Origin of the sequence: Aliarcobacter faecis (assembly GCF_013201705.1) — a bacterium.
Taxonomy (GTDB): Bacteria; Campylobacterota; Campylobacteria; order Campylobacterales; family Arcobacteraceae; genus Aliarcobacter; species Aliarcobacter faecis.
In genome coordinates this window covers 1,211,104-1,326,446 of the sequence record NZ_CP053837.1, presented here as the reverse complement: position 1 = coordinate 1,326,446, position 115,343 = coordinate 1,211,104, and the positions used below count along the sequence as shown (strand labels likewise).

Annotated in this window: 113 protein-coding genes, 1 tRNA gene and 1 pseudogene (2 of these 115 only partly in view); 69 read left to right on the top strand and 46 right to left on the bottom strand. The window is 27.1% G+C overall.

Annotated elements, in window-relative coordinates; all coding sequences use genetic code 11:
- The 3 genes from AFAEC_RS06710 to AFAEC_RS06700 form a co-directional block, all read left to right on the top strand.
- Positions 1-266: the 3' end of an NAD(P)H-dependent oxidoreductase gene (locus tag AFAEC_RS06710; protein ID WP_026805512.1), read on the top strand. It extends 364 nt beyond the left edge of the window; 266 of the gene's 630 nt are visible here — the last part of the coding sequence; its start codon lies beyond the left edge, outside the window; the stop codon is at positions 264-266.
- A gap of 122 nt (positions 267-388) precedes the next feature.
- Entirely contained in the window at positions 389-1,885 is a 1,497-nt protein-coding gene (locus AFAEC_RS06705) for a hypothetical protein (RefSeq protein WP_026805513.1), read from the top strand.
- A gap of 99 nt (positions 1,886-1,984) precedes the next feature.
- Positions 1,985-3,577 carry an ABC-F family ATP-binding cassette domain-containing protein gene (locus tag AFAEC_RS06700; protein ID WP_026805514.1) on the top strand — a complete coding sequence of 531 codons (1,593 nt, stop codon included), beginning with the start codon at positions 1,985-1,987 and terminating at the stop codon, positions 3,575-3,577.
- Between the two features lie 30 nt (positions 3,578-3,607).
- Here the strand turns inward: AFAEC_RS06700 and argC are convergent, their stop codons facing one another.
- The 15 genes from argC to uvrC form a co-directional block, all read right to left on the bottom strand.
- Positions 3,608-4,561, bottom strand: coding sequence for an N-acetyl-gamma-glutamyl-phosphate reductase (gene argC / locus AFAEC_RS06695; RefSeq protein WP_026805515.1), 954 nt, complete (start codon positions 4,559-4,561; stop codon positions 3,608-3,610).
- Positions 4,562-4,624: 63 nt separating this feature from the next.
- Positions 4,625-5,119, bottom strand: coding sequence for a redoxin domain-containing protein (locus tag AFAEC_RS06690; protein ID WP_026805516.1), 495 nt, complete (start codon positions 5,117-5,119; stop codon positions 4,625-4,627).
- A 93-nt stretch (positions 5,120-5,212) separates the two neighbouring features.
- A complete protein-coding gene (locus AFAEC_RS12305) occupies positions 5,213-6,868 on the bottom strand; it encodes an efflux RND transporter permease subunit (protein WP_026805517.1) in 1,656 nt (551 codons plus the stop codon).
- Entirely contained in the window at positions 6,865-8,424 is a 1,560-nt protein-coding gene (locus AFAEC_RS12300; RefSeq protein ID WP_026805518.1) for an efflux RND transporter permease subunit, read from the bottom strand. The genes AFAEC_RS12305 and AFAEC_RS12300 overlap by 4 nt, the downstream gene beginning before the upstream one ends.
- Positions 8,417-9,139: an efflux RND transporter periplasmic adaptor subunit gene (locus tag AFAEC_RS06675; protein WP_026805519.1), complete on the bottom strand. Its 723-nt coding sequence runs from the start codon at positions 9,137-9,139 to the stop codon at positions 8,417-8,419. The genes AFAEC_RS12300 and AFAEC_RS06675 overlap by 8 nt, the downstream gene beginning before the upstream one ends.
- A complete protein-coding gene (locus AFAEC_RS06670) occupies positions 9,136-10,500 on the bottom strand; it encodes a TolC family protein (protein ID WP_026805520.1) in 1,365 nt (454 codons plus the stop codon). Before AFAEC_RS06670 ends, AFAEC_RS06675 begins: the two co-directional genes overlap by 4 nt.
- 120 nt (positions 10,501-10,620) lie before the next feature.
- Positions 10,621-12,567: an HD domain-containing phosphohydrolase gene (locus tag AFAEC_RS06665; RefSeq protein WP_026805521.1), complete on the bottom strand. Its 1,947-nt coding sequence runs from the start codon at positions 12,565-12,567 to the stop codon at positions 10,621-10,623.
- An 8-nt stretch (positions 12,568-12,575) separates the two neighbouring features.
- Positions 12,576-13,241, bottom strand: a complete 666-nt coding sequence (fliP, locus tag AFAEC_RS06660) for a flagellar type III secretion system pore protein FliP (protein WP_081754502.1) — start codon at positions 13,239-13,241, stop codon at positions 12,576-12,578.
- Between the two features lie 105 nt (positions 13,242-13,346).
- The gene (mrdA, locus tag AFAEC_RS06655; protein WP_026805523.1) at positions 13,347-15,125 is read right to left on the bottom strand and encodes a penicillin-binding protein 2; all 1,779 of its coding nucleotides are present in this window, start codon (positions 15,123-15,125) and stop codon (positions 13,347-13,349) included.
- Complete coding sequence (locus AFAEC_RS06650) at positions 15,122-15,562, bottom strand: hypothetical protein (protein ID WP_026805524.1); 441 nt, start codon at positions 15,560-15,562, stop codon at positions 15,122-15,124. The genes mrdA and AFAEC_RS06650 overlap by 4 nt, the downstream gene beginning before the upstream one ends.
- 66 nt (positions 15,563-15,628) lie before the next feature.
- Entirely contained in the window at positions 15,629-15,907 is a 279-nt protein-coding gene (locus tag AFAEC_RS06645; RefSeq protein ID WP_034216317.1) for an EscU/YscU/HrcU family type III secretion system export apparatus switch protein, read from the bottom strand.
- A 1-nt stretch (position 15,908) separates the two neighbouring features.
- Positions 15,909-18,416 (bottom strand): flagellar hook-length control protein FliK, encoded by a 2,508-nt coding sequence (locus AFAEC_RS06640; RefSeq protein ID WP_051487511.1) that lies wholly within the window; start codon positions 18,414-18,416, stop codon positions 15,909-15,911.
- 1 nt (position 18,417) lies between these two features.
- A complete protein-coding gene (locus AFAEC_RS06635; protein WP_026805527.1) occupies positions 18,418-19,929 on the bottom strand; it encodes a PAS domain S-box protein in 1,512 nt (503 codons plus the stop codon).
- Positions 19,930-19,964: 35 nt separating this feature from the next.
- The gene (locus tag AFAEC_RS06630) at positions 19,965-20,999 is read right to left on the bottom strand and encodes an alanine racemase (RefSeq protein ID WP_026805528.1); all 1,035 of its coding nucleotides are present in this window, start codon (positions 20,997-20,999) and stop codon (positions 19,965-19,967) included.
- Complete coding sequence (uvrC, locus tag AFAEC_RS06625; protein ID WP_026805529.1) at positions 20,977-22,836, bottom strand: excinuclease ABC subunit UvrC; 1,860 nt, start codon at positions 22,834-22,836, stop codon at positions 20,977-20,979. Before uvrC ends, AFAEC_RS06630 begins: the two co-directional genes overlap by 23 nt.
- Positions 22,837-23,037: 201 nt before the next feature.
- Between uvrC and AFAEC_RS06620 the strand changes: the two genes are divergently transcribed.
- A complete protein-coding gene (locus AFAEC_RS06620) occupies positions 23,038-25,470 on the top strand; it encodes a methyl-accepting chemotaxis protein (RefSeq protein WP_026805530.1) in 2,433 nt (810 codons plus the stop codon).
- A 15-nt stretch (positions 25,471-25,485) separates the two neighbouring features.
- On the opposite strand, the gene AFAEC_RS06615 is transcribed toward AFAEC_RS06620, so the two are convergent.
- From AFAEC_RS06615 to AFAEC_RS06595, 5 genes are all read right to left on the bottom strand, one after another.
- A complete protein-coding gene (locus AFAEC_RS06615; RefSeq protein WP_026805531.1) occupies positions 25,486-26,256 on the bottom strand; it encodes a choline/ethanolamine kinase family protein in 771 nt (256 codons plus the stop codon).
- A complete protein-coding gene (gene pnuC / locus AFAEC_RS06610) occupies positions 26,253-26,816 on the bottom strand; it encodes a nicotinamide riboside transporter PnuC (RefSeq protein ID WP_081754503.1) in 564 nt (187 codons plus the stop codon). Before pnuC ends, AFAEC_RS06615 begins: the two co-directional genes overlap by 4 nt.
- A gap of 77 nt (positions 26,817-26,893) precedes the next feature.
- A complete protein-coding gene (locus AFAEC_RS06605; protein WP_026805533.1) occupies positions 26,894-30,043 on the bottom strand; it encodes an efflux RND transporter permease subunit in 3,150 nt (1,049 codons plus the stop codon).
- Between the two features lie 2 nt (positions 30,044-30,045).
- Positions 30,046-31,083 carry an efflux RND transporter periplasmic adaptor subunit gene (locus AFAEC_RS06600; protein WP_026805534.1) on the bottom strand — a complete coding sequence of 346 codons (1,038 nt, stop codon included), beginning with the start codon at positions 31,081-31,083 and terminating at the stop codon, positions 30,046-30,048.
- The gene (locus AFAEC_RS06595; protein ID WP_026805535.1) at positions 31,080-32,312 is read right to left on the bottom strand and encodes a TolC family protein; all 1,233 of its coding nucleotides are present in this window, start codon (positions 32,310-32,312) and stop codon (positions 31,080-31,082) included. Before AFAEC_RS06595 ends, AFAEC_RS06600 begins: the two co-directional genes overlap by 4 nt.
- A 100-nt stretch (positions 32,313-32,412) precedes the next feature.
- Between AFAEC_RS06595 and AFAEC_RS06590 the strand changes: the two genes are divergently transcribed.
- The 31 genes from AFAEC_RS06590 (at position 32,413) to ypfJ (ending at position 60,984) form a co-directional block, all read left to right on the top strand.
- Complete coding sequence (locus tag AFAEC_RS06590) at positions 32,413-32,895, top strand: MarR family winged helix-turn-helix transcriptional regulator (RefSeq protein ID WP_026805536.1); 483 nt, start codon at positions 32,413-32,415, stop codon at positions 32,893-32,895.
- A 70-nt stretch (positions 32,896-32,965) separates the two neighbouring features.
- Positions 32,966-33,157, top strand: a complete 192-nt coding sequence (locus AFAEC_RS06585) for a hypothetical protein (protein ID WP_081754499.1) — start codon at positions 32,966-32,968, stop codon at positions 33,155-33,157.
- Between the two features lie 84 nt (positions 33,158-33,241).
- Positions 33,242-34,417 carry a nucleotide sugar dehydrogenase gene (locus AFAEC_RS06580; RefSeq protein WP_034216319.1) on the top strand — a complete coding sequence of 392 codons (1,176 nt, stop codon included), beginning with the start codon at positions 33,242-33,244 and terminating at the stop codon, positions 34,415-34,417.
- Positions 34,418-34,431: 14 nt separating this feature from the next.
- On the top strand, positions 34,432-35,523 hold the full coding sequence (locus tag AFAEC_RS06575) for an NAD-dependent epimerase (protein WP_026805539.1): 1,092 nt from the start codon (positions 34,432-34,434) through the stop codon (positions 35,521-35,523).
- The gene (locus AFAEC_RS06570; RefSeq protein ID WP_026805540.1) at positions 35,520-36,764 is read left to right on the top strand and encodes a nucleotide sugar dehydrogenase; all 1,245 of its coding nucleotides are present in this window, start codon (positions 35,520-35,522) and stop codon (positions 36,762-36,764) included. The genes AFAEC_RS06575 and AFAEC_RS06570 overlap by 4 nt, the downstream gene beginning before the upstream one ends.
- 4 nt (positions 36,765-36,768) lie before the next feature.
- Positions 36,769-37,623: a glucose-1-phosphate thymidylyltransferase RfbA gene (gene rfbA / locus AFAEC_RS06565; RefSeq protein ID WP_026805541.1), complete on the top strand. Its 855-nt coding sequence runs from the start codon at positions 36,769-36,771 to the stop codon at positions 37,621-37,623.
- On the top strand, positions 37,613-38,650 hold the full coding sequence (gene rfbB / locus AFAEC_RS06560) for a dTDP-glucose 4,6-dehydratase (RefSeq protein ID WP_026805542.1): 1,038 nt from the start codon (positions 37,613-37,615) through the stop codon (positions 38,648-38,650). Before rfbA ends, rfbB begins: the two co-directional genes overlap by 11 nt.
- Positions 38,647-39,720 carry a DegT/DnrJ/EryC1/StrS family aminotransferase gene (locus tag AFAEC_RS06555; RefSeq protein ID WP_026805543.1) on the top strand — a complete coding sequence of 358 codons (1,074 nt, stop codon included), beginning with the start codon at positions 38,647-38,649 and terminating at the stop codon, positions 39,718-39,720. The genes rfbB and AFAEC_RS06555 overlap by 4 nt, the downstream gene beginning before the upstream one ends.
- On the top strand, positions 39,721-40,368 hold the full coding sequence (locus AFAEC_RS06550) for a PglD-related sugar-binding protein (protein WP_026805544.1): 648 nt from the start codon (positions 39,721-39,723) through the stop codon (positions 40,366-40,368).
- A gap of 10 nt (positions 40,369-40,378) precedes the next feature.
- Positions 40,379-41,887 (top strand): amino acid adenylation domain-containing protein, encoded by a 1,509-nt coding sequence (locus AFAEC_RS06545; protein ID WP_026805545.1) that lies wholly within the window; start codon positions 40,379-40,381, stop codon positions 41,885-41,887.
- Positions 41,884-42,687, top strand: coding sequence for a GNAT family N-acetyltransferase (locus tag AFAEC_RS06540; protein ID WP_026805546.1), 804 nt, complete (start codon positions 41,884-41,886; stop codon positions 42,685-42,687). Before AFAEC_RS06545 ends, AFAEC_RS06540 begins: the two co-directional genes overlap by 4 nt.
- Entirely contained in the window at positions 42,677-42,901 is a 225-nt protein-coding gene (locus AFAEC_RS06535; RefSeq protein ID WP_026805547.1) for a phosphopantetheine-binding protein, read from the top strand. The genes AFAEC_RS06540 and AFAEC_RS06535 overlap by 11 nt, the downstream gene beginning before the upstream one ends.
- A gap of 8 nt (positions 42,902-42,909) precedes the next feature.
- Positions 42,910-43,983 (top strand): 3-oxoacyl-[acyl-carrier-protein] synthase III C-terminal domain-containing protein, encoded by a 1,074-nt coding sequence (locus tag AFAEC_RS06530; RefSeq protein ID WP_026805548.1) that lies wholly within the window; start codon positions 42,910-42,912, stop codon positions 43,981-43,983.
- Positions 43,984-43,986: 3 nt separating this feature from the next.
- Entirely contained in the window at positions 43,987-44,205 is a 219-nt protein-coding gene (locus tag AFAEC_RS06525; RefSeq protein WP_034216322.1) for a phosphopantetheine-binding protein, read from the top strand.
- Entirely contained in the window at positions 44,202-44,924 is a 723-nt protein-coding gene (locus tag AFAEC_RS06520; RefSeq protein WP_026805549.1) for an SDR family NAD(P)-dependent oxidoreductase, read from the top strand. Before AFAEC_RS06525 ends, AFAEC_RS06520 begins: the two co-directional genes overlap by 4 nt.
- A complete protein-coding gene (locus AFAEC_RS06515; RefSeq protein ID WP_026805550.1) occupies positions 44,921-46,432 on the top strand; it encodes a lipopolysaccharide biosynthesis protein in 1,512 nt (503 codons plus the stop codon). Before AFAEC_RS06520 ends, AFAEC_RS06515 begins: the two co-directional genes overlap by 4 nt.
- A complete protein-coding gene (locus AFAEC_RS06510; RefSeq protein WP_051487512.1) occupies positions 46,422-47,351 on the top strand; it encodes a glycosyltransferase family 2 protein in 930 nt (309 codons plus the stop codon). The genes AFAEC_RS06515 and AFAEC_RS06510 overlap by 11 nt, the downstream gene beginning before the upstream one ends.
- On the top strand, positions 47,348-48,544 hold the full coding sequence (locus AFAEC_RS06505; RefSeq protein WP_148294536.1) for an oligosaccharide repeat unit polymerase: 1,197 nt from the start codon (positions 47,348-47,350) through the stop codon (positions 48,542-48,544). The genes AFAEC_RS06510 and AFAEC_RS06505 overlap by 4 nt, the downstream gene beginning before the upstream one ends.
- Before the next feature lies 1 nt (position 48,545).
- The gene (gene asnB / locus AFAEC_RS06500) at positions 48,546-50,363 is read left to right on the top strand and encodes an asparagine synthase (glutamine-hydrolyzing) (protein WP_026805552.1); all 1,818 of its coding nucleotides are present in this window, start codon (positions 48,546-48,548) and stop codon (positions 50,361-50,363) included.
- The gene (locus AFAEC_RS06495) at positions 50,353-51,489 is read left to right on the top strand and encodes a glycosyltransferase (protein ID WP_034216325.1); all 1,137 of its coding nucleotides are present in this window, start codon (positions 50,353-50,355) and stop codon (positions 51,487-51,489) included. Before asnB ends, AFAEC_RS06495 begins: the two co-directional genes overlap by 11 nt.
- Positions 51,482-52,582 (top strand): glycosyltransferase family 4 protein, encoded by a 1,101-nt coding sequence (locus tag AFAEC_RS06490; protein WP_026805554.1) that lies wholly within the window; start codon positions 51,482-51,484, stop codon positions 52,580-52,582. The genes AFAEC_RS06495 and AFAEC_RS06490 overlap by 8 nt, the downstream gene beginning before the upstream one ends.
- Positions 52,575-53,168: an undecaprenyl phosphate N,N'-diacetylbacillosamine 1-phosphate transferase gene (pglC, locus tag AFAEC_RS06485; protein WP_026805555.1), complete on the top strand. Its 594-nt coding sequence runs from the start codon at positions 52,575-52,577 to the stop codon at positions 53,166-53,168. Before AFAEC_RS06490 ends, pglC begins: the two co-directional genes overlap by 8 nt.
- Positions 53,168-53,770, top strand: coding sequence for an acetyltransferase (locus AFAEC_RS06480; RefSeq protein ID WP_026805556.1), 603 nt, complete (start codon positions 53,168-53,170; stop codon positions 53,768-53,770). The genes pglC and AFAEC_RS06480 overlap by 1 nt, the downstream gene beginning before the upstream one ends.
- Complete coding sequence (gene pglE / locus AFAEC_RS06475) at positions 53,763-54,869, top strand: UDP-N-acetylbacillosamine transaminase (RefSeq protein WP_026805557.1); 1,107 nt, start codon at positions 53,763-53,765, stop codon at positions 54,867-54,869. The genes AFAEC_RS06480 and pglE overlap by 8 nt, the downstream gene beginning before the upstream one ends.
- 6 nt (positions 54,870-54,875) lie before the next feature.
- Positions 54,876-56,609 carry a UDP-N-acetylglucosamine 4,6-dehydratase (configuration-retaining) gene (pglF, locus tag AFAEC_RS06470; RefSeq protein WP_026805558.1) on the top strand — a complete coding sequence of 578 codons (1,734 nt, stop codon included), beginning with the start codon at positions 54,876-54,878 and terminating at the stop codon, positions 56,607-56,609.
- Positions 56,610-56,641: 32 nt separating this feature from the next.
- On the top strand, positions 56,642-56,812 hold the full coding sequence (locus AFAEC_RS06465; RefSeq protein ID WP_164467003.1) for a hypothetical protein: 171 nt from the start codon (positions 56,642-56,644) through the stop codon (positions 56,810-56,812).
- A gap of 17 nt (positions 56,813-56,829) precedes the next feature.
- Positions 56,830-57,195 (top strand): YbgC/FadM family acyl-CoA thioesterase, encoded by a 366-nt coding sequence (locus tag AFAEC_RS06460; RefSeq protein ID WP_026805559.1) that lies wholly within the window; start codon positions 56,830-56,832, stop codon positions 57,193-57,195.
- Complete coding sequence (locus AFAEC_RS06455) at positions 57,196-57,681, top strand: phospholipase D-like domain-containing protein (protein WP_026805560.1); 486 nt, start codon at positions 57,196-57,198, stop codon at positions 57,679-57,681.
- Between the two features lie 32 nt (positions 57,682-57,713).
- The gene (locus AFAEC_RS06450; RefSeq protein WP_026805561.1) at positions 57,714-58,931 is read left to right on the top strand and encodes a M48 family metallopeptidase; all 1,218 of its coding nucleotides are present in this window, start codon (positions 57,714-57,716) and stop codon (positions 58,929-58,931) included.
- Positions 58,928-60,091, top strand: a complete 1,164-nt coding sequence (locus AFAEC_RS06445; protein ID WP_026805562.1) for a DNA recombination protein RmuC — start codon at positions 58,928-58,930, stop codon at positions 60,089-60,091. Before AFAEC_RS06450 ends, AFAEC_RS06445 begins: the two co-directional genes overlap by 4 nt.
- Before the next feature lie 2 nt (positions 60,092-60,093).
- Positions 60,094-60,984 carry a KPN_02809 family neutral zinc metallopeptidase gene (gene ypfJ / locus AFAEC_RS06440; protein WP_026805563.1) on the top strand — a complete coding sequence of 297 codons (891 nt, stop codon included), beginning with the start codon at positions 60,094-60,096 and terminating at the stop codon, positions 60,982-60,984.
- 6 nt (positions 60,985-60,990) lie between these two features.
- On the opposite strand, the gene AFAEC_RS06435 is transcribed toward ypfJ, so the two are convergent.
- Genes AFAEC_RS06435 through AFAEC_RS06425 form a run of 3 tightly spaced genes read right to left on the bottom strand, consistent with a single transcriptional unit; the run spans position 60,991 to position 63,301 of the window.
- Positions 60,991-61,884 (bottom strand): DMT family transporter, encoded by an 894-nt coding sequence (locus AFAEC_RS06435; protein WP_026805564.1) that lies wholly within the window; start codon positions 61,882-61,884, stop codon positions 60,991-60,993.
- A complete protein-coding gene (locus AFAEC_RS06430; protein ID WP_026805565.1) occupies positions 61,884-63,101 on the bottom strand; it encodes a molybdopterin molybdotransferase MoeA in 1,218 nt (405 codons plus the stop codon). Before AFAEC_RS06430 ends, AFAEC_RS06435 begins: the two co-directional genes overlap by 1 nt.
- Complete coding sequence (locus AFAEC_RS06425) at positions 63,101-63,301, bottom strand: hypothetical protein (protein WP_026805566.1); 201 nt, start codon at positions 63,299-63,301, stop codon at positions 63,101-63,103. Before AFAEC_RS06425 ends, AFAEC_RS06430 begins: the two co-directional genes overlap by 1 nt.
- 111 nt (positions 63,302-63,412) lie before the next feature.
- Between AFAEC_RS06425 and AFAEC_RS06420 the strand changes: the two genes are divergently transcribed.
- Positions 63,413-64,195: an ATP-binding protein gene (locus tag AFAEC_RS06420; RefSeq protein WP_026805567.1), complete on the top strand. Its 783-nt coding sequence runs from the start codon at positions 63,413-63,415 to the stop codon at positions 64,193-64,195.
- Positions 64,192-64,692: a DUF523 domain-containing protein gene (locus tag AFAEC_RS06415; RefSeq protein ID WP_026805568.1), complete on the top strand. Its 501-nt coding sequence runs from the start codon at positions 64,192-64,194 to the stop codon at positions 64,690-64,692. Before AFAEC_RS06420 ends, AFAEC_RS06415 begins: the two co-directional genes overlap by 4 nt.
- Positions 64,693-64,697: 5 nt before the next feature.
- Here AFAEC_RS06415 and trxC read toward each other — a convergent pair whose 3' ends face one another.
- The 3 genes from trxC to AFAEC_RS06400 are packed head-to-tail and all read right to left on the bottom strand — an operon-like array spanning position 64,698 to position 65,851.
- A complete protein-coding gene (gene trxC, locus AFAEC_RS06410; protein ID WP_026805569.1) occupies positions 64,698-65,129 on the bottom strand; it encodes a thioredoxin TrxC in 432 nt (143 codons plus the stop codon).
- 1 nt (position 65,130) lies between these two features.
- A complete protein-coding gene (locus AFAEC_RS06405; protein ID WP_026805570.1) occupies positions 65,131-65,370 on the bottom strand; it encodes a hypothetical protein in 240 nt (79 codons plus the stop codon).
- Positions 65,357-65,851 carry a putative metalloprotease CJM1_0395 family protein gene (locus AFAEC_RS06400; RefSeq protein WP_026805571.1) on the bottom strand — a complete coding sequence of 165 codons (495 nt, stop codon included), beginning with the start codon at positions 65,849-65,851 and terminating at the stop codon, positions 65,357-65,359. Before AFAEC_RS06400 ends, AFAEC_RS06405 begins: the two co-directional genes overlap by 14 nt.
- 86 nt (positions 65,852-65,937) lie before the next feature.
- On the opposite strand from AFAEC_RS06400, the gene AFAEC_RS06395 reads away from it, so the two are divergent.
- From AFAEC_RS06395 to AFAEC_RS06385, 3 genes are read left to right on the top strand one after another with little or no spacing between them, the layout of a single operon-like run.
- On the top strand, positions 65,938-67,050 hold the full coding sequence (locus AFAEC_RS06395; protein ID WP_051487514.1) for a GGDEF domain-containing protein: 1,113 nt from the start codon (positions 65,938-65,940) through the stop codon (positions 67,048-67,050).
- Positions 67,047-67,604, top strand: coding sequence for a CDP-alcohol phosphatidyltransferase family protein (locus tag AFAEC_RS06390; protein WP_026805573.1), 558 nt, complete (start codon positions 67,047-67,049; stop codon positions 67,602-67,604). Before AFAEC_RS06395 ends, AFAEC_RS06390 begins: the two co-directional genes overlap by 4 nt.
- Positions 67,601-68,530 carry a Ppx/GppA phosphatase family protein gene (locus tag AFAEC_RS06385; protein ID WP_026805574.1) on the top strand — a complete coding sequence of 310 codons (930 nt, stop codon included), beginning with the start codon at positions 67,601-67,603 and terminating at the stop codon, positions 68,528-68,530. Before AFAEC_RS06390 ends, AFAEC_RS06385 begins: the two co-directional genes overlap by 4 nt.
- Here the strand turns inward: AFAEC_RS06385 and AFAEC_RS06380 are convergent.
- Positions 68,527-69,312 (bottom strand): hypothetical protein, encoded by a 786-nt coding sequence (locus tag AFAEC_RS06380; protein ID WP_026805575.1) that lies wholly within the window; start codon positions 69,310-69,312, stop codon positions 68,527-68,529. The genes AFAEC_RS06385 and AFAEC_RS06380 overlap by 4 nt on opposite strands.
- Before the next feature lie 161 nt (positions 69,313-69,473).
- On the opposite strand from AFAEC_RS06380, the gene AFAEC_RS06375 reads away from it, so the two are divergent.
- From AFAEC_RS06375 to AFAEC_RS06345, 7 genes are all read left to right on the top strand, one after another.
- The gene (locus tag AFAEC_RS06375; RefSeq protein ID WP_026805576.1) at positions 69,474-71,171 is read left to right on the top strand and encodes an acetolactate synthase large subunit; all 1,698 of its coding nucleotides are present in this window, start codon (positions 69,474-69,476) and stop codon (positions 71,169-71,171) included.
- Positions 71,171-71,668, top strand: a complete 498-nt coding sequence (gene ilvN / locus AFAEC_RS06370; RefSeq protein WP_026805577.1) for an acetolactate synthase small subunit — start codon at positions 71,171-71,173, stop codon at positions 71,666-71,668. The genes AFAEC_RS06375 and ilvN overlap by 1 nt, the downstream gene beginning before the upstream one ends.
- A gap of 38 nt (positions 71,669-71,706) precedes the next feature.
- Positions 71,707-72,654: a UDP-3-O-(3-hydroxymyristoyl)glucosamine N-acyltransferase gene (gene lpxD, locus AFAEC_RS06365; RefSeq protein WP_026805578.1), complete on the top strand. Its 948-nt coding sequence runs from the start codon at positions 71,707-71,709 to the stop codon at positions 72,652-72,654.
- A 140-nt stretch (positions 72,655-72,794) separates the two neighbouring features.
- Complete coding sequence (locus AFAEC_RS06360) at positions 72,795-74,921, top strand: DNA translocase FtsK (RefSeq protein WP_407649293.1); 2,127 nt, start codon at positions 72,795-72,797, stop codon at positions 74,919-74,921.
- 19 nt (positions 74,922-74,940) lie between these two features.
- Complete coding sequence (locus AFAEC_RS06355; RefSeq protein WP_026805580.1) at positions 74,941-75,243, top strand: hypothetical protein; 303 nt, start codon at positions 74,941-74,943, stop codon at positions 75,241-75,243.
- A complete protein-coding gene (brnQ, locus tag AFAEC_RS06350; RefSeq protein ID WP_026805581.1) occupies positions 75,236-76,531 on the top strand; it encodes a branched-chain amino acid transport system II carrier protein in 1,296 nt (431 codons plus the stop codon). The genes AFAEC_RS06355 and brnQ overlap by 8 nt, the downstream gene beginning before the upstream one ends.
- Before the next feature lie 44 nt (positions 76,532-76,575).
- On the top strand, positions 76,576-77,655 hold the full coding sequence (locus AFAEC_RS06345; RefSeq protein ID WP_026805582.1) for a DUF475 domain-containing protein: 1,080 nt from the start codon (positions 76,576-76,578) through the stop codon (positions 77,653-77,655).
- A gap of 26 nt (positions 77,656-77,681) precedes the next feature.
- On the opposite strand, the gene AFAEC_RS06340 is transcribed toward AFAEC_RS06345, so the two are convergent.
- Genes AFAEC_RS06340 through hemB form a run of 3 tightly spaced genes read right to left on the bottom strand, consistent with a single transcriptional unit; the run spans position 77,682 to position 80,384 of the window.
- Positions 77,682-78,338, bottom strand: coding sequence for a response regulator transcription factor (locus AFAEC_RS06340; protein WP_026805583.1), 657 nt, complete (start codon positions 78,336-78,338; stop codon positions 77,682-77,684).
- On the bottom strand, positions 78,335-79,408 hold the full coding sequence (locus AFAEC_RS06335) for a PAS domain-containing sensor histidine kinase (RefSeq protein WP_026805584.1): 1,074 nt from the start codon (positions 79,406-79,408) through the stop codon (positions 78,335-78,337). Before AFAEC_RS06335 ends, AFAEC_RS06340 begins: the two co-directional genes overlap by 4 nt.
- A gap of 1 nt (position 79,409) precedes the next feature.
- Positions 79,410-80,384 carry a porphobilinogen synthase gene (hemB, locus tag AFAEC_RS06330; protein ID WP_026805585.1) on the bottom strand — a complete coding sequence of 325 codons (975 nt, stop codon included), beginning with the start codon at positions 80,382-80,384 and terminating at the stop codon, positions 79,410-79,412.
- 59 nt (positions 80,385-80,443) lie between these two features.
- Between hemB and ribA the strand changes: the two genes are divergently transcribed.
- From ribA to AFAEC_RS06285, 9 genes are all read left to right on the top strand, one after another.
- Complete coding sequence (gene ribA / locus AFAEC_RS06325; RefSeq protein ID WP_026805586.1) at positions 80,444-81,019, top strand: GTP cyclohydrolase II; 576 nt, start codon at positions 80,444-80,446, stop codon at positions 81,017-81,019.
- Positions 81,016-81,597: a 16S rRNA (guanine(527)-N(7))-methyltransferase RsmG gene (gene rsmG / locus AFAEC_RS06320; RefSeq protein WP_026805587.1), complete on the top strand. Its 582-nt coding sequence runs from the start codon at positions 81,016-81,018 to the stop codon at positions 81,595-81,597. Before ribA ends, rsmG begins: the two co-directional genes overlap by 4 nt.
- Positions 81,598-81,599: 2 nt before the next feature.
- Complete coding sequence (locus tag AFAEC_RS06315; protein ID WP_026805588.1) at positions 81,600-81,821, top strand: PP0621 family protein; 222 nt, start codon at positions 81,600-81,602, stop codon at positions 81,819-81,821.
- A gap of 1 nt (position 81,822) precedes the next feature.
- Positions 81,823-82,191: a hypothetical protein gene (locus AFAEC_RS06310; protein ID WP_026805589.1), complete on the top strand. Its 369-nt coding sequence runs from the start codon at positions 81,823-81,825 to the stop codon at positions 82,189-82,191.
- A 9-nt stretch (positions 82,192-82,200) separates the two neighbouring features.
- Positions 82,201-82,359, top strand: a complete 159-nt coding sequence (locus tag AFAEC_RS06305) for a hypothetical protein (RefSeq protein ID WP_164467004.1) — start codon at positions 82,201-82,203, stop codon at positions 82,357-82,359.
- Positions 82,352-84,367, top strand: a complete 2,016-nt coding sequence (gene glyS, locus AFAEC_RS06300; RefSeq protein ID WP_026805590.1) for a glycine--tRNA ligase subunit beta — start codon at positions 82,352-82,354, stop codon at positions 84,365-84,367. The genes AFAEC_RS06305 and glyS overlap by 8 nt, the downstream gene beginning before the upstream one ends.
- A gap of 348 nt (positions 84,368-84,715) precedes the next feature.
- The gene (locus AFAEC_RS06295) at positions 84,716-85,852 is read left to right on the top strand and encodes a hypothetical protein (protein ID WP_026805591.1); all 1,137 of its coding nucleotides are present in this window, start codon (positions 84,716-84,718) and stop codon (positions 85,850-85,852) included.
- A gap of 284 nt (positions 85,853-86,136) precedes the next feature.
- Positions 86,137-91,011: a choice-of-anchor K domain-containing protein gene (locus AFAEC_RS06290; RefSeq protein ID WP_172658636.1), complete on the top strand. Its 4,875-nt coding sequence runs from the start codon at positions 86,137-86,139 to the stop codon at positions 91,009-91,011.
- A gap of 304 nt (positions 91,012-91,315) precedes the next feature.
- Positions 91,316-92,302, top strand: a complete 987-nt coding sequence (locus AFAEC_RS06285; RefSeq protein WP_026806897.1) for an IS110 family RNA-guided transposase — start codon at positions 91,316-91,318, stop codon at positions 92,300-92,302.
- Between the two features lie 61 nt (positions 92,303-92,363).
- On the opposite strand, the gene AFAEC_RS12295 is transcribed toward AFAEC_RS06285, so the two are convergent.
- The 7 genes and pseudogenes from AFAEC_RS12295 to AFAEC_RS06250 form a co-directional block, all read right to left on the bottom strand.
- The gene (locus tag AFAEC_RS12295) at positions 92,364-93,092 is read right to left on the bottom strand and encodes an IS256 family transposase (protein ID WP_258237483.1); all 729 of its coding nucleotides are present in this window, start codon (positions 93,090-93,092) and stop codon (positions 92,364-92,366) included.
- A 15-nt stretch (positions 93,093-93,107) separates the two neighbouring features.
- Positions 93,108-93,356, bottom strand: coding sequence for a transposase (locus AFAEC_RS12290; RefSeq protein ID WP_051487666.1), 249 nt, complete (start codon positions 93,354-93,356; stop codon positions 93,108-93,110).
- On the bottom strand, positions 93,316-93,612 hold the full coding sequence (locus AFAEC_RS12285) for a transposase (RefSeq protein ID WP_051487665.1): 297 nt from the start codon (positions 93,610-93,612) through the stop codon (positions 93,316-93,318). Before AFAEC_RS12285 ends, AFAEC_RS12290 begins: the two co-directional genes overlap by 41 nt.
- A 162-nt stretch (positions 93,613-93,774) precedes the next feature.
- Positions 93,775-95,064 (bottom strand): annotated as a pseudogene (locus AFAEC_RS06265) (IS256 family transposase).
- 173 nt (positions 95,065-95,237) lie between these two features.
- Positions 95,238-95,323 (bottom strand) — tRNA-Leu (locus tag AFAEC_RS06260).
- Between the two features lie 40 nt (positions 95,324-95,363).
- Positions 95,364-95,639 carry an HU family DNA-binding protein gene (locus tag AFAEC_RS06255; protein ID WP_026805706.1) on the bottom strand — a complete coding sequence of 92 codons (276 nt, stop codon included), beginning with the start codon at positions 95,637-95,639 and terminating at the stop codon, positions 95,364-95,366.
- A 112-nt stretch (positions 95,640-95,751) separates the two neighbouring features.
- A complete protein-coding gene (locus tag AFAEC_RS06250; RefSeq protein WP_026805705.1) occupies positions 95,752-96,330 on the bottom strand; it encodes a class II aldolase and adducin N-terminal domain-containing protein in 579 nt (192 codons plus the stop codon).
- 56 nt (positions 96,331-96,386) lie between these two features.
- Here AFAEC_RS06250 and rsmH point away from each other — a divergent pair, with 56 nt between their 5' ends.
- Together rsmH and AFAEC_RS06240 are read left to right on the top strand one after the other, a co-directional pair.
- Positions 96,387-97,292, top strand: coding sequence for a 16S rRNA (cytosine(1402)-N(4))-methyltransferase RsmH (gene rsmH, locus AFAEC_RS06245; RefSeq protein WP_026805704.1), 906 nt, complete (start codon positions 96,387-96,389; stop codon positions 97,290-97,292).
- Complete coding sequence (locus AFAEC_RS06240) at positions 97,285-97,569, top strand: hypothetical protein (RefSeq protein ID WP_026805703.1); 285 nt, start codon at positions 97,285-97,287, stop codon at positions 97,567-97,569. Before rsmH ends, AFAEC_RS06240 begins: the two co-directional genes overlap by 8 nt.
- A 14-nt stretch (positions 97,570-97,583) precedes the next feature.
- Here the strand turns inward: AFAEC_RS06240 and AFAEC_RS06235 are convergent, their stop codons facing one another.
- On the bottom strand, positions 97,584-98,885 hold the full coding sequence (locus AFAEC_RS06235; protein WP_172658635.1) for a C40 family peptidase: 1,302 nt from the start codon (positions 98,883-98,885) through the stop codon (positions 97,584-97,586).
- The gene (kdsB, locus tag AFAEC_RS06230; protein WP_026805701.1) at positions 98,875-99,603 is read right to left on the bottom strand and encodes a 3-deoxy-manno-octulosonate cytidylyltransferase; all 729 of its coding nucleotides are present in this window, start codon (positions 99,601-99,603) and stop codon (positions 98,875-98,877) included. The genes AFAEC_RS06235 and kdsB overlap by 11 nt, the downstream gene beginning before the upstream one ends.
- A 68-nt stretch (positions 99,604-99,671) precedes the next feature.
- Between kdsB and polA the strand changes: the two genes are divergently transcribed.
- The 3 genes from polA (at position 99,672) to AFAEC_RS06215 (ending at position 103,364) form a co-directional block, all read left to right on the top strand.
- Positions 99,672-102,356 (top strand): DNA polymerase I, encoded by a 2,685-nt coding sequence (polA, locus tag AFAEC_RS06225; protein WP_026805700.1) that lies wholly within the window; start codon positions 99,672-99,674, stop codon positions 102,354-102,356.
- A 98-nt stretch (positions 102,357-102,454) separates the two neighbouring features.
- Positions 102,455-103,147, top strand: coding sequence for a response regulator transcription factor (locus AFAEC_RS06220; protein ID WP_026805699.1), 693 nt, complete (start codon positions 102,455-102,457; stop codon positions 103,145-103,147).
- Between the two features lie 7 nt (positions 103,148-103,154).
- Complete coding sequence (locus AFAEC_RS06215; RefSeq protein WP_026805698.1) at positions 103,155-103,364, top strand: hypothetical protein; 210 nt, start codon at positions 103,155-103,157, stop codon at positions 103,362-103,364.
- Between the two features lie 39 nt (positions 103,365-103,403).
- Here the strand turns inward: AFAEC_RS06215 and lgt are convergent, their stop codons facing one another.
- The 3 genes from lgt to AFAEC_RS06200 form a co-directional block, all read right to left on the bottom strand.
- Positions 103,404-104,213 (bottom strand): prolipoprotein diacylglyceryl transferase, encoded by an 810-nt coding sequence (lgt, locus tag AFAEC_RS06210; protein ID WP_026805697.1) that lies wholly within the window; start codon positions 104,211-104,213, stop codon positions 103,404-103,406.
- 1 nt (position 104,214) lies between these two features.
- A complete protein-coding gene (locus AFAEC_RS06205; protein WP_026805696.1) occupies positions 104,215-105,495 on the bottom strand; it encodes a (Fe-S)-binding protein in 1,281 nt (426 codons plus the stop codon).
- 92 nt (positions 105,496-105,587) lie between these two features.
- On the bottom strand, positions 105,588-106,595 hold the full coding sequence (locus AFAEC_RS06200; RefSeq protein ID WP_034216352.1) for a hypothetical protein: 1,008 nt from the start codon (positions 106,593-106,595) through the stop codon (positions 105,588-105,590).
- A gap of 147 nt (positions 106,596-106,742) precedes the next feature.
- On the opposite strand from AFAEC_RS06200, the gene AFAEC_RS06195 reads away from it, so the two are divergent.
- Positions 106,743-107,939: a ComEC/Rec2 family competence protein gene (locus AFAEC_RS06195; protein WP_225442361.1), complete on the top strand. Its 1,197-nt coding sequence runs from the start codon at positions 106,743-106,745 to the stop codon at positions 107,937-107,939.
- On the opposite strand, the gene AFAEC_RS06190 is transcribed toward AFAEC_RS06195, so the two are convergent.
- From AFAEC_RS06190 to tatB, 4 genes are read right to left on the bottom strand one after another with little or no spacing between them, the layout of a single operon-like run.
- Entirely contained in the window at positions 107,928-108,671 is a 744-nt protein-coding gene (locus AFAEC_RS06190) for an exonuclease domain-containing protein (protein ID WP_026805693.1), read from the bottom strand. The two genes, AFAEC_RS06195 and AFAEC_RS06190, sit on opposite strands and share 12 nt — an antisense overlap.
- 10 nt (positions 108,672-108,681) lie before the next feature.
- Positions 108,682-109,704, bottom strand: coding sequence for a tRNA preQ1(34) S-adenosylmethionine ribosyltransferase-isomerase QueA (gene queA, locus AFAEC_RS06185; RefSeq protein WP_026805692.1), 1,023 nt, complete (start codon positions 109,702-109,704; stop codon positions 108,682-108,684).
- Positions 109,705-110,433: a twin-arginine translocase subunit TatC gene (tatC, locus tag AFAEC_RS06180; protein ID WP_026805691.1), complete on the bottom strand. Its 729-nt coding sequence runs from the start codon at positions 110,431-110,433 to the stop codon at positions 109,705-109,707. It abuts the gene before it with no gap.
- Positions 110,433-110,834 (bottom strand): Sec-independent protein translocase protein TatB, encoded by a 402-nt coding sequence (tatB, locus tag AFAEC_RS06175; protein WP_026805690.1) that lies wholly within the window; start codon positions 110,832-110,834, stop codon positions 110,433-110,435. The genes tatC and tatB overlap by 1 nt, the downstream gene beginning before the upstream one ends.
- Before the next feature lie 82 nt (positions 110,835-110,916).
- On the opposite strand from tatB, the gene AFAEC_RS06170 reads away from it, so the two are divergent.
- The 7 genes from AFAEC_RS06170 to AFAEC_RS06140 form a co-directional block, all read left to right on the top strand.
- Positions 110,917-111,672, top strand: a complete 756-nt coding sequence (locus AFAEC_RS06170; RefSeq protein ID WP_026805689.1) for a TerB family tellurite resistance protein — start codon at positions 110,917-110,919, stop codon at positions 111,670-111,672.
- Positions 111,672-111,902 (top strand): (2Fe-2S)-binding protein, encoded by a 231-nt coding sequence (locus tag AFAEC_RS06165; protein WP_026805688.1) that lies wholly within the window; start codon positions 111,672-111,674, stop codon positions 111,900-111,902. Before AFAEC_RS06170 ends, AFAEC_RS06165 begins: the two co-directional genes overlap by 1 nt.
- Position 111,903: 1 nt before the next feature.
- Complete coding sequence (locus AFAEC_RS06160; protein WP_172658634.1) at positions 111,904-112,125, top strand: hypothetical protein; 222 nt, start codon at positions 111,904-111,906, stop codon at positions 112,123-112,125.
- 20 nt (positions 112,126-112,145) lie between these two features.
- On the top strand, positions 112,146-112,898 hold the full coding sequence (locus tag AFAEC_RS06155; RefSeq protein WP_026805686.1) for an NAD+ synthase: 753 nt from the start codon (positions 112,146-112,148) through the stop codon (positions 112,896-112,898).
- 13 nt (positions 112,899-112,911) lie between these two features.
- A complete protein-coding gene (locus AFAEC_RS06150; RefSeq protein WP_026805685.1) occupies positions 112,912-114,051 on the top strand; it encodes a DegT/DnrJ/EryC1/StrS family aminotransferase in 1,140 nt (379 codons plus the stop codon).
- A 1-nt stretch (position 114,052) separates the two neighbouring features.
- The gene (locus AFAEC_RS06145) at positions 114,053-115,006 is read left to right on the top strand and encodes a tetraacyldisaccharide 4'-kinase (protein WP_026805684.1); all 954 of its coding nucleotides are present in this window, start codon (positions 114,053-114,055) and stop codon (positions 115,004-115,006) included.
- A 175-nt stretch (positions 115,007-115,181) separates the two neighbouring features.
- A protein-coding gene (locus AFAEC_RS06140; protein ID WP_172658633.1) for a TonB-dependent siderophore receptor crosses the window boundary here: on the top strand, positions 115,182-115,343 show its 5' end (the start). 1,935 nt of this gene lie beyond the right edge of the window; the window shows 162 of its 2,097 coding nt (coding positions 1-162); the start codon lies at positions 115,182-115,184; the stop codon falls past the right edge of the window.

The following is a 115,343-nucleotide window of genomic DNA, read 5'->3' as shown; positions in this document are numbered from 1 at the left end:
ATACTCTTAGTAGTGATGAAAAAACTTTTGCTTGGACTTCAAAACAGACATATATAGCAATGGCAAATATGATGACAGCAGGTGCAGTTAAAGGAATAGATTCTTGTCCTATTGAAGGTTTTGAAAGAAATAATGTAGAAAAAGTTTTAAATTTAGATACAAAAGAGTATCAAGTGAGTGTTATGATACCTTTTGGATATAGAGTAAAAGAACAAAGTAAACAGTTAAGAGATAGTTTAGAAAGTATTGTTGAGTATATAAAATAATTTACTATTAGAAAATTATTTTATTTTATAAATTAGATAAATACAAAGCTTCTTAAGGTTATAAAAATATAAGAAGAAATGTGATATTATAAAAGGACATGAAATTTATAAAAAGGTAGAAGATGTTAAATCTTGGAGAGATTGAAACTTGGTTAAAAGAACACGGTATAAATAACTATGTAATTTCTGATGATTATCATGTTTCAGTACAAGGTAATGTAAATTTAAACGACAAATTAAAAGGGCAAAGTTTACCTATTACTTTTGATAGAATTGAGGGTTATTTCGATATTAGTAACAACAATTTAACATCTTTAGTTGGTTGCCCAAAAGTTGTTGTAAAAGATTTTAATTGCTCAAAAAACAAATTAACATCTCTTTTTGATTGTCCTATTGAAGTTGGTGAATTTGATTGTTCATATAATTTACTAAAAAACTTATCTTATGGACCAAAAGAGGTAAAAGGTAATTATAATTGCTCTTTTAATGAATTAACTTCTATAAAGGCAAGCCCTAGAACTGTTAAGGGATTTTTTAAATGTAATGATAATAAATTAGCATCTTTAGATGGTGGACCTAAAAACATTGATGAGGATTTTGATTGCTCTCACAATTTTATTGAAAGATTAACAGGTGGTCCAATCACAGTTAAAGGTGATTATATTTGTCATGGGAATAAACTTAGCGATTTAGAAGGAATTGCAGATGAGATTATGGGAGATTTGGTTACAGATGTAAAACTAAATAATCTTCCATCAAAGCTAAATGAAGATGACCAAAGCTTAAGATATAAAGGTAGTGCAGTAATTGCACATATATATAAACCAGTAGTATCTTTGGTAAGTAATGAAGATGTTATTACTTGGTTAAATAGATATGAAATTAAAAACTATACAATCTTGAGTGATGGCTCTGTTGATGTTGCTGGTGATGTAAAACTTTCAGGAAGATTACCAAATTTATATAAATTGCCTTTAAAATTTAATGTTATTGATGGGGATTTTGATATAAGTGAAAATGAGTTAGTCTCTTTAGAAGGAAGTCCTATAAAAGTAAATGGAAGTTTTTTAGCTCATAAAAATGAGTTGAACTCTTTAAGAGGTGGACCAAAAGAGGTAAAAGGAAGTTTTATTATATTACATAATAACATCACATCTTTGCAGAACTCTCCAACAACAGTAAAAGGTGATTATATCTGTTCTCATAATCCGTTAAGATCTCTTGAAGGTCTAAATACTGTTTTTGGATATGTTTTTACAGGAGTTTATGTAGCTAGATTGAAGTGTCAAAAATATAACTATAAAGGTGTTACGACTTATAAATATCCTGGTGATTCAGTAATGAAATATCTTGATGAAGAGTATATCTCTTTAACTGAAGAGGAAAAAGCATTTGAGGCTACAAAGAAAAATTTAGAAAAAGTTATTAAAAAAATGTTAAATACGAACACTTTAACAAAAGAGATGGTAACAGATCAACTTATTAAAAATCTTACAAAATATCAACTAGACCAACTAAAAACAAAAGTTTTATGGATTAAAAATCCACCAAATGAAGAGAATAGTGATGGTGTTAGTGAAGATGAGATTATGAAATTGGCTTTTGAAAAAGAGCTATAATCTCACTCTTAAGATATAAAAACTTTTTTTTAGATATAATCCCTAAAATTCTAAAATTAATCATAAATAAAAATAATTTAAAAATGGAGTTACTATAAAATGGTTCAAACAGTTAATTTAAAAAAAGCATTTGGAGCAAGAGTTCTTTTTGCTGAAATAAATTTAAAACTTGATAGTGGAAAAAGATATGGTTTAATCGGTGCAAATGGAGCTGGTAAAACAACATTTTTGAAAATTCTTTCAGGGCAAGAAGAGGCAACTGAAGGTGAAGTACAAATTCAAAATGGAAAAAAAGTAGGGGTTTTATCACAAAACCAATTTGCTTATGAAAATTTTACAATCTTTGATACAGTTTTAATAGGAAATAAAAGATTATATGATGCAGTAAAAGAGAAAGAAGAACTTTATATGAGTCCAGAGTTTACGGATGAGGTAAATAATAGACTTGCAGAGTTAGAGATTATTTGTTGTGAAGAAGATCCAACTTATGAATATGATGTTAAAGTTACAAAAATACTTGAAGATTTAGGATTTCCTGCCTCAACTCACCAAAATTTAATGAGTACATTAACAGGTGGAGATAAAGTTAAAATTCTTTTAGCTCAAGTTTTATACCCAAAACCAGATATTTTATTTTTAGATGAGCCTACAAATAACCTTGATATTGATACTATTGGTTGGCTTGAAAATCAGCTTCAACACCATGATGGAACAATGGTTGTTATTTCACATGATAGACACTTCTTAAATGCAGTTTGTACAAATATTTTAGATGTAGATTTCAAAAAAATAAGAGAGTTTAGTGGAACTTATGATGACTGGTATATAGCTTCAACTTTAATAGCAAAACAACAACAAACAGATATAAACAAAAAACAAAAAGAGAAAGAAGAGCTTGAAAAGTTTATTGCAAGATTTAGTGCAAATGCTTCAAAAGCAAAACAAGCAACTTCAAGACAAAAACAGTTAGATAAATTAGATATTCAAGCTATCGAAGTATCAAGTAGAAGAGATCCATCTATTATTTTTAGACAAAAAAGAGAGGTTGGAAAAGAGCTTTTAAGTGTTAAAAATCTTTCAAAATCTTATGGAGATAAAGTTGTTTTAAAAGATATCTCATTTACTCTTGAAAAAGGTGATAAAATAGCACTTATTGGACCAAATGGAGTTGGGAAAACAACACTTTGTGAGATTTTAATGGGTAATTTACAAGCTGATAGTGGAGAGGTTTTCTGGGGTGCAACAATTCAAAACTCATATTTTCCGCAAAATACAACAGATATTATAAATGGAGATTTCACTTTATATGATTGGCTTAGAGGATTTGATAGAGAAGCTGATATTGGTGAGATTAGAAACTGTTTAGGAAGAATGCTATTTAATGGTCAAGAGCAAGAGAAAAAAGTAGATTCTTGTAGTGGGGGTGAAAAACACCGAATGATGCTATCTAAAATTATGTTAGAACAAGGAAATTTCTTAGTTTTAGATGAACCTACAAATCACCTTGACCTTGAAGCAATTATCGCTTTAGGAGAGGGGCTTCATCAATATGCAGGTTCTGTTATTTGTGTATCTCACGATAGAGAGTTACTAGATGCTTATGCAAATAGAATAATAGAAATTCAACTTGATGGAACTATAATTGACTTTAAAGGAAGTTATGAAGAGTTTATGGAGTCAAAAGCTTCTTAATTTAGAAAAGCAAGATTTTTTAATCTTGCTTTAGTTTTTTGCTATTTGTAAACCTTTTTTCTCTTCAAGTCCAAGCATAATATTCATACATTGAATAGCTGCTCCAGAAGCACCTTTTCCTAAATTATCAAGTCTTGAGATAACTACCAAATCTGTCTTGTTATCATAAATTGAAATCTCTAAAGAGTTTGTATTATTACATTTCATAGGATTTAAAAAACCACTATCTAAATACTCTTCATTGTTTTCTATAACTTTAATAAATAGTTCATCTTTATAATACTCTTTGTAAAGTTTTAATAACTTATCTTTTGATAGATTTTTCTTTAAATCTTTTTTTACTAAATATGAAATTACTAGCATACCTTGTTTGAAATTACCAACACTTGGTGTAAAAATAGGGGCTTCTTTTAATTTTAAAACATATTTCATCTCTGGAAGATGTTTATGATTTAAGCTTAAAGCATAAGGTCTTTGTCCTCCAATAACTTTAAAATCTCCATTTTCATAATCACTTATCATAGAACTTCCACCACCACTAAAACCAGTTATTGAGTGGCAAATTAGCTTATGTTTTTTGCTTATTATTTTATTTTTAACTAATGGTTTCATTGAAACTATCAATCCACTTGCATGGCATCCTGGAACACAAACTCTTTTTGAATTTTTGATTTTATCTCTTTGGTTAGGAGTTAATTCAGGGATTCCATAAACCCAATCTTTATTAGTTCTATGAGCTGTACTTGCATCTATTACTTTTACATTCTCATTCTCAATTAAACTAACAGACTCTCTTGAAGCTTCATCAGGAAGACATAGAAATACCAAATCTGCACTATTTAAAAGCTCTTTTCTTTTATTTATATCTTTTTTATCTTTTTCATCTATTGTTAAAAGTTCTATTTCATCTCTATTTTCTAACATTTCATGGATTTTTAAACCAGTTGTTCCATGTTGTCCATCTACAAAAACTTTAAATTTCATATCTCTCTCCCTAAAAAATTATTATTTTTTGATTTTAGCAGAAATAATCTTGGCTTAACTTTTTTATTTGCTCCACCACATCCTAAAAATCAATCCAAAACTAGAAGTGTATCCAACTTCACTAAATTTTAGATTTTGGTTTTTGTCGTATATAAAAGTTGTTGGAAAAGCTTTTATATTAAATTTATCAGATAAATTGCCATCCTCATCATTTACAACTTTAAAAGTAAGACTGTTTTTTTCTAAATACTCTTCTATCTCTTTTTTACTTCCTGATTGAGTAGCAATAGTTATAACTTCATAATCTTTAGATAAACTTTGAATATTTTGCTCTTCCAAAGCACATATAGGACACCAAGTTGCCCAAAAGTGAACTATAAGAGGTTTATCGTTTTTTACTTTATAAGTTGAGCCATCTAAAAGTGTAAAAGTTTCAAAATCCAGTTTCTCTTTATTTAAATCAAGCCCTTTAAAATAGCTTACTATATTTAAAACTATTATAAAAAGAATTGTATATTTTATTAGTGTTTTAAATATCTTTTTTATCTTTTCATTCATTCTTTACCTTTAGAAAATTTTATAGATTTTACCATTTTAAAGTAAACTAATATTTTTTGTTAAGATAGTGAAACTAAAAGTTCCACTTCTAAATTAAACAATCTTTTCTAAGTTATTTCTTATTACAACTGGCACAAAGAACATAGAAACAATATAAGAGATAAGTGTACCACCTATTAGTGCCACTCCAAGTCCACCAAATACAGCATCATTTGCTATTAAACTACTTGCAAAAACAAGAACTAAAACTGTTAAAATAATTGGTTTTGACCTTGTTGCTGCTGCTTTTGCGATAGCTTCATTTATTCCTAATTTCTCTTCAATTACTAACTGTTTTGCAAAATCTATAATCAAAGTTGAATTTCTAGAGTTTATTCCAATTAAAGCGATAAATCCAATAAGGCTAGTTGCAGTTAGATAAAAAGTATCTTTTGTAAACATATCCATAATAATATGAGCAAAAATTACCCCAATAATAGAGATAAAGCTAGAAAGAACAATTGCACCACTAATAGCAAAGTTTTTATAATACATTACCATTAATAGAAATATTAAAATCAAAGCTATGATAAATGCTGTTCCCAAATCTATGAAAGTATCAATAGTTACTTGTAACTCTCCATCAAAAATTAAATCAAATCTCTCTTTTGTATTTTTATCTATAAAAGCAAGATTTAGCATATTAGTTTTTATTACTTCATATTTAGTTGAGAATTTTTCTAAAAGTTCATCTCTTGAATTTAAAAGTGGATAGATTTGGCTATCATTTTGTGTCTCAGATATCACATTTATAAGTGGTTTTAGATTTTTTGAAGTAAGTGTAGGCTCTTTTATACTCTCTTTTATTGTTACAAGCTCTGATATACTAACCATTTGTCCCATATTATTTATGATTTTTAGACTATTTAGTTTTGAATTTAATGCCACATTTGAGTTATTATCTAACTCTTTCCTATTATCAAGTCTTAAAAAAATTGGGATTTGATTTTGTGCCTCTTTGTCATTTACAACTCCTATTTCCATACCTTCAAAAGCAAGATATAGTGTAGCTTTTAGATGTTCTAAATCAACTCCACTCATAATTGTTTTATTGCTATTTATATTTAGTGAAAATGTTTTAAAATCTTTGTCTGCTAAAATATCAATATCTACTAAAGTATCTTGATTTTTGAAAACTTTTGCTACTTCTACTGCAAAATCTCTTCTATTTTGAAAGTTATTTCCACCATAAATTTCAGCTACTAAAGAAGCAAGTACAGGAGGACCAGCTGGAAGTTGGATAAATTTGATGATTGTCTCATCTTTTTGGCATTTTTCTTGAACTTTTGCTCTTAAACTATTTACTAAATTGTAGCTTGTAATCTCTCTATTTTTAAATCTTTTTATATTTACCATAAGTTCAGCTTGGCTCTCTTTAGTTTTTAGAGAGCTTTGTTTTACCATTCCTGCAAAATCAATAGGTTGTCCAGTTCCTATAAATGCTGAAATATTTGTAATATTTTCATCTTCTTCAAGCTTTTTTACTACACAATTTACAACTTCTTTAGTCTCAAATTTACTAGAGCCATCTTTTAAATCTATATAAATAGAGAAACTATCTGAATCTTTATCTGGAAGCATTTTTGCTTTTAAAATATTTGTTGGAAAAGTTAAAATAGATAAAATAAATAGAATTAAAGTGATGAAATATACTAAAAATATCTTCTTTTTATCATTTAAAATGCTTAAAACTATATTTTCTAGTCTCATTTTTTACCACCTAAAAACTTATTTACAAAATATGGAGTGAAAGCATAAGCAACAAATAGTGAAACGGCTAAAGAAATAGGTACAAAAACAGGAAGAGGGTGCATAAACTCTCCCATCATTCCACCAACAAAAAACATAGGAATAAATACCATAATTATTGCAATTGTTGCTATGTTTGTAGGATTTCCTATCTCATTTGTAGCATTTATACTTAATATTTTTATATCCAAATTTGGATTTTGTTTTTTGTGTCTATGTATATTTTCTATTACAATAATGGCTGCATCAACTAGCATTCCAAGAGATACAATAAGTGCAAAAAGAGTGATACGATTTACTGTTTCACCCATTAGAAAACCAATAAATAGTGTTAAAGATAAAATCATAGGAACAGTTAAAGTTGCTATCATAGCTTCTTTAAATCCAAGAGTAAAAATAAGCAAAATACAGATTATAACTATTGAAGTAAGTAGGTCTTTTACAAGTGCATTTACAGCATTATTTGCTGTATAGCCATCATCTCTTGTGATTGTAAATCTTACATTTTTCTCTAATAATTCATCTTTTTTACTAGATAAAAACTCAAAAATCTCTTCATTTATAGTTACAGAGTTTGCACCTTTTAATTTTGAAGCCATTAGAGTAATTTGACTACTCTCTTCAAAAACTCCAGACTCATTTTTTGTATAGATATAAGCCTCTTTTTTGTTTTGAATATCATATGATTTCTCAATTTTTGCAATATCTTTTAGATATATTGGAGTTTGAAAGTTGTAAGAGATGATTAGATTTTCTAAATCTTTTATATTTTCAACTCCTTTTTCTATTGAGAATAGGGTAAATTCTCCATTTTTTGTATAGTTTCCTATATTTGGAGTATTAAAATTAAGTGCTTCTATTTGCTTTGCTACAAAGGCTAAAGAGAGATTATAAGAGCTAAGTTTGTTTATATCTACAAGTACATTAAATTGCTCTTTTTTTTCTCCTTTTAGCTCAACTAAGGCTACATTTTTTATTTTATTTATATCTTTTGTTAAAGGATTTACTATATTAAAAAGTTCTGTTTGACTTAAAATATCAATACCATCTTTTTTTGCACTGTAAAAGGCAATTGAAGAGATAGGAATTGCTGTATCTATATCCATAGTTTTTATTATTGGTTGCATAGCTTTTTTGGGCATTAATTCCATATTTCTCATAACTTGGTCATAAAGTTTTAGATTTGATTGTTCTTTATCTTCTCCAATATAAAACTGAACTTGTACAATTCCTACGCTATCTTTTGCAAAAGAGTAGATATGTTCAACCCCTTTTATCTCTCTTATTTTCTTTTCAAGTGGGTCAATGATTACTTTTTGAATTTCACTAGCTTTTGCATCTGGAAGTGCAACTATTACAACTCCACCACTAACTTTTATTTGCGGATTTTCCTCTTTTGGCATAATTAAAAGAGATAAAACTCCTAAGATTAGAATAAAAATTCCCAAAATAAGAGTTAAAGGGTGTTCAATAAAGGCTTTTCCAAATTTCCCTGCAATATTTAAATCTTTATTCATCTTTTTTGTCCAAATTTATAGATATTTTTGCATACATATTTGGATAAATTTGGAAATCTTTTTTATCAAAAGAGATTTTTATGGAAAATGAGTGTGCATTTGAGACAATATTTGGATAAATTGCAACTATTTTTCCTTTTGTTTTAAACTCTTGAGAAGGGATTTCTATATCTACTTCTTGATTTAATTTTATATTCTTTAGGTTTGATTCGGCAATATTTGATTTGATTATCAAATCATCTAAATCTGTTAAGATTAAGTGAGGCATTGCTGGCATTGCCATCTCTCCCTCTTTAATTGATTTTTTAATAACCAAAGCATTGTTTGAGGCTTTTACTTTTAAGTAATTAAAGTTTGCATTTAATTCACTTAATTTTGCTTTTGCAGTTATTAAATTTAATTCTAACTGCTCATATTCAAATTTTGAAACTAAATCTTGATTTAATAAATCTTTGTATCTTTTTAGATTTAATTCAAGATTTTTTATTTGGCTTTTTAAAATATCACTATTGTGAATAATATCTGTTGGGTCTATTTCATATAATAGTTGCCCTTTTTTTACACTATCACCTTCATTTACATAGATTTTTGTAATATATCCCATCATTTTACTTGAGATAACTTTCTCATTTTGTGATTCAACTATTCCATCAAGTTGTAAAGTATTTGCAAAGATATTTAGTGTAAATATTGCTAAAAATAGTAGTTTTTTCATTTTTCAAAATCCTTTTTCAAATTATCTCCTAAAACTAAGTTTAGTTTGGCTAAAGCTAGAGAGTTTTCATAAATTGCTTCTAAAAGCATAGTTTGACTCTGTTCAAAGTTTGTTTCTTGATTAAGTAGAGTTGTCATAGAGATTAATCTATTTTTATATTGAAGTTTTGCTTGAGTTAAGACCTCATTTGCTAGTTCTTTTGCCTCTATTTTCTCTTTTAAAACGGCTTGTTTAGTTTTGTAATCTAAAATTGCTTTTTCAAGTTCTAGTTTTATTCCATCTTTTAGCTTTTCAAAATCAAGTTTTGCTTTTAAAGCTTCAAGTCTTGCTTTCTCAACTAAAGCACTTCTTGTTCCATCAAAAATTGTTAAACTAACTCCTAAAAGTGCCATATAGTAATCTTTATCTTTAGAAGTTGTAAATCTATCATCATTTACTCCATACTCTAAATGAGTAAAAACTTGTGGATAGTAGGTACTTTTTTGTGCATTTATATTTTTTTCATTTGCTTTTATAGAGATATTTTGTAAAGATACTTCATCTCTTTTTTCTAAGGCTTTTTTGTACAATTCATCTTGATTTTCTAAATTAAAATATAGATTTTCAATCTCTTCTACATCACTTATATTATCATTTGAAGTTAAAAACTTTAGGTATGCTATTGCTAAATCAAAATTATTTTGAGCTTGGATTAATTTTGAGTTTACATTTAACATATAAACTTTTGCTTCATTTACATCAATTTTTGTAACAAGACCATTTTTATGAAACTCCATTGCTCCATTGTAAATAAAATCTATACTTTTTTTTGCACTTTGCATAGTTTTTATAAAATCTTTTGCTAAAACTGCACCGTTATAAGCTTTTAATACTTCAAACTCCAGATTTTTTTTATCAAGATTATATAAAAGTTCATTTGCTTTTTCTTGGAGTTTTGAAATATCTTTATAGTTTTCTAGTTTAAAACCAGTAAAAAGTGGTAAATCATAGCTTACAAAACTGTTTATTGATGTTATATCATCTGGATAGTTTAAATCTTTTGGCTCTACATTTAATACATTAGGATTTGTAGGATTAAACTCTCCTGCTCCAAAATCTCTAAATGTTGCTTCTCTACTTGATAATTTTCCCATAAAAACATATCCAGCATGATTTGTTCGACTAATATTTGAGTTTAATGATAGTTTTCCATAGTTCATAAAATCTATATTTTTACTATCCTCTTTTGCTATTTGTATATTTATCTCTTGTTTTTTTAAATCTTTACTATTTTCTAATGATTGTTTTAGAGTATCAGGAAAATTTATAGTTTGAGAAAAACAGAGATTAGAAATTAATAAGCTAAGATAAATTTTCTTCATATAATTTCCTATAAATTAAAATTCCGAGATTATAACTAAAAAAAGAGCTTTTGAAGCTTAGAATTATAAATAAAAATTATAATATAAGATATAGTTTTTTTTAATATAAGAATTGTTTATCTAAATTTTATCTTTATACTGTTCTTTGATTTCTAAAATTTTATCAATATTTTTAAAAAATAGATTAACTAAAATTGGATCGAAATAAGTTCCTTTTTCTTTAATAATATACTCTAAAATATCATCAATATGCCAAGCTTTTTTATAGCATCTATCTTGTGATAAGGCATCAAAAACATCAGCAATTGCAGTAATTCTTCCATATAATGGAATGTCTTCACCTTTTAATCCTTGTGGATAGCCTGTTCCATCATATTTCTCATGGTGAGAATATGCAATTATTGAAGCCATTTTTAAAAGAGGTCTTGATGAAACTTTTAAAATTTTATATCCTCTTGTAGTATGAGTTTTTATAATTTCAAACTCTTCGACTGTTAATTTTGTTGATTTATTTAAAATATTATCAGGAATAGCAATTTTCCCAATATCGTGCATTGGGCTTGCAAGTTCAATCATTGATGCTTCTGTTTCATCTAAACCATAAGCAAGAGCTAAAACTTTTGAGTATTTTGCTACTCTTTTTATATGTTCACCAGTCTCTTTTGATCTAAATTCAGCAATAGAACCCATTGTAAAAATGATATCTTTTTGAACCTCTTCTAGCTCTTTATTTGCAGATATATCTTCTCTTATCGCAAAATAGCCTATGTGTTTTCCATTTTTATCATATTCAGGTCCAATATCAGCAAGAACCCAATAAGAAGTTTCATCTTTTCTTAAATTTTTAATTTCATAAGTTGTTTTTTCTTTTTTTGAAAGTTCATTCCACATTTTTTTGAATATATCTTTTGCCATATCAGGATGTCTTACAATATTATGGGGTTTCCCTATTAGTTCCTTTTTTGAGTAACCACTAATTTTGCAAAAAGCTTCACTAGCATGAGTAATAACTCCTTTTAAATCAGTTTTAGAAAAAATTACATTTTTATCATATATTTCTAATAGTGATTCAAGTTCCAATTTTTGTTCATTTATTAAAGCTGTTTTTCTTAAAACTTCTAAATTTAATTTTTTTGTATAGTTTCTATTTAAAAGATATAAAATGGCTAAAAGATATATAATTGAAAATATTGCAATTTGTACTAAATAATGTTTTTCAAACTCTGTAATCGCTGATTTATCTAAATATTTTTCATCAAAAAATAGGATAAAAAATCCCATTTCTCCACCATGAATATCTTTTATCTCATCAGTTGTAACTAAATAATTATCAAATAAAATATAATTCTTTATATATAAAAATTTCTTAAGTCCATTTTTTTCAACTCTTTTTATTAAATCAGCAGAAGCATTAATATTTGCAACATAGTTATTCCCTATAAATAGATTTGTAAATGGCTTTATAAATCTAGGGGTATAATCTTCATCTACAACCATTAAAGGTTCTATTTTTTGCTCTTTTAAAGTTTTATCAATAGAGTTAAATTTAGAAACCAACTCTATTAGACCTATGTATTCACCATTATTATAAAGGGGAAACATAGTTTTAAAAGTTAAATCAAATCTTCCTACACTAATACCTTTTATTGGTCTTGGATTTTTCATCATCTCAACAATATCTAATCTAGCAGAAGCAGCATGATCTCCTACATCTTCAGTCCAACTTCTGTAAAAACTGTAGCCATTTTTATCTATAATTTGTATCCAAAGATTTTTATAATCTGCTAGATTTTCTATCTGTTTTAAAGTATTTTCATAATTTAATAGAGTTCTATCTTTTTTTATGAGAGCTTCAATTATTTTTTTATCTTCACTTAGTATATAAGTAAGGACATCAGTTCTTCCATATTTTTTCTTAACTTCTTCACGGAATAACTCTTTCATCTGTTCACTTTTTTCTAAGTAAACCTTATTTGAAATATTTTTAATTGTTGGGAGAAAATATAAATAGTATGAGATAAGTAGTAAAATTATAAAAATGAAAGATATATAGAAAATTCTTTTCATCTACTTATCTACTTAAAGGATTGTGCTAAATTCCCTATTATTAATTGCCAACCATCAATAGTAATAAAGAAAATAATCTTTATAGGTAGTGAAATCATAACTGGTGGTAACATCATCATACCTAAACTCATTAAAATAGAAGCAACAATAATATCAATAACTAAAAATGGTAAGAATATTAAAAATCCTATTTCAAAAGCAGTTCTAAGTTCTGAAACAATAAAGGCAGGCATTAAAAGTGTGATTGAAACATCTTCTATATTTTTTGGGTTTTCCTCTTTTTTTATTCTATAAAATAGAGCTAAATCAGATTCTCTTGTATTTTTTATCATAAACTCTTTAAAAGGTTGTATCCCTTTTTCTATTGCTACATCGTATCCTATTTTTTCTTCCATATATGGAGAAATAGCAGTTTCCCAAGATTTTTTAGCATAAGGTTCCATAATAAAAATTGTCATTATAAGTGCTAAAGAGATAATTATTTGTGTTGGTGGAGTTTGTTGAAGCCCCATAGCTTGTCTTAAAAGTGAAAAAACTATAATAAATCTTGTAAAAGATGTAACCATTAAAAGTAAAGTTGGAGCTAACACTAAAAGGGCTAAGAATATCGCAATATTAATAGTTTTTACAAACTGTGCTGGTTCTTCAATTGCTGCAACTGATAAATTTACCATAGGAGCAGTTTCTGCTAAACCAAAACTAAATAGAGCTAATAAAACTAAAAATATTTTCAAAAAAAATCCTAAAATAAAAAGTGTTCGATTTTATCTAAAATCTAATTAATTATCCAAAGTGATATATCCTAAGTCTAAGAGTTTATTATATATTTTACTTAGAACTTCCCCTGTGGCACTTCCCCCACCACCACCATGTTCTTGTAGAATTGTTACTACATATTTAGGATTTTTATATGGACCATAACTTGTAATCCAAGCGTGAGATCTTTGATAATATTCCATTTCACTCTCTTTCATTCTAACTTTTTCAGATTGTGGAATACTTACAACTTGTGCTGTTCCTGTTTTCGTAGCTATTGGGACTTTTGAAGTTAGATATTTTCTAGCTGTTCCTCTTTCTCCATAAGATACATCATACATCCCTTTTCTCATAGTATCTAGATATTTTGAAGGAATATCAAGCTCTTTTGGTTCTTCAAAATGAGCTTTATTGAAGTGAGGTTTTGGAAGCTTTCCTGTTGCAATATAGCTAGTATATCTTGCTATTTGAAGAGGAGTTGTAAGCATATTTCCTTGACCAATAGAGGTAATTACAGTCTCTCCGACATACCAAGGTTGTTTTAATCTATTCTCTTCCCACTCTTTATTTGGATTTATTCCAGAGAATTCATTGTTTAAATCAACTCCTGTTGCTTTTCCAATTCCTAATTTATCTAAAGTTTGGGAAATCTTATTTATTCCTAGTCTTAGACTTCCTTTATAGTAAAAATCATCACAACTTTGTTCCAAAGAGCTTCTAAAACCTATATGTCCATGTCCTGTTGTTTTCCAGCATCTAAAATTTCTATTTCCTATTGGTAATGAACCAGTACAGTTTACAGAGAAATTCTCACTTATACCATTTTCTAAAAATGCTAAAGCAACTCCCATTTTTATAACAGATCCTGGAGGATAAAGACCATTTGTAATCTTATTTGTAAATGGGTGGTTAAAGTCATTTTTCATCTTATCCCACTCCTCTTGAGAAATTCCCCTAGCAAAGATATTGCTGTCATACTCTGGAAAAGAAGCAGCTGCTAAAATTTCTCCATTTGTAGCATCCATAATTATAATAGAACCACTTTTACCTATAAAAATCTCTTGTAGATATTGTTGTAGTTTTATATCAATAGAAATTTTTATATTATTGTTTATAGATGCTTCTTTCTCTTCTAATGTTTCAATCTCTTTATTGTAAGCATTTACTTTTACATCTTTATATCCTAGCTCTCCTTGAAGCTTTTTATTGTAATATTTTTCTATTCCATTCTTTCCAACAATTCCTGTATATTTTGCAATATCATTATTCAAAATATCATTTTTAGAGGCTCTCCCTGTATAACCAATAATATGTGAAGCCGCCTCTTTAAAAGGGTAAAATCTTTTTGTTGAAGAGTCTATTTTTATATCTTCATGAGATGCTAAAATCGTATATTTTGTGAAAAATTCATCATAAGGAATATAATCTACAATAGTTATAAAGTTATGATTATATGCTGAATCTTCTTTTAGGTAAGTTTTAATAAGTTTTTCTTTTTCTAAGTTTGGAAGATGTTTTGTAATTAAATCAATTATCTTTTCCAGCTCCTCTTTTTTCTTTTCTCCTCTTAAATGGGGTTTTATTGAAATAGAGAATCCCATCTCATTTATAGCTATTTTTTCTCCATTTCTATCTTCAATAATTCCTCGAATTGGAGTTTTATTAATTCTATTGATATAGTTGTTTTTTGATAACTCTTCATAATATGTATTTGACTTAACAGATAAAAAATATACTCTTGAAAGTAAAGTTATAAGAATTATTACGATAAAAATATAGATTAAATTTAGTCTTAAATTCAAAGAAATACTCCAAAAAATATAAAATCAAAGATTATATTTAATAATAAAGCTATAAATATTTTTTGGTCAATACCATAAAATAAAAACCACATAATAAAAAGTGCAATATAGAAGAATAGCATATAAACATAACTATTTGCTAAATCATAAGAGCTACTTGAATCAGCTTTGGGAATAATAAATATATATATAAATAGTGACAATAAAGTCAATGAAAACGGTTTTATTCCAGAATTTATCTCTATAAATAAAAAAGCTATAACAACAAAAGTTAAAGAGTAGAGATATCTATTTTTAAGGCAAATATAAAATGCTGTAAATAAAACACCAGCAAACATAATCAATAAAAAATTAATTGATGCAATAATGTTTATAGAAATTATAAGAAGTAGAATAAAAAAAAGAATAATTGGATTTTCAAGTTTGTTTCTAATCATATTTTAAAAAATCTTTATAAATTGAAGTCAAAGATTATAATATATAATCTCTTAAAAGTATCAAATTTATCTTTTTTTTGAAAGATCATAAATAAAAGAGAAAATTTCTGCAACAGCTTTGTACATAGAAGATGGAATCTCTTTATCAATATCTATTTTTGATAAAAGCTCTACTAAATCTTCATCTTTTTGAATTGGAATATTGTTATCTTTTGCTATTTTTATTATATTTGTAGCCGTTGCTCCTACTCCTTTGGCTGTAATCATTGGAGCATTGTCTTTTTCTATATCGTATTGTAGGGCTACTGCTTTTTGCATAAAGTTTTCATCTATTTTTTTATCCATTTTAAGCCTTTATATCTATTCCTGAAGTGATATTTTGATTAAAAGTATTACTTATATAGTTACTTGTTGGATTATCTTCAAGATTCTCTTTCATATCAAGAAGTTTTATATTTACAGGGATTATATTAACACTATTTAAAGCAATTTTTAAATCTTGAATGTTATCTCTAATTGCTACTTTAAAGTGGTCTCTTTGTGCATATATTGTTAAATCCATTTTATTTTTGTCATATAAACCTAGCAATAAATCAACTTTACCAAAATCTTTTAAAGTAAGATTGATTTGGCAATAGAACTTATCTTCTTCTGCTTTTTTTATATTTATAGAACCATCTTCAAGCATTTCCCAAAAAAATGGAACATAAACAAAGTTTGAATTTGAAACTAAAGAGTTTAATTGATAAAAATCTATTTGAGTTAAAATCTTATCTACTTGTTTTAAAATATCTTGTGATTTTATATCAGTTTTTGTTGCTAACTCCTCTTTTAATTGTAATAAAACTGTTTTCATATCATCTTTTGATGTTGTTTTTATCTCATTTTCACTCTCTAAATTTGAAATTATATGTTCGACTTTATTTATAGTTTTTGATAGATGATTTTGAATATTTAAGATATTTGGATTTGATAAACTATTTAAACTCTCTTTTAAACTATTTAATAATGGAGATAAATTTGAAGCAAAATTATTTGAAAATGTGCTTAAATTATTTTGATTTAGGCTTTGAGTTAGTTGTTTATTTTCTAACATATTTTGTATATTCTCATTTTTTATAAAAAGATTTTGCATTTTTAGTAGATTATCAATAACTGGTAGAATATTTTTATTTTGAGAGATAGTTGGATTTTTTGCTATTTCATCTCTTATTTGAACTAAAAGCTCTTTTGTCTCTTTTGTAATTTGCTCTTTTACAGCTATCTCTTCTGGTGTTTGGTTTATATTTGGATTTACTCTATTTGATTGTGTTTCTATATTTAATGAATTTTGTGTAGTTATTTGAGGAGTATCCATACTTTGTTTTATTTGATTTTGTATTTGATTTAAAAATGCTTGAGTGCTTTGTACTTGATTTTGTGAAATAGGAATATTTACTTGAGTTAAATTTTGATTTATATTTATTTGTTGGTTTTGTGCATTAAAAATATTTTGTTGTAAATTCTGAATTTGTACTTGGCTTTGATTTTGAGGTGTTTGTATAGTTTGATTAATGTTTTGATTTATATTCTTTTCTAAATTTTGTATTATATTTTGTTGATTTAATATAGGTTGTTTTGTTTGTATGATTGAACTATTTTCAAATTTTGATTCGACTAAAGAAGCTTGATTTGTAGCTGTTTTTAGCTCTTTTGTAAGATTTGTAAGATTTGTAAGATTTTCTAACTCTTTTGGATTTAAATTTGTACTTAAAGTTTGAAGATTTTGAGTTAGAGTTTTTAAACTATTTGACAAAGGGTTATTTAAAATAGGCTCTTTTACTGTAATTTGTAAAGGAGTACTATTTGGGCTTGTAAAGTTTTGAGTTGCTTGATTTTGAGCTAAATTTTGGTTTGCTTGTACAATATTTGTATTAGTATTTTGATTTACTGTATTTACAATATTTTGTATTTGTTGAGTTTGAGTTGAAACTTGGGTTTGTGAAACTTGTACTTGAGCATTTTGAGTTATTTGTATTTGATTATTAGTTGGTGTTGTAAAGTTTTGAGTTACTTGATTTTGAGTTAAATTTTGGTTTGCTTGTACAATGTTTGTATTAATATTTTGATTTGCTGTATTTACAATATTTTGAGTTTGTTGAGTTTGAGTTGAAACTTGTACTTGAGTATTTTGTGTTGTTTGTGTTTGAAGCAAATTTTGTGTAGCTGTTGGTGTATTTGTTTGTGTAGATACTTGAACTTGTGTCTGAGTTTGATTTTGAGTATTTTGTATTGTAGCATTTTGATTTGTAGTAGAAGTTTTTGGATTGGAAATATCTTGTAAAATTTTTGTTATTTGTTCATTTATTTGCTTTGAAACAGGAGTTTCAATAGTTTTTATTAGGCTTTGAATATCTTTTAAAATATTTTCTATTTTTGTATTTTGAGTATTTGCAAGTTTGTTTTCAAGAAAAACTCCAGAATTTTTTATCTGTTCTTTTAAAGTTGTAGCATCTAAATCTTTTATATTTTTTGATAAATTCTCGATTAATGGTTTGAATTTTGCCAAACTATCGCTACTTTCTACATCTTCTAAAAGATTTGATAAAGTTGCAAGATTTGTAGATACATTTCCTAACTCTTTAAAAATTGTTGAGTTTTTTAAAATATTCTCTATTGAAGTTGAAGATTTTGAACCATCTTTTATATTTTCAAATAGCTCTTTTATAACTTTACTAGCAGTTGTTTGTGCTTTTGGATCTTCTTTTATAATATTTTCAAGAACTTTTGAATCAGCCTCTTTTAGTACATCATTTAAAACTTTATTATTGTTTGCTAATAAAATATTTAAAGCTGCACTCCCTGATATTAACATCTTAACTCTCTTTAAAATCTTTTGGTTTTAAATTATCTTCAAAAATTATAACAAAAGATGCTCCTTTATACTCTTTTTCTTTAAATGAAAAATTTATATTATTTGCTTTTATAGAAGCTTTGTGTCTTTGAGTAATAAATTTATGAGTCATAGCAAGTCCTATTCCTGTTCCAAAATTTTGATGTTTTGTTGTGAAATAAGGTTCAAAAATTCTATCTAAGATATCTTCTTCTATTCCACCACCACTATCTTTAATCTCTACTTTAACTCCTTCATCAATTTTTTTACTACATATTAAAATTAATCTATCTTTTGTGTTTACTACATTTTCTATAATAGCATCTTTTGAATTATTTAAAATATTTATAAAAGATTGGATTAACTCATTTTGAAAACCAGAGATTATTAAATCATCTCTAAAGTCTGTAATAACTCTAATTTTATTCATCTTTATAGCAGAATCAAGTAGAGATAGAGATTTTTTAAGAGTTTTTATTATGCTAAGATTTTCTAAATCACTTGTATTTACTATGAAATTCCTAAAATCATCAATAGTATCAGATAGATAGTTTGATTGCTCCATAATTTTTTGCATATTTTTATCTAAATCTTCACTCTCAATCTTTTTTAGATTATTAAGAACTTTTATTGAACTAGCTATTGATGTGATTATACTTAATGGTTGCCTCCATTGATGAGCAATATTTCCTACCATTTCACCCATTGAGATAAGTCTTGATTGCTCTTGGATTAACTTATCTCTTGAAATATCTTTCATATTTACCATAATATGATTTTCATCAATTCTATAAGGATAGAGCATAACTTCAATATTTTTGTCATTGATGACACAAACTTTTTCAAATGGTTTTGAGGTATTTGTAGCTAAAAATTCTTCAAAGCTTAATTTTGATTCTTCTAAATATTCAGGAGCAGTAAGATTTAAGCAACTTGTATTTAAAAGTTCTTTTTCACTAAGTCCTGTAATTTCACAATAAGTTTTATTTACTTTTATAAAATTTGTCTCTAAATCAATTATTGCTAAACCATCTATTGTGTTATTAAATATAGCTTCAAGTTCATTTTGTTGTTTTTTTATCTGTTTTAAATCTTCTTCTAACTTTTTTTTATAAAATTCTTGTTCACTTATATCTTGTGTTGTTCCAAAAAAAGCTATAGGAGAACTTTTTTCATCAAATTTTACTTCATATTTTTGCTCTAAATATTTTATTTTTCCAGATTTTGTAATAATTTTATGTTTAAAGCTATACTCTTTTTCTATATTTTTTAGGGAGTCAAGATAAAAATTATTTACCGCTTCTCTATCTTTAGAATCTACAATATTCAAAAAGTCTTCATACTTATGTGAAAAAGTATCTTTGTCTATTTCTAAAATATTATAAATTTCACTAGAGTAGGTGATTTTATTGCTTTTTAAATCAAGCTCCCAAAAACCAGTTTTCGATAATTTTTGTAACTGTTCTAACTTCTCTTTATAGTAATTTATATCCATAAAATCTTCCTCTAAAAAATTATTTTAATATTTTATTATAGTAAAATCTCTTTTTTTATATTCTCTTTTAGGCTACAAGTTATTTCATAAGTAATTGTTTTATGGATTTTTGCTAAAGTAGTAACATCATCAAATAAGCAAATATTATTTTCGTTACTATTTAAAGATAGATTATCCATTGAGACTCTTCCTAAAACTTTAAATCCCTTAGGAGTTGTGTAGCTATCTTCTTCATTTAGTCTTAAAAACCCATCTCCATATCCTATATCATAAGTACTTACTACCATATCTTCTGTTGCTGTAAATTTTCCACCATATCCAATACTTTGCCCTTTTTTTAAATATCTAGTTGCCATTTTAGAAGCCCATAATGACATAACAGGTTTTAGCTTTGGAAAATCAAATACTCCATCATTGTCTAAATATCCATAAGTTGCAATTCCAACTCTAGCAAAATCTTCGTTTAAATTTTCAAAATTTGACTCTCTAAAAAGCCCTGCTGAATTGCAAGAGTGAAAAGAGGGGAGAGGTAATAAAAGTTTTTCACATATATTTTTTACACTATTTTTTACAAGAGAAAAATTCTCTTTTTGCCAGAAGAAATCCGTACTTAGAGTATCAGCACCTCTATGATGTGTGAAAACCCCTGTAATATTGGCTTTATGTTTAAGAAGCCCTAAAATAGCCACTTCTATATCTTCTATTGCTATTCCATTTCGGTGCATTCCTGTATCAATTTTGAGATGAACATTTGCATTTTGTGGTACTTTTTCTATATCATCTAAACTATTTATTGCTATGTGAAAAGTATGTGAATAGTTGTGAAAAGTTTGGTCTGCTAGAACTAAAATATATGAAAAATAACTTTCTATTTTTCTTGCATCTTCTATAGTTCTTACAACTGCTTTTTCTATCCCAAATTCATAACATAATTTTGCTATTTCAATTAACCCGTGACCATAAGCATTATCTTTTAAAACAACAGCAATTTTATTTTTATTTGTTGCTTTTTTACTAATAACTTCAAGATTATAAAAAAGATTTTTTTTATTTAATAATATTTTTGCCACACTCTTCCTTTTTAAAATAGTCAATTATATTTTGTGCATCTATTTCATTTAAAACATTTTTTAATTCATCAAAAGATGAACTTTTTATTTTGTCAAACTCTCCAAAATATAAAAGAAGTTTTTTGATTTTTGCTTCACCTATACCTTTGATTTGAAGTAAAGATATCTGTTTATCTTGAACTCTTTTTTGTTTTTTATGAAAACTTATTGCAAATCTATGAGCTTCATCTCTTAATCTTTGTACGAATTGTAGTCTTTTATCACTTGTAGGTAAGTTAAAGTTTTTGAACTCATCTTTTTCATTTTTATAGTGAATTATATCTTTTGCACTACCTTTTGCTCTATGTGCCTTTGCATCAATTTTCTCTTTAGCAATTGCAATAATATCTAAATTTACTCCAACACTTTTTATAATATCAAAAGCAAGTTTTAGCAAAGTTTCACCACCATCAATTACCCACAAATCAGGAGCTGGATTTTTGCTAAAACTTTCAACTCTTCTTATTAACATCTCCCTCATTTGAGAATACTCATATTTTGAGTCAAGATTGTAGTGTCTAAAAGCTTTTTTATCAAAGGAGTTTAAATTTTCATTCCAAACAATCATTGCCCCAACTGTTGCTTGTCCCATTAAATGAGAATTGTCAAAAGCTTCTATTATATTTGGAGTAGTTCTTAGAGAAAATAGTTCTTTAAGTTCTTCATAAATAGAGTTCTCATTTTTAATATTTTCAAGTCTTAAAAGTTCATCACAGTTATTTAAAGCAATTTTTATAATTGTAGATTTTTTATCTATTTTTGGGTTTACTATTTTTATTTTTTTACTAAATCTTTGTTGTAAAAATTCTTCAATACACTCTACTTCACTAAGTTCATCGGCTACAATTATCTCTTTTGGAATAATTGGTAAATCATTTGAATAGTAGTTTATAATAGCCCTTTTATAAGCTTCATCTAAATCAAACTCTAATTCATCATCTATTTTTATAAAATCATAGTTTGAAGAAGCAAGTTTACCATCTCTTATAAACATTCTTACAAGAGCTGCTTTTTTATTTGAAACTTTTATAGCAAAGATATCTAAATCTTCATTTGTTGCTAAATCAATACCAGTTTTTATTTGAGATTTTTCAATAGTTTTTATTCTATCTCGTAAGTTCATTGCCTCTTCAAATCTAAAATTTTCTGAGTAAAATTGCATTTTTTCTTTTAGTTTTGATATTAATTTTATTTTATTATAAATATATGTTAAAGCTTCATCTAAAAGTTTTTTGTACCCATCTTTATCTATTTTACCTTCACAAGGAGCTAAACATTTTTCTATTTGATAAAAAAGACAAGCTTTTTTTCCTTTAATACAGGATTTTTTTTGTACAAGAGGAACTATCTCATAGATACTATCAAGCATATCTTTTGCACCACTTGAATATGGACCAAAATATTTTATATTTTTACCTTTTTCTATTTTTCTAGTAATTTCAAGTCTGGGAAAATCTTCATTTAAATTTATATAGATATAAGGGTATGTTTTGTCATCTCTTAAAAGTACATTATATTTTGGTTTTAGCTGTTTTATTAGAGAGTTTTCCAAAATTAAAGCATCATGTTCATTTGGAACAACTATCCACTCTATAAAAGAGGTTTCACTAATCATCTTGAATATTCTTGGACTTAAATCAGTAGAAGCTTGTAAAGTAGGGCTAAATTTAAAGTAACTTTTTACTCTATTTTTTAGATTTTTTGCTTTTCCTATATATAAAAGATGTCCACTATTGTCAAAGTATTGATAAACACCAGCATTATTTGGGAGTTGTTTGAGTTTCTCTTCTAAATTCATTTTTGAATAGTATCAAAAATCCAATTAAATTGTAGATTTTATAAATATATTATCTATAGTGTTACTCTTTTACTTATGGTGTTACTTTTTTACTACGATTTGGAAGATTTTTATAAATAGTATCATTACTTCTATAAGAGACTTTGAAAAAAAAAGGATAAAATCTTAGACAGATACAATTGAAATGGAGATATAAAGATAATGAGAAATACAAATTTCGGTACAAAATTACTGCTAATTTTGGTCGGTACAGTAATAGTTTCTTTGGGAGCTATGATATATTTTATAACTAGCTATTCGTATGAAAACGCAGATTTACAAGCAAAAAACTATATAAAAGCGACTGTTAAATCTTATGCAAATGAAGAAAAAGCAGTTTTTGATAGTACAATAAAAATTGTACAATCTATGGTAAATAGAGTAGAAATTGCTATAAATACAAAAGAGACTTTGACAAAAGCTGGGATGGTTGAATCTTACAAAGATATTTTGAAACAAAATGACTTTTTATTTACAGCTTGGATAGGATTTGAAGATGATAGTTATATATTTGATAGATATGATGGAAGTGATAAAAATCCATATTATGCACCAAATGGCACTTTTCAACCATTAGTTACAAACAATAAAGGTAGTTTAGAGTTAGAAGCTTTACCAAATTTTGATAAAAATGAAGTTTATATAAAATATGCTTATGATAATAAAAGAGTTGCTATTTCAACTCCTTATGAATATGAGATGTCTAGTGGTAAAAAAGTTTTAATGGTTACTATTTCAGCACCAATTATGGTAAATGGTAAAATAATAGGAGTTACAGGGGTTGATTTTACTCTTGAAGCTATTAACGATAGGATTTCAAAAATAGTTCTATTTGATACAGGGTATTTATCTTTATATGAAACTCACGGAGTTGTTGTATCTCATCCAAGAGGTGAAGCTATTGGAAAACCTTTTTCAAATTTGACAACAAATCCTACAATCTTGGGAATTGTTGAAAAAGGTATAAAAGGTGAGGATTATGATTTTATGACAAAAAGCTTAAGAGATGGTAGAGACTCTTATACTTATTCACACCCTTTTGAGTTTGGAAATACTGGAAAATATTGGATGTTGGCATGTAGCGTACCTGTTGATGAGTTTATGAAAGAGGCAAATAGTGTGAGAAATTTCTCTTTAATCTTTGCTTTAGTTGTAACAGGATTGATAATAGCTATAGTTATGTATAGTATGAAAGTTTTAAGTAAAAATTTAACAGCAATTAGTGGTGGACTTTTAGGCTTTTTTGCATTTTTAAATAAAGAGTCAGATAAAACAACTCCTATAACACTTGATAGTAAAGATGAGTTTGGAACTATGGCAAATGTCATAAATACAAATATTGAAAAAACAAAAAAGCTTTTAGAACAAGATGATATTTTGATACAAGATGTAAAAAGAGTAGTTGAAGAGGTTAAAGGAGGTTCTTTAAATAGTAGAATAGAGAAGATTACAGATAATACTGGGCTTGAAGAGTTAAAAAATAACTTTAATGCAATGCTTGAAGTTACTCAAAAAAATGTTTGTTCTGATATAAACAAAGTTGTAGCAGTTTTAGAGAGTTTTTCTAAGTTAGATTTTAGAGTGAAAATAGAGAATGATAATGGGAAAATTGTAAATGGTATAAATGAACTAGCCACTATTATAAACAATATGTTGGTAGAAAATAAAGCAAATGGATTGACTTTGGAAGATAGTTCAAAACTTCTTTTGGCAAATGTTGATAAATTAAATTTAAGCTCAAATGAGGCAGCAGCTTCACTTGAAGAGACAGCCGCAGCTCTTGAAGAGATTACAAGTAATATTAGAAATAACACAGAAAATATAGCAAAAATGGCAAGTTACTCAAATGAGATTATAAAAGCATCAACTGAGGGCGAGAAATTGGCAAATCAGACAACTTTTGCTATGGATGAGATAAATATAAAAGTAAATCTAGTAAATGAGGCAATTTCTGTAATAGATAATATCTCTTTCCAAACAAATATTCTAAGCCTAAATGCAGCAGTTGAAGCAGCAACAGCTGGTGAAGCTGGAAAAGGTTTTGCAGTTGTTGCTCAAGAGGTACGAAATCTTGCAAGTAGAAGTGCTGAAGCTGCGAGTGAGATTAAAAGAATAGTTCAAGAGGCTACACAAAAGGCAAATGAAGGAAAACTTATAGCTTCAAATATGATAGCTGGTTATAAAAGTTTAAATGAATCTATTACTTCAACTACAAATTTAATAAATGATGTAGAGATGTCTAGTAAAGAGCAGTTAAATGGAATAGAGCAGATAAATGATGCTGTAAATGAGCTTGACCGTCAAACACAACAAAATGCAGCTATTGCTTCACAAACAAATGATATAGCATTAAATGCTGATGAGATAGCAAGACTAATAGTAGAAGATGCAAATAAAAAAGAGTTTATAGGGAAAAATAGTGTAAAAGCTAAGCAAATGCAGACAAATGTATCGCAAAAACATAGCTATGTAAATATTGAAAATAGTAAGAAAGAGAAGAAAAATATTGAGGATATAAGTGCTGAAAAACCAAAACCAAAAAAGCTTGAAAAAATAAGTGAAAAGGTAGAAACTGATGAGTGGGAGAGCTTTTAGAAAGCTCTTTTTCTCTTAAGCCAAATTTTGAGAACTAAACCATAAATAGCAGAAACTTTTGTAGATTATTTTAAAAGTTTCTAGCTTTTTTGTATAGTATTTGAACTTTTTTCTTTTTAAAGCTTCAGTTTTAAAGTAGCTTTTTAAAGCCACTTTTTCCATTTTTTTATCAAGCTTAAACTCAATACAAATAGAAGCCAAATCAAAAAATCTATCATTTGTTCCAGCATATTCCCAGTCTATTATTCTAACACTATTTTGTGAAAACAAAATATTTTTTGGATTTAAATCAAAGTGTGATAAAACAAGCTCTTTTTTATACTTTTTTGATCTTTTAAGAGCTGATTTTAGCTTTTTTAGTATATCTTTACTGTTTTTATTTTTAAGGTTTTTTTTGTAGCTTTTAAAATCTTTTTTGAAGTCATAGCTCTTTGATTTTTGTTTAATAGAGTGTAATGTTTTTATTGTAGAAATAAGATTTTTTAGTTCATTTTTTGATAGTTTTTCCTTATGCACACCATTTAAATATTCATAAATCATAAAATTATCATTTAAAAAAATTGGTTTTGGAGCAATATTTAGTTTATTTGCCATTTCTTGTGTTTTAAACTCAAATTCTCTACTAATATTTACACTTTGATTTGATTTAAAAACTCTTAAAACATAGTTTTGATTTTTTGTTTTGATTAAATAGCTTATATTGTTGAAACCTTGAGATTTTAATATCTCTATTGAAATATTAAGATTCCCAAAAATGTTTAGATTTTTTATCTCCTCTATATTCAAGATAAATTCTCCTTTTTCCAAGAAAAATATGCAAAAATAGCCATAATAGTGTAGATAAAAAATAGAACGGCTGTAAGATAGAACTCTTTTTGATAGTATAAGTATATAGCAAAACTATCTATAAAAACCCAATAAATCCAGTTTTCTAAAACTTTTTTTGTTAGTAAATATGTAGTACTTAGAGAGAAAATGGTTACAAAACTATCAAGATAAGCAAAAGAGGCATTTGTATAATTTTGCATAAAATACCCAACTATGAAAGATAATATAGATAAAAAGATGATGAGTTTAATATGAGATTTTAGAGTTAGAGTTGAAACCTTTAATTCCTTAGAATTTTCAATTTTAAACCCTCTTTTCCAGCTATAATAACCATATATTGCCATAATTAAATAGTATGCATTTAAAAGTGAAGACATAAATAAAGTTGCATCAAAAAATAAAATAGAGTATATTAGGGTACTAAAAAAAGCAGCTATAAAACCAAAGGCATTTTGCTTAATTGCTAAAAGAAGATAAAGAATAGATAAAAAAACTGCAATAATTTCAAAATAGCTCATATATAATAAGCTATCCATGATGTTTATATAAATATCTATAATCTACCCTTTATCTTGATAGAAATAGCCAAAAATGGCTATTTCTCACTATTACTATTTTCTTCTTTTTTTAAATCTGCTGTAATACTTCCCTCTTTTTCACGGCTTAATCTAGAGATAAGTATATAAAATAGTGGGATAAAAATAATTGCTATAAATGTTGCTGTAAGCATTCCACCAATAACACCTGTTCCAATAGAGTGTTTACTAGCAGCTCCAGCTCCTCCACTAATAGCAAGTGGTAAAACACCAATAGTAAATGCTAAAGATGTCATAATAATTGGTCTTAATCGCACTTTTGCAGCTTCTAGTGCTGCATCAACAAGATTAAACCCTTCTTTTCTTTTTTGTAAAGCAAACTCTACAATCAAAATAGCATTTTTAGCAGCAAGTCCAGCAAGAACTAAAAGTCCAATTTGGAAATAGATATTATTATCTAATCCTCTTATATTTGTAGCTAAGATTGCTCCAAATATAGCAAAAGGAACAGCTAAAACAACTGAAATTGGTAATAACCATCTTTCATATAAAGCTGCAAGAATTAGGAATAAGAATACAATACCAAAGATAAATGCTTGTGCTGAACTTCCACCAATTTGTTTCTCTTGATAAGCAGTTCCTACCCATGAAATTGTATAACCACTAGGTAAAACTTCATTTGCAACTTCTTCAATAGCATTTAAAGCATCTCCAGAACTATATCCAGGAGCTGGTTGTCCTGAAACTTTTGCAGCTTGGAAAAGGTTAAATCTCTCTATTAAATCCGCTCCAACTTGTTGTTTTGCCGTAACAAAAGAGTTAAGTGGTAAAAGTTCACCATTTTTAGATCTCACAAATATATTTTGCATATTATTTATATTATTTCTATACTCTTCAATTGCTTGTAAATTTACCTTATAAGTTCTTCCATAAAGTGAGAAATCATTTACATAAAAGCTTCCAAAAGTTGCATTTATAGTGCTATAAATATCATTTACATTTACCCCTTTTGCTTTTGCTTTTTCAATATCTACATCGATTTTAAACTGAGGGATATTTGCAGCTAATGAAGTTCTAACACCAACTAATTCAGGTCTTGTACTTGCTTTTGCAATGATTTGATTTACAGCATTTCCAAGTTCTTCTATTGATCTTCCATTTCTATCTTGAACATACATATCAAATCCACCAGTAACACTCATCCCCATAATTGGAGGTGGAACAACTGCAAAAGAGAAACCTTCACTAGTACCCATTAATTGTTTACTAAATTTCTTTAAAAGTGCTTGTGCATCTTGGTCTGGATTTGGTCTTAAACTCCAATCTTTTAATTTAATAATAGTTGCAACAGTATGAGTTCTTTCTGCTGATGTTGTAAAATCATATCCTGCAAGAGTTATTATATTATTTACATTAGGATCTTTTTCAATTATTGCATTTATCTCTTCACTTAAACTAAGTGTTCTTGAAAGTGAAGAACCTGGAGGGTTAAATCCAAATACAAATATTGTTCCTTGATCTTCATCTGGAATAAGTCCTGTCTTCATAGATTTAAACATATCCCATGAAACAAATAGTAATCCACCAAAAAGTAGAATAGATATTAAAGAGAATCTAATTGTTTTTTTAACTATAAAAGAGTATCCACTTGTAAACTTATCAAACATATTATTGAACCATTTTGCAAAGCCTTTTGGTTCATGTTTTTTATTTTTTAATATTCTTACGCATAAAGATGGTGTTAAAGTAATAGCAACAAATCCTGAAATTATAACTGAAATAACTATTGTTATGGCAAATTGTCTATACATCTCTCCTGATAAACCACCCATAAATGCAACAGGTATAAAAACTGCACCTAAAACTAAAATAATGGCGATTAGAGCACCTGTTACCTCTTTCATAGCAATATATGCTGATTCAAGTGGAGTTTTTCCTTCTTCCATATGTCTTTCAATGTTTTCAATAACAATAATAGCATCATCAACAACAATTCCAATAGCAAGAACAAGACCAAAAAGAGTTAGAAGATTGATACTAAATCCTAAAACATACATTCCTGCAAAAGCTCCAACAATAGATATTGGAACAGCGATTAAAGGAATAATAGTTGCTCTCCAGCTTTGTAAGAAGATGAAAATAATTAAAATAACAAGTAAAAGTGCTTCAACAAATGTTTTTACAACTTCTTCAATAGAAGCAACAATGAAATCTGTACTATCATAAGGGATACTATAAGTCATATCCTGAGGGAAGTTTTTACTTGCATCTTCAAGTGCTTTTTTTATGGCTTTTGCAGTATCTAAAGCATTAGCTCCACTTTGTAAAAATACTCCAATTGGAATAGATGGAGAATTGTTTAATCTTGTTTGAACACCGTAAGAGCTAGCTCCTAATTCAACAGTTGCAACATCTTTTAATTTTAAACTACTTCCATCTTCATTTGCTCTAATAACAATATTTGAGAATTGATTAGGATCACTAAATCTATCAGGAGTTCGAATAGTATATGTATACATCTGTTTATTTTCAAGTGGTTCAGCACCAATTTTTCCAGCTGCATATTGATTGTTCTGTTCTTGAATAGCTGTAATTACATCAGTTGTTGCAAGAGAATATTTTGATAATTTAGCAGGATCAATCCAGATTCTAATAGAGTAATCTTTTGCTCCAAAAATCATTGCATCTCCAACACCTTCAACTCTTTTTAGAGTTTCAACCATATTTAAAAGAGCATAGTTTGAAAGATATAAAGAGTCATAAGTCTTATTTGGAGATTGAAGCATAGCAAAAAGTAAAATACTAGGGCTTTTCTCTCCAACAACTACACCTTGTCTTTTTACTTGCTCAGGCATAGATGCAAGTGCTGCTTGAACTCTATTATTTACATCGATTTTTGCTTGGTCTGGATCTGTTCCAACTTCAAAAAATACATTTATACTTAATCTTCCACTATCTTCTGCTTGAGAGTTCATATAAAGCATATTTTTTGCACCATTTATTTGCTCTTCAAGAGGTGCAGCAACAGTTTTTGCAATAGTATCTGCACTAGCCCCTGGATAAGCAGTACTAACAATAATTTGTGGAGGTAAAACCCTAGGGGATTGTTCAATTGGAAGATTAACCATAGAGATTAACCCAACAAGGAAAATAATTATACTTAAAACACCAGCAAAAACGGGGTTTTTTATAAAGAATGCTGAAATCATAACTATTTCTCTTTATTTACTATTTGAACTTTTGTTTCAGGTCTTAATTTCGCAAGATTACTAATAGCAATTTGCTCATTTATTTTTAAACCACCTTTTATAACAACTCCATTTTCAACTAAATCACCAGCAAGAACAGGTCTCGGTTTTGCTATATTATTTTCATCTATTACCATTACTATACTTGCTTGGGCAGTTTTAATAACAGCATTTTCAGGCACAACAAAAACATCTCCTAAAGATAAATTGTCAATTTCTATTTTTGTGAAATTTCCAGCTATTAAATCTGCATTTTTATTTTCAAATTTTGCTCTAACTAGAAGAGTATCTGTTGAGGCATCAATTATAGGAGAGATAAAATCAATTACTCCACCTTCATATTTTTTACCATTTATTAAAAGATTTATTTTTACAGAGTCACCTTTGATTTGAGAAAGATATTTATTTATATCATCTTTTGGTAAAGAAAATTCTGCATGAATAGGATCTGTATTTGTAATAGTAACAAGAAGTGAATTATTTGCATTACTTCCAACTAAATCTCCAACGTCATGATGTTTTATTCCAATAATTCCATCTATTGGAGCAACAACTTTTGTATAATTTAGGTTTATTTGAGCTTCATCTAAAGCTGCTTTTGCACTATCATATTGAAAAGTATAATCATCATAAGCTTGAGGGCTGATTGCTTTTGAAGCTATAAGAGTTTTTGCTCTTTCATAATCTTTTTTTGCTTTTATAAAATTTGCTTTTTTTACATTTAAAATTGCTTGATAAGTATCTGGTTCTATACTATATAAAAGAGTTCCTTTTTTTACAAAATCCCCTTCTGTAAAATGTTTTTTTGTTAAAGTCCCTGAAACTCTCGCCATAACATCAACTTGTTCATAAGCTTTTAGAATAGTTGGATAAGTTTTATTTGTAGTGTTTGTTTGCTGTGTAACTTTAAAAGTTTCTACAGGCAGTGCAGGTGCTTCATTTGCCATTAGATTGTTTAATCCAAAAAGTAAAGATATTGTAATTATCGATTTTCTTATCATTTTATATACTCCTGTAATTTCTCACCACTATGGTAAATAATATTTGCTTTTTTTATTTCTAAATCATTTAAAGCTGTTTTGTGTTGACTTATTGCATCATATTTTTCTGTTAAACTTTGTAAAAATGCAACATTATCTATAAGTCCATTTTCAAATTTTGATTTTATTATTTCATAAGCACTTTGAGAAGCTTTTATATTTGCTTCACTAGATTTTATTTTCGCTTTTGCTATCTCATAAGATTTAAGTGCTAATTGTAAATCTACATTTGCTCTATTCTTTTCATACTCATATTTTGATTTACTTGCTAAATACTCTTTTTGTTTTGACTCTACCTTATGTTTAGTCTCTCCAAAAGAGAAGATATTCCATTTCATATTTGCACTTGCTACATTTTGATGGTCAATATTATTTTGAGCTAAATTTTTATTTTTATATTCATTATCATAATATGTAAAAGTATTATCTAGTGTAATAGTTGGTAAATAACCGCTTTTTTGAGCATTTGCATTATTTTGTTTTGTTTTTATATCATACTCTAAAGCTTGAATGTCAAATCTTAGATTTTGCTCTTTTTGCTTATCTAAAAGTTCAATTTTTGAACCTTCACTTATACTTACAGAATTCCCAGTTATATACTCAAGATTGTGTAAAATTGTAGTAAGTTGAAGTTCTATCTCTTGTAAATTTACATTTGCATTTTCAACTCTTGAAATAATTTTTTGAAGTTCATCTTCTGTTGTACTTCCTGCATCAAAAAATCTTGAGATTCTCTCTTTTTGTGCATTTAATTCTGCTATTTCTTGAAGTTTAGTATCTTTTTGAGCTAGTAGAGATAAATAGTTATAATAATAGTTTACTACATTTAAAGATAAATCATTTTTAAGTGCTTCTAGGCTTTTTTCACTACTTTTTATACTGTTTGCATAAGAGTCATAAATATCTGATTTTTTTCCTCCATCATAGAGTAAATAGTTTACGCTACCATAAGCATTTACTCTTTGCTGAGCTGCACTTGCACTCTCTTTTTCTGTATAAAAATATCCAGCACCAACATCTAGTTTTGGTAAATATCCACTTTGTACGCTTTTATAATCTTCTTTTACTGCTTCAATATTTTGAACTGAAGCATCTATTAGCTTATTTTCAATAGATAAATTTACTAATTCATCTAAATTTTGGCTATATAAAAAAAGAGGTACAAAAAAAGAAAAATATAATTTTTTCAAGATTACTCCTTTTTAAATAAAGGTGAATTTTATCTTCTTTTATCTTAAGTTTATCTTGCTAGAAAGATAATTTAAAGATTATTTTGCTAAAATTCTACCTATGAATAAGAAATATTTAGATGATTTTTACCAAAGAGTATCACAAAATGAATGTCATGAAGTTTTTACTCTATCATTACCTATGTTATTAATTACAAAGAGCTTGCATAATAGTTCGGAGGCCTTTTTTAAGAGTAATTATGATTTATTACATTCTGATATTGATGTATTGGCAGCTTTATATTTTAATAATATTGAACACTCACTAACTCCAACTGAACTTTATGATGCTACTATTTTTTCTTCTGGTGGTATGACAAAGGTATTAAAAAAACTTCAAGATAGAGATCTTATAAAAAGAGACATTTCAAAAGATGATAAAAGGAAAACTTTAGTTACTTTGACTCAAAATGGAATTCTTCTAATAGAAGATTGTGTGAAAAAGACATCTATTAGACTTGATGATTCTTTTTCAATTCTTAGTTCAAAAGAGCAAAATGATTTGAAAAAAATCTTATCAAAACTTATTTACTCTCTTATATAAATGCTTGATATAAATCATTATAAATAGTTTTTATATCAAATATACTATATTTATTAAAAAAAGGATTTGTATGTTTGGATGGCTATTTGGTAAGAAAAAGAGATTTAAAAGAGAAAAAACTTATGTTTGTAAACATTGCAAACTTAGTTGTGAAACTTGTACAACTATGTTTTGTTACTCTTGTCATTCAAACTCTGGAAACCCATGTCCTCGATGTGGAAAGACAAATCTTATGGAAAAAGAACAAAAAGTTTCCTTATGAAAATTTAAGCTAAACCATAAATTAAGATAAAATTTTATATTATTTCTTTTTTAAAACTTGAAAATCTTTAGGGGGATAATAAAGATGACTTATAAAATAGCAATAGTAGGGACAGGATATGTAGGGCTTTCGAATGGCTTATTATTAGCACAACATAATCAAGTAATAGCACTAGATATAATCCCGCAAAAAGTAGAAATATTAAATAAAAAAGTATCTCCTATTGAAGATAAAGAAATTGAAGAGTATTTGAAAAAAGACAACATAAACTTCAAAGCAACTTTAGACAAAAATGAAGCTTATAAAAATGCAGATTTTATAATCATAGCAACTCCAACAGATTATGATTCTCAAACAAACTACTTTAATACAAAAAGTGTTGAAGCAGTTATAAAAGATATTTTAGAAATAAACTCAAATGCAACTATGATCATAAAATCAACTGTTCCTGTTGGATATACAAAAAACTTAAAAGAGAAATTTAATACAAATAATATAATCTTCTCTCCAGAGTTTTTGCGAGAAGGAAAAGCATTATATGATAACTTATATCCAAGTAGAATAATTGTAGGTGAAAAAAGTAAAAGAGCTGAACTTTTTGCTTCTTTACTATCACAAGGTGCTATAAAAAAAGATATTCCAATTTTATTTACAGATTCAACTGAAGCTGAAGCTATAAAACTATTTTCAAATACTTACCTTGCTATGAGAGTTGCATATTTTAATGAATTAGACTCTTATGCTCAAATTCACAATCTTAATACAAAACAAATAATCGATGGTGTAGGATTAGATCCAAGAATTGGAACACACTATAATAATCCAAGCTTTGGATATGGTGGATACTGTTTGCCAAAAGATACAAAACAACTTTTAGCAAATTATAGTAATGTGCCAAGTAATCTAATAGAAGCTATTGTAAAATCAAACTCTACAAGAAAAGATTTTATAGCAGATTCAATTATAAATAAAAATCCCAAAGTTGTGGGAATTTATAGACTTGTTATGAAAACAGGCTCAGATAACTTTAGAAGTAGTGCAATACAAGGAATAATGAAAAGAATAAAATCAAAAGGTATAGAAGTAGTAATATATGAACCTGTATTAAATGAAGATAATTTTTTTAACTCAAAAGTAATAAAAGATTTAGATGAGTTTAAAACTATTTCAGATGTAATAGTAGCAAATAGACAAAGTGGAAACCTTAAAAATGTAGAAGATAAGGTTTATACTAGAGATATTTTTAGAAGTGATAGTTAAATAAAGGGAAAAATATGAAAATACTAGTAACAGGAACAGCAGGATTTATAGGAAGTCATTTGGCTATAAAACTTCTTGAAAGAGGAGATGAAGTCATAGGACTTGACAATATAAATGACTACTATGATGTAAATGTAAAATATGGAAGACTTCAAAGAGCTGGAATCATAAATGCCTTTGAAGAGGGAAAAAATATAGTTTATGGAGAGTTAATAACTTCAAAAATAGATAAAAATTATAAATTTATAAAACTAAATCTTGAAGATAAAGAAGTTCTGATGAAACTTTTTAAAGAGCAAAAGTTTGATGCAGTTTGTAACCTTGCAGCTCAAGCAGGGGTTAGATATAGCCTTACAAATCCAGATGCTTATATGCAAAGTAATATTATAGGGTTTATGAATATTCTAGAATCTTGTAGACATAATGTAGTAAAAAATCTATCTTATGCAAGTAGTTCATCTGTTTATGGATTAAATGAAGAACTTCCTTTTTCTACAAATCACAATGTAGACCACCCAATAAGCCTTTATGCTGCAAGTAAAAAATCAAATGAACTTATGGCTCACACTTATAGCCATCTTTTTGGAATATCAACTACTGGTCTAAGATTTTTTACAGTTTATGGACCTTGGGGGAGACCTGACATGGCACTATTTTTATTTACAAAAGCAGCTCTTGAAGGAAAAAAAATAGATGTATTTAATAATGGTGAAATGTTAAGAGATTTTACATATATAGATGATATTGTTGAAGGAGTAATTCGAGTTATAGATAATCCTGCAAAAAAAGATGAAAAGTGGAATGGAAAAACAGGACAAATTTCAACTTCTTCAGCACCTTATAAAGTTTATAATATTGGGAATAATAATCCAGTAAAACTTATGGATTTTATAACTGCTATTGAAAATAAACTTGGAAAAATAATAGATAAAAATATGATGCCAATTCAAGCTGGAGATGTACCAGCAACATATGCAGATGTAAGTGATTTGGTACAAGATTTGGATTATAAACCAGCAACACCAATACAAGATGGTATTAATAGATTTGTAGATTGGTATTTAGAATTTTTTGGATACGATAAGAAAGGAAATAAAATAAGATGAGTAAAATTTGTGTAATTGGTCTTGGGTATGTTGGACTTCCTTTGGCTCATGCTTTTAGTAGTAAATATGAAGTAGTAGGGTTTGATATATCAAAATGGAGAATTGATGAATTATCAAGTGGATATGATAGAACATTGGAATTATCAAAAGAGCAAGTGAATGAAGCTATAAAAAATGGTATGAAGTTTACTTTACATATTGATGATATAAGAGATTGTAATATATATATAGTAACAGTTCCAACGCCAATTGATAAGAATAGAAGACCAGATTTAACTCCACTTATAAAAGCTAGTGAAACAGTTGGAAAAGTACTTAAAAAAGATGATATTGTTATATATGAATCTACTGTTTATCCAGGAGCAACAGAAGAAGATTGTGTTCCTATTTTAGAAAAATTTTCAAATTTAAAATTTAATATTGATTTCTTCTGTGGATATAGTCCAGAGCGAATCAATCCAGGAGATAAAGAACATACTGTTACAAAAATACTTAAAGTAACTTCTGGAAGTACTCCTGAAATTGGTAAAAAAGTGAATGAACTATATGCTAGTATTATAACAGTTGGTACTCATCTGGCACCTACAATAAAAGTTGCTGAAGCTGCAAAAGTTATAGAAAACTCTCAAAGGGATATAAATATAGCTTTTGTAAATGAATTAGCAATTATTTTTAATAAACTTGGTATCAATACAAATGATGTTTTAGCTGCAGCTGGAACGAAGTGGAATTTTTTACCATTTAAACCAGGTCTTGTTGGAGGACACTGCATAGGTGTTGATCCATATTATCTTACTCATAAAGCTCAAAGTATAGGATATAACCCAGAAATTATTCTAGCAGGAAGAAAGCTAAATGATAATATGGGTATATATGTAGCAAATCAAGTAATAAAGCTTATGATAAAAAAAGGTCATAAAATGCAAGGTTCAAAAGTATTAGTATTAGGAATTACTTTTAAAGAAAATTGTCCAGATATAAGAAATTCTAGAGTAATTGATGTTATAGAAGAACTACAAGAATTTGGATGTAATATAGATATTTATGATCCATGGGCAGATACAAAAGAAGTAGAACATGAATATAATCTAAAACTAATAAAAGAATTAAATATAGATAAATATAAAGCAATCGTTTTAGCTGTAGCTCATAATGAATTTAAACAATTAAAACTTAAAACAAATGAAAATATAGTATTTGATATAAAATCTATTTTAGATGAAGCTGATGGGAAGTTATAAGTAAATGAAAGGGATAATATTAGCAGGAGGGAGTGCGATAAGACTATATCCAGTAAGAAGAAGTATAAGTAAACAATTACTTCCAATATATGATAAACCAATGATATATTATTCTCTTTCTGTTCTAATGTTAGCTGGAATTAAAGAAATACTTATTATTTCGACACCTGAGGATTTACCAAGATTTGAAGAACTTTTGGGAAATGGAAGTGATTGGGGAATAAAATTAGAATATAAAATCCAACCAAGCCCAGATGGACTAGCACAAGCATTTATTTTAGGTGAAGAGTTTATAGGAGATGATAGTGTTTGTTTGATTTTAGGGGATAATATCTTTTATGGTCAAGGGTTTTCTCCAATGCTTAAAAAAGCAGCTTTAATAAAAGATGGTGCAGTAGTATTTGGATATCAAGTAAAAGACCCACAAAGATTTGGTGTAGCTGTAAGTATAGAAGAAAAACCAAATAATCCAAAATCAAATTTTGCAGTAACTGGACTATATTTTTATGATAATAGTGTTGTAGAAATAGCAAAAAATGTAAAACCAAGCAATCGAGGGGAACTAGAAATAACAACTGTAAATCAAGAATATCTAAAAAGAAATAAACTAAAAGTAGAGCTTTTAGGTCGAGGATTTACATGGCTTGATACAGGAACTCATGATAGTTTGATTGAAGCTGGACAATTTGTACAGACAATAGAGCATAGACAAGGTTATAAAATAGCTTATTTGGAAGAAATAGCATATAAGAATGGTTGGATAAATAAAGAAAAGATTTTAGAAATTGCAAAACCACTTTCTAAAAATGGATATGGACAATATCTTTATGATTTGGTAAAGGAAGATAATGTTCAATAACAATAATAAAACAATACTAGTAACAGGATGTGCTGGATTTATAGGTTCAAATTTTGTACCATATTTTCTAGAAAAATATCAAAATTATAATCTTGTAAACTTAGACCTTTTAACTTATGCAGGAGATTTGGAAAATTTAAAAGAGTGTGAAAATAATCCTAAATATAAATTTATAAAAGGTGATATCTGTAATAGAGAATTAATAGAATTTATCTTTACTGAATATGATATACAAGGTATTATTCATTTTGCAGCTGAATCTCATGTAGATAACTCTATAAAAAATCCAGGTGTGTTTGTTCAAACAAATGTAAATGGAACTTATACTTTGGTTGATGTAGCAAAAAGATATTGGATAGATAAACCATTTGTTTATAAAGAAAAATATCAAAATTGTAGATTTCATCATATATCAACAGATGAAGTGTATGGAACACTATCAGAAGATCCAAATGATTTATTTACAGAAAACACTCCTTATTCTCCAAACTCTCCATATTCAGCTTCAAAGGCATCTAGTGATATGATAATAAGAGCATATCATGAAACTTTTGGACTAAATACAGTTATTACAAACTGCTCAAATAATTATGGACCAAAACAACATGATGAGAAACTAATACCAACTATTATAAGAAATGCATTAAAAGGAAATCCAATACCAATATATGGTGATGGAAAAAATATAAGAGATTGGTTGTATGTATTAGATCATTGTAAAGGAATAGATTTAGTTTACCATAATGGAAAAACTGGAGAAACATATAATATTGGAGGGAGAAATGAGAGAACAAACCTTCAAATAGTGAATAGGATTTGTGAGATTTTAGATAAAGAAATTCCAAAAGATAAAAGCTATAAAGAATTAATTAGATTTGTAGAAGATAGAGCAGGACATGATAGAAGATATGCAATAGATGCAAGTAAATTAGAGAATGAACTTGGATGGAAAGCAGATGAAAACTTTGATACAGGAATAGTTAAAACTATTGAGTGGTATTTAAATAAATATGGAATAAAACAATGATAAATGTAACAAAATCGTATCTACCAAATAAAGATAAATATAAAGCTTATATAGATGAGATATATGAAAATGGATGGCTTACAAATAATGGTCCATTAGTTCAAAGGCTTGAAAAAAGACTTGCTGAATATTTAGGTGTTAAAAATCTAATTTTAGTATCAAATGGGACAGTTGCTTTAGAAATAGCTTATAGAACTTTAGATATAAGAGGTTTTGTTATCACTACTCCTTTTTCATTTGTAGCAACAACAAGTTCACTTGTTACAAATAATATTTTACCTATATTTGGAGATATTAATGAAAAATCTTTTAATCTTGATCCAAAGAATATAGAAAATTTAATTACTCCAAATACATCAGCAATACTTCCTGTACATGTATTTGGAAATGCTTGTGAAGTAGAAAAAATAGAACAAATAGCAAATAAATACAATTTGAAAGTAATTTATGATGCAGCACATGCTTTTGATGTAAAGTATAAAGATAAAAGTGTATTAAACTATGGAGATATTTCAACTCTTAGTTTTCATGCAACAAAACTTTTTCATAGTATTGAAGGAGGAGCGATTATTATAAATGATGATAATTTAGTACAAAAAGCAAGATATTTAATTAATTTTGGTATCAAAAATACTGAAGAAATACTACATTTAGGTACAAATGCAAAGATGAATGAGTTTGAAGCTGCAATGGGACTTTGTGTACTAGATGACATAGAAGAGATAAAAGAAAGAAGAAAAGATATTTTAGAAAATTATAGAAAAGAGTTAAAAGATTTAGTTCAATTTCAAGAGCAAAATAAAAATGCTACAGAAAATTACAGCTATTTTCCAGTAGTTTTTAAAAGTGAAGAGCAACTTTTAAAAGTGCAAAAAGCTTTAAATGAGAAACAGATATTTCCAAGAAGATATTTTTATCCATCTCTTGATACTTTAGAGTATATTGAGCCAAAACAAGAGTGCAAAATATCAAGAGATATAAGTAAAAGAATACTTTGTTTGCCTATTTATGCAGAACTTGAAAAATATATTCAAGATACTATTATCAAAAATATTAAGGAAAATTTATAGATGAAAAATTTAATTATAGTAGGTGCAGGTGGTTTTGCAAAAGAGCTTTTAGGATATATAAATTATGATAGATCAAAAGGTTTACTAACTGATATAAATTTAAAAGGTATTTTGGTTGATTATAAAGAACATTATGAAATTTTAGATGAGTCACTAAAATATCTAGGAAAAATAAGAGAATATGAAATTCAAAAAGATGATATTTTTATTATTGCTATTGGTGAAAATCCAGGGAGAAATATTATTGTTGATTATTTTGAATCACAAAATGCAAAATTTTTTAGCTATATTCATTCTAGTTGTTATGTTAATCCTAGTTCAAAAATAGGTGAGGGTTTGATTATGGCTCCATTTTGTATTATTAATGCAAATATTACTTTAGGAAAACATGCTTTATTAAATTCTTATAGTGCAATAGGTCATGATTGTATAGTTGGTGATAGGGCTATTTTATATCCATATGCTGCTATAAATGGGAATTGTATAATTGGAAATAATCTTATAATGGGAACAAAAGCTACAATTTTTCCAAAAGTAATGATAGGGAATAACTGTACAATAACATCACACAGTTATGTAAAATCAAATAAAAGTGATGATAGATTTATTCACCAAAAAACTCAAGAAATTGATTTAGAAAATAGATAGAGAGGTTGAAATGCAAAAAAATGTTTTAGAGTATTTAGAAAATACAGTAAAAAAATTTCCAAATAAAATAGCTATTATAGATGAAAAAAGTTCTATAAGTTTTGAAGATTTACAGCATCATGCAAAATGTGTAGCTGCAACTTTACAATCAAAAAGTATAAATAGAAATCTACCTGTTGGTGTGTTTTTACCAAAATCAATTGAAGCTGTTAAATCATTTTTAGGTGTACTTTATAATGGTGATTTTTATGTACCACTTGATGTAAAAAACCCATTTTCAAGAATTGAAGCAATTATCAAAAATATAGATATAAAATATATTATTACAGATAGTAAAAGTGTTAAGTTATTAAATGCATTAGATGATAGTATTCAATTGATTATTTTTGATGAAATAGATTTTACTCAAAATATTGAATTGAATTTTATTAATTATAAATCATCAATAGATATGGATCCAGTATATATTTTAAATACTTCTGGTTCAACAGGTGTTCCAAAAGGTGTTACTTTACCTCATAAAGCAATGGTTGATTATATTGATTGGGTTGTAAGAGAATATAAATTTGATGATAATTTAATTTTAGGAAATCAATCACCTCTTCATTTTGATATTTCAGCTTCTGATTTATATGTTACTTTAGCTACTGGTTCAACTTTAGTTTTAATTCCTGAAAGCTTATTTATGTTTCCTCCTAAATTACTTGATTATTTAGAAGAAAAGAAAGTTAATTTTATATATTGGGTACCATCTATTTTAACAACTATTTCTAAATTAGATTTATTGAAAAATAGAAATTTATCAATAAAAACTGTTTTCTATGGTGGGGAATCAATGCCTACAAAACATTTGATGTATTGGAAAAATAATTTAGAGTCTACAATTTATTCTAACTTCTTTGGGCCTACCGAGACCACAGTTATTTGTACGCATTATATTTTAGATAGAGACTTTGCAGATGATGAACCACTTCCTATTGGTTATGCTTGTAAAAATACAGATGTATTGGTACTTGATGATGAAGATAATTTAATAAGTGAAATAAATGAAATAGGAGAACTTTGTGTAAGAGGTAGTTCTTTGGCTCTTGGATATTATAATGACCCTGAAAAAACTGCTTTGGTATTTGTACAAAATCCGCTTAATAAAGCTTATCCTGAAAAAATTTATCGAACAGGTGATATCGTTTATTACAATAAAAAAGGTGAACTTATCTATAAAGGTAGAAAAGATTTTCAAATCAAACATATGGGGTATAGAATAGAACTAGGAGAGATAGAAACAGCTATTTTAGCAATAGATGGGGTTGATAATGCTTGTGTATTATATGATAATGAAAATAACAATATAGTACTTATTTATGAATCAGCGAAAAAACTAGAACAAAAAGCTATTTTACTAACACTACATAATAAATTGCCAAAGTATATGCTTCCAACAAAGTTTATATTGCTTGATGGAATGCCATTAAATATAAATGGAAAAATTGATAGAAATAAATTGAAGGAATTGATTTGATTATTTCATTTGATGAATTAAAAGTAAAATTATTTGAATTTAGAAAAAATCATAAAGAAATTATTAGTAATTATCTCTCTCAAAATATATTAGGCAAAAAAATTATATTAATTGAAAATGCTAATGGCTTACTATTTTTTGTATATGATCAAGAATATGATATCTACAAAAGCTATTTTATGGTAAATGGTTTTTATTCTTTAGAATTATTATTAATTAAAGCAAATTGGAATAAAAATAGTTCTTTAGAGTGGATTTATAAAGATAAAATTGATATTGAACTTAAGAAAACTATTGACAAATATGGATTTATTGAATATACAAGATTGAGTAAAATGAGTTTTATGAATGATGATTATATTATTGATATAGAAAATGAAGAACTGAATATAAAATATTGTAATATTTCAGATGCTAAAAGTTTAAAATTAATATTCTTACATAAATTTAATAAATATTCAGAAAATTTACCATCTAATATTGATATTGAAAAAGCTATAAAAACACAATCTATAATTAAAATTTTGGATAAGAATAGTATTGTATGTTTTTTATGGTTTGATTCAAAAAAAGTTGTAACAGAACTTAGGTATTTATTTGTAGACGAAAACTATAGAGGACAAGGTTTGTCAAAGCTTTTAATGAAACAATATTTATATTTAACTAAACAAATAAAGAAAAAACAATTGTGGGTATTAGAGAACAATGAAATAGCAATAAAATTGTATAAAAGTTTTGGCTATTCATTCGAGGATTTAAAAGATATTATATTTAAAAAAGAGGTAGAAAATGAAAAATAAAATAAAAGAGGTATTAGAAAATATTAGACCAGAGTTTGATTTTGCAAATTCTGATAATTTTTTAGAAGATGGATTACTTGATTCATTTGATTTGATTACTCTGGTTTCAAGTTTAGATGAAGTATTTGAAATATCAATTGAAGGTACAGAAATGACTCCTGAAAATTTTCAAAATATTGATACGATTGAAAAATTAGTTCAAAAATATATTTAGGGATAAACATGATATTGAATTTTAAAGGAAAAAAAATTACTGATATTGTTTCAGTTGTACCTTCCCAAATATCAAGATTTGATGATGAGATAGAAAACTATAGCTTTTCAAGAGCAAAATGTATGAAGCTCAAAGAGATTATGGGATTTGATGAACACAGAATTGCACCTGAAAATATTACCGCTTCAGATTTATGTGAATTTGCTTTTAATCATCTTGTTGAAAATAAAGGATTACAAAGAGAAAGTATCGATGCTATGATTTTTGTAACTCATACACCTGATCATTTTATACCACCAACGAGTTCTATTTTACATGGAAAGTTAGGCTTAAAAGAGGATAGTTTGTGTTTTGATATAAATCATGGATGTGCAGGTTTTATAATAGGGCTTCAACAAGCATTTATGCTACTAGAACAAGATGGTATAAATAAAGTAGCACTATTAAATGGTGATACTTTAAGTAGAAAAATCAATAATAAAGATAGAAATAGCTTTCCTGTAGTTGGCGATGCTGGAGCAGTTACAATTATAGAAAATGATAATAATACAAGTGATATAAAAATATTTACAAAAAATCGTGGGAAAGATGCCATGGTGTTGAAAATTCCAGCAGGTGCTTTTAGAATGCCTTCAAATAAAGATACATCAAAAGATATTGATGTGGGAGATGGTAATTTTAGAAGTTTAGAAAACTTAAATATGGAAGGTGCTTCTGTATTTAGTTTTGTGCAACTAGAAGTACCACTTATGGTAGATGAAATTTTAAAAGTAAATAATCTATCAAAAGATGATGTAGATTATTATATGTTTCATCAGCCAAATAAATTTATGCTTGAAAAACTGGCTGATAAAATAGAAGTTGCTAGAGAAAAAATGCCAAACAATATAGTTGAAATTTATGGAAATTCTAATTCTGTAACAATTCCTGTAAATATCACTCATAATTTAGGTTCTAAATTATTGGAAGATAAAAAGTTAAAGCTGTGTTTGGCAGGTTTTGGTGTTGGACTTACATGGGCTAGTATGATACTAGATATGGGTAGCCTTAATAGTTGTGAAATAATTGAATATGAGGAGTAATAAATGAAAGAATTAAATATTGAGATGGCAGATATTTTAGAAGTAGATAGTATAAGTGATGATGAAATCTTGACTGAAAGTGATATGTGGGACTCTTTAGCTAGATTAACACTTCTATCTTATATAGATAAACAATATGGTGTTAATCTTTTTCAACCTGATATTGCAAATGTTAAGACAGTTGCAGATATTAAAGCAGTTATTAAATCTAAACAAAAATGAAAAAATATGTTTTAATAACAGGAGCCACTTCAGGTATAGGAAAAGAAGTGGCTTTGAGATTGGCAAAAGAATATAATATTATTTTTCATGGAAGAAATCATGAAAATTTAGAAATATTATCAAATGATGTAGAAAATAGCCTATTTTGGTGTTATGATTTATCGTTAGTTGATGGTATTTCCAGTTCTTTAAAAGCTTTAATGGAAAAGAATGAAATAGTAATAGAGAAACTTGTTCATTGTGCTGGGATAGATGACAATTTACCAGTAAAATTGCTTAATTATGATTCTATTGAAAAGCTTATGAAAGTAAATTTTTATAGTGTAGTTGAAATAATAAATATTCTTTTAAAAAGAAGTGTAAATAAAAATGAGTTAAAAAATATTTTATTTATATCTAGTATAAGTGCTATTAGAGGGTATAAAGTAAAAGCTGCTTATTCTGCTTCTAAAGCGGCACTTGATGCTTATATGAAAGTATTAAGTTTGGAAGTTGCACCTAATATTAGAGTAAATTCTATTCTTCCTGGGGCTATTAAAACAAAAATGACTGAAAAGAGCTTTGAAAATGAAGAATTAGTGAAGCATTTTGTAGAAATTTATCCTTTGGGAATTGGAAAAGTTCAACAAATTGTTGATATGGTCGAATTTTATTTAAGTGATAAATCTAGTTGGGTTACTGGTCAGCAAATTGTTGTTGATGGTGGGAGTTTAGTTTGAATAAACTAATAAGCCTCAAAAAAAACATCATAGCAAACTACATAGGACAAGCTTACAAAGCACTTATTGGTATTTTTATGATGCCATTATATTTATCTTATTTTGGAAGTGAGGCATTTGGGCTTATTGGATTTTATATTATGCTTCAATCATGGATGCAACTTCTTGATCTGGGTATGAAGCCAACACTTGCAAGAGAGAGTGCACGATATAGAGCTGAAAGTATTGATACTTTTGAACTTAGAACAGTTTTAAGAACATTTGAAACTATATTTGTATCTACTGGTTTAGTTATGGCTTTAGGTATTATATTTTTAAGTGGTTATATCTCTTCTTCTTGGTTAAAAGTTGAAAATCTTGATTTGAAAACTGTATCTTATGCTGTTTGTTTTATGGGTGTTGTTGTAGGGACTAGATGGGTTTCTAGTCTTTATAGTGGAGTTGTATCAGGACTTGAAAGACAAGTATGGTTGAATAGTTTTGAAATTATTTCAAATACTGTTAGATTTGTTGGAGTTTTAGGGGCATTTTATTTTTTTGAGGCTTCTATCTTGGTATTTTTTATATATCAAATGATAGTTAGTATTTTTGAACTTTTAGTTATTCAGTATTTTACATATACAAATTTTGAGAAAGTACAACAGAATATTCTTTACTCTTTTGAAGTACTAAAAAAAATTTATAAGTTTTCTTTTGCTATAGCTTTTGGAAGTATTATTTGGGTTGTCGTAACACAAATAGATAAGCTAATACTTTCAAAAACTATTCCTCTTGAACAATATGGATATTTTTCTTTAGCTATTGTAATAGCAAATGGTGTATTTGTACTTGGAAATGCAATAAGTGGAGCTATTATGCCAAGACTTGTATATTATTCAGAAAGAAAAGATGAAGAAGGATTTAAAAGGGTATATTTTTTTAGTTTAGAAATCGCACTTATGGTTGTAGTTCCTATATCTGCACTTTTGGTTATATACGCTCAAGAGATACTTTATCTTTGGACACATGATGAAATAGCAGCTCAAAATGCAAGTAAAATTTTGATTTGGTATGTTTTAGGAAATGTTGTAGTTTCATCAGCTGCTTTTGCATACTATTTACAGTATGCAAAAGGTGATTTAAAACTACATGTAAGAGGAAATTTAATATATGCAATAATCTTAATACCCCTTCAAATATATATAGCCTCAAACTATGGACCAATAGAAACTGGTGTTTTATGGTTTATTATAAACTTATGTTTTTTACTATTTTGGATAGGTTTTATTCATAAAAAGTTTTTAAAAGGTGAGCATATAAAATGGCTGTACAATATAATCAAAATGTTTATAGGTGGTTATGGAGTAGTTTTAATTATGAAATACTATATTTTAGATATTCAAATGGTTTATAATATGATGGTATTAATAAAATTATTTTTAGTTGGGATAGTTTCGTTTTTATTTACATTACTTTTTTCAACACAAATTAGACAAAAAATATTTACAAGGTTTTTAAATGCAAATTAATCCAAAACTAGCAAATGCGGTTTCACGAAGTGAAAAGTTTCCTGTAAAAGTTTCAGTATGTATAGTAACCTACAATCATGAAAAATATATTAAAGAATGTTTAGAAAGTATAGTTACTCAAAAGTGCGATTTTGATTTTGAAGTTATAGTTGGAGAGGATTGTTCTACTGATAATACAAGAGCCATAGTGCAAGAATATGCAGATAAATATCCAAATATCGTAAAACCTCTGTTTCATGAGAAAAATGTAGGAGCAAGTGACAACTACTTTTTGGTTCATAATCAGGCAAAAGGTGAATATATTTGCCATATGGATGGTGATGATTATGCATTGCCTGGAAAACTCCAAGCTCAGGCTGATTTTATGGATAAAACACCTGATTGTAATATTTGTTTTCATAGGGTTAAGGTTCTTTATCCAAACGGAGATATGAAGGAGAGCTTTTTAGAACCAAGTAGATTAAAAATTGGTTTTACACAAAATGATTTATTGATGATAGGTACAGTTGCCGTTAATAGTTCAAAAATGTATAGAAAAAGTACTTTACAAATACTAAATAAATATAAAAATTTTAATAATATGATGGATTTCTTTTCAAATATAGTTCAAGTAGAAGATAAAAAAGTAATGTTTGTTGATAATAATATTTATGGAGTATATAGAGCAAATATAGGTGTTATGATGAATCCTAAAATAGTTGATATAAGATTAAGTAACTTAAATCTTTTAAATAAGCTATTTCCAAATAAAAAGAAATATTTAAATACAGTTGTTTTAACATATTTGTTAGCAGATTTTAAAAACTTAAGAAAATCTACATTTAAACATTTTTTATTTTGGTTGAAAACTTTTCATTATAAGAGTATTTTCAATTTTATTAAGTTTTATCCAAGCTTGAAATATTATAGATTGCCATGAATAAAAAAATTATTTTTTCGCAAAATATTCTAGACAATATTTTTTTCTTTTTATTTGTCATATTTAATATTTTTTCTATATTTGGATTTTTTAATTTATTTATAAATCTATTGTTATTGGGGAGCTATTTTATTTTAAACAAAAAAAAATTTATTTTTGATAGGTTTATTAAAATACATTTGTTTTTTTTATTACTAATTATGTTTTATTGCTCGATTTGTATAATTGTTTTTCATCATAATATTTATTATTTATATGTGGTTTTAAGGTTATTGGTTTTCAATTTAACATTATATTATATATTGAATAACTCTAAAAATATTGATAAAAAAATTGGTATATTATTATTTTTACTGATTATGAATTCAATAATAACTCTATTGTCTTTCTATAATATATTTAATATTAATTTTATTATAAATTATTTATCAGGATTAAATGTTATTAATCCTGGAAGTTCTAGTTTTATTAGAAATGGTGGTTTAATGAGTTATATTGAAGCTGGATTTATGAGCTTTTTTTCAATATATATACTATTAAAAAAGCCTTTAGATATTAAATCTGTTTTTTTTATTCTTCTTATTATTATTTCTTGTTTATTTCAGGCAAGAACACCATTAGTTTTTATTTTAGGATTATTAATAATAGAATTTTTAGTTATAAATAAAAAAAATATATTTTATTTATTTATTTCATTGTTAGTTATTTTAGGTATGTTTTTTCAATACTATGAAGAAATAGAAACAAATTTTATATGGATTTCTGATATTTTTACTCTAGCTGATAATAAAAGTATTAATCAATTATCTGATAGTAATAATTTAGAATTTTCAATGTTTTACAATTCAAATTTACTAGAACAACTTTTTGGTACTGGATTAAGAAATTGGAATTCAGACGATTTAAATGTTATTAATACTGATTCAGGTTTTTTAATATTATTAAGGGGAATGGGTGTTATAGGTTTATTACTATTTATAAGTTATATTTTTACTCTTTTTAGATTCTTATTTAATAATTTATATAAAAATTCTAACAGAAAATATTTATTCCAATTATTGATAATTTTTGTAGCTTTTATAATTTATAATTATAAAGGTGTTTCATTTTATGGGTTAGGTGTTAGTACGTTATTTTATTCAATTTTTTATTTAGAATATTTTAATAATAAAAGTAAAAAGGAACTTAGCTAAAATGTGTGGAATCTATGGAATAAATAAAAGACAAACAAAAGAGCAATTATATACTATTTTAAAACTAGCAGATTTTAGAGGTCCTGATTATACAGGAATTTCTATAAGGAATAGTTACTCATTTGGACATAATCGTTTAGCCATTATAGACCTAGATAGTAGGTCAAACCAACCTTTTAAGATTTATAACTATGAGATAGTATTTAATGGTGAAATTTATAACTATCAAGAGATAAAAGATGAGTTGATAAAAGTAGGATACGAGTTTAATACCAACTCAGATACAGAAGTATTACTGGTAGGGTATAAAGTATATGGTGAAAAAATTCTTGATAAACTAAATGGAATGTTTGCTTTTGTTATTTATGATGCAGTTAAAAATATATTTTTTGGAGCAAGGGATAGACTTGGCAAAAAACCATTTTATTACTATAAAAGAGATGATATATTTGAGTTTGCTTCACAGTTGAAACAAATCATATTTCAAAAAGATTTAGAAATAGATAAAAAATCTGAAAAATTATATTTTAGATATGGATATGTACCTGAACCTTATACTATTTTTGAAGATGTCTATAAACTTGAAGCAGGATATAGTTTCACTTATGATTTAAATAGTTTTGAATTTACAAAAAAACAGTATTGGGATATATCTACATCAAATGAGCATTTTATAAACTCTTATGAAACTATAAAAAAAGATTTAAAAGAGTTGATTATAGATTCTATAAAACAAAGACTTCATAGTGATGTACCTATTGGAGTATTTTTAAGTGGTGGAGTTGATAGTAGTTTAGTATCTTCAATAGTAGTAAAAGAGTTAGGTCAAAAACTTGATACTTTTTCTATCAAGTTTTCAGATGCCAAGTTTGATGAATCAAACATAGCAAAAGATATAGCAACTATCCTTGGTACAAAACATCATACATTAGATTGTAAACCAGAAGATATGATAGATTTGATTGAAAATCTAAACGAATATTATGATGAACCATACAATGATTCTTCATCACTAGCTATGATGATACTCTCAAGAGAAACAAGAAAATATGTAACTGTAGCTCTTTCAGGAGATGGTGGAGATGAACTTTTTTGGGGATATAACAACTACTTTAGGATGGCAAAAGTTAGAAAACTATATGAATTTCCAAAGTTTGTAAGAAGTGCTATAAGCTATGTATTAAATAAATCATCAAATTATCGTTTCAAAAAAATAGCAGATGGTTTAAAGATTGATACTTTAGAAGAGTTGTTTTTATATAGCGGTAGACTTTTTGATTTTGAAAAACTTTTCAATCAAAAAAATATTTTGTGTCAAGATGAATATAAAAAATATTTGTATAGTCAAAAAGATTTTTTTGAAAGAATGTCAGATTATGATATAAAAACATATATGAATGGAGATATATTTACTAAAGTTGATAGGGGAACTATGGCATATGGTTTGGAGGCTAGAACTCCTTTGGTGGATTATAAAGTTATAGAATTTTCTCAAAAAATACCATTTGAATACAAATATAAAAATGGAAGTGGTAAAAATATACTAAAAGATATACTTTATGATTATCTTCCTAAAGAGATTTTTGATAGACCAAAAAGTGGTTTTACTATTCCTTTAAGAAATTGGTTTAGAGATGAACTAAGAGAGTATGTATATGAAACACTGAGTGAAAAAAATCTTCAAAAAATAGATGATTTAAACATAAGCTATATAAAAGAGATGATAGAAAATCATATGAATGCAAAAGAAAATAATTACCATCAAATATGGACTTTAATATCTTATATCAAATGGATGGAAAAGTATTATGAAAAGTAAAAATATTTTAATACTTTGTGCAACTATGCAAAAAGGAGGAGCGGAGAGAGTAATATCTCTACTTTTAAAAGAACTTGACAATGAGCAAAATATAAAAGTTCATTTTATGATGATGGAAGACGGGATTAATTATGATTTGCCGAAGTCTATAACTCCTATCATATTATCAAATTCAAAGAAAAATGGAATGCAAAAACTTTTAGAGTTACCATTTATAGCTTTGAAGTTAAAAAGTTATATAAAAGAAAATAGTATTAATACTGTGATGTCATTCTTATATAGACCAAATTACATAAATATTTTGGCTAAGATTTTTGGAAGTAGCCACAAAAGTATTATAAATATCAGAAGTACAACATCAAGATATAAAAATGAAGGCTTATTAGGTAAAGTAAATCTATTTTTGATAAATAATTTATTTGATAAATCAGATTTGATAATATCAAACTCTAAGGGTGTTGATGAAGATTTAAAATCCCTTATGAACATAACTATAAATACAAAAGTGATTTATAATCCAGTTGATATAAAGTATATAAACAATAAAAAAGATATTTGTGAAGATGTAAATTTTGAGTTTAAAGAAAACAAAAAATATATTATCTCTGTTGGTAGATTGATACCACTTAAAAGAAATATTGACTTGATAAAAGCTTTTTATGAGTTACAAAAAAGTGATGATAGTTTAGAACTTATATTTTTAGGTGATGGTATTTTGAAAGATGAGTTGATAAGCGAGTGTAATAATCTAAATATAAAAGAAAAGATTCATTTTTTAGGAAATGTCAAAAATCCATTTTATTATCTAAATAAATCTGATTTATTTGTTTTAAACTCAGAGATTGAAGGCTTTCCAAATGTATTAGTAGAAGCTATGGCTTGTGGATTGCCTGTGATTTCAAGTGATTGTAAAAGTGGACCAAAAGAAATACTTGAAGATGAAAAGTATGGTTTAGTATATCCAGTTGGTAATGTGGATACTTTGATAGAAAAAATGAAATTTTATTTATATGAAAATGTTGATATAGAAGCTATAAAAATAAAAAACTTTCAAAGAATAGAGGATTTTAATATTAAAAAGATAATGAAAAAGTTTATAGATGTAATTGGAGATAGTAATGAGTAAAACAATAGGATTTTTATCACATTTAGACTTAAACTTATATTTGTTTAGAGCACCAATCATAAAAGAATTAGTAAGTAAAGGTCATAAAGTTTATGCTATATGTCCTAGTGGTGATAAGAATGATGCACTTAAAAGTTTGGGTTGTGAAGTAGTAAATTATAAGATAAGCAGAAAAGGCTTAAACCCATTTGCAGAAATTTTAACTATCAAAAAAATATATGAAGTAATCAAGCCATTGGATTTGGATATATTACAAAACTTTACAGCTAAGCCAAATATATATGGCAGTATCGCAGGTAAAAAAGCAAATATTCCTTTAGTTTGTAATGCAGTGACAGGATTAGGGAGTTTTTATATAGATGGTTCTTTTAAGTCAAAAGTAGTCAAAACTATCATGAATATTCTTTATAAATATGCTAACTCTAAAGCCAACAAATGTATCTTTCAAAATAGTGATGATATGAACTATTTTGTAGATAGTGGTTTTGTAGAGGCTAAAAAAGCTGTACTTATCAAAAGCTCTGGTATAGATACAGAGGCTTTTGTATCTCAAGAACCTCTTAAAAATGAAAAGATAAATGTCTTGATGGTAGCAAGAGCCATATGGCATAAGGGAATTAAAGAATATTATGAAGCTGCAAAAATTCTAGAAAATGAAGATATTGAGTTTATTTTTATAGGTGATACAGATAATGGTAATATATCATGTGCTAGTAAAGATTTTTTAAAAAATGGTAATGTAAAATGGCTAGGACATAGAAACGATATTAAAGAGCAAATAGATAAGTGTAATATCTTTGTATTACCAAGTTTTTATGGAGAAGGAGTGCCTAGAACTTTACTAGAGGCTGCATCTATGGGAAAACCAATTGTAACTACTGATAATGTGGGTTGTAGAGAAGTAGTTGACGATGGAGTTAATGGGTTTTTAGTACCTGTTAAAGATAGTCAAGTATTAGCAAAAAAAATAAAGATATTAGTAGAAAATGAAAATATGAGGAAAGAGTTTGGAAAAGCAAGTAGAGAAAAAGCTTTAAACGAATTTGATGTGAAAGTTGTAGTTGAACAATATTTAAGGTTGTACAATGTTTAAATCACCATTTGATAAAACCTTAGCACTATTTTTAATAATTCTTTTTTCACCTATTTATATAATTGTAAGTTTACTTATATGGAATAAAATGGGAAAACCAATACTATTTAGACAACAAAGACCAGGATATAAAGAGAAAATATTTGGTATATATAAATTTAGAACTATGACAAATGACAAAGATGAAAATGGAAACTTACTTCCCGATGAACAAAGACTTGTAGGAGTTGGAAAATTTATAAGAAGTACAAGTTTAGATGAACTTCCACAACTTTTTAATGTATTAAAAGGGGAAATGAGTTTTGTAGGACCAAGACCACTTCTAATAGAGTATTTACCACTATACAATGAAAAGCAAAAAAAAAGACATAATGTCTTACCAGGAATTACAGGTTGGGCACAGGTAAATGGAAGAAATGCTATAAGTTGGGAACAAAAGTTTGATTATGATGTTTGGTATGTAGAAAATCAATCATTTTGGCTTGATATAAAGATACTTTGGTTTACATTTTTGAAAGTTGTAAAAAGAAGTGATATAAGTTCATCTACAAGTTCTACTATGGAAAAATTTAGAGGAAATAATTAGTGAAAAGTATTTATATTTATGGTGCAAGTGGGCATGGTTTGGTCGTAGCTGATATTGCAATATCTTGCGGATATGAAGATATTATATTTATTGATGATGATATTAAAAAAGGTTTAAAAACTTTTTATGATATAAAGGAAAATAACGATATTCCAATAGCTTTTGGTATTGGAAATAATAAAATAAGAGCAAAATTATATGAAAAAGCAAAAAAATATAATTTTACTTTACCAGTTTTAGTACATCCAAGTAGTATAATTTCACCTAGTGTAAAAATTGATGAAGGCACAGTTGTTATGCCAAATGTTGTAGTAAATGCAAAAGTAATGATTGGTAAAGGTGTGATAGTAAATAGCTCTTGTGTAGTTGAACATGAGTGTAAAATAGGAGATTTTGTGCATATCTCTCCAAATGTTGCACTAGCAGGAGATGTAAGAGTTGGTGATTTTACACATATAGGTATTGGTTCAAGTGTTATACAATGTTTAAAAATTGGCAAAAATTGTATTATTGGTGCTGGTTCAGTCATTGTAAATAATATAGTAGATTTTAGAAAAGCTTATGGAAATCCATGTAAAGAAAAAGGAAATATAAATGAATAAAAGAATTTTTTTAAGTGCACCACATATGAGTGGAAATGAATTGAAGTATATAGAAAAAGTATTTGAAAGTAACTATATAGCACCATTAGGTGAATATGTAAATAAATTTGAAGATAGTATTAAAAATTATACAGGTAGTTCAAATGCACTTGCAGTTACAAGTGGAACAGCTGCTATTCATTTAGCTTTAAGAGTTTTAGGAATAAAAGAAGGTGATGATGTAATGGCATCTACTTTTACTTTTATAGGTTCAATAAATGCTATTTTATATCAAGGTGCAAATCCAATTTTTATAGATAGTGAAAAAGAAACTTGGAATTTATGCCCAAAACTATTAAATAAGTATCTTTGTGAATGTGACAAAAAGCCAAAAGCTTTGATAGTAACTCATTTATATGGACAAAGTGCAAATATAGAAAAAATAGCTGATATTTGTAAACTACATGGAATATATTTAATAGAAGATGCAGCTGAAAGTTTAGGTGCTAGTTATAAAGGTAAGCATACTGGAACTTTTGGAGATTTTGGAATTTACTCTTTTAATGGAAACAAGATTTTAACTACAAGTGGTGGAGGAATACTTATTTCAAATAATAAAGATTGGATTGAAAAAGCAAAATTTTATTCTACTCAAGCAAAAGAGCCTTTTATTCATTATGAACATTTAGAGTATGGATATAACTATCGTATGAGTAATGTTTTAGCCGCTATTGGTGTAGCTCAAATGGAAGTTATAGAAGATCGAGTACATAAAAAAAGAGAGATTTTTGAGTGGTACAAAGAGTTTTTAAAAGATATAAAAGAGATAACTTTTATGCCAGAATTAGAAGAGAGTAGAGCAAATAGATGGCTTACAACTTTGATTTTTGAAAAAACTTCTTATGAAAAAATAATGAAAGCTTTAGATGAAGTAAATGTAGAATCAAGACCACTTTGGAAACCAATGCATAAGCAAAAACTTTTTTTAAATACAATGTCAGTTTTAAATGGAGTTAGTGAAGAGCTATTTGAAAAAGGTATTTGTTTAGCAAGTAGTACTACTATGACAAAAGATGATGTAAAGATGATTTGTGATGTTATAAGAAAGAATCTGGATTAAAAAATTATGTTATTTGATAAACGATTTTTAGGGGTAATTGTAAATATAGTAGTATCTACATTTTCACTATATTTAGTTGCATTTTTATTACACAAAGATATTACAGCTAATATTTTATTTATAGTTATAGGAGTTAGGATATTAGCTTCTTTTGTATTTTTTGATGATTATAAACTCTCTTGGTCAAAAGCTTCTACAAAAACAGGGCTTATGAAGATAGTTTTAGCAATGATTTCATTTGCAGTTTATACTCCTATTTTATACTATTTTTATAAAGTTCATTTTAATATTTTATTTATAGATTTGATTTTTTATACCTTTATTACAAATATTTTGGTTTATGTTTATAAATATTTTTATTCAATAAAAGGAAACAAAAAAACAAAAACTTTTGTTATATATGGAGCTGGAAAAGCTGGTCTTCAACTACAAAGAGAGTTTTTAAATAGTGAATATAAATTGATTTGTTTTATAGATGATGATGAGATTTTACACCATAGAAGTATAGATGGGATTTCTATTTTTTCAAAAGATAGATATTTGTCAAATTTTAAAAATAGTAAATATAATCTTATGATTATTGCTATGCCATCAGCTTCTAAAGAGGATATAAATAGAGTTTATAACTCTATGCAAGATAGATTTGAAACAATTAAAATTCTTCCTTCTATGAGTAAGATTTTAAAAAATGAGGATTTTTCAAAACAACTAAAAGATATAGAAGTTGAAGATTTACTAGCACGTCATCCAAAAGATTTGGATAAAAAGCAAATAGAGAATTTTATAAAAGATAAAGTAGTTTTAATTACTGGAGCTGGTGGAAGTATTGGAAGTGAAATAAGTAGAAAATGTGTCTCTTTTGGTGCAAAACAGCTTATTTTACTAGATCATAGTGAATTTAATCTATACTCAATAACTGAAGAGTTAAAAGAGGCTAATATTGTTCCTGTTATGCAAACCGTTAGAAAATTAGAATTTTTAGAAAAAACTTTTGAAAAGTATAAACCACAAATTATAATTCATGCAGCTGCATATAAACATGTTCCTTTGGTAGAACATAATATTCTTGAAGGTATTTCAAATAATATTATAGGAACAAAAAATTGTATTGATATATCTATAAAATATGGTGTTGAGAAATTTGTATTAATCTCTACAGATAAAGCAGTTCGTCCTACAAATGTAATGGGAACAACAAAGCGAATTTGTGAACTTTATGCACAAAATGTTGATGCAAAGGATACAGAGATTGTAGCTGTAAGATTTGGAAATGTTTTAGGAAGTAGTGGAAGTGTTATTCCAAAATTTAAAGCTCAAATTGAAGCTGGGAAAAATATTACAGTTACTCATCCAGAGATTACAAGATATTTTATGTTAATTCCTGAAGCCTGTGAACTTGTTCTTCAAGCTGCAAGTATTGGAAAAGGTGGAGAGATATTTATCCTTGATATGGGTGAACCAATAAAAATAGTTGATTTAGCTAAAAAAATGATAGATCTTAGTGGAAGAAGTGAGGTTAAAATAGAGTTTTGTGGATTAAGACCTGGTGAAAAATTATATGAAGAGTTATTAATAAATGATAGTGATAAAAAAACACAATATGAGTCAATAACAGTGGCAAGTCCAACAATATTTGATATAAATGAATTAAATCAAAAAATTGATGAATTATTAATTTGTGAAGATAAGATAGCAAAATTAAAAGAGATAGTTCCTGAGTTTGACCATAAGTTGAATTAAATGAAAGTTTTAAATTTTGGAAGGAATAATTTATGATAAAAAAGATTATATTACTTATATTTGTACTGTTCTTTCAATCTTGTGCAACTTGGAATGGAATAAAAAAAGATAGCAAAGATAGTTGGGAAGCTACAAAAGAGACAACAAGTGAAGTTGCAAGTGATATAAAAAAGTCAATAGATGAAGTAACAAAACAAAGATAGTTGAAGGGGTTTATATCGTGAAAATAAGAGTATATTACGAAGATACAGATTGTGGAAATATGGTGTATCACTCAAACTATTTAAATTTTTGTGAAAGAGCAAGAAGTGAACTTTTTTTCAAAAAAGGATTACTTCCACACTCAAATAGTGAGTTTTTTGTAGTTAAATCATGTAAGGCAAATTGGATAAAATCTGCTGTTTTTGCAGATATTTTAGAGCTAAAAACTAATCTTATAGAGAAAAAATCGGCTTCAATTATTATGAAACAAGAAATTTTCCGAGATGATGAACTTATTTTTGAAGCAGAGTTTAAGTTAGCTTTTTTAAAAAATGGAAAGCCAGCAAAAATACCAGAAAAAATATTTAAAATATTGGAGAATTAGATGAAAAAAATTTTATTTATACTATTTTTTGTACTAAATTTATATTCAAATGAAAACTTTAACTCAAGTGAGACTTTTATACTACCACAAGAGTCTAGTTTTTTAAAAGAGAAGATAAGATATGAGATTTTAACTTCAAAAGAGTCAATTTTTGTTGCTATGTATAATTTTAGTTACAAAAATATTGCAAAAGATTTGATAAAAGCTTCCAAAAATGGTGTAAAAATAACTGTTTTATTGGATAAAACAAAAGTTGAAGAAGATGATGAAGTTTATAATATGTTAAAAGAGGCAAATATAAAAGTTGTTTTGCTTGAAGATAGGAAAATGCATCTAAAAATGATGCTTTTTGATAGTAAATTAGCACTAATTGGTAGTTTAAACTTTACAAAAAAATCTTTTGAAGAGAATATGGAAATAGTTTATTTTGTCAAAGATTGGAAATTAATAAATAAATTAAAAGATTTTGTAGCAAAATTTGAATAAAATATATACAATATTTTATTAAAGGATTAAATTTGTTACAATTTTTTGTTATGGCATACTGTTTATATTTTTTCTTTACAATTTATACATCTTTTATGCAAATTGGATTTGTAAAAGATAGTATGAAAAAAAGAGCTATTATTTTAAGTACAAAAAAGTATTATGAAGCTGCAAATTATAGTATTGAAAAAGAGAAATTAGCAATTATTAGCTCATTTTTCGATTTTATTATTTTTATTTTTTGGTTGGGATTTGGATTTAAGTTTTTAGATAGTCAAATTACAACAGATTCACAAATTCTAAAAGCTGTTATTTTTATAGACCTTTTTATAATTATAAACTATATTTTTACATTGCCATTTTCACTTTATCAAACTTTTAAGTTAGATAAAAAATATGGTTTTTCAAATATGACACTAGCTTTATATATAAAAGACACTATAAAATCAGCACTTCTTATGTTGATTCTCGGTTCACTTGTAGTTGCAGGAATCTCATATATTATTTTAAATTTTCCTTCTTGGTGGATTTTTGGATTTATCTTTATTTTTGCAGTTATTATTTTAATAAATATGCTTTATCCAGTTATTCGTGATAAGATGTTTGATAAATTTGAGAAGCTAAAAGATAGTGAGCTTGAAGAGAAGATAAATAACCTTTTAAAAGAGGTTGGTTTTAAAAGTAGTGGAGTTTTCAGTGTTGATGCAAGTAAAAGAGATAGTAGATTAAATGCTTATTTTGGAGGGCTTGGAAGCACAAAAAGAGTTGTTTTATTTGATACTTTGGTTGAGAAATTAACACATAATGAACTTCTTGCAGTTTTAGGGCATGAATTAGGGCACTTTAAAAATGGAGATATCCTAAAAAACATAGGAATTATGGGATTAGTGATGTTTGTGTTTTTTGCAATTTTTGGGAATTTAAATGAAGAGCTATTTTTAACTCTTGGATTAAATAGTGAACCATCATCAATTATAGCTATATTTTTAATCTTTTCATCAGCTCTAAGTTTCTTTTTAATGCCTTTGATTTCAATGATTTCAAGACATAATGAGTATGCTGCTGATAGTTTTGGTTCAAATTTATCAAGTAAAGAGGATTTGGTAAATGCCTTATTAAAGTTAGCAAATGAGAACAAATCTTTCCCACATTCACATAAACTTTATATATTTTTCTACTATTCACATCCTCCACTAATAGAGCGATTTAAAGAGCTTGGATATGATGTTGAAAAAGAGAAATTTATATGATAGAGATTGAAAGTACAAATCTTTATCTAATAGTTGCAATAGTTTTTATACTTTTTGCAACTATTTTGTTTTTTATAGTTGAGAAATTTAAGACAAAAATAAAAACTTTAGAGTTGGAAAAAGAGTTTTTAGAGATTTCTATTGTACAAAATAGAGAGAATCAAGCTCTACTAAAAATGGAGATAGAAAATATTACTTCCAAAATCTTTGAAGATAATTCAAAAAAATCAAATCAAAATATAAATCAGATTTTAGAGCCATTTAAAGCTCAATTAAACTTATTTGGAAATAGAGTAAATGAAGTTTTTACAGAAGAGACAAAACAAAGAAGTTCGCTTTTAACAGAGATAAAAAACTTAAAAGAGTCAAATAATCAAATCTCAAATGATGCAAATAATTTAGCAAAAGCACTAAAAGGTCAAAGTAAACTTCAAGGAGATTGGGGAGAAGTTATTTTAGAATCTATTTTAAATCAATCAGGACTTAGAAAAGATTTGGAGTATAAGGTTCAATCTTCATATAAAAATAGTGAAGGACAGACTTTAAGACCTGATGTAATAGTACATTTACCTACAAATAAAGATATTATAATTGATTCAAAACTATCTTTAAACTCTTATGTTGATTATTTTAATAGTCAAGATGAAGAGGAAAAAAATGAGCATATAAATAGACTTATTGTTTCAATTAAAAATCATATAAAAGATTTAAGTTCTAAAAAATATGAGAATTTAGAAGAGCTCAGAACTTTGGACTTTGTTTTGATGTTTATTCCTATTGAAGGTGCTTTTTCTTTGGCTATTTCTAATAATACTCTTTTTGAAACAGCTTTAAAATCAAATATAGTAATAGTTTCTCCAACAACACTCTATTCAAGCTTAAAAGTTATTGAGAATCTTTGGCAAGATAGCAGGCAAAATGAGAATGCAAAAGAGATATCAAAACAAGCAGCAGATTTATATGATAAATTTGTAGGCTTTTTAAATGATTTTGAAGATATTGGAAAAAGTATAGATAAAAGTAAAGACTCTTATGATAAGGCTATAAATAAACTAAGTAGTGGAAGAGGAAATTTGATTTCAAGAAGTCAAAAATTCTTAAACCTAGGTGTAAAACCAACAAAGTTTATTGATAGTAAATTTATAAAAGAGGAAGAGTAAAGATGAAGTGGGAAGATAATAGACGAAGTTCTAATATTGAAGATAGAAGAGATGAAACTCAAAGTTTTGGGAGCCGAACTAATGCAGGGTCTATTTTATCACTTCTTCCTATAATAAAAACTCTTTTAGGAACAACTATAGGAAGAGTTATTTTAGTTATTGGAGTTGTACTTTATTTTGGATTTGGAATAAATCCTCTTGCTTTTTTAGAGGGTGGACATACTACTCAAACTTCTGAACAAAAAGTTATAAACAAACAGCAAGATGATAAACAAGCAGTTTTTGTAAGTGTTGTTTTAGCTCAAACAGAAGATATTTGGAAAGAAGTTTTAAAAAAGAATGGACTAAAATATAGTGATGCTAAGCTTGTACTTTTTCGAGGAGGAGTAAAAAGTTCTTGTGGATTTGCATCTTCTCAAGTTGGACCTTTTTACTGTCCTATTGATAAAAAGGTATATTTAGATTTATCATTCTTTGATGAATTAGCAAAAAAATATAAAGCACCAGGAGAGTTTGCACAAGCTTATGTAGTTGCTCATGAAATAGGGCATCATGTACAAAATTTGCTTGGAATACTGAATAAGATTCAAGCAGAAAAACAGGCTCTTTCAACAAAAGAACAAAATGCTTTACAAGTAAAAGTTGAGTTACAAGCTGATTGTTATGCAGGAATTTGGGCATATTACTCAAAAACTAAGTTTGGCTCAATAGAAGAGGGTGATTTAGAAGCTGGATTAAGAGCTGCTAGTGCTATTGGAGATGATACTTTGCAAAAACAAGCTCAGGGGTATGTAGTTCCAGATTCATTTACTCATGGAAGTTCAAAAGATAGAATGGAAGCTTTAAAAAAAGGTTTTTATAGTGGAGATTTAAAAACTTGTTCAATTAACTAAATAATTTTAAGCTCTCTTCAAAAATTTAGGAAAGCTTAAATTATTTAAAATATAAATTGCAATCATTGCAAAAAACACTCCAATAATAGTTGAAAACTCAATTTTTTCATCTAAAAATATGTATCCTATGATTATTGCACTTGCAGGAACTAAAAATACAAAACTAGATACCTCTTTTGCTCCATACTTTGTTGCTCCAAAAAAATATATCGAGGTTGCAAAAGTTGTGCTTAAAAGTGTAATAATAAACATATTAAACCAAAAAGTAGTATCAAAAGATAATACTTTTGTAAAGATTGAATTATCTATAAAAAAAAGATATAAAATAGAACTTGAGATTAAATAGGTATAAGTTGTAAAAACAAAAGCATTTATTTTTGTTGATTTTGAAGTAATTATTGTAATAATAGCCCAAAGCATCGAAGCTACAATAAAAAAGATATTATATTTACTAAAAATAATATCTATATCAAATTGATAGATATTTATCATATTTAAAACACCAAATGCACCTAAAATTAATGCAAAAGAGTGTTTTAAACTAATAGTTTTTCTACTTAATATTGCAACAAAAATATAAGTTATTATTGGAATCATTGAAGGTACCATTGCTCCACCCAAACTTCCTGTTCCATGTTCAACTCCTAAATACATAAAAACAGAGTATAAAACCAAAAAAAGTGAAGCAAAAAGAATTAAAATAAGAGTTTTAAAATTTAGTTTATAGTTCATTTTTAAAAAAAGAATTATAGGTGCCATAGATAAAAAACAAATTCCCATTCTTAAGAATACCATTTCATAGGCATCTATATAGTTTGTAAGAACTTTTGTACTAATCCAAGAGGCTCCCCAGAAAATCATAGATATAATGATTAGGGGATAAAAAATCTGTTTTGACACTATTTTAAATTGTTTAGTAAAAGAATATCTACTAAATCTCCATTTTTTATATCATGGCTATTTTGCTCTTGCATTAAAAGTGCAGGATTTCCTAGCATATTTGTTAAAATTGCACTAGTTCCAGCTTTTTTACCTACAAAATCTATAGTATATTCACTATTCTCATATATAACATTACAAGCAGTAAAGATAGTTTTATCTTGAGATTTTTTGAAATCTTGAGTAATTCTTGCTTTTACAAATGGAAGTTTTTCATTACTATTTCTAAATTTATATATTAAAGGTAAAACATATAAAATTGCACAAATAGTTGAAGAATATGCAAATCCTGGAAGTGCAATAATGATTTTTTCATCTTTTATAGCAACTAAAATATGCATTCCTGGTTTTAATAAAACTCCATGAAAAAGAACTTTTGCTTTTAATCTATCTTTTATTACATCTTGAACTAAATCATAATCCCCAACACTAACTCCACCAGTTGTTACAATAATATCTGCTTTTTTTAAAGAGTTAAGAAAGAAGTTTGTGATGTTTTCAAAATCATCATCTATTGGACCCATTTGTAAAACATCTGCACCATTTGTTTTAAATAAAGCTTCTAAAGTTAGATGATTTGAACTTCTTATTTGAGAAGCATTTGTTTGAGGAATTCCTAAATCTAATATTTCACTACCTGTACTTGCAACTGCAATAGTTGGATTTATATAAACATCAACTTGAACAATATTTAGTGAAGCTAATACCCCAATTTCACTAAAACCTATTTTTGTTCCTTTTTTAATTAAAACTTCATCTTTTTTGTAGTTTTCACCAATATTTCTTACTGCAAAGCCAAAAGGTACTGGTTTTATGATTTTTATCTTATTTTCTAAAACTTCAACATTTTCAATAGGAATTAAAGTATCACTACCTTTTGGCATCAATGAACCCGTAAAAGTTTTAATACAAGTTTTATTTACAACAGTAGTTTCAACCACAAAACCAGCTGGATTTTTATCAATAATTTCTAAATATTCACTGTTTATATCTTCATATTTAAAAGCATATCCATCCATACCAGAAGTTGGAAATTCTGGACTATTATGATTAGCTATAATATCTTTAGCTAAAATATATCCAACTGAATTTGAAATAAATAATTTTTTTGTAGAAGGAGTTATATTAATATTTTCTAAAATTTCTAAAGATTTTTTATAAGTTATAAACTCTCTCATTATTTTTGACTCAATCTATTTTGTTTTAAAATAATAATTTGTTCATAAAGCATTTTTCCAAAACCATCAGGTAAGTTTTCATTTGAACTTTCAACATCTTCAATAATTTTTTTAATTTGGCTTTCATTTAAATAAATTGCCACAGGTAAAATAGTCTCTTTTATTTTATCTATAAATATTTTCTCTTCTTCTAGTGTCATTTTAACTCTTTAAATAATATTTTAAATTGGATTATATAGTTTTTAACTAAAATAGTTTATTAAAACTTTTTAGATATAATCGCAAAAAAATATAGTTTAGGAATATTAAAATTGGTAGAAATAAGTAAAAAAATAACATCAAATGTAGCAAAAGTAAATGCAGAATTTGGTTTAATAAAAGAGGGTGATAGAGTGATGGTTGGATTTAGTGGAGGAAAAGATTCACTAACACTACTTCATACTCTAAATAGAATGAAAAAAAAAGCTCCATTTAAATTTGATTTTAAAGCTGTAACGATAACTTATGGAATGGGTGAGCAAGTAGAGTTTTTAAGTAATCACTGTAAAGAACATGGAATAGAACATCAAATAATTGATACTCAAATTTTTGATCTTGCAGGTGAAAAAATAAGAAAAAACTCATCTTTTTGTTCATTTTTTTCAAGAATGAGAAGAGGATATTTATATACAACAGCTTTAGAGCAAGGATATAATAAAGTAGCATTAGGACACCATTTAGATGATGCTATGGAGTCATATTTCATGAATTTCTTTTATAATGGAACAATGAGAACAATGCCTCCAAAATATACTGCAAATAATGGTTTAGAGGTTATTCGTCCTTTAATCTTTTGTAGAGAGAGACAACTTCGTGCTTTTGCTACTTCAAATGAGATTAGAGTTATTGGAGATGAAGCATGTCCAGGTCTTAGATTTGATGTAAAAATGCCTCATGCAAGAGCTACAACAAAGGAGCTTTTAGCAAAACTAGAAGAGCAAAATCCTAAAATATTTGTCTCTATGAAAGCTGCTTTTAGTAATATACAACTCCCAACATTTTTTTATAAAGATTTAAAAGATATAAAATTAAATATTGAAGATGAGAATATATGAAAATATTAGTTTCATCTTGTCTTTTAGGAGAAGATACAAGATATGATGGGGCAAACTCTAGTGTTGCTTTAAATCCAAAGTTTAAATTTAGTCAAAAAGAGTTATTTATGGATATTATGTGTGAAAATGAGATATTTTCTATCTGTCCAGAAGTTGCAGGAGGACTTACTATTCCAAGAAATAAAGCTGAAATAATTAGTCATGGAAAGCCTTTTAAAGTTGTTGATATTGAACAAAATGATGTAACAATAAATTTTTTAATGGGTGCTAAAAAAGCTCTTGATATTTGTTTACAAAATGGTATAAAAGTTGCGTTATTTAAATCTAAATCACCATCTTGTGGAAATAAAGAGGTTTATGATGGAACTTTTAGTGAAAAATTGATAGAAGAAAAAGGTTTGAGTGCAAGACTTTTAGAAGAGAATGGAATTAAAGTTTTTAGTGAATTTGAACTTGATGAGCTAAAAAAGTTTATAAAGAAAAATCGATCTTTATAAACTTTTTAAATAAACTCATTTATAAAATTACTCAATCTTAGTGGATCTAAAGCTCCACTATTTCTTTTTTTCTCTAAGCCATTTTTAAAAACAACTAAAGTAGGAATTGATCTTATTTGAAATCTAGCTCCTAAATTTGGTAATGCTTCTGTATTTACTTTTACAAATAGTGCTTTTAATGGATATTTTTGTGCAGTTTGATTAAATATTGGAGCAAACATTTTACAAGGACCACACCAAGGTGCCCAAAAATCTATAATTACAGGAATATCAGAGTTTACTAAAATATGGTCAATATTCTCTTCATTTGCTTCTATTGGTGTGGTATCAAGTAAAGAGTTTTTACAAGAACCACAATTTGCTTTTGAATAACTCTCTTTTTGTGGTATCTTATTTACTTTTAAGCAGTGTGGACAGATAACATTTAAAGATGACATTTTATGCCTTTAAATCCAATAATCTATCCATAACTGCACTTTGAACTTCAACACTTTTTGCATTTGCACTATAAGAGATAATCTCTGGAATTTGTCCTGCTACTTGTTCCATTAAATCACCAGCAACTTCCTTAAGTGAAGGATCAGCTACAAGAGAAGCAATATCTGATATATTTGAAGCATTTTCTTGAAGTTGTAATGCAGAGCTAACCATAGCTCCTAAATTATTATCTATTCTCATTTTCATCTCCTTTTAAGCTTAATATTAGCATTTTATTTAAATTTGCAATTTGTGATATTCCTATGTCTGCACCACTTAAATCACTAGGTGAACCTGAAGCTTTTTCAAGTTCATCTAATTTTACTAAAGCCTCTTTTTCATCTTTTGGAATTGATACATCAAACTTTACATATCCACCAGTTGCATAAAGTTTTCCATCTGGTGCCATCTGATAATTATAATTTATGGGAGTTGTTGTTGTCCCTAAACTAGCATGTGTTTGTTCATGGTTTCTAATTTCACTATCTTTTGATTTAAATTTCTCGATAACTCTAGAGTAATCACTTTCATCATAGTTTTTTTCACTTAAAACTACTTCATCTTTTTTTTCAAAAGCTGATTTTTGAGCCTCTTTTTTATCAATACTTGCTAGTTCACTTTTCTTTTGAGCTAATTGAGAGTAGATTGTAGAGGCGCTTAAATAATTGTTTCCTAATTCCATAGTAATCTCTTATTTCTTTTTTTTATACTAGCACAAATATAGTTATTTTTCTATAAATTAAAGATAAATTTGCTAAAATAATTTTTATGATAATTAACTTTTTAAAATCAACAATTTCTAGATTGTTTTTACTTGTCTTTACTGTTTTTTTAGCATTGATAGTTTCAGCTTTTTTATTTAATTCTCAAGTTGAAAAGCTAAAAAAACAGATAGATTTATTATATTTTGGTGATTTCATACCAGTTGTTAAGCTTCAAGCAATAAAAAGTGATTTTGAAACTATAATTAGTTGTTTAAGTAATGATAAAAATTGTGATATTAGTAAAGAGAAAAAATCTATTTTAGAAGAGTGGAACTATTACTATTTATCTTTTAAAACTCAAAAAGAGAAAGAGGTAGTTGAGTCTATAAATCAGGATTTATTAAAATCATTTGAAGAAAATAGGATAGAAAATTATCAAAAAAATTTAAATAATGCAGATTTTTTAATAAAATATGAGACAAAACAAGCATTTGAACAAAGGAAATCTTTTTTGAAAGATTATGAACAGATGCAAAATTATATCTTTTATAATATATTATTTATTCTATTTTTTGCATTTATTATAATATTATTTATTGTTTATCAAATTATAAAAAAAGATAAACAGCTTGAGATATTAAATAAAAAATATCAAATAGAATCAATTACAGACTCTCTTACAACTTTATACAATAGAAAACATTTTGATACTATTTTTGATAGTATGACTTTTATTTCAAATGAAAACTCTTGGCAAAGTGCTTTAATTATCGTTGATATTGATTATTTTAAGGATTATAATGATACTTATGGACATGATATGGGCGATATTGCATTAAAAAAAGTTTCACTTTGTATTAAGGAGCATTTTAAAAAACAGTATGAATATGTTTTTAGATTAGGTGGTGAAGAGTTTGGAATTATTTTATTTAATATTGATAAAGAAATTTTAGAAAAATATCTAAAAGAGCTAAATGAAGAAGTTGTCAAATTACAAATTGAGCATAAAAATAGTAAAATATGCAACTTGGTTTCAGTCTCTATTGGAGCAGTGCTTTATGAGTCGAAAACTTATATTTCTGCAAATAGATTATATAAAATGGCTGATGAGTCCTTATATTGGGCAAAAAACAGTGGAAGAAACCAATATAAAATATACAAAAAAGAGGAAGAATGAATTTTCTATTCAATAAATATAGTCATTTTAATTTAGCAAATATTGTAACTTTTTTTAACATAACTAGTGGAATTTTTGCAATATATTTTTTAACTCATAATGAGTTTTTTGCTGCAGCTTTATTTGCTTGGCTAGCAGGTGCTTTTGATATTTTTGATGGAAAAATTGCAAGAAAATACAATCTTTCTACTGAGTTTGGAATACAGCTTGACTCTTATGCTGATTTTCTGTCTTTTGTTATTGTTCCTGCTATGTTTATTTATTTTGCTATTTTTAATGGTAAAGAGGAGTTCTTTAATATGGCATTAGTTGCAGGGGCTTTTGTCTATTATATTATTTCAGGACTTAGAAGACTTATTCAATTTAATTTAAATGCTGAAGAGGGTGAAGTAGAAAAATATTTTACAGGAGTTCCTACCCCTTTAGGAGCAATTTTACTTTGGGTTGTTTATTTGGTCTATTTAACTGGCTTTGTTCATGAATATTTTATTTTAGGAATGATGTTAATTATTGGATTTCTACTAAATTCTAAAATAAAAATTAAACATTTATGAAAAAGAGTGAAGTTATATCTATTGATTTAGGCTCAAACTCTTTTAGGGTTTTAAAGTTTGATTGCTTAAATTTTAAAATTCTTGATGAATATCATCAAGTTGTTGGACTTGCTGATGGTTTAGTAAATAGTGGAATAATAAGTTTTGAAGCACAAATTAGAGTAATAGAAGCTTTGAAAACTGCTTCAGAAAAACTAAATTTTGACCCAAAAGATGCAGTTTGTGTTACAACTGCTGCTATGAGAACGGCAAAAAACTCAAAAGAAGTTTTAGAATTTTTTTTAAAAAATAGTGGAGCAGATTTTAAAATAATAGATCCATATGAAGAAGCAAGGCTAACACTTTTAGCAATAAAATATGCTTTAAAAAGAGAAAAATTACCATCAAAAAACTTTATGGTTTTAGATATTGGAGGTGGTTCAACAGAGCTTACAATAAGTTGTGACGATGAGTTTTTTAGTAGAAGTTTTGATTTTGGAATAGTTACTATGACTCAAAAGTCATTAAAAAATGGTAATTTATTTGAAGATTTGAAAAAAAGAGAAGAGGAAGTAAAAGAGTTTTTATCTAGTTTAGATTTTTCTTTAAAAGATTTTCCTTTTGTAGCAACTGCAGGAACTCCAACAACATTAGCTGCTGTTAAAATTGGAATGGACTATTTTAATTATGACAAAGATAAGATAAATGGAATGGTTTTAGAATATGAAGATTTGGAAGCTGGTTTAGATATTTTAAAAACAAAAACAATTGAAGAGACAACAAGATTAGTAGGTCGTGGAAGAGTTGAATTTATGGAAGTTGGAACATATATCTATAAAATGTTTTTTGAAGTTTTAGGAAAATCTAACTCTATAGTTTTTGATGATGGTTTAAGAGAAGGTGTAGCAATAGATTTTGCACTAAAAAAAGAGAGTAAAGCTTCTTAAGAAAGAAGTCTTATACTTTGCTCTTGAATAATATTTGCTTGTGAAGCTATAAGACTTCCTGCATTCATATTAACATTTGCTTTTGAAAAATCTGTAGTTTCTCTACCAAAATCTATACTATTTTTATATAAATTGACATTTTGATCTTTTAAAGAATCACTTACTTTTGATTCTAACTCTTTACCAAATTTATTAAAGCTATCTGATAGTTTAGTTAATTCATCTGAAATATCTGAAACTAATTTTTTTGCATTTGATAGATTATCAGGATTATTTAAATCTGTATTATTTACACTTTCAAATATTTGGTTTGCAAAACTTGATACATTTGGTTTTTCGATAGAAAAGTTTTGATTGCTTGTATTTATTTCGATATTTTGATTTTCATCATAGTAGTTTTGAACTAATAAAGACTCTTTTTTATAGTTTGTTTCGTATGAGATTTTATTAAATGCTCTTAAATCTTCATTTATATTTTGTTTGATATCATTTTTATTATCTAAGTTTTCTATATTATCAAGTTTTGTTTGGATATTATTTAAGTGTTCTTGTTGCTTTTCTATAGCATTTGTTGCTATTTTTGATATTGCAATTCCATCATTTAGTGATTGTATATTTGATGAAAATTCACTTCTTTGTTTATTTAAATTACTAATATTTAAATTTAGTTCATTTGATGTTAAATCACTTACTTTTTGACTAACATTTGATTTGTTTAATTGTAGTTGAGAATTATTATTTAAACCTGTTAGTTGGTTATTGTGTACCTGATTTATATCCATATCCAATCCTTTTAGAAGATTATTTCTTTAATTATACCCTAAAAAAAATATTTTTAAGCAAAGAAAAGAAGAAAAAAATAAAATTAGATTATTTATTCAAAGGTAAATTAATCGAATTTTGAGTAAAATCTAAACTTACTTTTTAAAAATTGGAGAATAGCATGAAAATGACTGGCGCAAAAATGGTAATTGAATCATTACATCAAGAAGGGGTTGAAGTTGTATTTGGATACCCTGGAGGCGCTATTATGAACGTCTATGATGAGATTTACAAGCAAAACTATTTTGAACATATTTTAAACAGACATGAACAAGCTTGTGTAATTGCAGCAGAAGGGTACGCTAGAAGTACTGGAAAAACAGGAGTTGCTATTGTAACTTCAGGACCAGGATTTACAAATGCAGTAACAGGAATAGCAGATGCTTATATGGATTCTATACCAATAGTTATTATTTCTGGACAAGTTCCAACAACAATTATAGGAACAGATGGGTTTCAAGAGATAGATGCTGTTGGAATTTCAAGACCATGTACAAAGCATAATTATTTGGTAAATAGAATTGAAGATTTACCAAAAATAATAAAAGAAGCGTTTCATTTAGCAAGTACTGGAAGACCAGGACCTGTACATATTGATATTCCAAAGGATATTACTGCTCAAATAGGAGATTTTGATTATCCAGCTGAAGTTAATATGCCAACATATAAACCAACAATTAACTATAATAAAAAACAGTTAAAAAGAGCAATGGAAGCTATATCAAATGCTAAAAAACCACTTTTATATATTGGTGGTGGAGCAATATTGTCAAATTGTGGATATGAGATAAGAGATTTAGCTAAAAAATTAAATATTCCTGCTGTTGAGACTTTAATGGCAAGAGGAGTTATGGGAGATGATAATCCACTTTTCTTTGGTATGTTAGGAATGCATGGAGAGTTTGCCGCAAATATGGCTGCTTATGAGACAGATTTATTAATCTCTTTGGGAGCTAGATTTGATGATAGAGTAACAGGAAGATTAGATGAATTTGCCTCAAAAGCAAAGGTTATTCATATAGATATTGACCCAACAAGTATTGCAAAACTTGTAGTTCCTGATTATCCAATAGTTGGAGATTTAAAACTTACTGTAAAAGCTATGATTGAAGAAGCAGATGAACTTGATATAAATGATTTTTCAAATTGGGTAGAGTTACTTAAAGATTATAGAGAAAAAGAGCCTTTAAGATATATTGATTCAAATGAGCTAATTAAACCTCAATGGGTAATTGAAAAGGTTGGAAAAATTTTAGGGGATAATGCATTTATTTCAACAGATGTTGGACAACATCAAATGTGGACAGCCCAATTTTTCCCATTTTCACATCCAAGACAGTTTATAACTAGTGGGGGATTAGGAACTATGGGGTTTGGACTTCCTGCAGCATTAGGAGTTGCTAGAGCATTTAAAGATACAAATAGAGTTGTTGTAAACTTTACAGGAGATGGCTCTATTTTAATGAATATTCAAGAGCTTATGACTTGTAGTGAATATGATTTACCAGTTATAAATATTGTTTTAAATAATAACTATTTAGGAATGGTAAGACAATGGCAAACTATGTTCTATGAAAATAGATTATCAGAAACTGACCTTACAAAGCAACCAGACTTTCCAATGCTTTGCCAAGCTTTTGGTGGTTTAGGGTATAGAGTTAGCACTAAAGAGGAGTTTGAAAAAGCTTTAAAAGATGCAGTTGAACAAAGAAAAGTAGCTATGATAGAGGTTATTGTAGCAAGAGATGAAGAGGTATTGCCAATGGTTCCAAATGGGCACTCTTTAAATGAGATGACTTTATTAAAAGGAGATAGATAATGAGTAATTTTAATAACTATTATAATAGCGAAACAATAAGACAAGTTATCTCAGTGGTTGTTCTAAATGAACACAATGTTTTATCAAGAATAGTGGGGCTTTTTTCAGCTCGAGGTTATAATATAGACTCTTTAACAGTTGCACCAATGGCTGAAAGTCAATATTCAAGAATGACAATAGTAACAACTGGAGATAAAAGAGTAATTGATCAAATTGTAAAACAGTTAAATAAATTAATTCCAGTTTTAAAGGTAAATGAACATAAAAATGTGATTGAAAAAGATACTGTTTTAATGAAGTTTTCAATAGATAATAATTTAGCAGATATTGATGTAATTGCAAGAACATACCATGGAAGTATTCAAAATGTTACAGATGAAGCTATTATTGTATCTGCAACAGATTCAAGTGATAGAATTTTAAATTTTATAAAAGTTATGGAAAAATTCAATCCTCTTGAAGTCGTAAGAAGTGGAATAGTTGCCATAGAAAGATAAGAGTTTACTCTTATCTTTTTTTATTTAAGGAAAGAAAAATGAGATTAAGTGAAATAGTTGAGCATGTTGGTTTAAAATGTAATATTGATATTGAAATTAGTGGATTAAACTCTTTATTAGATGCAACACCAAGTGAACTTACTTTTTTAGAGAATAAAAAATATGTAAATGATTTAAAAGATACAAAAGCTGCTGCTGTTTTAGTAAATTTAGAAAATAGTAAAGAAGTTCCTAGTTCAACTATTGCTATTGTTTGTGAAGAGCCATATTTGTATTTAGCAAAAATATCTAAACTTTTTGCTCCAAATATTATAGAACTTGATGGAGAAAAACCATTAGTTGGTGGTGGAACAAAGGTTATGCCAAATGTTTATATTGGAAAAAACTCAAGAATTGGAAGTGATTGTACTATTATGGCAGGAGCTTTTATAGGGGATAATGTAACTATTGGAAATAATACAATTATCTATCCAAATGTATCAATTTATAGAGATTGTATTATTGGAAATGATTGTATTATTCACGCAGGGACTGTTATAGGAAGTGATGGTTTTGGTTTTGCAAATACAAAAGATGGTAAGTATATAAAAATTTATCAAAATGGAAATGTAATTATAGGTTCAGATGTTGAAATAGGAGCAAATTGTACAATTGATAGAGCCGTTTTTAAATCTACAATAATTGAAGATGGAGTTAGAATTGATAATTTAGTTCATATTGCACATAATTGTAAAATAGGGCGTGGTTCTATTTTAGTAACTCAAGTTGGACTTTCTGGTTCTACAACTTTACACCCTTATGTTATAATGGGTGGACAAAGTGCAACTTCTGGGCATCTTGAAATTGCGGCATTTACAACAATAGCTGCAAGAGGTGGAGTTACAAAAAGTATAACAGAACCTAAAAAATCATGGGCAGGATTTCCTTTGTTTGAGCATAGACAGTGGCTTAAACTTCAAGGTAAAATCTCAAATTTATTAAAATAATTTCATAAAAAGGTCATACTATCGCAAAGAAAATTATTTCATTAATTGTTTTATTTATTTTATTATATTTTCAATTTTCAGTTTTTGCAAACTCAAAAGAGATTGTAGGTGATGTAGGCTTTGCATTTGCAGGGTTTTCTATAAAATATTTTTCATATTTGGCATATATTTATCTATTTATTTTTATACACCCAATTTATGTAATTAACTTTAAAAAAAATATAGATAATAAAGATATTATTTTAAATATTGCTGTTTTACTTTTAATATTTTTTATATCTTTGATTTTTCAAGCTTTAGTTGTTGAGAACCCATATAATAGAGGAGAGATAGGAAATATTTTGGTTGATAGTTTATCTCCTGTTATTGGAAATATTGGACTTTATTTATTTGTTTTATTTGGATTTGTAATATCTGTTTTAATCTTATTTGAACTATCTGATTATGATATAGAAGATTTAAGAAAGTTTAAAAATAGAATTAAGTTAAAAAATAGTCTAATAGCAAATAAAATTTCAAAAGTTACAAAAGAGACAACAGAAGTTTCAAACTACCCTGTAAGACCAAAGCAAATAGCTAAAAAAGAGATTATAGAACCTGCTCAAAAAACAGTTGAGCAAAGAATTAAAGAGCAACAAGAGAGTATTTTAAAAGCAAATATTGAAGATTTAAAGAGAAAAGAGAAGAGTTTAGAAGAGGTAAATATTGAGTTTATACAAGAATCTAAAGTTGAAGAGATTGAAGTTGAAACTAACTCTTTTGCTACTCAAACAAACAGTATAATTGTTGAGGAGTTAGAAGAGAATGCAAAACTTTTAAGTGAATTAGAGTTTGGAAAAACTGAAAAACCAAAAGATTTTATGCTTCCTCCTACAAACTTTTTTCAAGAGCCACCAAAAGAGAATAAAACAAAAGTAAATGAAGCATTTATAGATAGAAAAATTGCTGATTTACTTGATAAGTTATCTATGTTTAAAATAGATGGAGATGTTGTGCGAACTTATACAGGCCCTGTTGTTACAACTTTTGAATTTAAACCAGCTCCAAATGTAAAAGTTTCAAAGATTTTAAGTCTTCAAGATGATTTAGCAATGGCTTTAAAAGCTCAAACTATTAGAATTCAAGCTCCGATTCCAGGAAAAGATGTAGTTGGAATAGAAGTTCCAAATGAAGATACACAAACAATTTATTTAAAAGAGATGTTAGATAGTGAGATTTTTCAAAATTCATTATCTCCACTTACAATGATTTTAGGAAAAGATATTGTTGGAAAACCTTTTGTAACAGATTTGAAGAAATTACCACATTTACTTATTGCTGGGACAACAGGAAGTGGAAAGAGTGTAGGAATAAACTCTATGATTTTGTCACTTTTATATAAGAATTCTCCAGATAATTTGAGACTTGTTATGATTGATCCAAAAATGCTAGAGTTTTCTATGTATAATGATATCCCGCATCTTCTAACGCCAGTTATTACTAAAGCTGTTGATGCTATAAATGCTTTAGCCAATATGGTAGGTGAAATGGAAAGACGATACTCTTTAATGGCAAAAACAAGAACAAAGAATATAGAAAATTACAATGAAAAAGCTAAAATTGAAGGTTATGAAACAATGCCATATATAGTTGTTGTAATTGATGAGTTAGCTGATTTAATGATGACAAGTGGAAAAGATGTTGAATACTCTATTGCAAGACTTGCTCAAATGGCAAGAGCTAGTGGAATTCACTTAATAGTTGCTACTCAAAGACCATCAGTTGATGTTGTAACAGGGCTTATAAAGGCAAATTTACCAAGTAGATTATCTTATAAAGTAGGGCAAAAAATAGATTCAAAAATCATTCTTGATTCTATGGGTGCTGAATCTCTTTTAGGAAGAGGAGATATGTTATTTACTCCTCCTGGAACTCCTGGAATTGTCCGAATACATGCTCCTTGGAGTACTGAAACAGAGATAGAAAGGGTTGTTGAATTTTTAAAAGAACAAAGAGAAGTTGAATATGATATGAATTTTATCAAAGATAAAAATTTGAGTATAGGAACTTCTTCAAAAAATTCTAGCCAAAATGCTGATATAGAGTTAGATGAACTATATGAAGATGCAAAAGAGGTGATATTAACTGACAAAAAAACATCTATTTCTTATCTTCAAAGAAGATTGAAAATTGGTTACAATAGGGCTGCAAGTATTATAGAACAGTTGGAACAAACAGGTGTTTTAAGTGAAGTTGATGCAAGAGGAAATAGAGAAATTTTAATATAATTTTAAGAGGTAAAATAAAATGAAGATTTTAATACCAGTTAATAAAAAGGATAGATTTTTATCTATCATCTCTTCTATTGAGGAGAATAGTGCTTGGGCAGTAGTAAGTTTAGATGGGGCGAAAATAGTAAATGTTGAGTTCTTTGATAGAGTTGAAGAGATTTTTTGCCTTATAAATAAACTTGTTGTTATAAATGATATGGAATATGTTTGGCCTTTTTTAGAAGATGGAATTGAAGTATTAATAGCTTTAAAAGAGAAAAGTATTGATGAGATTATAGAATCAATTTTATTAGATAGATTAAAGAGAATAAATGCCTAAGCAAAATAGACTATTTGGGGATAGTATAATTTTAGGTTTTGCAATATTTTCTATGTATTTTGGAGCTGGAAATGTCATTTTCCCTCCATATTTAGGATTAACAAGTGCTAGTGATTGGAAAATATCATTTTTCTCTTACTTCTTAGCTGATATTGGATTTGCAACAATAGCTATGTTTGCACTACTTAAAGTTGGTGGAAATGTAGATGATTTAACAAATAAATTAGGAAAGCTTTCAGGAGCTTTGCTAATGTCAGCAATTATTTTATGTATAGGTCCTTTAATAGCACTTCCAAGAACAGGAGCAACAACTTATGAAATGTTGGTAGTTCCAACATTTGGGGCTAGTTTTTCAAACTCTATTATTACTTCAATTATATATTATGGTTTAATTATGTTTTTTACTTTTAAACCTACAACTATGATTGAAATTTTAGGAAAGATTTTAACTCCTTTACTATTTTTTGGACTTGTTTTATTGATTGTTCAAGGCTTTTTAACTCCTATTGGAGAGATAGTAGTAAATACTTCAAATAATAATCTATTTTTTGATGGATTAATTTTAGGTTATCAAACTCTTGATGTTTTAGCAGCTTTGGCTTTTGGAATTATTATAATTAAAATTGTGAAAGCAAAAGGGTATGAAGATAGTAAAACTAGATTTAAGGTTATCGGTTTTGCTTCTATTATTGCTGCTATTGGAATAATGATTGTATATTTTGGGCTCTCATATTTAGGTGCTACAGCTTCAAGTTTATATGGAAATGATATTCCAAAAGCAGTTTTATTAAATAATATAATAAATATTTTATTTGGAGATTATGGAAATTTTATTTTAGGAATAGTTGTATTCTTAGCTTGTTTTACAACAGGTTCCGCACTTGTAAGTGTTACAGCTGAATACTTCTCAAAGTTAAGTAATAGAAAAATTTCATATAAAACTTTGGTTATTATTGTAACTATATTTAGTATTTTCGTAACAAATATAGGTTTAGAACAGATTATCTCTTTTGCAGGTCCAATTTTAAGTATAGTTTATCCTGCTGCTATTGTGTTAGTTTTTCTTGTTTTTTTTGATAAATATATAAAAAATAATAATGTCTATAAATTTGCTGCCTTTAGTGCTATGTTTTTTTGTTTATTAGAACTTGTTTCATCTACAACAGGAATAACAATGGATTTTTTAAAAAGATTTCCATTATCAAATGAAGGTTTAGCTTGGATTTTTCCAGCTTTTGCTTTTGGTCTAATTGGCTCTTTTGTAAAAGAAAAAGCAAATACATTATAATATTTAGATATAATCCCAAAATTTTAAAAAATTAAAGGATTATTTTGAAACAAAAATCTATTATTTCTTATTTCTATGGCTTTTTTGCTGTTTGGCTTGTTGCTTCAGTTTTACTATTTTTGTATGGTGGTTTTTTTGCACTTTACCAAGGAACAATTCTTTCAGTTCTAGAACTTAGTTTGTCATTTGATAATGCAATAGTAAATGCTACTATTTTAGCAACAATGGCACTTGTTTGGAGAAGAAGATTTCTTCTTTGGGGTATGATTATTGCTGTTTTTGGTGTAAGATTTGTATTTCCAATATTAATTGTATATTTTTCTACTTCTATGGGATTTATTGATTCTTTTGAACTTGCAATTAAAAATCCAGATGAGTATGAAAGAATTATAGAAAGTTCTCACCATATTATTATGTCTTTTGGTGGAATGTTTTTATTGATGTTATTTTTGAAATTTATTTTTGATGAAAATAAAGATACTCATTGGGTAAAATATATTGAGCATTTTGCTACTAAACTATCAAAAGTAGGGGATATAAAAGCACTTTTTATTATGTTTTTAATTTTAGCAATTACATATATAGCACCAAATGAGGTTGTTATGGGTGATGAGATGGTAATTGTAAATAAGCTTGAGATAATTGTTCCAATGATTATTGGAGTTATATCTTTTTATTTATTGGAACTATTAAAAGGTGCAATTGAACTTAAAAATGAAGAGAAAGAACAAAATTCTGATTTAAAAGTTACAGAGTTAAGTGGAGGATTTATCTCATTTTTATATCTTGAGATGATTGATATGAGTTTTTCTCTAGATGGAGTTTTAGGAGCTTTTGCTATTACTCAGAATATTGTAATAATTATGTTAGGTTTAGGAATTGGTGCTATGGCTGTAAGAAGCCTTACAATATATATGGTTGAAAGAGAAGTGGTTTCAAAATATATCTATCTTGAACATGGGGCTATGTGGTCTATAGGTCTTTTATCTTTATCTATGTTAGTTCAAATTTTTCATCATTTACCACCAATGCTAATTACTACTTTTGCAATAGTTCCTATTGCTTTAGCTTTTATTCACTCTATTTATAAAAATAAAAACTTTATAACTGATCCAGATAATTAAAATAAAATGGGAATTTTCCCATTTTATTAAATAGAGATCATATATCCTTGAGATGAAACATTTTCTATTAAATCTTTTGAAGTTTTATTTCTTAATCTTTTTATAAAAGTTCTAACTCTTTCATCACTAATATCTTTCTCTTCCCATAAAAACTCTTTTATAGTTTCAATCTTTACAAGAGAGTTTTTGTTGTCAATTAGAAGATTTATAAACTCTCTTTCTCTTTTTGTAAGATTTACTATTTCATCATTTTTATATAAGCTAATTGAGTTTTTTATAAATACAAAATTATCTTTTAATTTAAACTCTTTTTCACTATTTATTTTATTTGAAAGCTCTTTTAAATAATCAATAAAACTTTCAATATCAAATGGTTTTATAAAATATTTATTAATACCTATATCTATTGCTTGAAAAAGCATCTCTTTTTGACTATGAGCACTTAAGATAATAATAGGAGTATTATTTTGTTTTCTTATCTCTTTACTCATCTCTAAGCCATTTAAATTTGGCATTAAAATATCACTTATTATAATATCTGGTTTAAATGAGTTAAATTTTTTTAGCGCTTCAAGACCATCTTTAGCAATTACAACTTTAAAAAAAAGCTCTTTTATTGACCTTCTTATTAGATTTGCTAATTTTTGCTCATCTTCAACTATTAAAATTTTTAAATTTTTCATACTATTTTAGGAAACTTTAGAGTGAATTTTAAACCATTTTCTATATTTTCATGCATAATTTGTCCTTCAAAACTATTTTCAATAATTATTTTACAAATAAAAAGACCAAGACCAGTTCCACTACTTTGATGCTTTGTTGTAAAATATGGCTCAAAAATTCTATCAAATAGCTCTTTATTTACACCTTGAGCATTATCAAGATATTCAAGATAGATAAAATTATTTTTTATATAAGTTTTTATATTTATCTCTTTTTGTTCTATGTTTTTTTGTATAAAAGCATCTTTTGAATTATTTATAAGGTTTAAAAGCACTTGTGTAAGTTCATTTTTTATTCCAAAAACCTCTAAATCCTTTAAAATATTAAATTTAATATTGATTTTTTCATTTTCAATAACCCTATTTAAAATTTTTAAAGCCTCATTTATACTTAGGTTTAATAAAAATCTCTCTTTTTGTTTTTGAGGAGTAAAAAAGTTTGTAAAATCTTCAATAGTATTTGACATCCCTGAAATTAAATTTTTAGAGCTATTGTAAAAATTATCAAACTCTTTTTGATTTTTTGACTCAAAGGCTTTTTTTAGATTAAAAAGTGTTAGATTTAACTCTGTTAAAGGTTGCCTCCATTGATGTGCAATATTTGCTAACATTTGTCCTAAACTTGCCATTCTTGATTGTAAAAATATGATTTTTTGTTTCTCTTTTAACTCTTTTTGAAGCATTACTTCGTTTGTAATATCATATCTAATTGCAATAAATTCAAAAATATTGCCAAACTCATCTAAAATTGGTATTATTGTTGTATTTAAATATACGGTTTTGCCACTTTTTGAGAGATTTTTAACAGTCGCTTTATGTACTTGTTTATTTAAGATAGTATCCCAAAGAGCTTTGAAATTCTCTTTTGGGGTATCAGGATGTCTTATTATATTGTGGTTCTTACCTAAAAGCTCCTCTTTACTATATTCAAAAAGTCTTACAAACTCATCATTTACAAAAGTAATGATGCCATTTATATCTGTTTTTGATACTATATTTGAATTTTCTATTGCTTTTTGGTAGTTATTCATTTCATTTTCTATTCAAAATCTCACAAACCTCTTTAGCATGATAAGAGATTATGATATTTGCTCCAGCTCTTTTAAATGCTATCATAGTTTCCATCATAACTCTTTCATAATCAATTAGTCCAGCAAGTCCAGCATGTTTTAGCATAGCATACTCTCCACTTACATTATAAACACAAAGTGGAAGTTTTGTTTCATTTCTAATATCTCTTACAATATCCAAAAATGCCAAAGCTGGTTTTACCATTAAAATATCAGCTCCCTCTTTTTCATCCTCAAGTGATTCAGAAATAGCTTCAAGTCTATTTGCTACATTCATTTGATAAGTTCTTCTATCTCCAAAAGAAGGAGTTGATTCAGCTACATCACGAAATGGTCCATAATATCCACTTGCAAATTTTGTAGAGTATGCCATAATTGGTAAATCTTTAAAACCATTTTCATCTAAAGCTGTTCTTAATGTTGTAATAATTCCGTCCATCATTCCACTTGGAGCTATCATATTGGCACCTGCTCTTGCATGAACTAAAGCTTGTTGTGCAGATATTTCAAGTGTTTTATCATTGTGAACACTCCCAGTTTTTGGATCAAGTATTCCACAATGACCATGATCTGTATATTCACAAAAACATAAATCTGTAACTATAAACATATTTGGAAATTTGTTTTTTATAGCTTTTATTGTTCTTGCAATTATGCTTTCATCGCATAAACATTCACTTCCAACAGAGTCTTTTATATCTGGAATTGCAAAAAGTATGATTGAGTTTAATCCTATTTTTTGCAAATATTCGCACTCTTTTAAAATTTCATCAATACTCATTTGAAAAACACCAGGCATACTAGCAATCTCTATTTTTATTCCTGTTCCCTCTTTTACAAATAGGGGATATATAAAGTCATCTTTACGCAAATTTGTCTCTTGAACTAAGTTTCTTAAAGTCTCATTTAATCTTAATCTTCTAAATCGTTTAAACATAATATTTACCTCTTTTGGATATAATCTTACGATTTTAACAGTTTAAGGTTTAAATACAAATGAATATAATTGAATCAAATATAGCAAACCTTCCTACAAAACACGGAAATTTTAAGATAAAAGCATATAAGCAAAAAAATCAAGAGCATTTAGTTTTAATGAGTGAGAATTTTAACTCTTTAGATATTATAAACCTTAGAATTCACTCTGAATGCCTTACAGGAGATGTTTTTGGAAGTATAAAGTGTGATTGCCAAAAACAGCTTGAACTTGCAATTGAGTATATAGCAAAAAATGGTGGACTTATTATCTATCATAGACAAGAAGGACGGAATATAGGGCTTTTAAATAAGGTAAATGCTTATAGTTTACAAGATATTGGTAAAAATACAATTGAAGCAAATTTAGCTTTGGGTTTTAAAGAAGATGAGAGAGAATATAGCATAGTTGAGTATATTTTAAAGGATTTAGGAGTTAAAAAGATAAATATTCTTACGAATAATCCTGTAAAAATAGAGTTTTTAGAAACTTTAGATGTAGAGATTGTTGAGCGAATTCCTACAATAGTTGAGCCAAATTGCTATAATAAGAACTATTTAAATACAAAAAAAGAGCAAATGGGGCATATGCTTTGACTTTAAAGAATATATTAGAAAATCATAATTTAAAATTAGAAGATAGTTTTTATAAAGATATTGAAGTTTTTGTAGAACTTCTACAAAAATGGGGAAAAATTCATAATCTAAGTGGAAGATTAAGCCGTGATGATATTTATGAAAATATTTTGGATTCACTTTTTCCTCTTACTTTTATAGAAAATTTCTCTAGTTTTGCTGATATTGGAACAGGTGCTGGATATCCAGGTCTTATCTTAGCACTTGCTAAAAAAGATGTAAAAGCATATTTAATTGAACCTAGAATAAAAAGAGTAGCATTTTTAAATATGGTAAAAGCTACTTTAGGTTTAAAAAATCTTATAATTTTGCAAAAAAGAGTTGAAGAAGTTGAAGATTTAAAGGTTCAGTTAATTACAAGTAGAGCTGTTACAAATACTAAACTTCTTATAGAATTAACAAAAAATATAAAACAAGAGAACTCTTCATATTTGTTTTATAAAGGAAGTATGCTCGAAAATGAGTTAGAAGAGGCAAAATTAAATAACTACAAAATAGTTTCAAAAAATGAGAGAAACTATTTATATATTAAAGGATAAAGATGTTATTAAAAGTTATAGCTGTTATTTTAGTAGGATTTATTATATATTTACTATTTTTTAAAAATAGAAGAGTTGATGGTGTAAAGAAAAATGATAAACTGATATCTGATGAGATGGTTGAATGTCCTACTTGTAGTACTTTTGTTTCTCAAAAAGAGGCTATTGTTAGTAATGGAAAGTTTTATTGCTCTAAAGATTGTTTAAATAATAAAAAGGCTTAAAATGAAGATTATTGGAGATAAAATAGTACCTTTTGAAGAGTTTTTTAAAGTTTTGAATATTGAAGAGATAAAAAATACAAAGCCAAATTCTTTACTTTTCTTTGAATTTAATGAAGAACTTTTAAAGTATTGTTTTGAGCAAAATTTGAATTTTTTTGTAGAAATTTTTTCTATAAAAGAGGGATTATATGCAAATAATTTAAATGCAAAATATATAGTTTGTAAAAAAAGTTTAGCAAAAAAGATGCAAAAAATAGCAGATAATTATATGTTTGATTCAAAAATTTTAGCAGTTATAAAATCTAGTGAAGAGTTAGAGGAAATAGCTTTAAATGAGATTGATGGGGCTATATATAAAGAGCTAATTTAAAGGAAAAAATTGAAAGAGATATTAGATACTATTGTTGTTATTTTATTTGTATTTATGGTTGCTATGTTTATTATAAATTTTAATAGACAACAGATAAAAAAACATACTGATAAACTTGAAGAGATAGAGAAAATAAAAAACCAAAACAAGGAAAGAAACGATGCTTAAACCACTTTTAATAGAAATAGGAGTTGAAGAGTTACCAGCTATTCCATTTTTACAAGAGCTTCCAAATATTGAGAAAAAATGGAGTGATATATTAGAAAAAAATAGATTACTTTGCAACTTTGAACTATTTTATACTCCAAGAAGATTGGTTTTATGGCATAGAGAGTTTGCTATTAAACAAGAAGATAGTGAAATTGAGAATATTGGAGCACCTAAAAATATTGCATTTAAAGATGGTGTAGCAACTGGTGCTGCACAAAGTTTTGCTACAAAATGTGGGATTAGTGTAGATGAAATAGGATTTAAAGATTTTGGAAAAGGTGAAGTTTTATATTATAAACAGCAAATTTCTGGAATTGAAGCAAAAAAACTTTTAAATACTATGGTAAATGAGTTTGTAAACTCTTTAAATTTTGGAAAATCTATGAGATGGGGAAGTAGAAGTGATAGTTTTATAAGACCTATTAGATTTTTTTCTATGATGATAGATAGTGAAATTATAGAAGGTGAACTTTTTGGAGTTAAATCAGCTAATATCTCTTATGGTCATAGAATGGATTCTTATGAGCCATTTAGTTTTTCAAATGTTGGAGAATATTTTTGTAAACTTGATAAATATGGAGTTGTTTTATATCAAGATGAGAGAAGAAAAAAGATTTTAGAACAGTTGAAAAATATTGAAACTAAACATAATGTTCAAATAGAGCTGGATTTAGAACTTTTAGATGAAGTTGTTGCTATTACGGAGTATCCAACTGCACTTTTAGGAAAGTTTGATGAAGAGTTTTTAGAACTTCCACCTGAAGTTATAGTTACATCTATGAAAGCGAATCAAAGATATTTTGCAGTTTATAAAAATGAAAAACTTGTAAATAATTTTGTTGTTGTTTCAAATGCTCTTACAAATGATTTTGGATATATAATATCTGGAAATGAAAAAGTTTTAAGACCAAGATTAGCCGATGCAATGTTTTTTTACAGAAACGATATAAAAAATGGCTTATCAAATAAAGGACTTAAAAAATTAGTTTTTGTTGAAGGCTTAGGAACAGTTTATCATAAATGTGAAAGAGAAGCAAAAATAGCTCTATACTTAGCACAAAAATTGAATTTAAAAGAGAGTGAACTTTTACAAAAAGCTGTAATGCTTTCAAAAGCTGATTTAATGAGTGAAATGGTTTATGAATTTACAGAGCTTCAAGGACTTATGGGATATTACTATGCAAAAATTGCTGGTGAAAATGAGTTAGTTTGTTTAGCACTAAAAGAACAATATCTGCCAAGTGGTGAGAATTCAGAATTACCAAGTAATATTTTTAGTTCAATTGTAGCTATGTCAAATAAAATAGATAATCTTATGGCACTATTTAGTGTAGGAAAAATTCCAACAGGTTCAAAAGACCCTTTTGCTTTAAGAAGAGCTGCTTTAGGGGTTGTAAAAATAGCAATAGAACATAAATTAGATATTGATTTTAATTCAATTATTGAAGATTTAAAAGAGAATTATAAAAACCTTGATACAAAAGTTTTATTAGAATTTTTCAACGAAAGATTGTTTAAAATATTTAGTGTAAATCCAACTGTTTTAAAAGCGGTTTTAAATAGTGGAGAGACAAATATTTATAAGATTTATCAAAAAGTTGAAGCTTTAAATCCTATTGTTGAAAGTGATAATTTTAAAGATTATAGTGCTACATTTAAAAGAGTTGCAAATATTGTAAAAGATATAGATTTAAGCTCTAACTTGAGTGTAAATGAGACACTCTTTGAGCAAAATGAAGAGAAAAATTTATTTATAAATTTTGAAAATATAAAAAAATCAAATTTCTTAACTTTTGATGAAGAATTAGAAGCTTTATTCTCTTTAAAACCAGAACTTGATAGCTTTTTTGATAAAGTTTTTGTAAATCATGAAGATGAAAAAATAAAAATAAATAGAAAAAATCTAATAGCTCAAATTTATTTAGAATTTAGAAATATCGCCGATATTAAAGAGATTACTATTTAATTAATAAATTAGTAAAGGATATTTAATAATTTTTTTAAAGATTCTTTACTATATCAATATAAAATTTAGTTTTAAACTAATTCTAAAATAAAAAATAATCTTAACTAAATTTTTTTAAAACTCTTAATTGAACTTTTATAAAAGTAAAATATCTCTTAAATTTATATAATATATAAAGATAATTCTAATAAGAAGAGTTAAATATCGTAAAATTATAAGTAAAACTAATTGTAATTAAAAGATCTAATAAATAATTATAAACTTTATAAATTTATATATAAAAAATCTTTTTAGAGACTTTTTTATAATATAATACATTATTGTCATTAATATGTTAAGGAGATTATTATGAAATTAACGATTAGAGAAGTAAATGGTTCAAGTAAAGTAATTGAACTAAATAAAGATTTAAGTTTTAGTGCTAAAAAAGGGCAACAATTCATTTTTTCAAATGGATTTTCTAGTTATTCTATGAATTTTAAAGATAATCAAAAATCTGTTGAATTTACTTTTAAAATTGATGGTAAGACTGTAAATATTAGTTTAAATGGAATAGTTCCACTTTTAAATTTAAATAAAGATGGAATAATAAATCCAACATTAGTTTTAATTAATAAAAATTTAAATGAACAAAATATTGATAGTATTGTAAATAATAAAGTATTTAGTGGAAGTGAAATTATTGATAACTTAGAAGCTTTAATTTCAAATAAACCTAATAGTCTAGCATTAATTAATGATTTTTCTTCATTAGTTGAGACTTTAGAATCAGCGGCATCAGGAGGAGAAGGAGTAGAAAGAACAAGTGGAGTAAGAGTTGGTTTATCTGATACATTCAATGATTCTTTATTTGGACTTCAAGAGACAGATAGATGGATAAATTTAGAGAGAGCAATTTTTTCACTTCCAATAGATTCAAATCAAGCTATAGCTACAACTATTATAATAGATGTAGAAACATTATATACAATTAAACTAGATGGTTTAAAAGTTATTGATGTTATAGAAGGTGATAAAGCGAAATATAAATTAGGATTATATGATGAAAATGGTAATCCAATTGCTGCACCAGAAGATATAACAGTAACATTTAAATATACATATAAAACAGCCAATCAAGAAGATATTATTGAAGTTAAGAGTGTAACTATTGCTAAAGGTCAAACAGGTGTTGAATTTGAAGTAGAAATAGTAGATGATGTATATAATGAAGAACGAGAAAGTTTTGAAATTTCTATAGACTCGATAAGTACTCAATCTACAGAAGAAATTAAATTTATTAAAGAAAATATTGAAACTACTATTATAGATGAAGTAGAAGCATATGTTCCAAAAGAACCAACAGATCCAAGTAAACCAGTAGATCCAAGTAACCCAGTAGAACCACAAGATCCAAATACAAATACAAGAGATAATGTAAATGTAGATATTATAGGAGTAAAAACAGCTGTTATAGAGGGAGAAAGTAAGGTGAAGACTTTTTAAATCCAAGTGAGACACAAGAAATAGTAGTTAAATATGCAGATGGAACAGAAGTAACAGTAGCTCCAAATGCAGATGGGACATATAGTGTAAATGTACCAGCAGGACAAACAACGTTTGTAGTTGGAGTAAAAACATATGATGATTTAACTATAGAGGATACAGAGAACTTTGGATTAAGTGTAAAAGTTGGAGATAAAACGTCAAGTGTAATAGGAACAATATTAGATAATGATGTAGCAGAAGCAGAGATAACACCAAAAGAACCAGAGGAACCAATAGTACCAGTGCCAGTAGATCCGATAGATCCAAGTAAACCACTAGATCCAAAAGATCCAATAGCAGGAACAAAAGGAGCAGTAGCAGTTGAAGGTGAAGATTTAGTATTTAGTGTAAAAGTAACAGATAGCGTAACTCCACAAGAGTATGATTTTAAAGTAGAGGGATTAACAGCTACAGAGGGAGAGGACTTTACAACAAATAATGTAGAGTTTACAAATGGAGTAACATATGATTCAGCTACAGGGAAAATAACAGTACCAGCTCATGTAACAGAGTTTGATGTAGTAATAAAAACAGTAGATGATAAAATCATAGAAGATACAGAGACATTAAAAGTAACAGTAGGTGATTCAAGTGCATATGGATATATATTAGATAATGATGAAGAAGATATTACAATAACACCAGATCCAGATCCAAAAGATCCAAATGATCCAAAAGATTTAGATTCAAAAGGATCAAGAGTAGAAGAGGGAGAAGTAGCAGAGTTTAAAGTAAAAGTAACAGAGTCAAGTAAAGATCAGACTGCAACAATTACAATAACAAGTGGAACAGCTGACAAAGGTGAAGACTTTTTAAATCCAAGTGAGACACAAGAAATAGTAGTTAAATATGCAGATGGAACAGAAGTAACAGTAGCTCCAAATGCAGATGGGACATATAGTGTAAATGTACCAGCAGGACAAACAACGTTTGTAGTTGGAGTAAAAACATATGATGATTTAACTATAGAGGATACAGAGAACTTTGGATTAAGTGTAAAAGTTGGAGATAAAACGTCAAGTGTAATAGGAACAATATTAGATAATGATGTAGCAGAAGCAGAGATAACACCAAAAGAACCAGAGGAACCAATAGTACCAGTGCCAGTAGATCCGATAGATCCAAGTAAACCACTAGATCCAAAAGATCCAATAGCAGGAACAAAAGGAGCAGTAGCAGTTGAAGGTGAAGATTTAGTATTTAGTGTAAAAGTAACAGATAGCGTAACTCCACAAGAGTATGATTTTAAAGTAGAGGGATTAACAGCTACAGAGGGAGAGGACTTTACAACAAATAATGTAGAGTTTACAAATGGAGTAACATATGATTCAGCTACAGGGAAAATAACAGTACCAGCTCATGTAACAGAGTTTGATGTAGTAATAAAAACAGTAGATGATAAAATCATAGAAGATACAGAGACATTAAAAGTAACAGTAGGTGATTCAAGTGCATATGGATATATATTAGATAATGATGAAGAAGATATTACAATAACACCAGATCCAGATCCAAAAGATCCAAATGATCCAAAAGATTTAGATTCAAAAGGATCAAGAGTAGAAGAGGGAGAAGTAGCAGAGTTTAAAGTAAAAGTAACAGAGTCAAGTAAAGATCAGACTGCAACAATTACAATAACAAGTGGAACAGCTGACAAAGGTGAAGACTTTTTAAATCCAAGTGAGACACAAGAAATAGTAGTTAAATATGCAGATGGAACAGAAGTAACAGTAGCTCCAAATGCAGATGGGACATATAGTGTAAATGTACCAGCAGGACAAACAACGTTTGTAGTTGGAGTAAAAACATATGATGATTTAACTATAGAGGATACAGAGAACTTTGGATTAAGTGTAAAAGTTGGAGATAAAACGTCAAGTGTAATAGGAACAATATTAGATAATGATGTAGCAGAAGCAGAGATAACACCAAAAGAACCAGAGGAACCAATAGTACCAGTGCCAGTAGATCCGATAGATCCAAGTAAACCACTAGATCCAAAAGATCCAATAGCAGGAACAAAAGGAGCAGTAGCAGTTGAAGGTGAAGATTTAGTATTTAGTGTAAAAGTAACAGATAGCGTAACTCCACAAGAGTATGATTTTAAAGTAGAGGGATTAACAGCTACAGAGGGAGAGGACTTTACAACAAATAATGTAGAGTTTACAAATGGAGTAACATATGATTCAGCTACAGGGAAAATAACAGTACCAGCTCATGTAACAGAGTTTGATGTAGTAATAAAAACAGTAGATGATAAAATCATAGAAGATACAGAGACATTAAAAGTAACAGTAGGTGATTCAAGTGCATATGGATATATATTAGATAATGATGAAGAAGATATTACAATAACACCAGATCCAGATCCAAAAGATCCAAATGATCCAAAAGATTTAGATTCAAAAGGATCAAGAGTAGAAGAGGGAGAAGTAGCAGAGTTTAAAGTAAAAGTAACAGAGTCAAGTAAAGATCAGACTGCAACAATTACAATAACAAGTGGAACAGCTGACAAAGGTGAAGACTTTTTAAATCCAAGTGAGACACAAGAAATAGTAGTTAAATATGCAGATGGAACAGAAGTAACAGTAGCTCCAAATGCAGATGGGACATATAGTGTAAATGTACCAGCAGGACAAACAACGTTTGTAGTTGGAGTAAAAACATATGATGATTTAACTATAGAGGATACAGAGAACTTTGGATTAAGTGTAAAAGTTGGAGATAAAACGTCAAGTGTAATAGGAACAATATTAGATAATGATGTAGCAGAAGCAGAGATAACACCAAAAGAACCAGAGGAACCAATAGTACCAGTGCCAGTAGATCCGATAGATCCAAGTAAACCACTAGATCCAAAAGATCCAATAGCAGGAACAAAAGGAGCAGTAGCAGTTGAAGGTGAAGATTTAGTATTTAGTGTAAAAGTAACAGATAGCGTAACTCCACAAGAGTATGATTTTAAAGTAGAGGGATTAACAGCTACAGAGGGAGAGGACTTTACAACAAATAATGTAGAGTTTACAAATGGAGTAACATATGATTCAGCTACAGGGAAAATAACAGTACCAGCTCATGTAACAGAGTTTGATGTAGTAATAAAAACAGTAGATGATAAAATCATAGAAGATACAGAGACATTAAAAGTAACAGTAGGTGATTCAAGTGCATATGGATATATATTAGATAATGATGTAAATATACCACCTGTTATTAAAAATATTCAAGATATCTATGTTTATGAAAAAGGTTTAGATAATGGAACAAGCAAAGGAGATGGAAGTAATATCACTAAAGGAGCATTTACTTTAGAATCTTTCTATGGCTTATCAAATATTACAGTAGGAAATACAGTTATAAAAATATCTGATTTAATAGCTGGAAATAGTATTCCACCTATTGCAGTTCCGAATGGAACATTAAAAATCACTGGATATGATAATGGTAAAGTTAGTTATGAATATACTTTAACTCAAGCACATAGCCATGATAAATCAAAAGGTGAGGATGTATTAGCACTTAAAGATATAGTAATTAAAGCAACAGATATTAATGGAGATACAACAACTGGAAAAATAAATTTAGGCATTTATGATGATAATCCAAGAACTTCAATAGATGATTCAAATGCTGGAGGACAAATTTTAGTTGTAACAGTTGGTCAAGTTGATGTTGGTAATATGAAAGCAGAGTTTACTACATGGAAAGGTGGTAATAGTTATACTGGAGCTACAAATACAGATACAATACCAGGTAAAGATACTTTAACATGGGGAGATGCTTCTAATAAATCTGGGTATGACTTTAAAGGAAATACAACATATAAAAATATGTCAGAAAATGTTATTAATACACAGTTAAATTTAGGTACATTTACACATACAAATCAACCTATTACAGCTGGTTCAGAAATTACTCAAGCAACACTTAGAGTTGAATTAGATGTAGTTATTGATGGAGAAACAGTACATATAGTACATGATATTGTACTTGATCATAATGAGACATCAAATAGTGGTACAGCAGAACAAAATAGAGATATAGTTACTATAAAAGAGCAATCATTCTCTCAAAAAATAAATGTTGGAGGAAAAGAGTATCTATTTGTAATAGATGGTTTTTTAGATAAGAGTGGAAATATTGTAAAACAGGTTTATACTTGGGAAGCTGGTCAACAACCAGCAGGGCAAACAAACTATAACTCATTTGATCTTTTTGCATCTATTGTTTCAACAGATCCTTTACCAAAAATAGAAGGTAATGCATATGGTGATGATGCAGGTTCAAATGCAATTTTTGGAGCAGATGGGAAAGCTACTAATAATGCTATTGTTTGGCAAAATGGTGTAGTTCAAACTGATGGTAGTACTAAAATAGTTGGAACATATGGTACTTTGATTGTAGATAAAAATGGTCACTATGTATTTGAGTTAAATAGAGCTACTTATGATAATTTTAAAGAAAATGATGATAAAACAGCTACTTTTAAATATACTATAACTGATGCAGATGGAGATAGTAGAGATAGTTATGTTAACATCAAATTAAATGGTGCTATATATGAAAATGATGATAATATAGGAAGGACTATTGAAGGTACAGCAGATAATGATATCATTTATGGAAAAGAAGGAAATGACTATATCTATGGTGGAGCTGGAGATGATACTATATATGGTAATGGTGGAAGAGATGTAATCTATGGTGGAGCAGGAAACGATACAATTTATACAGATTTAAGTACAAAAAATGGTGTTACTTATGGAGATGTGTTTATTGATGGTGGAACAGGATATGATAAATTAGTTCTTAGTGGTAATGATGATATTGATTTATCAGTTATTAGAGGAAAAGTTTCTATTAAAAATATAGAAGAGATAGATTTAACAGCTGGTAATCATTCATTAAAAAATTTAAAACTAGAAGATGTTGTAGATATGACTGATGGTAAAAATGAGTTATATATTAAAGGTAATATAGGAGATAAAGTTCAATTAAATTTAAATGAATGGGATGTTAAAGCTACTAATAATGGATACAAAGAGTATACAGGAAAAGGTTCAAACTCTACAGTTAAATTAATAATTGATGACCAAATAGATGTTACTAATATCTAAAAATATATAGGTGGGTTTTTCCCACTTATATATTAAAGAGCCTGTAAAATAAACTCGTATAATAAAATGTTGGAAATATGATACCATATTTTCATAGAGTTCAAATAAGATAATATATCAAAAGAATAAACGATGCAATTAATAAATAATTATTAATTAGCTTGATACACAGTTAGATAGTTATATTTTAAATTTGAGTGGCAACAAGAACAGTTTAAAACTAGTTCGTATTTAACGAGGTTAAATTAGTATAACAATTATCAGGTAGGATAACTCTTTATAATTTACAATAAAGGTTTCCTAGATGTATTCTATCGGATTAGACATAAGTAAATCAACTGTTGATATTTTTATTCCTATAAATCAATCAAATATCAAAATAAAGAATAGTATGCAAGCAATAAAAAGTTTTTACTCAAAACTACAAAGGCTTTATAAAAAGGATATAGATAAATTAGTTTTTGTTTTTGAACCTACAGGAACTTATTCAAATTTATTAAAAAAGTTTTGTAGTGAGAGGAATATTAAATGTTTTATTATTAATCCTAAAAAAAGTATTAACTTTGCAAAAGCAATAGGACAGAGAAATAAATCCGATATACAAGATTCGGTAATGCTTTCAAAGATGCTTGTAACTGCTTTAGCTGATGAAATTAAAGTACCTATAATAAATATTGTTGTTGAAGAGCTACATGAACTTATATCTTATTATAAATTTTTACTAAAACAAAGAACACAATATAAAAATCATTTAGAAGCAATAAGTACAAGAAATCATAGTAGTGTAGTTACTAAAAATATTATAAAAGAAATTAAATTGCTTAACATTAAAATTGATAATATAATTAAAGAAATGAAAGAACTCATAAAAAGTGATAAAGATTTATGGGAAGCATTCAACAACATATTAACAATAAAAGGTGTTGGAGATATTTTAGCAATTGTTTTACTTCATCATTTTATAAAATATCCATATACAAATCAAAAAGAGATTATTTCACTAGCAGGATTAGACCCTATTAGTAAAAGCTCAGGAACATCAATACAAAGTAAAGCCAAAATATCAAAAGCTGGTTCAAAACTATGTAGAAGCACATTATTTATGGCAGTTATGGTAGCAGTAAGATTTAATGATGAGCTAAAGATTTATTATGAAAGATTAAAACAAAGAGGTAAGCATACTACAGTAACTCAAATAGCTGTAATGAGGAAAATAATTATTATTGCACATTCATTATATAAGAATAATGAAAAATATGATGAAAAGAAATGTATAAAGTTTGTTGCCTAATTGATGTTTTTTAAGCATTTTTTAATGTGGCAACTGTGTAAGTTCACCAATTAGCCTTTAATTACTTTGTGTATTTTTCCATAACTTCACTGAAGAATATGCAAAGTTGAGGATAAATTTCACTCCAATTTCTCATACTAGTTCTTTCCCATTTTGACTGAACCTCCTGTGTTGAAAGATATAACATTTTAAAAGCAGAATCTATTGTTGGAAATGAACCTTTAGTTTTGGTTTTTCTTTTAATATTTGAGTTTAATGATTCTATTGGATTTGTGGTATAGATCAAAGTTTTTATTGACTGTGGATATTTGAAAAAAGTTGTTAATTCATTCCAGTTATTTAACCAAGATTGAGCTATATGAGGATATTTTTGTCCCCAAATATCATTAAATTCCGTTAGTGCTAATTGTGCATCTTCCTCGGTTTTAGCAGTATAAATTGTCTTTAATTCACGAGCCACTACTTTTCTATCTTTCCAAGAAACATATCGAAGAGAAGAACGAATTTGATGAACGATACATCTTTGTATTTCAGCTTTAGGATAAACAGCTTCTATAGCTTGATTAAATCCATTTAAGCCATCAATAGCGAAGATAAGAACATCCTCAACACCTCTATTTTTTAATTCATTTAAAAGTATTAACCAATATTTACTTGTTTCATTCTCTCCTAGATAAATTCCTAGTATCTCTTTTTTACCATCAATTGTAATTCCAAGCATTATATATGCTGCAATATTTTTAACTATTCTATCTACTCTTATTTTTAATACAGTTGCATCCATAAAGATTATTGGATATATTGCTTATAGTGGATGATTTTGCCACTCCTTAGCTTTATCCATAATAGCTTTAGTTATATTTGAAATTGTCTGTTCTGATAGTTGATAACCATACAAATCATCAAGGTGAGAACTTATATCAGCTACACTCATTCCTTTTGCATAAAGTGAAAGTATTAACTCTTCACTACCTTTTAATATTCTCTCTCTTTTAGGTACTAATTTTGGTTCCTTAGCTTGCTGTAGCGACCAAAGGGAGATAAAATGTTCCATCTCTATCTCTTGGAATTGATACATCTACTTGACCATATTTTGTTTTTAATGATTTTTTATTATGTCCATTACGATAATTTGGATTATCAGACTCTTGATGTTTATCATAACCCAAGTGAGAAGTAAGCTCTTCTTCACTTGCTGTTTGTAGTGATTCTCTAAGAAGAGACTTAAATTCTTCTAAAATACCATCTAATGATATTTCTTTCCCTTCTCTGATTTGTCTTCTTAATTCTTCTTTATTTAATATATTCATTTGTAAATCCTTAAATAAAATCTACTAGATAAATTGTATCTAATAGATTTACTTTTTTGAATTTACACAGTTAGTTTTACACTACCATATTAAACTAATTGAGACCGTTAAATATTTCGTGTCAAAGTAATTCTGATAGGAGAAATCCTATCGCACCCAAACTTAAATTTTAAGTTCACTATCCAATCTACCTTCCTTGTGCTTGCACTCTCTGTGAGAAAAAATATTGCTAATTGTGAAAGTGTTAAGTTCCAGTTCCACATTGGCATATTCCACTTTTTTGTAGCATTTTTCATTCCCATATAAAGCAATTTTAATAAGCTGTTCTCATTTGGAAATGCACCTTTAGTCTTAGTAAGTTTCCTAAATTGTCTATGTACTGATTCAATAATATTTGTTGTATAAATTACTTTTCTAATCTCTGGTGGGTATTTGAAATAAACAGATAAATTCTCCCATTTATTATTCCAAGATTGAAGCACTATTGGATAAAGTTTTCCCCATTTCTCATCAAGTAAAAGAAGTGCTTCTTCTGCTATTTCTTTTGAAACAGCTTGATAAACTGGCTTTCTCAAAGAGAGTGCAAGCACAAGAAATCTTTCATGAACTCTTTATGATTCTTGGAAGCAACATAACGAATAGAATTTCTTATTTGATGAATAATACAAAGTTGCACTTCTGTTTTAGGAAAAATAGTTTTTATTGCTTCTGGAAATCCTTTTAATCCATCAACAGATGCAATTAAAATATCTTGTAAGCCTCTATTGTTTAAATCTGTAAGAACTGAAAGCCAGAAGTTAGCTCCTTCAGACTCTGAAAGGTAAAGTCCTAATATATCTTTTTTGCCCTCCATATTTACACCTAAAACTGTGTAAACAGCTTTTGAAACATATTTCCCACCATCTTTGATTTTCTCGAAGAGAGTGCAAGCACAAGATAATGTATTGCATCTAACCAAACAAATGGATATATAGAATCTAATGGTCTACTTTGCCAAGCTTTTACTCTATCTATAATTTTATCAGTAATAGTACTTATTGTTGCAGTTGAAATAGATACTTGATATATCTATTCAATATGTGAAGATATATCTGTATAACTCATTCCAAGTCCATACATTGAAAGTATTTTTTCTTCTATTTCATTTGAGATTGTAGTCTGATGTTTTTTTACTATTTGAGGTTCGAATGTTCCATTCCTATCTCTTGGTGTTTCAAGTTCAAAAGAACCATTAGATAGACCTTTAATAGTTTTTTTATTTACACCATTTTTTCTATTTCTTGTTCCAGAAAGGATATCATTAGCAATATGTGATTCTACTTCTGCTTCTAAAGTAGCTTCTGTTAGTTGTTTGATAAGTGGAGCTAAAAGTCCATCTTTACCTGTAAGATTTTTACCATTTTTAAATTGTTCTAAAACTTCATTAAAGTCAAAGTTTATTCTCTCTTCCATTGTCGTGTAACCCCGCAGGAACGAGTTATAAGGGACTGGTTAGAAAATAGTTTTTTAGTATTTTTAATTACTTAGCAATTTTATTTTAATAATATCATCTTTATTATATATCTTATTTTAGGTTAAAAAAATTTTATAAAATTGAAAATAGAGGATTTGTAAAAATTGTTGAGTGGTACCTGTAGTCGGAGTCGAACCGACACTCCCAAGGGGAACCAGATTTTGAATCTAGCATGTCTACCAATTTCATCATACAGGCAAAAAAAGACTAAACTATAAATAGCTTAGTCTTTTTTATATTATTTAGCAACAGCGTCTTTTAAAGCTTTTCCAACTTTAAATTTAGCTACTGTTGTAGCTGGAACTTCAACTGTTTTTGTTGTTCCTGGAACTTTTGCTGTTCTTGCAGCTCTTCCAGCAGTAGTAAATGTACCAAAACCAATAAAACTTACAGAATCTTTTTTAACTAAAGCCTCAGTAATAGTATCTAATACTGCATCAACAGCACCCTTTGCATCTTTTTTAGATAATCCTGCTTTAGTTGCAACTGCATCTATAAATTCAGCCTTATTCATCTATAACTCCTTTTTTTAAATAAATTGTGAAAACTTTATAGTAAAAAAACTTTAATAAAGCTGAAATATTGGGGCTTACAGATATAAAATTATATAAAAATTATTAATTTATTCATTTGAAAGTACTTTTTATGCTTAAAAGCCTACAAGAGTTTTCTAAAATAGCTATTTTTTTTACAAGTTCATGAATATCTCTATCATAGATATAAGTTCCAACACCTTTTATAATCATCATATTATTGGGAGAGTTTTTTAGATATTTCGTAATTTCTAAAGCATTTCTTTTATACCATGTAGAAAAATCACCAGGATTATAAATAGAAATTTCTCCAAACATTGTTTTTCCAAAATAGTCTTCGAATATTATATTATCATTTACAAGGCTATAAGCAGTTGTATAAATAGGCATACCAAATGCTATATATTTTGCTTCATGAATATTTGTATATATTGTAGAGTGAACATGAGCTTCCATACTTGCTATATTCCATCTAAAGTCTTGTTTATTTATGTTTAAAGTACAAAAAGAGTTCTCATTTATATTATCAAAAACAGCATCTTTAGTATTTATCATAAAATTAAATTGATCCAATTTTGCTGAAAGTGAGCCATGATAAATACCAAAAAAGTTTTTACTAAACATAGAAAAAGATAAATCAGAGAGTAGTTGTATTGTATTTTGGTCAATCATTTTAAGCCTTAAATAAATTTTTGCTATTATATATCAATTTTGATAAAAGGACTAATTTGCAAGAAATCCCACATATACCAGTTTTATATAATGAAGTTTTAGAAACTTTTAAAGATATAGATGATGGTTTTATAATAGATTGTACAACAGGATATGCTGGGCATAGTAGTGGTTTATTAAAACAAAATACAAATATAAAACTAATATGTAATGACCAAGATGATGAAGCTTTGGAATTTTCTAAGAATAGATTAAAAGAGTTTGAAAGTAGAGTTGTATTTAACAAAGGAAATTTTGAAAATGTAATTCCAAAATTTGAAACATATAATATAAAAGGAATTTTAGCTGATATTGGGGTTTCATCTTTACAACTTGATAAACTTGAAAGAGGATTTAGTTTCAACTCTATGACTTTAGATATGAGAATGGATCAAAATCAATCCTTAGATGCAGCAACCGTTGTAAATAGTTATTCTCAAACTGATTTAGAGAGAATTTTAAAAGAGTATGGAGAGGTAAGAGAGTATAAAAAAATAGCTTCTTTGATAGTTTCAAATCGCCCTTTTTATAGCTCAAAAGAGTTAGCAGAGTTTTTGTATAAAAAGATGCCAAAAGGTAAAATTCATCCAGCAACTTTAGTTTTTCAAGCAATTAGAATTGAAGTAAATAATGAGTTGGGTGTACTTGAAAGGCTTTTTGATTCAATACAAAAAGCAAAATTTAAAGATTGTATAGTTGGAATTATCTCTTTTCATTCTCTTGAAGATAGAATTGTAAAAAACTACTTTAAAAAATGGAGTCAAAATTGTATTTGTCCAGAAGGTGTTTTTAGATGTGAATGTGGTAATAACCATGCTTTAGGTAAAATTATTACAAAAAAGCCTATAATACCAAGCCAAAATGAGATAAAACAAAATCCAAGAAGCAGAAGTTCAAAATTAAGGATATTTAAATTTGAGTAAATTAAATTCAACTAATTCACTTTTTATCGTATTTTTTCTATTTATTTTAGCTGGAATTCTTTTTTTACCAAAAATATATTTTGCAAATAATATTTATTATACAAGTAAAGATATAAATAAACTTTATGCTCACTATATTTCACTTCAAGAAGAGAATAAGTTTTTATCTCAACAGCTTGAAGATATGAAATTTAAGAATCAAATTATTGATTCTTTATTATTTAATCCTCTTGTTCAAATTGAACAAAAAATAGATAAAGAGGGCTTAGAAGAGTAAATCTTTTAAGCTTTTTAATTTAAGATTGTTATTCCTAGAACTTTATTTAGAATATTACTATCTTTTGTAAAACCTTCTAGTTCAATTCCAGGTTCTAAAGTTGTAAGAGAGGCTTTTCCTATAATATGCCTAAATTCTTGATTATTTTTATCTTTTAATCTTATGCTCCAAACATTATGTGCAACAAGAGGTTCTTTATCTTTTTGCCCAATGTATAACATAATATGTCCTTTTAAATAAACCAAAGTAGAAAAAGGAACACCATTTTTTCTTATGAACTCTTTTTTCTCATCAAGACTTAAGTTTGACATATCAAAATATTTTCCATTTGTAGTTTGGGCTTTTGAATTTCTATGAAGATATTTCCCAAATACTGAAAAATAGTCTTGAGTAAAGCTTGAACAATCTCTATTATTTAATAAACCACCCCAACCATAAGGCTCATCTAATAAAGTTTCTAAAATCTTTATTCGATTTTCACTACTATTTTTAAGTGGCATTTTTGTAACTTCATCAGGATTTAAATCTATATATAAAATCTTTGCATTTTGATATTCGTCATTTTTAGCAATTATAAATTTATTATCTTTTTTTGGAAAAATAGAACCTAATTTTACATATTCTCTAAATATTGGGTCATAAATAGGAAATTTCTCTTTTGTACTTATAAAGTAATTTGAAGTTTTAAATTCCTTTATAAAATTTTCATCAACAAAAGCTATATTGTTTATATCAACCCAACCACCTACAAAATGAGATTCAACATAAGCCCAAGCTCTATCAAGTGAGAGATGAGAAACTATTAATGGAGTATTAATTTTAAGTAGTGAATTTTGGTTATAATCAAATGGAAATCCTTCTCCTGGAAGTTTTGGATTATAAAAAAATGGCGAATTTGTAGGCATTACTCTTACATTTGTATTTTTTAGAGTTATCGCTTTTTTTACATTTAAATTATACTCATCGAAATTTGTATTATTTATAAGTTTATCAAACCACTCTTTAGTTGCAAGTTGATGATTCTCTAAGTAAATTTTTTTATTTTTATAAGAAATCCCCCACATAGCTTCATTTTTTGGATATGAAAGTTTTGAGGAATTCCATGGATTGAAGTATTTTGTTAAGAATTCAATAGTAGCTTTTTCCTGATTTATAAAATTATCATCAGCACTACTAGAAAGAGTAGATAAATCATTTTTTATTATAGGAAATTCAGATTTTGGTTTTACATCTTTTGTACTACAAGCTGCTAAAAATAGCGATATAAAAAGAGTAAAACTAAGAAGTTTGATATTTCTTAACATACTATTTTTCATTTGTAAATATCTTTAAAGCTCTATTTAAATCTTCTTGAGTATCTATTCCAAAGGATTTTGATTCTACTTTTACCATAGCAATTTTATATCCATTGTCAATAGCTCTTAGTTGCTCTAATTTTTCTATATTTTCTAGTTTTGAAGAGTCTAAGCTACAAAATGTATTTAAAGATTTTTTTGTAAATCCATAAATTCCCAAATGCCCAAAATAGCTAGAATTCTCACTATGATCTCTATGATATGGAATTTTTGATCTTGAAAAGTATATAGCTTCATTAAGGTTATTTAATACAACTTTTACTAAATTTGGATCATCTGCATTTTGGCTAGAAACCTCTTTATAGCAAGAAGTTATTAATGTATTTGGACAATCTTTTACTTCCATAACTTTATTTATTACAGCTTTTACAACATCAATTTCAATAAAAGGTTCATCAGCTTGAACATTTACTATAATTTCATCATCACTTAAATTTAGATTATTTACAGCTTCATTTATTCTATCTGTTCCACTATTATGCTCTATTGAAGTCATTACTGCTTCAAAACCATGAGTTTTTGCTAAAGTCATAACTTCTTGGCTATCTGTTGCAATTATAACTTTGTCTAGTGAGCTAACTTGTTTTGCAGTTCTTATAACCATAGGAAGTCCCATAATATCTACTAAAATTTTATTTGCAAATCGGCTAGAATTTAGTCTTGCTGGAATTATTATCATTATTTTATCCTTTATTTAAAAGAGTTTATTATATTATAAAATCTTTAAACCCATATTGAAAGAAGATTATGAAAAAAACTATTACTATTATTGATACATTTGGATTTTTATTTAGAAGCTACTATGCCTTACCACCACTTCGTTCAAACGATGGCTTTCCAACAGGGCTTTTAACAGGATTTATGAATTTTATTGCAGGAATTGGAAAAGATTTTAAAACAGATTATATAGTTTTTGCTCTTGATGCAAAAGGTGATACCTTTAGAAATGAGCTCTATAGCAACTATAAAGCTCAAAGACCAGATGTTCCAGAAGATTTATTAATTCAACTTCCTATTGCTGTTTCTTGGGTTGAAGAGATGGGATTTAAAATAGCTATTAAAACTGGATATGAAGCTGATGATATGGTTGCTAGTATAGCAAAAGATGCAGTTTCAAAAGGATTGGAAGTAAGAATTGTATCTCATGATAAAGATTTGTATCAATTAATAAGTGATGAAAATGGTGTATATTTATTTGACCCAACAAAAAAACAGATAATAGATGAATCAAAATGTATAGAAAAATATGGAGTACTTCCAAGTGAATTTATTGACTATCAAGCTTTGGTTGGAGATACAGCTGATAATATACCAGGAGTTAAAGGAGTTGGTGCAAAAACAGCTGAGGGTTTAATAAAAGAGTTTAAAAATATTGAAAATATCTATGATAATTTAGAAAAAATAAGTAAACCTAGAATTCAGAACTTACTACTTGAAGCTAAAGAGAATGCTTTTTTATCAAAAAAATTGGTAACTTTAAAAGATGATTGTCACTATATAGATAACCTTGAAGAGTTTTTACTTCCTATTGAAAATCCAATTTTAAGAATTGCAACTAGCTTAGAAAAATATGATATGAATAAAGTTCTTGATAGAGTAAATAAGAATGGCTTAAATTATAAAACTAAAATTCCAGAAAAACAAGAAGAGAAAAATTTAGAGTATATTTTATTAAATGATGAATCAAGTTTAAGTTTAGTTATAAATAAAATTCCAAGAGATGCTATTGTTGCTTTTGATACAGAGACTTCTGGTTTAGATACTTTAAAGGCTAAAATTGTAGGTTTCTCTTTCTGTTATGAAGAGAATAGAGCATACTATGTACCAATAGCACATAACTATTTAGGAGTTGAAAAACAGATCTCTTTTGAAGTTGCAAAAAAAACAATAGAGATTTTAAATAGATATAAATTGGTTTTACAAAATTTTAAATATGATTGGCAGATTATAAAAAATAATTTTGATATAGAGTTAAAACTTTATGCTGATACTATGATTTTATCTTGGATTTTAGATACAGATAGTAAAGTAGGAATTGATTATCAAATAAAAAAATATTTTAATATAGATATGATATCTTTTGGTGAAGTTGTGAAAAAAGGTGAAGATTTTTCTAGTGTTGAATTAGAAAAAGCTACACAATATGCTGCTGAAGATGCTTTAATGACTCTCAAATTATTTAATAAACAGCTCGAACTTTTTAAAGAAAAAAGAGAAGAAGATCTTTTAAATATTGCATTTGAGTTAGAGTTTAATTTTATTTATGTCTTAGCTTCTATCGAACAAAGAGGTATAAAAGTTGATGTTGAATTACTGAAAAAATATAAAGAGATAAGTTCAAACTTTTTAAACTCTTTAACTATTCAAATTTATGAACTTTGTGGAGAGAGTTTTAATATAAATTCTCCAAAACAGTTGGGAGTTATTTTATTTGAGAAATTAGGATTACAAGCTTCTAAAAAGACAAAAACTGGTTATAGTACAGATGAATCTGTTTTGGAAAGTTTAAAAGATGAGCATATTGTAATTCAGCTTCTTTTAAAATATAGAGAAGCTTTTAAACTTCATTCTACATATATTGAACCACTTTTAGAATTAGGTTTAAAAGATAAAGATAATAGAATTTTTACATCATTTTTACAAACAGGAACAACAACGGGAAGACTTAGTTCAAAATCTCCAAATCTTCAAAATATTCCAACATTTGGAGCAAATGGAGTTGAAATCAGAAAAGCTTTTATTCCAAAAACTGGCTATAAACTTGTAGGTGTGGATTATTCTCAAATTGAGTTAAGACTTTTAGCTCACTTTTCTCAAGATGAGGCTTTAGTTGAGGCTTTTAAAAATGATTTAGATATACATCTTCAAACAGCAATTAAAATTTTTGGAGAAGATGAAGCAAAAAGTAAAAGATCTATTGCTAAATCTATAAATTTTGGACTTTTATATGGAATGGGTGCAAAAAAATTAGCTGAAACTTTAGGGATTAGCCAAAAAGAGGCAAAATTTTATATAGATTCTTATTTTAATGCTTTTAAAAGTGTAAAAAGCTATTTAAAATCTATTGAAGATAAAGTAGTTGAATCTGGTTTTGTGACAACTTTATTAAATAGAAAAAGGTTTTTTGATTTTCAAGGAGTAAGTCCTCTTTTAAAAGCTGCATATTTAAGAGAAGCTGTGAATACACAGTTCCAAGGAAGTGCTGCTGATTTAATAAAACTTGCAATGATAAAAATTGAACATAAATATAAAGATGATGAAAATGTAAAAATGCTTTTACAAATTCATGATGAACTTATTTTTGAAATAAAAGAGGAGTTTGTTGAAGAAATAACAAAAAATATAAAAAATATAATGGAGAGTATTTTTGTATTGAATGTGCCTTTAAAGGTATCTTTAGCAGTTGGAAACTCTTGGCAAGATTTAAAATAATAAATAAAAATTATTAAAATGTTTAATTTCTTCTTTACAAAAGAAAAAAAATTCGTTATTATTATATTTGAATTTAAAATTATTAAAAAGAGAAAGATATGTTAAAAGCAATAAAAAACATAAGAAAACTTAACAATACAAAGCTTCTTGTAATAAGTAGTGATGATGGTTATGAAAAAGAGATAAATGGTGATTTCAAGGATTTCAAACAAGCTAAGACATTAAAAGATGGTTTAGAGTTAGCTGTTTCAAGTCAATTTGATATTGTTGTAATTGATACAGATTTAAAAGATGTAACTTTTTATGAAACATGTTCAGAGATATCTTCTATTGCACCAAATTTACCAAAGATTATTATTTCTGGAACTGCGAAAGAGGAAGATATTGTTACATCTATAAATGTTGGTGCTTATACTGTTTTATCAAAGCCTTTAAGAGCAGTTGATTTAAAATTAGCAATAATTATGTGTTTAAATCAGACAAAAAGAGGTGATAAGATAGAGTTTGATCAAGGTATCTATTTTGATGAATATAGAGATCAATTTTTTAGAGCAGGTGGAGTTTTAATTGATTTTACAAGATTAGAAAAATCATTTTTAAAACTTTTAATTGCTAAAAAGAATGAAGTTATTGACTATGATACTATTAAAGAAGTTGTTTGGAAAGGTAAGGATATGTCAATTTATACTATGAGAAATATTGTAAATAAAATTAGACAAAAAACTTACTATGAAATTATTAAAAACCAATCTAATAGAGGATATACAATAGATATTGTAAAAGGTAATTAATAAAAATATGGAAGAGCTAATAGTCTCTAGAGATGAATTAATAAAACTTTTTGAAGAAGAAGTGATTGTTGATACAGGAAAAGGTTGGACTATTGAAGGTGTTAGAGTTGAGATTATAGCTTTGCATGATATTGAACCAAAATTTTTAAAGGATATTAGCAGAGCTGAATTTTATAAGCTTAAGTTAAAAGATAGTAAATATAAAAATTATATTTAAATTAAAAAAGGTAGATGATTTTAATCATCTACCTTTTTTTTAGCTCTTTTTTAATTTGTATATGAAAATAAAAATACAAAGTGTTAAAATTCCTAAAGATTGTAAAATCCCCATTGTTAGCCAATTTCCAACTAAAAAACCTAATTGAATGTCTGGTTCTCTAAAAAATTCTGCAATAATTCTTGCAATTGCATATAAAATTCCATACATTAAAGCTAATTGTCCATCAAATTTTTTTCTATTTCTAAAGTATGCTAAAATTAAAAATACAAAAAGACCTTCTAAAATTGCTTCATATAGTTGAGAAGGGTGTCTTAAAACTCCATCAATATAAATTCCCCAAGAGACATCTGTTACTCTTCCAACGAGCTCTTGATTAAAGAAGTTTCCAATTCGTCCAAAAATATATGCTGCACTAATACCTAAAACAGCAATATCAGTTATAAACCAGAAATTGATATTTTTTCTTTTACAAAATAGTAAACTTGCAATAATAAATCCAAGAAAAGCACCATGATAGCTCATTCCAGATATTCCAACATAAGTACCATTAACATAAGGATTAAAAATTTGCCAAGGATTTGTTAGATAGTAGATAGTATTTGTATCATAAAATAGTACATAACCAAGTCTTGCACCTAAAATAACACCTATTTCAGCCCACCAAATATATGAGTCAAAAATATCATCTTTTATATCTATTTTGTCATATTTGATAAACCATTTTGCTACAAAAATAGCACTTAAAAGAGCCAATGCATACATAATTCCATACCAATGAACTGATATATCACCAATATTAAAAGCTATGGGATTAAAGTGAGAATATATATTTTGCCAAAATTCCATATTAATCTTCCAATGCTTCAGCGATTAGCTCTATTGGGTTTTTAAATATTACATCAACATTTGCATGATATAAACTATCTGTTATTTGCATTCTACATGCACTACACTCTGCACTTACGATTTGTGCTTTTGTATCTCTAATCATAGCAGCTTTTGGTGCTCCTGCTGCTCTTGCAAAGCTAAATTTTTCTGTTTGCATAGTAACTCCACCAAATCCACAACATCTATTTGAATCACTCATCTCTTTTAAAACATAGTTTTGTTTTAAAAGTTCTCTTGGTTCTTTCCAAACTCCTTGCATTTTTTTAGCATGGCATGGGTCATGGTAAGTTACCATTTGGTCAAATTTTTTACCACTTTTTGCTAATAACTCTTTTAGTTCAGTATTGTTTTCTAGCCATTTTGTAGCTAGAAATATTTTCTTTGATAGTTTTACAGCTCTCTCTTTCCATTCAGGTTGATCGTGTAAAAAGTGTTCCCAATCTTTATTTATCATTGCACTACAAGTTGCTTCTGGAATTATAACTGCATCAACATCATCTATCCAACTTTCAAAATATTCAATATTTTTTTTAGTTAAATAATCAACAGTATCAAATGCCCCTGTAAAATATGCAGGAGCTCCACAACAAAGTTGTTTTTTAGGGATAAAAATATCAAGAGAGAGTTTTTTTAAGATTTTTACTAAACTATCTCCAGTATTTGTATATGTATAGTTACTCATACAACCAATAAAAATGGCAACTTTTCCTTTTTTTTCTTCATTTTTTGCTTTAATATGCTCTGGATATTTATTTAAAAAGCTTTTACTATCAGCATAGGGTAGGGCTCTATTTTTCTTTACAATTGGAAGTGAAAATCGTGGAGTTGCTGATTTTTTAGCTTCATCTATTTTTATAGCACAAGTTTGGAACATATAGCCAAGTTTTGACATAAAATCCATAATTCTTCTATGTCTTAATAGGAAGAAAAATAGTTTTTTATACCAAGCAATTCCATATTTTTCAGCAATATCAGCTCTTACTTGTTCTATTATCATATCTGTTGGTAAATCATTTGGACAAACTTCAACACAGTTTGTACATAAAAAACAGGATTCAAATATCTCTTTAGCAGTTTTATCAAGCTCTAATTCATCTCTTTTATAAGCACCTAAAAGGTCTATAAAACCTCTTGGGCTTGTTGCTTCATCTTGATTTATATTAAAAATTGTACAAACTGGTTTACATTTTCCACACTTTACACAATCATCACTGATTGCTGTATAATCAAATTTTTTCATTTTTAAAAAATACCTTTTGGTTTAAACTCTATAAAATATTAAGTTTATAATATACAAAAAAATTAGTTAAAGTTCCATAAATAGGTTATTTACTAGTTTAATTGAGATTTAGCTTTTATCTTATTTTGTAAATTTAAATTTGTTCTATTTATTGCATAATCTACTAAAGTTTTATGCTCAATATCCATTTGAAAATCTTTTATTGCTAGATATAGTTTATTTGCTATTTCTAACTCATCTCTTGCTTCAAAAATTAAACCTAAATTATAAGCTACTTCGTAACTTTTACCATTTAGTTCAATATCTAAATCTTCTAAAATCTTGAAAGCTACATCAAATTGATTTTTTTCTAAATATGAAACAGCTATTTTAAAACTATCTTTTTGAGCTTTTGAATAGATTTTGTTATCACTTAATGAATCAATAATTTCAACATTAAAATAGATATAATTTGGAGAGATATCATTTACAAAATCTCTTGCTATTTCGTGAGCTATTTGAGAATTTACTTTTAAAGTATCGTTTCTTGTACTTAAATGGCTAGGGAAAAATGGTGAATAAGAGAAATATCTATCATAACATACATTATCATTTGAAGATTTATCATAGGTTTTTGAAAAAATAACATTATTTGTATCTGGATTTACAAGATTTAGTGTTGTTGTTACATTATAATATTTTGTTTCACAAGGAATATATCTAATATCATATTGTAAGCAATATTTTGTTTTTGTTTGTTCATCATATCTAAAATATCTACATCTTGAAAAATCTATCTCCTCGTGATAGTATCTATTATAAGTAGCATTTGAATTTAAAACTTCCCCATTTATAATAGCATCAACACCTATTGGATTATTTTGAATAGTAAAAACATTTTTATTATCTATAATTTTATTTGATAGAGCATTTGCAATGCTAGTTGTTTGGTTTAAGTCATCATTTTTTATATTTGATATTGCTACTAAGTTTATTTTTTGAGAAGCTATTTTTGATGGTTCTAAAGCTTTTATCGTGATTTTAGGAGTACAAGCAGATAGAAAAAAGATTGTAAATAAAAGTGAAATGACTAATAATAATTGCTTTGTAAAATTTTTCATAAAAATCCTTTTAAAAATATTATATAAAATTTGTGTAAAAATAATTCTAAATTAAAAAAGAAATAGATATTAAGCTCTTAAAATAAGTATATAATAATGTCTATGATTATTTATATTTTAAAATCAAGGCAATTACAAGTTATATTTTTGTTAATTTTTTTATTCCTTCTTAATATCTCTATTGAATATAGTAGATTTTTAGACTTTAAAGCAGAAGATGTTTTTGAAACAGAAGTTGAAGTTTTAAATATCTATAAAAAACAAAGTGGAGATATTTTTAAATTGAAAGCTTCAAATTTTGAGTTTTTTATAAATATGCCAAAAAATGTTGAAGATGAAATAAAGAGATATGATTTACTAAATATTCTAATTCTTTCAAAAAATATAAGTTTTTTACAATATTTAAAAGGTTTTTACACAAGAACTATCTATTTTGATAAGTTAGATAAATCTGAAACTATAAAAGATAGAATTATAAAAAATGTAGAGAAAAATCATAAAGATGAAAAAATAGTTGAACTATTTAATGCTCTTTTTTTAGCAGTTCCAACCTCAAAAGAGTTAATAATGGTCTTTACAAACTATGCAATAACTCATGTTGTAGCACTTTCAGGGTTTCATTTAGTTGTTTTATCTTTTGTAATTTATTGGCTTTTATATTTTCCTTATAGTTTTTTTCAAAATATATATTTTCCATATAGGAACAGAAGGTTTGATATTTTACTAATAACCTTAGCTATTTTGTTTTATTATTTGATTTTAACTGATATTGTTCCCTCGTTATTAAGGGCTTTTGTAATGTATTGCTTGGGAATTTATCTTCTTAGAAGTAACATAAAAATTCTTTCATATATGACTCTATTTTATACATTTTTAATTGTTATTGCTATGTATCCAAAATATATCTTTTCTATTGGTTTTTGGTTCTCTATATTTGCTGTTTTTTATATATATTTGTTTATTCAATATTTTAAAAACTATAATAAATGGGTTCTATTTATTTTTTTTAATATTTGGATGTTTTTAATATTTAATCCAATAGTTCACTACTATTTTCCACAAACTTCATTTGAGCAGTTTTATTCAATACCAATTACGATATTTTTTAATATTTTCTATCCTTTTGAAATTTTGGCACATATTTTTGAAGTTTCACACTATTTTGATGAATATATAAAAATATTTTTAGAGCATAAATTTCATGTTTATGAAGTTTTTACACCACTATATTTTTATATTTTATATATTTTGGTCTCATTTTTTTCAATCTTTAGTAAAAAAGCTTTTTGGCTTTTAAATATTTTGATGATAGGGTTTAATATTTATATGTATTTATGGTTTTAAAACTTTATCTAAAGTAAACTTCATATCTTCATCTAAATCTTTCATATTTTCTCTCATCCAATTTAGATAGTTTGCATCTTTTTTTGCAACTTCTTCTATATCTTCACCTTTATATTTCCCAAATTTAAATGTTTTTACAAAAACAGGAGTTTGTGTTAATTCAACTAGTTTTTGCATAGGATTAATATTGGGAAAAAGTTCTCTAGTTTTTGATACCAATTTTGTTAAAAATAGTTTCATAACTAAAACATCACCTATTGCATCGTGAGCTTTTATAGAGATATTTAGTTTTTCTGCTTCACTTTGTTCTATTTTGTAAAGTTCAAGAGCATATCTTAGATATTGAAGTCTATGATATGGTAAATCATCAAATAGATGTCTTGCACATCTTAAAGTATCAATTAGCTGAAAATTATTTATAAATCCCTCTTTTTGAATCATCTCTAAATCAAAATTTATGTTATGAGCTATTAAAAAATTTTCACTACTATTTAGTTCATTTAATCTTTGATAAAACTCTGTTTGGGTAGCTTTTGGTTTAGCTTCAATCATATTTGGAGTGATATTATGAACTTCCATCGCTTCTAGTTTTATAGGAATTTCGCAACTACAAAGCTCATCATAAACTTCAAGTTCTCCTTTTTGATTTAAAATCATTGCACCAAATTGAATAACTCTATCTTCTTGAGCAGCTCCTGTTGTTTCTGTATCAAATAAAATATAATGTACCAAAAAATCCTCCTTAAATTATAAGCATAGCATCGCCATAAGAGTAAAATCTATAATCATTTTTTATAGCAATCTCATATAGTTCTAAAGTTTTTTCTAAGCCTATAAAAGAGGCAACAAGCATTATCAAAGTTGATTTTGGGAGGTGAAAATTTGTTAAAAGATGGTTTACTATTAAAGGTTTATTTGCTGGATTTAAAAATAGATCACACTCTCCACAAATCATATTCTTTCTAGCATAAAATTCTAAAGTTCTAGTAACTGTTGTACCAACTGCTAAAATATTTTTTGCATTATCAATTTTTTGTTTACACTCTTTACTTATCTCAAAATATTCACTGTGCATTGGATGAGATAAGATATCTTCAACATCAACAGGCTTAAAAGTTCCAGCTCCAACATGTAAAGTTAGATAGTTTAATCCATATTTTTTTTCTATTTTCTCTAAAAGCTCTTTTGTAAAGTGTAGAGAAGCTGTTGGTGCTGCAACAGCTCCATCTTTTTTTGCAAAAAGTGTTTGATAGTTTGTTTCGTCCTCTTTTGTATCTTCTCTATTTATATATGGTGGAAGTGGAATATGACCAATTTTATTTAAAACTTCAACTAAAGAGCTAAAATCTAGCTTTTTTTTATCTTTAAAAAACTCTACAACTCTACTTCCATCTTCATTTAATTCTAAAATTTCAGCAGTTAGATTTTCATCAAAAAGTAAAATTGTACCAACTTTAACTTTTCCTCTTATCATTACTAAAAATCTATCCATAAAAAGAGGTTTATTTAAGAGAAGCTCTATTTTTGCTCCACTTTGTTTTTCTCCAAAAATTCTAGCTTTTATTACTTTTGTATCATTTAAAAATATTGTTAAATCTTCTGGTAAAAAATTTAAAATATCTTTAAAAATAGCATGAGTTATACTATTTTCCTTTCTATTATAAACTAAAAGTTTAGCACTATGGGCAGGAATAGCTGGAGATGTAGCTATTTGCTCTGGTGGAAGAAAAAAATCATAACTAGATGTTTTTAAAAAATCTTTCAATTATTCTTCTTCCTCTTCTTTTTGTGCAGGATTAAAGACTTTTGCTATATAGATTGAAACTCCATATAAAAATAGTAGAGGAAGAGCCATTAAAATTTGACTTATAACATCTGGTGGAGTTAAAATTGCTGCAACAATAAATATTAAAACAACTGCATATCTAAAGAAACCTTTTAAAGTTTCATCTGTTACAAGTCCAATTTTTGCAAGAAAAAATGTAATAACAGGTAACTCAAATGCAATCCCAAAACCAATCATTAGTTTTGTAAAAAATTCTACATATTTTCCAATGCTAGGTAATACACTAACGACACTATTTCCAAATGCAATTAAGAAATCAAATCCAATAGGCACAACGATATAATAAGCAAATGAAGCACCAATTAAAAACATTAAAGTTGCAAAAAATACGAAAGGAATAACTAATTTTTTTTCATGTTCATATAATCCTGGAGCTAAAAATAACCATAATTGCCAGAAAATAACTGGTAAAGAGAATATAAATCCTGCAAAAAATGCTACTTTCATAGCTGTAAAAAATGTTTCTTGAATTTCAACTGCAATCATTGAAGTTCCAGCAGGAAGAGCATGTTTAACTGGAACCATCATCCATTCTAAAATTGGCTCATAAAAATTAAAACATATAAAAAACATAGCAATAATGCTAATAGATGAAATAACTAATCTTTTTCTTAAATCTGCAATATGTGGTTTTAAATCTTCAAACATTATTTAACTTCCTCACTGTTTTTTAAAGAGAATTTTTCCTCTTTTTTTTCTAAAGCTTTCTCTTCATTTACTTTTGCAAATTTTTCTTTAATTTTTTCTACCTCATTATCTTGTTTTAAATCATCTTTTAAAATATCATCTAGTCCTAAATCAAATTTAGTATCAACACTTAAAGATGCTTTTGTATCTTCTATTTGAGCTTTAAATTTATTTGCTTCATCTTTTAACTCTTTGATATTTAACTCATTATCAAGAGTTGTCTTTGCATCATTTAAACCCTTCTTTACACTATTAAAAAGTCTTGCTATTTTAACCATTGCATCTGGTAATTTTTCAGGTCCAAGTGCAATAATAGCAACAATTGCAATAAGTAAAATTTCAGTTATTCCCATTCCAAACATTTTTTGCTCCATAATTTTTATAGGGTAAAAATTTTATCTAAAGTTCGCTAAAATCAAAGAAATTTAAAAATAAGGTTGAATAATGGAGTTTTTTGTTTTAACTATTGTAATTATTATTTTATATTTTATTGCTAAAAACTATAAAACAGAAGATTTTAAAAATATCAATTTAAAAAGAAAAGAGTTTTTTAGAGGTGATATTTTAAATCATGAAGCAGGTCTTTTAGTTGCACTTTTAGCAAAAGTTGCAAAAGCAGATGGAAAAGTAGGTGAGCTTGAAGCTGAACTTATAAAACATACTTTAAATGATATCTCAAGCCATTTTGAAAATAGTGATGAAGTAAGAGGAAGATTAAAAGAACTCTATAATAAAGAGAAAGATAATTTTTCAAATCTTATAACTCTTTGTGATAGATTATATATTTTGACAAAAAATAGTTATGAAACTAGGGTTAAATATTTAGAATATTTACTAAATCTTGCTTTTATAGATGGGGAATTTAGTAAATCAGAGAGAGAAATAACAGAAGATATAGCACAAGCTTTAAAAATAGAACAGACTGATTATTTAAAAATAATATTAAAATTAGAGGCTTTCTTTAAAAATGCAAAAGAGCAAGAAAAAGTGAGTCTTGATAAAGCTTATGAGATTTTAAACTCAAATTCAAATGATGATGATAATACAATAAAGAAAAAATATAGAGATTTAGTAAAGCAAAATCATCCAGATATTATCTCTGGTAGAGGAGAATCTCAAAATAAAATTGATGAAGCAACAAAAAAACTTCAAGAGATAAATGAGGCTTATGAGATTATTAAAAAAAGTAGAGGAATATAATGTCGAGAAGTTTTCCACACTCATATATAGTTTGTGAATGTAAACAAGTTAGCTTAGGAGAGATTATTTTTGCAATAAAAGAAAAAGGTGCAAAAAATTTGGAAGATTTAGCAAAGATAACAGATGCAGGAACATCTTGTGGTTGTTGTAGAAGTAAAGAAGATGATATAGGTGAACAAAAAATGAATCTATATTTAAGTGAAATTTTAAAAAAGTTTGAAAAAGAGTAAAATGGTTGATATAAAAAAAGAGCTAATAGAAGAGATTAAAGAGTTACTAAAAATATCTCAAAATGAAGTAGTTGATATAAATCCAAACTATCTAAACTATTTTGATGAAGATGAACTAAAAGATATTGTTTTTAGATTAATTGATAAGAAAGTTGAACAAAAAGAGACAAACTCTACTTATTTAGATGAGATTTATAATAAAACAAAGAAAGATGATATATAATCTTAAACTAGGATTTAAAAATGAATAATTGGCAAAATATTAAGCAAAAATTAATTAATTTTTTAGAAGAAGAAGTATCAAAAACAGGGCATAAAAGTGTTGTTTTAGGTCTTTCTGGTGGTCTTGATTCGGCTATTGTTGCAGTTTTATGTAAAGAGGTTTTTAAAGAAAATCTTTTATGTGTTTTATTACCATCGCAATTTTCTTCTAAATCTTCTGTTGATGATGCTTTAAAACTTTGTGAAAAATTTGATATAAAATATGAGATAGTATCTATTGAACCTATGCTAAAAGCTTATATATCAAATATGCAAAATGATAGTTTAAGAATCGGTAATTTTAGTGCAAGACTTAGAATGAATGTTTTATATGATATTAGTGCAAGAGAAAAAAGCCTTGTGATTGGAACATCAAATAAAAGTGAACTACTTTTAGGATATGGAACAATTTTTGGAGATTTAGCTTGTGCAATAAATCCAATAGGAAATATCTATAAAAGTGATTTATTTGAGTTTGCAAAATTTTTAGGTGTTGCAGAAGCAATTATAAATAAAGCTCCTAGTGCTGATTTGTATGAAGGTCAAAGTGATGAAGCTGATTTAGGTTTTAATTATGCACAAATTGATGAATTTTTAAGGGCTTTTGTAGATAAAAAATCTTCAAGAGATGAGTTGTTAAATCTAGGATTTGATGAAGATATGATTGAAAAAATCATAAAAAGAGTAAAAATAAATAGTTTTAAAAGAGAACTTCCAAAAATAGCACAAATATAATAAAAGGGTAATAATGAGTAAAAATATAGCAATATATAAAGCAACTTTAGATAATGAAGAACTAAATCAAATAAGATCAGTTCTTGAAGCTAAGAATGATTTATCTAAGGTTTTAGAGTTTGAAGAACTTATAAATAAGTATATTGGCTGTAAATACTCTATTGCAACATCAACTTCTACCTCAGCTTTACATTTAGCACTTAGCTCTATGAAACTTAAAAGAGGGGATAAGATTTTGATGTCTGTAAACTCTTTTGTAAATTTACCTGAAACAGTAAGACATTTTGATGCTGAACCAATTTTTGTAGATATTAGTTTGGAAGATATGAATTTAGATATTACAAAATTTGAAGAGGCAATAATTGCAAATAAATCAAAAAAATTAAGAGCAGCAATTATTACTTTTATTGGAGGACTTGCACCTGATTTAGATAAGATTTATGAAATAGCAAAAAAACATAATATTTTAATAATTGAAGATTGTAGAGCAGCTTTAGGAACTACATATAAAGGGCAAAAAGTAGGAAATTTAAAAGCAGACATGACAATATTCTCTACAAATCCATCTCCATCAAAGTATGCAATAAGTCGTTCAGGAGTTCTTGTAACAAATAACGAAGATTTAGCAAAAAGAGCAAAACTTTTAAGAACTCATGCAATTACAACAGCTTATGATAATTATGGAAATCTTGATTATGTTTATGATGTAGATGATATTGGACATAAATTTGATTTATCAGAACTTGATGCTGCTTATGCAATAGCTCAACTTAAAAAAACAGATGGTTTTATAAAAAGAAGAAAAGAGATAGCAAAAATTTATGAAGAGAATTTAAGTGGGGTTAAACATATCACAGTTTTACCTTTTAAAGAGGGACATATTTATACTCAATATATCATAAAAATATCAAGAAATAGAGATGCTTTTGCAAGAGCTTTAAAAGAAAGAGGGGTTGCAACAGCACTAAACTATATTCCTCTTCATCTTTTATCATACTATAAAAGTAAATATTCTATAAAGATTACAGCATTTCCAAATGCTTTAAATAACTATCAACAAATACTATCTCTACCTATTTATGCAGGTCTTTTAAATGAAGATGTAAATTATATATGTGAGCAAGTAATTAAAGTTGCAAAAGAGTGGATATAATTTGAAGCAAAAGCTTATTCTTTGGGTAGAAGATTACCTTTTTTATCCAAACTTTTTTCAAAAAATTATCTCTTTTTTACTTCTTCCCTTAACTTTTATCTATGTTTTTGTAGTTTTACTTAAAAGAGCTTTTGTAAAGCAGATTGATTTTGAAATACCTATCATATCTATTGGGAATTTAACTATTGGAGGAAGTGGTAAAACTCCAATAACTATTAAGTTAGCAAAAGAATATGAAAATGCTTGTGTTATATTAAGAGGGTATGGAAGATCTTCAAAAGGTTTAGTTATTGTTAGTTTAAATGGAGAGATAAAAGTAGATGTAAATGAAAGTGGTGATGAAGCAATGCTTTTAGCACTCTTTTTAAAAAAAGCTACGATTATTGTAAGTGAAAATAGAGATAATGCGATAATTAAAGCAAAAGAGTTAGCTTGTAAAATAGTTTTTTTAGATGATGGTTTTTCAAAATATCATATAAAAAAATTTGAAATTCTTCTTAGAAATAAAAAAGAGCCTACAAATATCTTTTGTCTTCCAAGTGGTGGATATAGAGAACCTAAAAGTTTTTATAGTAAGGCAGATTTAGAGTTAAAGGAAGATAGAGATTTTAAAAGAGTTGTAACTATAAAAAAAGATGAGAAAGAAGCAATATTACCAGAAAAGACTCTTCTTTTAACAGCAATTTCAAAACCAAAAAGACTTCTTGAATTTTTGCCAAAAAATGTAAATTTATTGGCTTTTGAAGATCATCATAATTTTACTCAAAATGAAATAGATAATATTTTAGAAAGATATAAAGATTTTTCTATTGTTACAACACAAAAAGATTTTGTAAAACTTAAAAAGTTTAATTTAAAAAATCTATATATTATGGATTTGGATATAGAGTTTAGTAAAAGTGTAGATTTCTCTTTTATGAATAGTTATATTTCAAATTTTCAAATGAAATCTTAATTTTATCTAGTAAAGTTAATCTTATAAATAAAAAATTTAAATAAAAACCTCAGAAATTAAAAAAATCTAAAATAAATCATAAAAAAATAGAAAAGACATTTTTAGGACATTTTTTTTTGATAGACTTTCTCGTTATATATTAATAATAGTTATTATAATTGGAGAAAGGAGAATTATGAGAGTTGAATTGGCAATAGGAGTTGCAATTTTAGTTGGGGGTGTACATTTAAGTGCAGATGAAATAGTAAAACTTGATGAAATTTCAGTAAATGAAAAACAACTTAGTGGAAGTTCTGAAGAGGGGTATGTTACAAAAGAGATAAGTGGAGTGGGACTT

Bases quoted from the DNA above. Each gene is read 5' to 3' on its own strand.
- AFAEC_RS06400 (WP_026805571.1), bottom strand. From the start codon at position 65,851: ATGGAATTAGGAAACAATTATTTAAGCGCCTCTACAATCTACTCTCAA.
- AFAEC_RS12305 (WP_026805517.1), bottom strand. From the start codon at position 6,868: ATGAGACTAGAAAATATAGTTTTAAGCATTTTAAATGATAAAAAGAAG.
- AFAEC_RS06705 (WP_026805513.1), top strand. From the start codon at position 389: ATGTTAAATCTTGGAGAGATTGAAACTTGGTTAAAAGAACACGGTATA.
- rfbA (WP_026805541.1), top strand. From the start codon at position 36,769: ATGAAAGGGATAATATTAGCAGGAGGGAGTGCGATAAGACTATATCCA.
- AFAEC_RS06605 (WP_026805533.1), bottom strand. From the start codon at position 30,043: ATGATTTCAGCATTCTTTATAAAAAACCCCGTTTTTGCTGGTGTTTTA.
- AFAEC_RS06490 (WP_026805554.1), top strand. From the start codon at position 51,482: ATGAGTAAAACAATAGGATTTTTATCACATTTAGACTTAAACTTATAT.
- pglC (WP_026805555.1), top strand. From the start codon at position 52,575: ATGTTTAAATCACCATTTGATAAAACCTTAGCACTATTTTTAATAATT.
- pglE (WP_026805557.1), top strand. From the start codon at position 53,763: ATGAATAAAAGAATTTTTTTAAGTGCACCACATATGAGTGGAAATGAA.
- AFAEC_RS06425 (WP_026805566.1), bottom strand. From the start codon at position 63,301: ATGACACTAGAAGAAGAGAAAATATTTATAGATAAAATAAAAGAGACT.
- AFAEC_RS06570 (WP_026805540.1), top strand. From the start codon at position 35,520: ATGAGTAAAATTTGTGTAATTGGTCTTGGGTATGTTGGACTTCCTTTG.
- AFAEC_RS06215 (WP_026805698.1), top strand. From the start codon at position 103,155: ATGGAAGAGCTAATAGTCTCTAGAGATGAATTAATAAAACTTTTTGAA.
- lpxD (WP_026805578.1), top strand. From the start codon at position 71,707: ATGAGATTAAGTGAAATAGTTGAGCATGTTGGTTTAAAATGTAATATT.
- kdsB (WP_026805701.1), bottom strand. From the start codon at position 99,603: ATGATAATAATTCCAGCAAGACTAAATTCTAGCCGATTTGCAAATAAA.
- AFAEC_RS06510 (WP_051487512.1), top strand. From the start codon at position 46,422: ATGCAAATTAATCCAAAACTAGCAAATGCGGTTTCACGAAGTGAAAAG.
- AFAEC_RS06430 (WP_026805565.1), bottom strand. From the start codon at position 63,101: ATGAGAGAGTTTATAACTTATAAAAAATCTTTAGAAATTTTAGAAAAT.
- AFAEC_RS06550 (WP_026805544.1), top strand. From the start codon at position 39,721: ATGAAAAATTTAATTATAGTAGGTGCAGGTGGTTTTGCAAAAGAGCTT.
- tatC (WP_026805691.1), bottom strand. From the start codon at position 110,433: ATGTTTGAAGATTTAAAACCACATATTGCAGATTTAAGAAAAAGATTA.
- AFAEC_RS06505 (WP_148294536.1), top strand. From the start codon at position 47,348: ATGAATAAAAAAATTATTTTTTCGCAAAATATTCTAGACAATATTTTT.
- uvrC (WP_026805529.1), bottom strand. From the start codon at position 22,836: ATGAATTTAGAAGAGAAACTCAAACAACTCCCAAATAATGCTGGTGTT.
- asnB (WP_026805552.1), top strand. From the start codon at position 48,546: ATGTGTGGAATCTATGGAATAAATAAAAGACAAACAAAAGAGCAATTA.
- AFAEC_RS06395 (WP_051487514.1), top strand. From the start codon at position 65,938: ATGATAATTAACTTTTTAAAATCAACAATTTCTAGATTGTTTTTACTT.
- AFAEC_RS06520 (WP_026805549.1), top strand. From the start codon at position 44,202: ATGAAAAAATATGTTTTAATAACAGGAGCCACTTCAGGTATAGGAAAA.
- AFAEC_RS06590 (WP_026805536.1), top strand. From the start codon at position 32,413: ATGAATAAGAAATATTTAGATGATTTTTACCAAAGAGTATCACAAAAT.
- AFAEC_RS06525 (WP_034216322.1), top strand. From the start codon at position 43,987: ATGAAAGAATTAAATATTGAGATGGCAGATATTTTAGAAGTAGATAGT.
- AFAEC_RS12300 (WP_026805518.1), bottom strand. From the start codon at position 8,424: ATGAATAAAGATTTAAATATTGCAGGGAAATTTGGAAAAGCCTTTATT.
- fliP (WP_081754502.1), bottom strand. From the start codon at position 13,241: ATGGTAAATTTATCAGTTGCAGCAATTGAAGAACCAGCACAGTTTGTA.
- AFAEC_RS06495 (WP_034216325.1), top strand. From the start codon at position 50,353: ATGAAAAGTAAAAATATTTTAATACTTTGTGCAACTATGCAAAAAGGA.
- AFAEC_RS06385 (WP_026805574.1), top strand. From the start codon at position 67,601: ATGAAAAAGAGTGAAGTTATATCTATTGATTTAGGCTCAAACTCTTTT.
- AFAEC_RS06455 (WP_026805560.1), top strand. From the start codon at position 57,196: ATGAAAAAAATTTTATTTATACTATTTTTTGTACTAAATTTATATTCA.
- AFAEC_RS06690 (WP_026805516.1), bottom strand. From the start codon at position 5,119: ATGAATGAAAAGATAAAAAAGATATTTAAAACACTAATAAAATATACA.
- AFAEC_RS06675 (WP_026805519.1), bottom strand. From the start codon at position 9,139: ATGAAAAAACTACTATTTTTAGCAATATTTACACTAAATATCTTTGCA.
- rfbB (WP_026805542.1), top strand. From the start codon at position 37,613: ATGTTCAATAACAATAATAAAACAATACTAGTAACAGGATGTGCTGGA.
- AFAEC_RS06285 (WP_026806897.1), top strand. From the start codon at position 91,316: ATGTATTCTATCGGATTAGACATAAGTAAATCAACTGTTGATATTTTT.
- tatB (WP_026805690.1), bottom strand. From the start codon at position 110,834: ATGTTTGGAATGGGAATAACTGAAATTTTACTTATTGCAATTGTTGCT.
- AFAEC_RS06635 (WP_026805527.1), bottom strand. From the start codon at position 19,929: ATGGATATAAATTACTATAAAGAGAAGTTAGAACAGTTACAAAAATTA.
- AFAEC_RS06220 (WP_026805699.1), top strand. From the start codon at position 102,455: ATGTTAAAAGCAATAAAAAACATAAGAAAACTTAACAATACAAAGCTT.
- AFAEC_RS06535 (WP_026805547.1), top strand. From the start codon at position 42,677: ATGAAAAATAAAATAAAAGAGGTATTAGAAAATATTAGACCAGAGTTT.
- AFAEC_RS06335 (WP_026805584.1), bottom strand. From the start codon at position 79,408: ATGAATAACTACCAAAAAGCAATAGAAAATTCAAATATAGTATCAAAA.
- AFAEC_RS06375 (WP_026805576.1), top strand. From the start codon at position 69,474: ATGAAAATGACTGGCGCAAAAATGGTAATTGAATCATTACATCAAGAA.
- AFAEC_RS12285 (WP_051487665.1), bottom strand. From the start codon at position 93,612: ATGAATATATTAAATAAAGAAGAATTAAGAAGACAAATCAGAGAAGGG.
- pglF (WP_026805558.1), top strand. From the start codon at position 54,876: ATGTTATTTGATAAACGATTTTTAGGGGTAATTGTAAATATAGTAGTA.
- AFAEC_RS06150 (WP_026805685.1), top strand. From the start codon at position 112,912: ATGAGTAAAAATATAGCAATATATAAAGCAACTTTAGATAATGAAGAA.
- AFAEC_RS06155 (WP_026805686.1), top strand. From the start codon at position 112,146: ATGAATAATTGGCAAAATATTAAGCAAAAATTAATTAATTTTTTAGAA.
- AFAEC_RS06580 (WP_034216319.1), top strand. From the start codon at position 33,242: ATGACTTATAAAATAGCAATAGTAGGGACAGGATATGTAGGGCTTTCG.
- AFAEC_RS06545 (WP_026805545.1), top strand. From the start codon at position 40,379: ATGCAAAAAAATGTTTTAGAGTATTTAGAAAATACAGTAAAAAAATTT.
- ypfJ (WP_026805563.1), top strand. From the start codon at position 60,094: ATGAAGTGGGAAGATAATAGACGAAGTTCTAATATTGAAGATAGAAGA.
- AFAEC_RS06165 (WP_026805688.1), top strand. From the start codon at position 111,672: ATGTCGAGAAGTTTTCCACACTCATATATAGTTTGTGAATGTAAACAA.
- AFAEC_RS06160 (WP_172658634.1), top strand. From the start codon at position 111,904: ATGGTTGATATAAAAAAAGAGCTAATAGAAGAGATTAAAGAGTTACTA.
- AFAEC_RS06640 (WP_051487511.1), bottom strand. From the start codon at position 18,416: ATGTTAATATCAGGGAGTGCAGCTTTAAATATTTTATTAGCAAACAAT.
- AFAEC_RS06250 (WP_026805705.1), bottom strand. From the start codon at position 96,330: ATGATTGACCAAAATACAATACAACTACTCTCTGATTTATCTTTTTCT.
- ilvN (WP_026805577.1), top strand. From the start codon at position 71,171: ATGAGTAATTTTAATAACTATTATAATAGCGAAACAATAAGACAAGTT.
- AFAEC_RS06700 (WP_026805514.1), top strand. From the start codon at position 1,985: ATGGTTCAAACAGTTAATTTAAAAAAAGCATTTGGAGCAAGAGTTCTT.
- AFAEC_RS06415 (WP_026805568.1), top strand. From the start codon at position 64,192: ATGAAAATATTAGTTTCATCTTGTCTTTTAGGAGAAGATACAAGATAT.
- AFAEC_RS06555 (WP_026805543.1), top strand. From the start codon at position 38,647: ATGATAAATGTAACAAAATCGTATCTACCAAATAAAGATAAATATAAA.
- AFAEC_RS06530 (WP_026805548.1), top strand. From the start codon at position 42,910: ATGATATTGAATTTTAAAGGAAAAAAAATTACTGATATTGTTTCAGTT.
- AFAEC_RS06205 (WP_026805696.1), bottom strand. From the start codon at position 105,495: ATGAAAAAATTTGATTATACAGCAATCAGTGATGATTGTGTAAAGTGT.
- AFAEC_RS06200 (WP_034216352.1), bottom strand. From the start codon at position 106,595: ATGAAAAATTTTACAAAGCAATTATTATTAGTCATTTCACTTTTATTT.
- AFAEC_RS06295 (WP_026805591.1), top strand. From the start codon at position 84,716: ATGAAATTAACGATTAGAGAAGTAAATGGTTCAAGTAAAGTAATTGAA.
- AFAEC_RS06670 (WP_026805520.1), bottom strand. From the start codon at position 10,500: ATGAAGAAAATTTATCTTAGCTTATTAATTTCTAATCTCTGTTTTTCT.
- AFAEC_RS12290 (WP_051487666.1), bottom strand. From the start codon at position 93,356: ATGGAACATTTTATCTCCCTTTGGTCGCTACAGCAAGCTAAGGAACCA.
- polA (WP_026805700.1), top strand. From the start codon at position 99,672: ATGAAAAAAACTATTACTATTATTGATACATTTGGATTTTTATTTAGA.
- AFAEC_RS06235 (WP_172658635.1), bottom strand. From the start codon at position 98,885: ATGAAAAATAGTATGTTAAGAAATATCAAACTTCTTAGTTTTACTCTT.
- AFAEC_RS06575 (WP_026805539.1), top strand. From the start codon at position 34,432: ATGAAAATACTAGTAACAGGAACAGCAGGATTTATAGGAAGTCATTTG.
- brnQ (WP_026805581.1), top strand. From the start codon at position 75,236: ATGCCTAAGCAAAATAGACTATTTGGGGATAGTATAATTTTAGGTTTT.
- trxC (WP_026805569.1), bottom strand. From the start codon at position 65,129: ATGTCATCTTTAAATGTTATCTGTCCACACTGCTTAAAAGTAAATAAG.
- AFAEC_RS06315 (WP_026805588.1), top strand. From the start codon at position 81,600: ATGTTATTAAAAGTTATAGCTGTTATTTTAGTAGGATTTATTATATAT.
- AFAEC_RS06465 (WP_164467003.1), top strand. From the start codon at position 56,642: ATGATAAAAAAGATTATATTACTTATATTTGTACTGTTCTTTCAATCT.
- AFAEC_RS06355 (WP_026805580.1), top strand. From the start codon at position 74,941: ATGAAGATTTTAATACCAGTTAATAAAAAGGATAGATTTTTATCTATC.
- AFAEC_RS06620 (WP_026805530.1), top strand. From the start codon at position 23,038: ATGAGAAATACAAATTTCGGTACAAAATTACTGCTAATTTTGGTCGGT.
- glyS (WP_026805590.1), top strand. From the start codon at position 82,352: ATGCTTAAACCACTTTTAATAGAAATAGGAGTTGAAGAGTTACCAGCT.
- AFAEC_RS06585 (WP_081754499.1), top strand. From the start codon at position 32,966: ATGTTTGGATGGCTATTTGGTAAGAAAAAGAGATTTAAAAGAGAAAAA.
- AFAEC_RS06405 (WP_026805570.1), bottom strand. From the start codon at position 65,370: ATGAGAATAGATAATAATTTAGGAGCTATGGTTAGCTCTGCATTACAA.
- pnuC (WP_081754503.1), bottom strand. From the start codon at position 26,816: ATGAGCTATTTTGAAATTATTGCAGTTTTTTTATCTATTCTTTATCTT.
- lgt (WP_026805697.1), bottom strand. From the start codon at position 104,213: ATGGAATTTTGGCAAAATATATATTCTCACTTTAATCCCATAGCTTTT.
- AFAEC_RS06600 (WP_026805534.1), bottom strand. From the start codon at position 31,083: ATGATAAGAAAATCGATAATTACAATATCTTTACTTTTTGGATTAAAC.
- ribA (WP_026805586.1), top strand. From the start codon at position 80,444: ATGAATATAATTGAATCAAATATAGCAAACCTTCCTACAAAACACGGA.
- AFAEC_RS06170 (WP_026805689.1), top strand. From the start codon at position 110,917: ATGGAGTTTTTTGTTTTAACTATTGTAATTATTATTTTATATTTTATT.
- AFAEC_RS06310 (WP_026805589.1), top strand. From the start codon at position 81,823: ATGAAGATTATTGGAGATAAAATAGTACCTTTTGAAGAGTTTTTTAAA.
- AFAEC_RS06645 (WP_034216317.1), bottom strand. From the start codon at position 15,907: ATGGATAAAAAAATAGATGAAAACTTTATGCAAAAAGCAGTAGCCCTA.
- AFAEC_RS06390 (WP_026805573.1), top strand. From the start codon at position 67,047: ATGAATTTTCTATTCAATAAATATAGTCATTTTAATTTAGCAAATATT.
- argC (WP_026805515.1), bottom strand. From the start codon at position 4,561: ATGAAATTTAAAGTTTTTGTAGATGGACAACATGGAACAACTGGTTTA.
- AFAEC_RS06650 (WP_026805524.1), bottom strand. From the start codon at position 15,562: ATGATTAGAAACAAACTTGAAAATCCAATTATTCTTTTTTTTATTCTA.
- AFAEC_RS06445 (WP_026805562.1), top strand. From the start codon at position 58,928: ATGATAGAGATTGAAAGTACAAATCTTTATCTAATAGTTGCAATAGTT.
- AFAEC_RS06665 (WP_026805521.1), bottom strand. From the start codon at position 12,567: ATGAAAAGAATTTTCTATATATCTTTCATTTTTATAATTTTACTACTT.
- AFAEC_RS06380 (WP_026805575.1), bottom strand. From the start codon at position 69,312: ATGGATATAAATCAGGTACACAATAACCAACTAACAGGTTTAAATAAT.
- hemB (WP_026805585.1), bottom strand. From the start codon at position 80,384: ATGTTTAAACGATTTAGAAGATTAAGATTAAATGAGACTTTAAGAAAC.
- AFAEC_RS06340 (WP_026805583.1), bottom strand. From the start codon at position 78,338: ATGAAAAATTTAAAAATTTTAATAGTTGAAGATGAGCAAAAATTAGCA.
- AFAEC_RS06255 (WP_026805706.1), bottom strand. From the start codon at position 95,639: ATGAATAAGGCTGAATTTATAGATGCAGTTGCAACTAAAGCAGGATTA.